This window comes from Gordonia sp. IITR100, from assembly GCF_002009645.1.
Classification (GTDB): domain Bacteria; phylum Actinomycetota; class Actinomycetes; order Mycobacteriales; family Mycobacteriaceae; genus Gordonia; species Gordonia hongkongensis.
Genome location: NZ_MVKV01000014.1, coordinates 1 through 115,343, shown reverse-complemented (window position 1 = coordinate 115,343; position 115,343 = coordinate 1). Strand labels below are relative to the sequence as shown.

Sequence of the window (115,343 nt, the reverse complement as noted above, 5' to 3'; positions counted from 1 at the left end):
GACGGCACCCTGACCGACCGGCCGGCGCCCACCCGGGTGAACGGATTGTCCGATGTCGGCGCGGTGTCCACCGGCGAACGAACCACGTGCGCGCTCGCGTCGTCATACCTGTGGTGCTGGGGTTTCAACGCCACCGGACAGCTCGGCGTCGGGGGCACCGACGACCGTCTGACCCCCACTCAGGTCACGTTCTAGCGTCGGCTCCGTCATCCGGTTGAAGGGTGCCCCGGACCTTTCCCGGTTCGGTATCGTCCCTGCATACGTCTGCGAGAGCAGCCATTTGGCAGCCGCTCTCCCGCCAAGCCAGAAAGAGGTGACGCCGTGCCGTTGAGTCCCGGCACCCACATCGCCGGTTATCGCGTGGTCTCCCAGCTCGGCGCGGGCGGTATGGGCGAGGTGTACCTCGTCGAGAACCTGCAACTCGAGCGGCGAGAGGCCCTGAAGGTCATCTCCACGGCGGTCAGTGCCCAGCCCGGGTTCAACCAGCGCTTCACCAACGAGGCCCGCACCACCGCGAAGCTCGACCATCGCAGCATCATCACCATCCACCAGTACGGCATCGAGGACGGTTCGCCCTGGTTCTCGATGAGTTACGTCGAGGGCAAGGATCTCACCGAGGAACGTCTGACGCCGGCGGAGGTGTCGACGGTCGTCGGACAGGTGGCCGACGCCCTCGACTACGCGCACCGCCACCACGTGGTGCACCGGGACATCAAGCCCGCCAACATCCTCGTCACGCGCGACCCGGCGACGAACGCCGTCGAACGCGCCCTCGTGCTCGACTTCGGCATCGCCAAGCTCGCCGGTTCGGCCAACCTGACCGGCACCCATTCGTTCATCGGGACGGTCGCCTTCTCGGCCCCGGAGACACTCGAGGGCGCCGACGCCACGGCCCGGTCGGACCAGTACTCGCTGGCCTGCACGGCCTACGCGATGCTCGCGGGGCAGCCGCCCTTCGTCGGACAGTCCGAACCGTCGGTGATGCTGGGCCACATCCAGCGCCCGGTCCCCCACATCGGCCAGCTGCGCGGCGACCTCGCGCACCTCGACCCGGTGTTCCAGCGCGCCCTGTCGAAGAATCCCGCATCCCGCTATCCCGACTGCCGCAGTTTCGCGGCCGCCTTGAAGTCGGCGCTCGAATCCCCTGCCGCACAGGGAAACACGATGATCGCGGGTTCGGTTCCGCCGCCCACCCTCGTCGGCGGTGGCACCGGCGGCCCGTCCACGGGTCACCCCTCGGGACCCCAGCAGCAGTTCGGCCCACCCCATGGCCAGTACACCCCGCCGCCGCAGCCGACCATGACCGGGCCGTCGGGCCCGCAGCCGCTGATGAACAAGCCGTCGGGTCCCCAGCCGATGCACTCCTCGGCCCCTCACCTCTCGGGCCCGCACGCGCAGCCCGGGCATCCCCAGGTCGGCTACCCGGGTCTGCCGCCGGTCCCGCCGAAAAAGAAGAAGCGGACCGGCCTCATCGTCGCCGGCGTCCTCGGCGCCGTGCTGCTGCTGGTGGTCGCCGCCGTCGTGGGACTCGCCGTCCTGGGCAGCACCGTCGCCGACCCGGAGAAGGCGACCGTCGCGCAGCCGGTGGTGAGCACGAACTTCGGCAGCAGCTGCGCCGTGGTCAACGGCAGCGTGCACTGCTGGGGCGACAACGACTCCGGTCAGCTCGGCGACGGTTCCACGACGCCGCACACCCGACCGGTGGCGGTGACCGGGGTCGCCAACGCGACCGCGGTCACCACCGGCGGCTACCTCACCGGCGAGAACGCCTACGTCTCGACGGCCTGCGCCATCGCCGCCGGCGACGCATTCTGTTGGGGCAACAACCATTACGGCGAAGTCGGCAACGGTTCCAGCGGTTCGACGGTGGACTCCGCGACCAAGGTCGGCGCCATCTCCGACGTCAAGGCGATCTCCACCGGCTGGGGCACCACCTGCGCGGTCGCCGGCACCGACGCCTACTGCTGGGGCAACAACGAATACGGCCAGCTCGGCACCGGCGGTGGCACCGACCCGGTCTCGGCACCGACGAAGATCCCCGGGCTCGGCGTGGTCACCGACATCACCACCGCCTACGGCACCACCTGCGCGGTGTCGGACGGCTCGGCGTTCTGCTGGGGCGCCAATGACAACGGGCAGATCGGCGACGGCAGCACGACGGCGCGCTCGGCACCGGTGAAGGTCGGCTCGCTGACCGATGTCACCGACATCACCGTCGGCGGCTATCACGAGGCATCCGACGACGACGATCCGAACACGAACACCAGCACGTACTTCCAGACGACCTGTGCGGTCGCCGGTGGCGACGCGTGGTGCTGGGGTTCGAACGCCTACGGCCAGATCGGCGACGGCACCACCGAGACCCGCCAGGCCCCCGTTCAGGTCGGCAATCTGAGCGGCGTCTCCGCCATCTCCACCGACTGGGGCACCACCTGCGCGGTCTCCGACGACCGGGCCTTCTGCTGGGGAGACGACGACCGCAGCCAGCTCGGCTCGTCCGGCGGGTCGGTGAAGATCCCCCGCGAGGTCTCGACGCTGACCGACGTCACCTCGATCTCGACCGGCAACGGGACGTCGTGCGCGATGGCGGCCGCGTCGGTGTACTGCTGGGGATTCAACAACGACGGTCAGGTCGGCGATGGTTCCAGCGGCGACGGCGCCAACCGCACGACGCCCACGAAACTGACCATCTAGCCGCCTCGCCCCTAGGACTCGCGCGATCCGATCAGCGCCTCGGACACGGTCTCCGCGGCCGTGCGGAGCGCCCCGACCGCGCGGGCCCGGAGCCCGTCGTCGAATCGGGCGACCGGCCCGGAGATCCCGACCGCCATGGGCGTGGGCGCACCGGGGACGGCGACCGCCATCCCGCAGACGCCGACCTCGTGTTCCTGTTCGTCGGTGGCGACCCCGCTCGCCCGTACCTGCTCGACGGCCGCGAACACACCCGACAGCGACGTGACGCTCCACTGGGTGGCGGGGGTGAGCCCGGCCTGCGTGACGTGTTTGAGGATGCGTGCATCGTCGAGTTCGGCGAGCACGGCCTTGCCGACCGCGGTGTTGTGCATCGTGACCCGACGGCCGACCTCGTTGTTGGTGCGCATGCTGTGCGGGGACGGAACCTGGGCCACGTAGATGACCATGTCGCCGTCGAGGACGGCGAGACTGGCGGTCTCGCTGAGTTCGCCGACCAGGGAGGCGAGGACGGGTGCGGCGACCGCGCCGAGCTGCCGGTTGGCCACCTCGCCGAGTCGGATGAGCCGGGGCCCCAGGGCGTACGACCGGTTCGGGAGCTGCCGGACATAGCCGATTCCCACGAGTGTCCGCAGCAGCCGGTGGATGGTCGGGGGCGGCAGCGGGGACTCCGCCGACAGATGGCTCAGTGAGCACTCGCCGCCGGCGCGGCCGATGAGCTCGAGCAGTTCGAATGCGCGCTCGACGGATTGCACACCGCCGGAGTTCCCCGCCATCACCACCTCCACAGTCCGACATCACGCTACGTTCCATGATGTGAAACCACAATCCGGTCCGTCAGCTCACATGGGTGGCCGCATCCGGCAGTTCTGGAGTAAACTCCGCTCTGCGGAATTTGATTTCCATTGATTCGACATGAAGGGGCGCCCGTGAGCGTGCAACCCGGTCGCCTCGGCGCGGCCTTCCTCGCCGAGATCGAGGCCGCCCTCGCAACGTCGGACGCGGTCCTGTCCGATCGGTATCCGGGTGACGACGGGAGCCGGCAGCCGGTCCACACGGTCTATGTCCCCGCCGACCGGTACTCCGCGGATCTCCCCCAGGCGTGGGGACGCGCGGCTCTCGAGGCGGCTGCCGACCACGGCGGTCTCGCCGCGATCGCCCGCTCGACCGTCGCCCGGACCGACTCGGCGGCCACCGCCCTCGCAGATCTCGTCGAGAACAAGCTACGCACCGAGCCCATCGAGGATCTGCGCATCGACTTCGAGGACGGTTACGGTGTCCGCGCCGATGACGAGGAGGACGCGCACGTCAGCGCCGCCGTCGCCGCGATCCGGGCGGCCGGCGACGCCTCACCGCCGTTCCTCGGCATCCGCTTCAAGTGTTTCGAGACCGACGTGCGCGCCCGCGGCCTGCGCACCCTCGACCTGTTCGTCTCCGGTCTCGCGGACACCGGCGAACTCCCGGCGGGGTTGACCCTCACCCTGCCCAAGGTCACCTCGACCGATCAGGTGCTCGCGATGGTCACGGTCGCCCGGGAACTCGAGCGGGTCCACGGATTCGCCGACGGCCGTATCGGTTTCGAGATCCAGGTGGAGACGCCGCAGTCGGTGATGGGTGCCGACGGCACCGCGGCCGTGGCGGCGATGATCCAGGCCGGCGAGGGCCGGGTGACCGCACTGCACTACGGAACCTACGACTATTCGGCGTCCCTCGGCATCGCCGCGGCGTATCAGTCGATGGAACATCCCGTCGCCGACCACGCGAAGGCCGTGATGCAACTCGCCGCGGCCGGCACCGGTGTGCGGTTGTCGGACGGGTCGACGAACATTCTCCCCGTCGGAGACGCCGAGGCCGTCGAAGCCGGCTGGGCGTTGCACGCGCGACTGGTCCGGCGCCACCTCGAACGCGGCTTCTATCAGGGGTGGGACCTCCACCCCGCGCAGCTCGTCACCCGCTTCCTGGCCACATACGCCTTCTATCGCGACGGATTCGATTCCGCCGCAGTGCGTCTGCGCAACTACGCGCACAAGCTCGAGTCGTCGGTGCTCGACGAACCGGCGACGGCCCGCGCACTCGCCGGCTTCATCCGACGCGGCGAGGTGTGCGGCGCTCTGACCGTCGACGAGGTCGAGACCGCGACCGATCTGCCCATCGAGAAGGTGCGCGACTTCGCACTCCCCCACTCACAGAGGACAACCCGATGAACGCGACGCCGTACTACACCCCCGCCGGTGGACTCCCGCCGCAGACCGACCTGCTGAGCGACCGCGCGGTCGTCACCGAGGCGTACACGGTGATCCCGCGCGGCGTGCTCCGCGACATCGTCACCTCGGTCTTCCCGGAGTGGACCGACACCCGCGCCTGGGTACTCAACCGCCCGGTACCCGGCGGCGCGCAGACCTTCGCCCAGACCATCGTCGAGGTCGCCCCGGGCGGCGGATCGGCTGCGCCCGAACCCCAGTCAGAAGTCGAGGGTTTCGTCTTCGTCACCGCCGGATCGCTGACCGTGACCATCGCGGGCCAGGAGCACGTCCTGTCCGACGGTGGCTTCGGCTACCTGCCCGCGGGCACACCGTGGTCGGCACACAACCGCGGCGACGTCCCCGTCTCCTTCCACTGGATTCGTAAGCGTTACGAGCCCATCGCGGGTCACGAGCCGGCCCCGAAGTTCGGCAACGAGCGCGACATCGAGCCCTCCCCGATGCCCGACACCGACGGCGCCTGGCGCACAACGCGAATGCTCGACCCCCAGGACCTCGCCTACGACATGCACGTCAACATCGTGACCTTCGAGCCCGGCGCGTCTATCCCCTTCGCCGAGACCCACGTGATGGAACACGGCCTGTACGTCCTGGAGGGCAAGGCCGTCTATCGGCTCAACGAGGACTGGGTGGAGGTCCAGGAGGGCGACTACATGTCCCTGCGCGCCTTCTGCCCGCAGGCCTGCTACGCCGGCGGACCGTCGAACTTCCGGTACCTCCTCTACAAGGACGTCAACCGGCAGATCGTGCTCTGAGAGGCCGCCTCCGGTTCCTGTCGTACCGTGAGACACGATGCGTATCGCGGTAGTGGAAGACGACGACGGGGTCGGCGACGCGCTCGTGGACGCCCTGAACGAGGTCGGCCACGAGCCCGGTCGCATGCGTCGCGGCGCCGATCTCCTCCTCGGTCACCGGGAATTCGACCTCGCACTGCTGGACCTGGGATTGCCTGACGAGGACGGGCTGACCGTGCTGCGCCGGTTGCGGGCGGTGAGTGAGATGCCGGTCGTGGTGCTCACCGCGCGGCAGGACGAGCGGTCGGTGGTGCGGGCACTCCGCGGGGGTGCCGACGACTATGTGGTGAAACCTGCGCGCCTCGGCGAGTTGATGGCGCGCCTGGAAGTGGCCGCCCGTCGGCGCACCGCCGACGCACCGGCACCCGCGGCGCGACAGATCGCCACCGGCGACATCGTCGTCGATCTCGACGCGCGACTGGTGACCGTGGCCGGCACCGACGTCGCCCTCACTCCCAAGGAGTTCGAACTCCTCGCGCACCTCGTCACCCGCCGGGGTGAGGCCGTGAGCCGCGAACAGTTGATGGATGCGATCTGGGGCGACGCCTACGTCGCCATCTCGCGCAGCCTCGACGTCCACATGACCGCGCTCCGGGCGAAGCTCGGCAGGCCCGGCGTGATCGAGACGATCCGCGGGTACGGCTACCGCTGGGGTTCCTGAACGATGTGGCGGCGCGTGCTGCTCGTGCTCGTCGTCTATTCGGCGATCGTGGTCCTGGGTCTGGCGGTCCCCCTCGCGACGACGGCGAGTCGTGAACGGCTGCAACGGTTCACCGAGAGCCGGACCGCGTCCGCGGTCTACTTCGCCGACCTCGCCGATCGGGACCCGGAGATGCGGGGTACGGAACTCCAGCGGGCCGCCGAGCGCTACCGCGACCTCTACGACGAAGGCGTGGTGGTGGTCGATCGAGCCGGCACGACGCGCGCCTCGGCCGGCCTCGCAGCCCGGTCACCCGCGGTCGCCGAGGCCGTCTCCGAGGCATTGCGCAATCAACGCACGCGGATCGCGTCGGGGCTGACGCCCTGGTCGCCCGACTCGGTACTCGTGGCCATGCCGATCGGCACGGGCACCCAGGTCGACGGCGCGGTCGTCATCGAGGCGTCGACGACGGCGGCGAAACGCGATGTCGTCAGAACGTGGGCCGTGATCGCCGCCGGGGCCCTCGCGATGCTCGTGATCGGGTCGATGATCGCGGTTGCGTTGTCGCGGTGGACGGTTCGCCCACTCACGGCGTTGTCGGCACGGGTGCGCTCGCTGCGCGCCTCGATCATCGACAGCGGCCCGTCGGCGAACGACACGACCCCGGACGGATCGCCCGGTCAACGCCACACCGGCCCACCGGAGGTCCGCGAGCTGGCCCGGATCTTCGACGCGATGGCGGACGACGTCGAGAACGCCACCGCCGCCCAGCGCCGCCTGGTCGCCGACACCGCGCACGCACTTCGTAATCCGTTGGCGGCGGTCCGCTTTCGCCTCGACACCCTCGGCCTCGGATTGACCGGCCGCTCGCTGGAATCGCATCGGAAGACCGTCGTGGAGATCGACCGGCTCGACCGCATCGTCGACGACCTACTCGTCCTCGCCACCGCCGAGTCGCGGCCCGCCGGTTCCACCACAGGGGTCTGCGACGTCGCCGCCGTGCTGGTCGAGCGCCACGATTTCTGGGCGGACGCGCTCGCCGACGCGGGGATGTCGGCGTCGATCGCTTCGCCGCCCCGGCCGATGATCGCCGCACTCGACGAGGACGACCTCATCCGGGCGACGGACGTCCTGATGAGCAACGCGGTCAACCACGCCGGGGAAGGTGCCCACGTAGAGCTGGGCTGTCGATCCGAGGGAGCGCGTATCCGGGTCTGGGTCGCCGACACCGGCCGTGGCGTGACGGCCGACGACTTGCCACGCATCACGGAGCGGTTCTTCCGCGCGTCGGCCGACAGCGGGCCCGGCTCCGGACTCGGATTGGCCATCGCGGCGGCCCTTGTCGAAGGAGTCGGAGGCGAACTGAGGGTGACCGCCGGACGCCCCGCGGGACTGCGGGTGGACCTCTGGATCCCGGCCTCCGACGTCCCGTTCCACTAGGCCGAGGACGACCTGTCCTAAGGGACTGTTAGGAAACGGCGATCGGCTTCCGTTCCGCCTGTGACTGCGTTCACAGTGTTAGGGGCACCGACGCCGGACCGGGTCGGGTGCACGTTCGACGACCTGGAGGACCCTGATGACCGACTCGCCCACCCGGCAGCCCGCGAACGCCCGGAGCGCACCGCCGACGTCGTCGGCCGCGGCGACGCGTCGTGCCGTGCTCAACACCCTGCGCGGGTCCTCCGGCAACCTCGTCGAGTGGTACGACGTCTACGTCTACACCGTCTTCGCGACGTACTTCGAGAGCCAGTTCTTCGACTCGGCCGACAAGAACTCGACCGTCTACGTGTACGCCATCTTCGCCGTCACCTTCCTGATGCGGCCGGTCGGCTCCTGGTTCTTCGGCCGGTACGCGGACCGCCGGGGCCGCCGGGCGGCGCTGACGTTCAGCGTGTCGTTGATGGCGGCGTGCTCATTGGTCATCGCGCTGACACCGGGTCGCGAGTCGATCGGCGTGTGGGCGGCGGTCGTCCTGGTGCTCTGTCGACTGGTACAGGGATTCGCGACCGGTGGCGAGTACGGCGCGTCGGCCACCTACATGTCCGAGGCGGCCACCCGGGAGCGTCGCGGCTTCTTCTCGTCGTTCCAGTACGTCACGCTCATCGGCGGACATGTGCTGGCGCAGCTCACCCTGCTGGTGATGCAGGGCTTCCTCGACTCCGACCAGATCTCCGACTTCGGTTGGCGTATAGCGTTTCTCATCGGCGGCGTGGCCGCGGTGGTCGTCTTCTGGCTGCGCCGCAGCATGGACGAGTCGCTCACCCCGGAGCAGTTGGAGGCCGTCCGCAGCGGGGCCGACTCCGAGTCCGGCTCGATTCGCGAACTCGTCCTGAACTACTGGCGCCCTCTGCTGGTCTGCTTCCTGGTCACCATCGGCGGCACCATCGCCTTCTACACCTACAGCGTCAACGCACCGGCCATCGTCAAGACCGCCTACGAGGACCACGGTCGCACCGGGACCTGGATCAACCTCATCGGTTTGATCTTCCTGATGGTGTTGCAGCCGATCGGCGGAATGATCAGCGACAAGGTCGGACGCAAACCGGTCCTCATCTTCTTCGGCGTCGGCGGTGTCCTGTACACCTACGTCCTGATCACCTACCTGCCCCAAACCACCTCGGTGGCAACGTCGTTGACCCTGCTCGCCATCGGCTACATCATCCTCACCGGCTACACCTCCATCAACGCGATCGTGAAGGCGGAGCTCTTCCCCTCTCACGTCCGCGCGCTGGGAGTGGGTCTGGGCTACGCGCTAGCGAACTCGGCGTTCGGCGGCACCGCGCCGCTGATCTATCAGGCCGCGAAGAACGGCGGTCATGTCCCGTGGTTCATCGCCTACGTCACCGTCGTGATCGCGGTGTCGCTGATGGTCTACATCTTCGTGCTGCGCAACAAGGCGGAGACCCCCCTCGATCGCGAGCAGGGGCGGGCCTTCCTCGACGCAGAGGCCGTTGCCCGGCGGGCCTAAGGTGTCATCATGTCGTTCGCGCGCGGGCCGGTGGACCGCCGGACTCTGCTCCGCGGGGCCACCGGCCTGGGCGCGCTGCTTCTCCTGACCGCGTGCGGAACCGAACGCGGCGCACCGGTCCGCCTCGCGGCGGGCGAGCCCGGTGGCTTCTTCTGGGAATTCGCCGGTCTTCTCGCCGCGGCGGCGGCCCGGTCCGGCGCGCCGGAGATCCGCCCGCGGCAATCCGGCGGCTCGGCCGAGAACCTCGACGCCCTGGCGGACGGTTCCGCCGAACTCGCGATCAGCCTCAGCGACACGGCCATCGAGCGAACGGGGACGCAGCTGACCGCTCTCGGCTGCGTGTACGAGAACTACTTCCAGGTGGCGGTCCGCACCGGGTCCGGGATCGCGACGGTCGCCGACCTGCGCGGGCGGTCGGTGAGTGTCGGAGCACCGGGGTCCGGCGCCGCCGGGCTCTCCGAGCGGGTACTCGCCGCAGCCGGCCTCGACGCCGGCCGCGACATCCGCCCGGTCCGGCAAACGATGGCCGACGCCGGCGCCGCCCTCGCCGCCGGAGAGGTCGACGCCGTCATGTGGGCGGGCGGTCTGCCGACCCCGGCGTTCACCGACCCGCGCGTGCCGATCGTCCTGCTCGACCTCGGTGACGTGGTCGCGGGCTTACGACAGCGGTTCGGACCCGCGTACGAGCCCGTACGCATCCCCGCCGACATCTACGGCCGGCACCCAGCAGTCACCACCGTCGGGATCGCGAATCTCCTGCTCGCCCGACGGGATGTACCGGACGTCACCGCCGCGGCCATCGTCGACGTGCTGCTCGACCAGGCCGCACACCTCGTGCCCGCCCAGGCGATCGGCAGCCAGTTCCTCGACGCGCAGTCATTGATCCTCACCGGACCCATCCCCCTGCATCCGGGTGCCGCGGGTGAGTACAGGCGCCGACATGGGTGAACCTGCGGGCACGTAGCGACTGGACGTGGTCCGTGATACACCTAGGCCGACGAGTCGAGGGTCGAGAGGATCACATGAAACTGGTGGCTTCCCGCCGCGCCCAGTTCGTTGCCGGATTGTTCGTGACCACGCTGATCGCCGCCGGTTGCGGCACGTCAGACGCGGACGAGTCACCCTCCGGAGCCGCAACGACCGGGGTGTCGACGACGACCGCAGCCGCCGGCGACACGACGGGCCCCGTTCCTGTCGTGGAGAATGCGAAGCCCACCGAGACCACGGTCATGGGCGAGGACGATGTCGAGGTGACTCTCACCGGCCCGATCGCAACGAAGTACGCGTCGGCGACCGAGGCACAGCGGGCCGCCCTGGGCAAGCCGTTGACCGGCGATCACAACGCGGGGACACGAGAGAGTGGCGTTGTCTACCAACAGTTCCGCGGTGGCGTGATCATCGCGAGGAACAGCGACCCCGCAACGCCTGGGTACATCGTCACCTCCGGCAAGATCCGGGACGCCTGGAACACCGAGCGCGCTCCGGACGGCACCCCGTTGCTCCTCGGCACCAACGGCTCGGCCGGGCCGCTCGGTGTGCCCACGAGCGACGTGACGGTCGACGGTGACCTCGAGGTGGTCACCTTCGAGCACGGCGAGATCTCCGAGAACACCGAGACCGGCGAGGTGACCGTGACGGTCAACGGCAAGATCGTGCCCTCCGGTCTGCGATAACCGATGAGACGTCGGATCGTCACGGTGGCCGTGGGCGTGATCGCGCTCGTGGCCGGTGGTTGCTCGACGCCGCCGGACCAGCAGTCGTCAACGCCGTCACCGTCTTCCGGTACGCCATCGGATGCGCACGGACCCGCGACGGCTCCCCCGGTCCCCGCGGGGACCGAATCCTTCGACGTCGTCCGCGTCGAGTATCTCGATTCCGACGATGCCGACCCCGCCGAGAACTGGGCCGACCTGTACCTGCCCGCGGGCGCCCGCGACGACGACTCGCTGCCGCTGGTGACGATCATCCACGGTGGCGGTTGGGAAAGCCAGGCCGGTGCAGAGCAATTCGACGAGATGGCCAGGGATCTCGCCGACCGCGGGTTGGCCGTCTACAACGTGGAGTACCGACGTCTGGGCACCGGCGGAGGGTGGCCCACGACCTTCCACGACGTGGCCCGAGCACTCGACCATGTGCCCGCGATGGCCGAGACCTACCCGCAGTTGCGAATCGACGACGAGCCGGTGGTCGGTCACAGCGCCGGTGCGCAATTGGCCGTGTGGGGCGGCACGCGCCATCGCCTCACCGATGACGAAGTGGGTTCGCGTCCGGCCTTCGTTCCATCCCGGGCGGTGTCCATCTCCGGCCCGCTCGACATGCACTACGCCGTCGGCCACGGCAACAACCGGGTGATCACCCTTGTCCTGGGTGGCACACCACGACAGGTCCCCGCGCGCTATGACTCGGTCGACCCCATCCGCAATCTCGATCCGGCGCTACCGGTCACCTTGTTCCACGGACTGGCCGACGACGATGTCGACCCGACCAACTCCCGCCGCTACGCGACCGCCCTCGACGCCGCCGGCGGCTCGGCCGAGCTGCACCTGTTCGACGGCGAGACCCACACCTCCCTCGTCCACCGCCAGTCCCCGTCCTACACCCGAATCCTCGACCGGCTCACCGAGATCACGCGGACCGACATCGATGAGCTGCGCGACGAATAGCTACGCCGCCTCTCGGACGACTGGTGCTGAGCGAGTCTCGTTGCGCTGCTTCCATTCCCACACCGCATAGAGCACCTCGGTGGTGTAACCCAAATCCATCCGACCCCCACCGATCGGCACCGTCGCATCTACCCCGATCCGTTGATCGGGTCGCCACACGCCCGGCCTCGAAGTCGGTGGCGCCACCTCGATCTCAGTGCCGTCCGGGCGATGAAACGTGAACCGCTGCTTCCCGCGTGCTGTAATCGCAAACTCGCCCCGATGCAACGCCCCATTACACGACCCACACAACAAGATCAGGTTGTCCGGATCCGTCCGCCCACCCGCCGACCACAACTGCACATGATGGGCATGCAGATGACGCGTCCGACCACACCCCGGCACCTGACAACACCGATCCCGCACGAACAACGCCCTGATCAGGGCTTTGTTCGGCACCCGCTTCCGACGCCCCACCCCCAACAACGCCAGCTTGCCGGGCTGCCCGGGAACCCGGCGACTCACCACATCCCGAGTCGACGCCCCGCACCGAGCTTCGGCCACCTCGACCTCCGACAACGCCGGACCGTCATCCAGATGAGCATGCTCCACCCCGTCACCGGCATGGATCAGGATCTCCGCACCCGGTGCGAGATCAGGCATCGCGACCCCGTCATGCACCATGCCGGCCATCGCCACCACCGCCGGCGCCACATTCGACGGCACCTGCCGCCACAGATCCCGACGCCGCGACGGCACCACCTCCGACCCCTGCCCCGAATCGCCGTCACCCGACTCCGGTTCAGTGTTCCGCGGAACACTCCCCGCGGTTGGTAGATCCGGATCGTCGGCGGTCCGGGTGCGTTCATACTCTGCGCGCACCGCCCCAGCGAGAAATCGCGCACCATCCAACGGACTCAGCGTCAACGACACCGACAGCGACCCATCGGTGTTCCATTTCCACCGGCCCGTCGACTCCACCGGCGGCCGTCCATCCTCCTCGACACCCCGGTCACGATCGATCTGGACCATCGCCCGCACCGCCCGATCCAACTGAGACGCCGTCGACGACAATGCGAGGTTCACCAACTCCGCCTCACGCTCCGGCGTAGCGACCCGTGTCAACGCGCGGACCTTCGAATACGACAACCGACCCTCGCGAAACGCCGTGCGGATCACCGGCAATTCCCGTATCGCCTTGGCGACCCTCAACTGCTCATGCGCCGTTCGCGGTGCGATGCCGGCCTTCCACGACAACCAGTGCGCCAGCGAATGAATCCCCGGCCCCCGCCACGACTCCCGCCCATCCAATTCCGCCACCAGTACAAGGAAGTTCGCTGTCAGCGCCGTGATCTGCGCGGCGTAACCCAGCACCCGCGCCTCGAGCACCTCATCAGACAACGACGCCGGATCCGCATCGTCGAACATCGACGACACATCCCCACCGCAACGAAAAGCACTGACCCCCACCGCAACCCCCAGACCCGAACGAGATGTACAGCAACAAGATATCGCCCGGCACCGACAAACTTTCGGAGCTCAACCCGAGGTCGAGAGTGTTCCGCGGAACACTGCGCCGGCTGCGGCGACCTCGACTCAGCTCGCCGCACTCTCCCGCTGCGCGACCTTGGGTTCGATCACCTCGGTCGCGTAGGTCTTCCCCCACTCGTTGAGGGCGGTGACGAAGGGGCGCAACGCCCGTCCCTGTTCGGTGAGCGAATACTCAACTCTCGGAGGGACTTCGGGATAGGCCGTACGCTGCACGATGCCGTCGCATTCGAGTTCACGTAGCTGGCGGGTGAGCACTCGTGGCGTGACCGGACCGACTGCCCGCCCGAGGGCGCCGTATCGCATCGGCCCCTCGAGAAGGTTCTTGACGATGGTCATCTTCCAGGAACCGCCGAGCACGGCGACGCTCACCTCGACCGGACACACCTCGTAGGCACGTCGAACCGGGTCCCGTAGAACGGACTCGTCCTGGTTCTCCATCGTCAGACCCTGCCGTCGGCGTGGACATTCTCGTCCATATGGACAATATTGTGCATACTACCGCCGAGGTGCATCAGGCGTTAGACAGAAGTCATGTGCCTTTCCGTCGACAACTCCGAGAACTCTGTAGACCAGGACTTCGCGCGCTTCACCTCGCCGACAGTCGGCGCGGGCCTGGGCTCGGTCGCGATTCTCGCGACCGTCGCGACTGCGGCCCTCTCCGACACCGGAACACTGTCGGGGTTGCTCGGGATGGCCGGCGCCGGGGCGCTCCTGGCCCTGATGCAGATCGCCGTGCAGTGTCAGGCGGCGATACTCGTCCTGCGAGACAGACGATGGCTTCCGGCACTGCCGGCCGCGGCGATCTGCGCCGCGACACTGACCGCGCTCTACCTGCTGGCCTTCGATCACGCTGCTGGCTGGTATCTGCTCCTCATCAGCGCAGTAGCTGTCGCCGGGTATGTCGCGGCGCTCGGGGAGGGGCACGCAGCCATCCGCGTCTTCGACGGCGCCGAACGTCATATCGAGGACACACCAAGGCACCGGTGAAGCCAACTGCCGACGCCACCAGGCGGACCTCGAGGCGCTGCCATCTCACGGACGGGTGACTTCGAGCGAACAGGGAGGCAGGGCTACATGAGGGCAGACAGCTTCGGACCGGTGGTCGTCGACGATGACCAGGACGCGTCCCGGGCAGGTCGCGCGCTGGCAGTGATCTCGACGCAGCGCGATCAACTCATCGTCCTGACCGTGCACGGCAGCATCGACCTGCTCACCGTCCCGCAGTTGGGTGCGGCCGTTCTTGAAGCAGTGAGCGAGCGACCCCGGGGGCTGATCGTCGATCTCACCGCCACCGACTTCCTCGCGTCGTCCGGCATCGCCGCGCTCCTCGCCGCACACGCGGCCGTCACCCCGGCCGGCGGCCGGTTCGGCGTCGTCGGCGGGCATCCCGCCATCACTCGGCCCCTGCGGCTGACGGGCCTGGATGACACTCTCGACCTCTACGCCACCCTGGCCGACGCGTTCTCGGCGATGGTCCCGGACTGAGGGCGCCGGCTCACTCCGCGCCGAGAAACTGGACGAGAACCGCGTTCACCGCCTGCGGCGCCTCGATCGGGATGAGGTGCGTCCCGGGGATCACGGCCAGCCGGGCACCCGGAATGGCGGCGACGACGTCGCCGCTGTGCTCGAGGGTCACCTCGTCGCGGTCACCCTGCATGACCAGCGTCGGTGCGGCGATCGCGGCCAGATCACCGAGATCGATCTCGGGTTCGGAGTTGATCATCGCCATCGTCTTGTCGAAGACGACCTGGAAATGCTCTGCCCCGTCCGGGGATTCCGACGCGTAGTCGGCAGCGAAGAACTCCATCAGCTCGTCGTCGGCGGAATCGAGCGCGTCGAGGATGCCGCCGACCGCCCGGCCCGAACTGTTGTAGTACTGGCCGATCAGGACCAGATGCCGGACCAGGTCGGGCCGCCGCAACGCGACCAGCACGCCCACCACCGCGCCATCGCTCCACCCGACGATCTCGGCGGGACCACCGACCACCTCGTCGAGGTACGCGATCGTCTCCTCGGCCATGTCCGCGTAGTGGAACTCGTCGGTCACGTCCGGGCTGTGTCCGTGACCGTGACGTTCCGGACAGAACACCTTCCACCCCGCGTCCACAAGGGCCGGCACCTGCCCGCCCCACGACGACGCACCCGAGAAGGCGCCGTGGAGCAGCACGAGCGGTTGCCCGTCGCCCTGGATCTCATGCCAGACACGGGTATTCGGCGTCGGATGACTGATGGTCGTGTACTCGCGGATCGGAGAGGTCACGTGACCACCGTACGGGGGCATCGGTGCGGCCGATGAGAAACCGGCGTCGAGCGGGTCAGCCCTGTCGAGTGCACACGACGAGAGGGAGTCCCATGCCCACCGACACCACCCGAGCACCATCGATATCGGCGGCCGCCGATCACATGCTCGCTCTGACCGCCACAGTCGCCGACGCCGACCTGGACCGTCCGACCCCCTGCGGCGACATGGATCTCGCCGCGCTGGTCGCCCACGTCGACGGCCTGTCCCAGGCCTTCGCGGCCGCGGCGCGGAAGGACTTCGGACCGCTGACCTCGACGCCGCCGGACCCGGCGCAGAGTCAGCTCTCGAAGCAGTGGCGTGACGACCTGCGTCGCCACGTCCACGACCTCGCCGACTCCTGGGATGACCCCGCCGCCTGGGACGGCATGACCCGGGCGGGCGGTGTCGAACTGCCGGCCGAGATCATGGGACTCGTGGCGCTGTCGGAACTCGTGCTGCACGGATGGGACATCGCACGTGCCATGGGCATCCCGTTCGACATCTCCGACGACATCCTCCAGGTCGTCTTCGACCTCCACTACCCACCCCAACCGCAGGAAGAGCGCGACGGCATGTTCGGGCCGGTGGTCGAGGTACCCGACGACGCACCCCTCGTCGACCGCCTCGCCGCCTTGACCGGACGGGATCCCCGGTGGCCGCAGGCGGCGAAGGCGGACTAGCGGTTGAACGGCCAGCCGGTGATCTTCTTCTCCCGCGGCGGGGCGTAGGTCCGTATCTTCGACGTCGAGAGCCCCATTCGGACAAGACCTTCGGCGATCGTGACCGCCGCCCGCACACCGTCGACGATCGGCACTCCGGTCGCCTCACGAACCTGCTCCTCGAGTTCGGCCATCCCGCCGCACCCGAGGCAGATCACCTCGGCGTGGTCGTCGCTGACCGCACGCGTGGACTGTTCCACGATCGCCTTCACGGCCCGCTCCGGGTCCGACTCGAGTTCCAGCACACCGAGTCCCGACGCCCGCACCGACGCGCACCGCTGGTCGAGGCCGGCGAGCTTGAGCCGGTCCTCGATGAGCGGGACCGTCCGGTCCAGGGTCGTCACCACCGAGAAGCGGTGTCCCAGATACATCGCCGTCGACGCCGCGGCCTCGGTGATGTCGACGACCGGCACCTCGAGGAGCTCCTGGAGTCCCTCTCGGCCGTGTTCGCCGTAACCGGCCTGGATGACCGCGTCATACGGTTCGGGGTAGGCGAGGATCGCGTCCATCACGGCGATCGCGGCGAGGTAGGACTCGAAGTTCCCCTCGCACGAGTCGGCGCCGAAACGCGGTGTGATCCCCACGATCTCGGTCCCCGGGGAGGCGACCGAGCGGGCCGAGTCGGCGATGGCCTCGGTCATCGACACGGTGGTGTTGACGTTGGCGACCAGGATGCGCACGGTGATGTCCTTTGTGGGTCAGTGAGTGCTGGCGACGGAGATCGACTCGCCCGACACCTCGGCGAACGGACCGCGACGGTCGGCGACCGCCAGGTACACGATCGCACCGAGACCGGCGCCGATGAACCAGGAGAACTCCGAGATCACCTCGAAGGCCGGGACGAAGGCCATCACCAGGGCGATGGCCGCAGTCGGGACGAGCGCGAGGATCGCCCGCATGTTGACCCCGTTCCGGTAGTGGTAGGCGGCGCCCGGTGCCTCGGTGAACAACGCGGGCACGTCGATTCGCGAACGGCGGACGAGCCAGTAATCGGCCATGACGATACCGAACAGCGGGCCGAGAAGGGCACCGAGTCCGCCGAGGAAGTAGTTGATCACCGCCGGCGAGTTGTAGAGGTTCCACGGCAGGATGACCAAGCCGATGATCGCGGCGACGAGCGCCGCGCGCCGGAAGTCGAGGTGGCGCGGGAACAGGTTGGACAGCGCGTAGATCGGCGCGACGAAGTTGGCCATGAGGTTCACGGCGACAGTGAGGATCAGCAGCGCGAGGCAGGCCAGCACCAGCAGGAACGTGTTGGGAACGGTCTGGACGATGTCCGACGGCGACTCGATGACGGTGCCGTTGATGCGGAACTGCGCTCCGGCGAGGGTGATCACGATGGCGCCGAAGAGCAGCATGTTCAGCGGGATGCCCCAGAAGTTCCCGCGCACGATCGCTTTTCGCGATTCCGCGTTGCGGGTGAAGTCGCAGAAGTTGAGGACGAAGGTCCCGTAGATCGCCACCCACAGGCTCGCGCCGCCGATGATCTGGAGCCACATGTCCACGCCGGTCAGCGAATCGGGCGTCGACCACGCGATGGTCCAGTCGGCGTTGCTCAGCATCCAGACGGCCAGGGCGACCATGGTGACCAGGATGACCGGACCGGCGAAGGCCTCGTAGCGACGGATCATCTCCATGCCGTAACTGACGATGATCACCTGGATCACCCACAGCGAGACGAACGAGATCCAGCCGAGGGTGGAGAGCCCGAGGAAACGGTTGGTGTCCAGGTCGGCGGCGCCGGGGAACAGCGCCACCAGCATGATTCGCAGGACGACCGACGCGAGGTAGGTCTGGATGCCGAACCACGCGATCGCCACCCCACCGCGGATGAGGGCGGGGATCTGCGCGCCGCGGAACCCGAACGAGATGCGGCTCATGACCGGGAACGGCACGCCCGTCTTCTCCCCCATGAAGCCGGAGAGATTCAGCAGCAGGAAGAGGAACACCCCACCCAGCACCAGGGCGGTCAGGATCTGCCACCCGCCGAGCCCGAGCGCGAACAGACCGATGGCGAAGGCGTAGTTGCCGAGACTGTGTACGTCGTTGGCCCACAACGTGAAGATGTTGTAGGTGTTCCAGCGTCGTCCGACGCGGCTGGTCGGTGCCAGGTCGTCGTTGTACAGCTTCGGACTCAGCCCGGCCGGGACGGTGCCGGTGACCTCCGAAACCGGTCCGTCGACGGGGGCTGTGTGCTGCTCAGTGCTCATGTCTGCACTTTCGGTCGGACGGTCATCGATGACCGCGCTCCTACACTCGCGGAGTTCCGTGATGTGGAATGAAGTTTCCGCGTTCGTGACAGTTAGCCTGACGATCGAGGCCGTTGTCAATAGCACGACACCGGCCTACTCGCGAGTTGAGTTCCGAAATGACACAGCTTCATTCCATGATGAGGAATAACCTGGGTTAGTCTCTGGAACGACACCGGACACGGCACCAGCAAGGAGTCCCGCCCCATGACCGCAGCACCCGATGCCCCGGCCGCTACTTCCGACGCACCGTTCGACCTGGTCGTGCGGGGTGAACAGACTCTCACCACGGCCGGCATCGTGGCCCGCGAGATCGGTATCCGCGACGGTCGGATCGTCGCGATCGAGCCCCTCGGCAGCGGACTGACCGGGGCCGAGGTCATCGAGCTCGCCGACGATCAGGTCATGCTCCCCGGACTCGTGGACACCCACGTACACGTCAACGAGCCCGGGCGCACCGAGTGGGAGGGTTTCGACTCGGCCACCCGGGCGGCGGCCGCGGGTGGTGTCACCACGCTCATCGACATGCCGCTCAACTCGATCCCACCGACCGTGAACGTCGACGCGTTGGCCGAGAAACGTGCTGCGGCACAAGGTAAGACGCACATCGACGTCGGATTCTGGGGCGGCGCCATCCCGGGCAACGAGGACGATCTGCGCGGCCTGCACGACGCGGGTGTGTTCGGCTTCAAGTGCTTCCTGCTGCATTCGGGAGTGGACGAGTTCCCGCACCTGACGGCCGACGAGATGGAAGCCGACATGGCCAAACTCGCCGAGTTCGACTCGCTGATGATCGTCCACGCCGAGGACTCCCGCGCCATCGACAAGGCCCCCTCCCCCGAGGGCGATGAGTACACCCGCTTCCTCGCGTCCCGTCCGCGCGGCGCCGAGAACCTGGCGATCGCGGAGGTCATCGAGCGGGCGCGCTGGACCGGCGTCCGCGCCCACGTCCTCCACCTGTCATCGTCGGACGCGCTGCCGATGCTGGCCAGCGCGAAGCGCGACGGTGTGAAGATCACTGTCGAGACCTGCCCGCATTACCTCACCCTGCTGGCCGAAGAGGTACCCAACGGCGCGACGGCCTTCAAATGCTGCCCGCCCATCCGCGAGGCCGGCAACCGTGAACTGCTGTGGGAGGGATTGCTGGCCGGCACCATCGACTGCATCGTCTCCGACCACTCCCCGTCGACCGTCGACCTGAAGGATCCCGAGAACGGCGACTTCGGGGTCGCCTGGGGTGGCGTGGCGTCGTTGCAGCTGGGATTGTCGCTCATCTGGTCGGAGGCCAAGAAGCGCGGCATCGATCTGCCGCAGGTCATCGAGTGGATGGCGTCGAAGCCCGCCGACCTCGCCGGTCTGCCGACGAAGGGCCGCATCGCCCTCGGTTGCGACGCCGACTTCGCGATCTTCGAGCCGGACTCCGCGCAGATCGTCGACGTCAACCGCCTCCACCACAAGAATCCGGTGAGCCCGTACGACGGCCGTGCGCTCGCCGGCGTGGTCAGGGGCACCTGGGTTCGCGGGCAGAAGGTGGACTTCGAGACCGCCCGGGGCCGGATGCTCCGGCGCGGCGACGTCTGACTGCCCCGGTAAGCTGGGCCGAATGAGTTCGGATGACCAGCACACCGGCCTGGCCGATGAGTTGGCGGCGCGTTCCGACGACGCGCTGACCGAGCTCCTCCTCGAGCGCCCCGACCTCGCCTCACCGACGCCGTCGGGGACGCGGGTACTGGCGCAACGGGCCTTGTCGGCGGCGTCGCTGTCCCTGGCGGGCGAGGATCTCGACGTCCTCGCCGTCGCGGTGCTCGAGGAGGTCACCGCGCGCCACAGCCGCAGTCCGGTCAAGAAGAGGCGCCCGTCGGTCGCGACGGTGGTCAAAGCACTGTCCGGACGCGCCGACTCCGACGAGATCCATGCCCGGATCGATCTGCTCCGGCACCGCGCGATCCTCTGGGGCGACGACTCGTCGCTGTGCGCCGGTGAGCACGTCGAATCCGCGATGCCGTGGAAGGCCAGGCACCTCACCGGGCCTCTCGTCGGCCGGTCCGGCGAGGAGATCGCCGCGCTGATCGCCGGTCTCGACGAGCGGCCCCTCGAACTGCTGCAGACCCTCGCCCGCGGACCGGCGCTGGGCCGCAGCCGCGATGCGGCACCCGACGCCGACCCGGATTCCCCGGTCGCGCGCCTCATCTCGTCGGGCCTGCTGGCCCGCGTCGACACTCACACCGTGGAGCTCCCGCCGATGGTCGGTGCCATACTCCGCGACGAACCACCCTGGCACACAGACGTTCTCACACCACCGCCGTTACACGAACCCGGCGCCAAGCCCCGTTTCGGGGCCAAGGCGGTCGACGCGGCCGCCGGCGGCGAGGCACTCGAACTCATCCGTCACCTCACCCAGCTGATCGCGGTCCTCGGCGCGACGCCGGCGGCGGTGCTCCGCTCCGGCGCGCTCGGCGTCCGCGAGCTCCGTCGTCTGGCGAAGCTGACCGGTCTCGAGACACAGCGGGTGGCGTTCCTCGTCGAACTCGCCGCCTATCTCCGCCTCATCGACGCGGGCTTCCCGGATCCCCCGCCGCCCAACGATTCCGGCGAACAGTCCTTCGCGCCCACCTCCACCGCCGACACCTGGCTGCACCAGCCGCGCGAACGCCAGTGGCTCGCGCTGGCCGACGCCTGGATGCACATGCCGCGCCGCGCCTGGCAGGTCGGCGAACCCGATCGCGACGGCAACGCGCTGCCGACGCTGGGCTCCGACCTCCACGACGCGTACGCCCCGGTGCAGCGTCAGCTCATCCTGTCCACCCTCGCCCACGCCGACCCCGCGGTGGGCGTCCCCGCCGACACTCTCCTCGCGAACCTGCACTGGCACCGCCCCCGTCAGATCCGGCGCTTCAGCGGCCGCGTCGTCGCCGAGACCCTGCGTGAGGCACGGGAATTGGGACTGGTCGCGCACGACGCCCTGACCACCGTCGGTCGTGCGTACACCATCGAGGAGTCACCGGACTCCGACCCCGCCGACGTCGACGCCGCGGTGCTCGCCGCGATGCGCAAGGCCCTGCCCGAACCGGTGGACCACTTCCTGACCCAGGCCGACCTGACGCTGACCGTACCCGGCCCGATGACGCCCGAACTCGCCGAACAGGTGGAGCTCGTCGCCGATCTGGAATCGGGCGGTGCGGCGTCGGTCTATCGGGTCTCACCCGAGAGCGTGCGCCGAGCGCTCGACGCGGGCCGCAGCAGCAACGAACTGCTCTCGATGTTCACGAAACACTCGAGAACCCCGGTGCCACAGTCACTCACGTATCTCATCGACGACGTCGCACGACGCCACGGCCAGTTGCGCGTGGGCGTCGCGTCGGCGTTCATCCGCTGCGAGGACCCGACGGTGCTCGCCGCCGTGCTGCGCAGTGCGGCCGCCGAACCGCTTGCGCTTCGCGCGCTGGCACCCACGGTCGCGGTGTCGCCGTCGGAGGTCCGCGACGTCATCGATCAGCTGCGGGCGGCGGGATTCGCACCGGCAGGCGAAGATTCGTCGGGGGCCCTGGTCGACCTCCGCGAACGCGGCAGCCGGGTCACGGTGTCGCGGGCACGGCGGCAGGCCCAGCCCCGCCGGAACGCGCCGTCGGAGGCGCAGCTGCGGTCGGTGGTGACACGAATCCGCTCGACCGACCGGGCGGCGGCGGCGACCCCGGTGCGCGGCGCCGTCACGACGACCCCGGTGCGAGCGAGCGGCGGAGGCGAATCCGCCACCGCGCTCATCCAGCTCGCACTCCGCGCCAACCGCAGGCTGCGCGTCGGATACGTCGACGCACAGGGATCGGCGAGCCGGCATGTGGTGACCCCGAAGATCCTCGGCGCCGGCCAACTCGTCGCCGTCGAGGAGGGCAGCGATGACGAGCAGCGGTTCTCGCTGCACCGCCTCACCAGCGTCGAGCTGCTCGACGCCTGAGTCCAGCGGGTAGAGACATCCTGTGAAAGACGTCTCATCCTTGGTAGCCTCGGGTATGACCGCGGCATCGAAACTCCCCGCTCGCGAACATCTCGGCCTCGTCGCCGACACCTACCAGCACGACCTCGTCGCGCGGATGAAACCCGCGCCGAAGCGTCGCCGGGTGAAGCGGCCGGTCGATCTGGTCACCGCCATCGGGCCTTCTCTCGCCGGCACCAACGTGATCATGCAGCTCGCCAATCCGAAGGTCGGGTACGGCGTCCACGAGAGCCGCGTGCCGTCGGGCAATGCGATCAAGCGGCCCATCAAACGGGGGCGCACCACCGGCACGTTCCTCGCCGTCGCACTGATGGGCTCCGACGACGACAAGGCCTACGTCCACGAGGCCGTCGGCCGCATCCACGACGAGGTGTACTCCACCCAGTCGAGTCCCGTTCGCTACAGCGGGAACGACTCGCGTCTGCAGCTGTGGGTCGCGGTGTGTCTGCTCAAGTACTTCATCGACCAGTACGAACTGCTCTATGGTCCGCTGAGCGCCGAGGAGAAGCAGATGGTGCTCGACGAGGCGCACCCGCTGGGCACCGCACTCAACGTTCCCCGGGACAAGTGGCCGGCGACCTACGACGAACTGCTCGTCTACTGGAACGCCGAATTGTCCTCACTGCGCATCGACGACCCGGTGCGCGACGAGCTCCGCAGCCTCGCCGACCTGTCTTTCCTGGAGTACCGGGTCGGAAAGCTCGGCACGCTGCTCCACGCCACGATCGGGCCGTCGCTCGCCTACGCGATCAAGGCCGGGTTGCCGCCGGAGTTCCGCACGATGATGCGGTGGCGGTGGACCGAACGCGACGAACGCCGCTATCAGCGGGCGCTTGCCGGCTTCCGCCGCGTCGACCCACTGGTGGCACCCGTTCTGCGCGGGATCTTCCGGCTCAACATCATCGACCTGCGGGTCCGTCGCAAGCTCGGCATCCCCGTCTTCTGACTTCGCCGGGGTCTCTCGCGTCACAGCGCAGGCCCGACGCTGACAATCGTCGGTGCGATCTGGACAATGGAGCGGGTGACCGATGGACCCCTGATCGTGCAATCCGACAAGACGCTGCTGCTCGAGGTGGATCACCCCGACGCCGCGGCGGCGCGCGCGGCGATCGCACCCTTCGCCGAACTCGAGCGCGCCCCCGAGCACGTCCACACCTACCGGGTCACCCCGCTCGCGCTGTGGAACGCCCGCGCCGCAGGTCACGACGCCGAACAGGTCGTCGATGCACTCGTGACGTACTCGCGGTACGCGGTGCCCCAGCCGCTGCTGATGGACGTCGTCGACACGATGGGCCGGTTCGGTCGCCTGCAACTGGTCAAGCATCCGGCGCACGGGCTGACCCTCGTCAGCCTCGACCAGGCGGTCCTCATCGAGGTGATGCGCAACAAGAAGGTCGCCCCGATGCTGGGTGCGCGCATCGACGACGACACGGTGATCGTGCACCCGTCCGAGCGCGGTCGCCTCAAGCAGGTGCTGCTGAAGGTCGGCTGGCCGGCCGAGGACCTCGCCGGATACGTCGACGGCGAGGCACACGCCATCGACCTCGCCCAGGACGACTGGCAGCTGCGTGACTACCAGGAGATGGCAGCCGACTCGTTCTGGGCCGGCGGCTCGGGTGTGGTGGTGCTCCCCTGTGGTGCCGGCAAGACGATGGTCGGCGCGGCGGCGATGGCCAAGGCCGGCGCGACGACGCTGATCCTGGTGACCAACACGGTCGCCGGTCGCCAGTGGAAACGTGAACTCATCGCGCGCACGACGCTCACCGAGGAGGAGATCGGCGAGTACTCCGGCGAGCGCAAGGAGATCCGTCCCGTCACCATCGCGACCTATCAGGTGATGACGCGGAAATCGAAGGGCGAGTACAAGAATCTCGACCTGTTCGACTCCCGCGACTGGGGCCTGATCATCTACGACGAGGTCCACCTCCTCCCCGCACCCGTCTTCCGGATGACCGCCGACCTGCAATCACGTCGTCGACTCGGCCTCACCGCAACCCTGGTCCGCGAGGACGGCCGCGAGGGCGACGTCTTCAGCCTCATTGGACCCAAGCGCTACGACGCCCCGTGGAAGGACATCGAGGCACAGGGCTGGATCGCGCCGGCCGACTGCGTCGAGGTCAGGGTGACCCTCACCGACGAGGAACGCCTGCAGTATGCGGTGGCCGAGCCCGAGGAGAAGTACAAGCTCTGCTCGACGGCCCACACCAAGGTCAACGTGGTCAAGGCCATCCTCGACAAGCACCGGGGTCAGCAGACCCTGATCATCGGCGCGTACATCGATCAGCTAGAGGAACTGGGCCGCGAACTCGACGCCCCGGTGATCCAGGGATCGACGAAGAACAAGGAACGCGAGGTCCTGTTCGACCGGTTCCGCTCCGGCGAGTTGCAGACCCTCGTCGTGTCCAAGGTGGCGAACTTCTCCATCGACCTGCCTGAGGCGTCGGTCGCGGTGCAGGTGTCGGGGACGTTCGGGTCACGCCAGGAGGAGGCCCAGCGGCTCGGCCGGCTGTTGCGCCCGAAACGTGATGGCGGACAGGCGCACTTCTACTCCGTGGTGTCGCGCGACACCCTCGACGCCGACTACGCCGCGCACCGCCAACGGTTCCTCGCCGAGCAGGGATACGCCTACCGCATCACCGACGCCGACGACCTCCTCGGCCCGACGATCGGTGAGGGTTCAGCCGGGTGATTCACGATACGGCGCCGGGAGCAACGGTCGGGTAGCCAAGCGTCGATGCGCCCGCGAGAAGTCGGTGATCATAAGCGACGAAGGCACTCATCTCGGCGCGTATGACGCTCGCGGAGGCGAGATGCAGGGCGTCGAGCGAACGCAGCGACGAGGGCCCGATCGACTCGGCGACGTCGATGACAGCGTCACCGAGTGGGATCAGATCGAGGGCGTCGAGAAGATCGCGCGCCCGCTCCGCCACGCCCGGGCTGCCATCACGCAACGCGGTGCGCATCAATTCGACTCGTCCCAGCGCGCTCGTCACGGTCGGGACCCCTGGATGCATCGCGAGCCACTCGATCAGCGGTGCGGTCTCGGCCTCGCGCACCACGAGTTTCACCATCGCTGAGGTGTCGAGATAGATCAACGATCCTCGCGAACCTGGTCGAGGACTTCGGTGAGCGCGCGCGTCGGCAACGTCTCGGGGTGCAGCCCGGTTATGCCGCCCGCACTGCGGGCCGGCACGAGTATCCCGGCCTCGATGAGCGCGTCTCTACTTCTTTCCCCCGCAGACACCGGGACCAACCGCGCAACCGTGCGGCCGCGGTTGGTGATGGCCAACTCTTCCCCGGCCTCGACTTGCGCCAGATACTGCGAGGCGTGCTGCCTGAGCTCGCGGATACCGATCGTCCTCATTCCTGCAGGGTAGCACCTGAAGTGCTACTTGACCCCGTGCTCCCTGAGGAGCGCCCGGAGCTTGCGGAGGGCGCGTCACGAAGGGCCGGCTCAGATCTCTACGAGGCAGTACCCGATCGACTCCGGCTCGTAGAAGACCCACTTCGTCTCCTCGCCCGAGCAAGTCACCGACGCATCCGACCGCGTCGTGACACGGGCGAGGACGGTCTGCGCCGTTGCGGCGCTCGTACAGGGGGCTTCCCGGTAGTCGGCGAGGGAGCCGCCCGACAGCGGCACCAGGTAACACAGGTCCTCGTAGAAATTCGGTGTGAGACAGACCTTGTCGGAGCTGCCCGGGAAGGTGAGCGTCGAGTTCTGCGGGCTTGCACACGACGACGACGCGGCGATCTTCGACGCGGTGTAGAAGTTGAGACCGGCCGAGTCGCAATCGACTTTCGACGCGTTCACGCTCGTTGACGACGCGGCGTCGGTCGCGATGCCGATGCACTCGCCGACCTGCACGTCCCCCGGTCCGTTGACCGCCGACGTCGAGGAGTCGGTGGTGCGGGGAGCAGACGTGCCGGCGCCGGAGGTCGGGGTCTGCGGCCCAGCGGCTGTGGTGGACCGCGACGTCGAGGTGTCGCTCGCGGTGGGGGCGCTCGACACCTGCGTCAGGACGTAGACGACCCCGGCCGCGATCGCGAGAACGAGGACGGCCGCGAGTGACCCCAGTGCGATCAGCAGCCCGGACCGCTTCTTCGGTGGTGGTGGCGCGTAGCCACCCTGCGAGGGGAACCCGCCGAGGTAGGTCCCCGGTTGCGACTGGTAAGGCGAATACTGCTGCGGCCCTTGCGGATAGGACACGGGGTTCACCGGAACGGGCGGGGCCACCGGAACCGGCGGCACGGGCGACGGTGCGCGCACCGTCGGCTCCTTGGACAGCTGAGGAACGGTGAGCGCGCGTTCGAGGTCGACGGCGAAGTCGCGGCACGACCCGTACCGGCGGTCCGGCTCTTTCGCGAGGGCGCGACCGAACACCGCGTCGACGTCGCCCGAGATACCCGGGCGCAGGGTCGACGGTCGCGGCGGCATCGCCTGCAGGTGGCCGGCGATGATCGACGCGGTGCCGGCACCTTGGAACGGCGGCCGCCCGGTGAGCAGTTCGAAGACGGTGGCCGCGAGCGCGTACTGGTCGGCGCGGCCGTCGACCGGATCGCCGAGCAACTGTTCGGGTGAGGCGTACGCGACGGTGCCGAGGAAGACGTTGGTCGAGGTGAGGTGGCTGACGTCCTGTTCCGACTTGGCGATCCCGAAGTCCGCGAGCAACACTCGCGGCTCGGGTCCACCCGCGCCCTGCAGCAGGATGTTGGCCGGCTTGACGTCGCGATGGAGCAGCCCCGTCGCGTGGGCCCGGTCGAGCGCGGCGCCCACCGCGCGCACGATCGCGATCACCGTCGCGGTGTCGAGTCCCCGCGGATTCTGCCGAAGCAGCTTCAGCGCATCGATGCCGTCGATGTACTCCATCGCGATCCACAGGTGGCCGTCGTACTCACCGGAATTGAAGATCGTCACGATCGACGGGTGGACGACGCTCGAGGCGTGCTCGGCCTCTTTGACGAACCGCTGCCGGTACATCGGGTCGCGACTGAGATCGGCGGGCAGTACCTTCAGCGCCTCGTTCCGTGGCAAGTGCGGGTGCCTCGCAAGGTAGATCTCGCCCATGCCACCCCGGCCGACGAGTCGGATGATGGTGTAGCCGGCGAAGTGCTCGCCGGGATTGCGCGGCATCGCTCCTCCTCATCCGTGTCGGCGACTGGGGTCAGTCTGTCACCCCCGCAGCGCCCACCGCGACCGTTGAAGAGAGGACCTGTGCCACTGTTGGAACATGTCATCCGCGAACCGGACAGTCGACCGCCTGCGTCCGTTCACCACGACGATCTTCGCCGAGATGTCGGCGCTGGCCGTCGAGCACGACGCCGTGAACCTCGGACAGGGCTTTCCCGACACCGACGGGCCGGCATCGATGCTCGATGCCGCGCGCGAGGCCATCAGCGACGGTCGCAATCAGTACCCGCCGGGTATCGGTGTGCCGGAGTTGCGGCACGCGGTCGCGCGGCAGCAGCGTGACCGGTATGGCCTGGACTATGACCCCGACCGCGAGGTGTTGATCACGGTCGGCGCGACCGAGGCGATCGCCGGTGCCGTCGTCGGTCTGGTGGAGCCGGGTGACGAGGTCATCATGATCGAGCCCTACTACGACGCCTACGCCGCCGCTGTCGCGATGGCCGGGGGTGTGCGGCGCGTCGTGCCGCTGGTCCCCGACGGCGACGGCTTCCGCTTGGATCGCGACCGTCTCGCCACGGCCTTCGGACCGAAGACGTCGATGGTGCTGGTGAACAGCCCACACAATCCGACGGGGACCGTGCTGTCGACCGACGACCTCGCCGAGATCGCACGGCTGTGCGTCGCGCACGACGTCATCGCCGTCACCGACGAGGTCTACGAATACCTCGTCTTCGACGGACGGACGCACACCCCGCTCGCGGCGCTGCCGGGTATGCGGGCACGCACCCTGCGGATCTCCAGCTCCGGCAAGACCTTCAACTGCACCGGCTGGAAGGTCGGCTGGGTGAGCGGTCCGCCCGAACTCGTCGCCGCGGCGCGGACGGCGAAGCAGTACATGTCCTATGTCGGCTCCGGGCCGTTCCAACCCGCGGTGGCGCACGCGCTGGAGCACGAGTTGGAGTGGGTCCGCGAGTCGGCGCGGGGGCTGCAGGCCAAACGCGACCTGATCTCGACCGCGCTGTCCGACGCCGGTTTCGCCGTACATCGCAGCGAGGCAACCTATTTCGTCTGCGCCGACCCTCGTCCCCTCGGCGTCGACGACGGCATCGAGTTCTGCCGATCGCTGCCCGAACGCATCGGCGTGGCCGCGGTACCGGTCAGTGTGTTCACCGACGACCGCGAACCCTGGCACCACATGCTCCGGTTCGCCTTCGCCAAACGCGACGAGGTGATCGCCGAGGCCGCCGAGCGGTTGCGCCGGTTGTGACTCCCCCTCCGCTGGTCGAGCGGGCACCCCCCCGCTGGTTCAACCGGCCCCGCCCCCGCTGGTTGAGCCGGCCCCGAGCGCAGCCGCCGGGCCGAGCAAGCGACGAAGGAGCGCGTCGAGGTCGAGGCGCCGAGTCGAAACCACCTGGCGACCACCCCCGCTGGTTGAGCCGGCCCCGAGCGCAGCGAGGCGCCGAGTCGAAGCCACCTGGCGACCACCCCCGCTGGTTGAGCCGGCACCGAGCGCAGCGAGGCGCCGAGTCGAAGCCACTTGGTGACCCGACAGCCTGAAGCTCAGCGCAACGCCGGGATCACCCGCTGCTCGAACATCTCGAGGTCCTCGCGGTCGACGGCGATGTTCGGGAAGTAGCAGATCCCATATGCGAGGCCGGCATCGGCGAGGCCCCGTAGGTTTTCCGCGACCTGCTCCGGGGTGCCAACGCCAGGCATCCCCCGGAACGCGCCCATGCTGCCGGACGCCGCGTCGGGCCCGACGATCTTGCTCAACCGCGCCTCGAGGTCGGTGAGCTTGCGCTCCACGTCGGCCTCGGTCTCGCCGAGCAGCACGTTGTAATTGGCCGAGCGGGTGATCGACGCGAAGTCGCGTCCGAGATCGGCGCAATGTTGTTGCAGGACGGACGATTTGTGCGCGAACCCGTCCGGCGTGCCGTCGAAGTTGGTGTAGTCGGCGTACTTGGCCGCGATACGCAGCGTCTTCTTCTCCCCGCCGCCGGCGATCCATAGTGGCAGCCGTCCGGCCGTGGGCTGCGGGGCGCAGATGGCGTTGTCGACGGTGTAGTGCTTGCCGTCGAGCGTCGCCCGTCCGGTCTCCCAGGCCTGCTTCATGATCTGCACGCCCTCGTCGAGCCGCGCCAGCCGCTCACCCGCCGACGGGAATCCGTAACCGTATGCACGCCATTCGTGTTCGTACCAGCCGCCACCGATGCCCATCTGCACGCGACCGCCGGAGATCAGGTCCGCGGTGGCGGCGACCTTCGCGAGGTACATCGGGTTGCGATAACCCATCGCGGTGCACATCTGGCCGATCTCGACCCGACTCGTGGTGGCGGCCAGGGCGGCCACGAGAGTCCACGCCTCATGCGTGGCCTCGTCGGTGGGCAGCGGGACGGTGTGGAAGTGGTCGTACACCCAGATCGAGTCCCAGCCGCCCGACTCGGCGCGGTCGGCGACCGACGACATCACCCCCCACTGGTCCGCGGGTTCCACACCCACGAGATCGAGACGCCAGCCCTGGGGAACGAAGAGTCCGAATCGCATGCGGTCCAACTTACGCGCCGCGATCTCTTGGAAACTTACAAGCAGTCCGGACTGTTTGTGCTATCGTCGTGGATGTGACCGAGCCCACCCACGCCCCGCGTCGTCGTACGCAGGCCGAACGCACCGCGACCACCCGTGCGCTCATCCTCGACGCGACCGTCGACGCCCTCGTCGACGTCGGCTACGCAGCCACCACCACGCAAGAGGTGAACCGCCGCGCCGGCATCTCCCGCGGGGCGCTCCTGCATCACTTCCCCACCCGGGAATCACTGGTGGTCGCCGCGGTCGGGCACCTCGTCGAACGGCGACTGGCAGAGATCCTGTCGCGGCCCCGCACGGGCGACGAGGGACTCGAGATCCTCGTCGAGGCGTTCAGCGGCCCGCTGTTCGACGCCGCTCTCGAGTTGTGGGTCGCCGCCCGCTGCGACGTCGGGCTACGAACCGCGATCATCCCGCTCGAACAACAGGTCTCCGACGCCCTCGCCGTCGGTTGTGCCGAGTTGTTCGGCGACCGATACACCGCCGCGGAACTCGAACTCTCCATCGAACTCGCACGCGGACTCGCGGTGTCGCGCATCCTGCGCTCGCCCGACGCCGACCGCGCGCTGCTCGACCGACTCCTGCCCGTATGGAAGGAACTCCTGTCTCATGACTGAACCCAGTCCGACCCTCGCGCAGCAGAACACGCTGCCCCGGCGCGTCGACGTCCTCGTCGTCGGTGTCGGATTCGGCGGCCTCGCCGCCCTGCATCGTCTGCGAAAGGACCATCCGCAGCTGCAGACCCTGGCGATCGAGCGCGGCGACGGCGCGGGTGGTGTCTGGCGCGAGAACGACTACCCGGGCGCGGCCTGCGACGTCCCGACGTCCTTGTACTCGTTGTCGTTCGCGCCGAACCCGGAGTGGTCGCACACCTACGGGCGTCGCGACGAGATCCATCGGTATCTACGCTCGGTCGCAGTCGATTTCGCCGATCAGATCCGATACAACTGCGCGCTGACGTCGGCGCGCTGGGACGGTGGCATGCAGGAGTGGGTCGTCGACACGACCGACGGTGAGATCCGGTGCCGCTACCTGGTCGCCGCGCCCGGCGCCCTGTCCGAACCCGGCCTGCCGACCGTCCCCGGCGCCGACGAGTTCACCGGCACGATGTTCCACTCCGCCGACTGGGACCATTCCCACGACCTGCGCGGTCGACGCGTCGCGATCGTCGGCACCGGCGCGTCGGCGATCCAGATCGTGCCCGAGATCGTGGACGAGGTCGGGCATCTCACGGTCTTCCAGCGCACCCCCGCCTGGGTCGTCCCGCGTCTGGACCGCAACATCGGCACCCTCGAACGCGCGCTCTATCGTCGGGTTCCCGGTATCCACCGACTGGTCCGGCGGATGGTGTGGACCTATCGCGAGGCCTACGTCCTCATGATGGCCCGCAATCCCAAGCTGCTGCCGATCGCGAAGACCATCGCGCTGGCCCAGCTGCGTGTCCAGGTCCGCGACCGTGCGCTACGCCGTCGGCTCACCCCCGACTACACCATCGGCTGCAAGCGGATGTTGTTGACCAACAAGTGGTTCCCCGCCCTCCAGCGTGACAACGCGACCGTCACTGGAGCGATCACCCGCCTCACCGCACGCGGTGCCGTCGACGACCAGGGTCGCGAGCACGAGGTCGACACGGTCGTCTTCGCGACCGGGTTCACCCCCACCGAGCCGCCCATCGCGTCGGCGATCACCGGGCGCGACGGCCGCACGCTGGCCCACGCGTGGAAGGGTTCACCGCGCGCCTACCGCGGGGTCGAGGTCCACGGCTTCCCCAATCTGTTCTTCCTGTACGGCCCCAACACCAATCTCGGTCACAGCTCGATCGTGCTGATGCTGGAGCCGCAGGCGTACTACATGAGCAAGGCACTCGCCGAACTCTCGCGTAGCGGCCGGTCGACCTTCGAGGTCACCGAGGATGCACAGGACCGCTACAACTCCGAACTCGATCCCGAACTCGAACGCACCGTCTGGAATTCGGGTGGCTGCTCGAGCTGGTACCTCGACTCCACCGGTCGCAACTCGGTGATGTGGCCGAAGTTCACGAGCGACTTCCGCCGGATGATGTCGTCCTTCGAACCCACCGACCACCGCTTCGACGCCGCGATCCCCGCCGCACCCGTCGACCAGGCAGTCACCACCGGATCAGACGCCGCATCCGACGCCACCGAATCCGACACCGAGAGGACCGTCGCACCGTGAGTTCCACCCCTGACCATTACGACGCCATCGTCATCGGCTCCGGTTTCGGCGGATCGGTTGCGGCCCTGCGACTCACCGAGAAGTGCTACCGCGTCGCGGTCATCGAGTCCGGTCGGCGTTTCTCCGACGGCGAGCTGCCCAAGACGAGCTGGCGCCTCAAGGACTACGTCTGGGCACCCGCGCTCGGACTGTTCGGGGTGCAGCGCATGCACCTGCTGCGCGACGTGCTCGTGATGGCCGGTGCGGGCGTCGGCGGTGGATCGCTGAACTACGCGAACACCCTGTACCGTCCGCTGCCGGCGTTCTTCGACGACCCGCATTGGGGATCGATCACCGACTGGGCATCCGAGCTCGACCCGTACTACGACCAGGCCTCACGCGTGCTCGGCGTGACCACGTATCCGAAGGTGACGCCCGCCGACCGCGTGATCCGCAAGGTCGCCGAGGAGATGGGAGTCGGCGACACCTTCGTCCACACCCCGGTCGGCGTGTTCTTCGGCGAGGCGGGCAAGACGGTCGACGACCCGTTCTTCGGCGGCGCCGGCCCGGCACGCACCGGGTGCACCGACTGCGGCGCCTGCATGACGGGATGTCCGGTGGGAGCGAAGAACACGCTCGTCAAGAACTACCTCTACCTGGCCGAACAGGCCGGTGCCGAGATCATTCCGATGACGACCGTGGACACCGTCCGGCCGCGTTCGGGCGGCGGGTACGTCGTGGAGTCGCACCGGTCGGGCCGACGCTGGTCGCGCCGCGGGCGCCGCACCTTCACCGCCGATCACGTGGTGTTCGCCGCCGGGACGTACGGCACCAACAAGCTGCTGCTGGACATGCAGCAGGGCGGCCACCTGCCCGGGCTGTCGTCGCGCCTGGGCAAGGTGGTCCGCACCAACTCCGAGGCGGTCCTGGCCGCCACCGCACGCGACCTCGACATCGACTACACCGAGGGTGTCGCGATCACGTCGTCGTTCCACCCCAACGACCACACGCACATCGAACCCGTGCGATATGGCAAGGGCAGCAACCTCATCGGCATGTTGCAGGCCATTCTCGTCGACGGTGGCGGTCCGCTGCCGCGACTGCTGCAGGCGCTGATCGAGATGGTCCGTCACCCGGTGATCACGCTGCGCGGACTCTCGGTACGACGCTGGTCGGAGCGCACCATCATCGCACTCGTCATGCAGACCGCCGACAACTCGCTCGAGTTGTTCTCGCGCCGAGGTCGTTTCGGCCCGATGCTGCGCAGCCGGCAGGGCGAGGGCGATCCCCCGCCGACGTGGATCCCGGAGGGACACGAGGCGGTGCGCGCCGTCGCACGCGAGATCGACGGCGACGCCGGCGGTTCCATCGTCGACCTGCTGAACATCCCGATGACGGCCCACTTCCTGGGCGGCTGCTCGATCGGACGCTCGGCGGCCGACGGCGTGGTGGACCCGTACCACCGGGTGTTCAACCACCCGGGGCTGCACATTGTCGACGGCGCGACCGTCTCGGCCAACCTCGGCGTCAACCCGTCGCTGACCATCACCGCGCAGGCCGAACGCGCCCTGGCGATGTGGCCCAATGCCGGCGAGGCCGACCCGCGTCCCGAGCTCGGTGCGTCGTACCGGCCGGTCGAGCCGGTGGAGCCCCACCTCCCGACGGTCCCCGCCCACGCGCCCGGCGCGCTGCGCCTCCCGATCACGCCGGTCTCCGACGCCACACGCGCCGGCTGACCCGACCCCCGCGGGTTGAGCCGGCACCGAGCGAAGCGAGGAGCCGAGTCGAAGCCACCTGGCGACCGATCATGCGAAGTGACCTCAACGCACGCGACCTCCCCGCGACGCTCGGCCAACCCCCGCTGGTTGAGCCGGCACCGAGCGAAGCGAGGAGCCGAGTCGAAGCCACTTGGCGACCGATCATGCGAAGTGACCTCAACGCACGCGGCGTCCGCGCCGCGCCCGGTCGGCGTTGATCGGCCAGATCACCACACTCCGGGCGGCCTCAGTTGAATGCTGATACGGGCACCGACGCCGCGCACCTTGGGCACGGCGTGCTCCCAGGTGCGCTGACAACTGCCACCCATGACGAGCAGGTCGCCCGACGACAGGGTGAACTTCAGAGACCGACCGCCACCGCGGGGTCTGAGCATGAGTGGCCGAGGTGAACCGAGCGAGATGATGGCGACCATGGTGTCGTGTGTGGACGCCCGACCGATGCGGTCGCCGTGCCACGCAACCGAGTCGTTGCCGTCGCGGTACAGGCTGATCCCGGCGGTCGCGAAACCCTCGGGTAGTTCGTCGCGGTAGTGCTCGGTCAGTGCGGCGCGTGCGCCGGTGATGATCGGGTCGGGGAATCGGTCATCGGCCTGGTAGATCGAGACGAGCCGCGGAACCTCGACCACCCGCTCGTACATTCGACGACGCTCGGCCCGCCAGGGGACGCATTCGCGGAGGCGGTCGAAGAGCTCGTCGGCACCACTGATCCAACCGGGACACAGGTCGACCCACGCACCCTCGGCCAGCGGACGGCGCGAGATCGATGTCGACAGGTCGCCGAGCGTCGGCTCTGCAGCCTGCTCGGAGAACAAAGAGCCCTGGGTGCCGAGAGACATGACTTCAGGCTACACCCAGGTCGCACGTGCGTTCGAGTGCTTTACCCAGGATTCGTGCGCGACAGTTCCGGAAGCAGGTCGAACCGTCCTGCGACGAGGGCGGACCGTTTCGCGCGAGACCAGCCGTGGACACGGCGCTCGGCCGCGTAAGCCTCGCCTATGTTGGGAAACTCCTGCTGGAATACGAGCCGGACGGGACGACGAGGACGCGTGTAGCGCGAGCCGTTTCCGGTCTGGTGCTGGTCGACTCGATGCTCGACGTTCCGAGTACTCCCGACGTACAGCGTGCCGTCGGAGCATTCGAGGATGTAGAGAAAGCCACTCATGGTGTGACTGTCGAGGATTGCTGCGACAAATCGGTCGATGCCTCCACAGCCAGCGGATCGTGGCGAGTCTGTCCACAGGGTCGTTGGCAGGTTTCGCGGATCGGTCACCAAGTGGCTTCGACACGGCGCCTCGCTCCGCTCGGGGCCGGCTCAACCAGCAGGGGCGGTCACCAAGTGGCTTCGACACGGCGCCTCGCTCCGCTCGGGGCCGGCTCAACCAGCGGGGGTGGCTTCGACACGGCGCCTCGACCTCGACGCGCTCCTTCGTCGCTTGCTCTGTCCAGCAGATCCGCTCGCGGCCGGCTCAACCAGCGGGGGCAGTTGTCTACGCACACGCCGATCCTCGTGCTTTAATCATTTCGTTATAAACGTGAGGACCGAGAGAAGTCGATGAAGCGCACCCGTATCGCCGCCGCCCTGCTCGCCACCGCCGCACTGGCACTGCCCGTCGCACCGGCGACCGCCAACCCGCTCGACACACTCTTCGGAAGCGCGAGCGGCAGCCTCGACTCCGGCAGCGCCGCGCTCGGCTCGTCCGGCGGCGACAAGGTCACGCACTACGGCAAGCTCGGCCGCCCCGGCGCACCGAACGGCATCAAGTCGATCAACGTCTGGGTGTACACACCGAACAACACCGCGGCCGTCGTGCCCAACACCTATCCGAAGAACTCGCGTCTGGGCGTGCGCTGGAACTCGATCATCGACGCCGGGCCGATCGTCGACGGCAACGAGTGCCGCATGGAGGTCCGCCTGTCCGGACCGAAGGTCCCCAAGCAGGCCTCGCTGTTCAAGACCCAGGACTGCACCGCGGTGAAGTCCTACTTCTTCAAGGGCGCAGGCGATTTCACGATCCGCGTCACCGACACCATCTCGGGCGCGTCGAACAGCATCGCGTTCAGCGTCCAGTAGTCGGGCCTTTTTCAACCGGTTCAGCGCACCCCGACGAAGACCTGGATGGGGAGAATGCACTCCCCCGCTCTCGTCGGCGCTCCGGTGGTCACGACCGACAGTTGCCCCGGGCTTCTCCAGGGCCCATACGCTTCGAAGGTCGTGGCGTAGAGCGCCGGAACGATGCAGCCCGCCTCCACCCGGTGCTCACCGGTGCCACCACTGCAGTACGACGCCGAGACGACGATCGCCGACCCCGCCACGCAACCGGTGGGTTCGGCCGATGCCGAGGACGCGGACACCGCCGACAGCGCAGCACTGCCGACGCACAGGGCGCCGACAACCAGGGTGCGCGCCAGGATCACCGCACGCCGGTGATCGCGATGACCGGGAGTATGCACTTCCCGACGTTCGTCTGAGCGCCGATGGTCACGACCGACAGCTGCCCCGGTGCGCGCCAGGGGCCGTTTGCGTTGGTGAGTGTCGCGACCATGGTCGAGTCCAGACATGCAGCCTGCACCCGATGCTCCCCCGTACCACCACTGCAGTAGGACGCGGCGACGACGACGGCCGCCCCGGCGACGCAACCGGTGGGTTCGGCCGAGGCCGACGGGGCCGCGACGGTGGAGAAGGTCGCGCCGGCAACGCATGCCGCTCCGGCCAGGACGATGCGCAAGGAACGTTTCGAGAGAGTCATGCCGAGAAATCTAAGGCACGCAAGCGTCCGAAGTTCTCTATCTCGAACATCATTCGTCCGATCATGGGAACGGACGAGGCGGTGCCTCCGATCGTCAGCCGACGGCCCCGACGTCGAACTTCTCCCCCGTGAGCCGCTCCGATTCCTCCCAGAGCGCGGTCCGGAACTCGACGTCGTCGGCAGCTTTCTTGTAATCGCTGCGTCCGGGGGCGCCGCGCATCCCGAAGAACTGCGTCGGCCCGTAGAACGTCCCGGATCTCGCATCCGGCAGGGTCGCCGCGTACAGCTGGGGCAGCGCCCCGTCGGCCGCCGGCTGGGCGATCGGCAGCTTGTTGCCCAGCTTCGCGAAGAAGTCGGAGAAGTTCTCGCTTCTGCCCTGCAATTCCGTTGAGGCGTAACCCGGATGGGCGATCAACGACTTCTTCGACGACCCAGCCGCCGCCAGCCGTGCGGCGAGCTCCTTGCCGAACATCAGGTTGGCCATCTTGGAGTCGCCGTAGGCCCGCCAGCGCCGGTAGCGGCGTTGTTCCCAGTTCAGGTCGTCGAGTTGGATGTCGCCGATCTGGTGCATCGTCGACGACACGGTGACCACCCGTTCGGTGATCTTCGGCAGCAGCAGCGCCGTGAGGGCGAAATGGCCGAGATGATTGGTGCCGATCTGCATCTCGAAACCGTCGGTGGTGCGTCGGAACGGGACCGCCATCAGTCCCGCGTTGTTGATCAGCACGTCGGCGCCGGTCACCCCGGCGGCGAAGGCTCGCACGGATTCGAGGTCGGCGAGGTCCAGTTTGGCGACGGTCGCCTTCGGCCCCAGCTCCGACGCCACGGCATCGGCCTTGGCAGTGTTGCGGCACGCCAGCACCACCTCGGCACCGGCGCGGACGAGCACCTTCGCGGTCTGATACCCGAGTCCGCTGTTGGCACCGGTCACCACGAACGTCCGGCCCGTCTGGTCCGTCACGTCCGCTGTCGTCCAACCACTCATCGCGACCCCCTGGGATGCGTCGTCATGCCCGGCAACCTAACCGGGACCGTGCGGCCCACGCTATTGACGCATAGGGACGGCGTCAACGATTCATCTCTTCCGCCGAGCGCAGCGAAGGCTTCACCCGCCGAAGAATGTGGTCAGCCGCAACGGGTTGGCGCCGACGATGCGACGTGCGGGCCGTAGCAATTCCGCGATGAGGTTGGTCGACGTCCCCAAGCGCTCTACGAGTTCGATCGGCGCATGGAAGGCGGTGGGCTCGGAACGGCCGCGCATGATCCGTGTGCCGAGCAGCTTCCACTCCTGCGCTTCCTCGCCGGCGGCCTCGACGGCAGCGCCGCTGGCCAGAGCCGGGATGCGTCCGGTCTTGGCCATGTCGGACAGCCGCGCGCACTCGTTGACCGGGTCGCCGATGACGGTGTACTCATAGCGTCGCTCGGCGCCGATGTTGCCGGCGAACGCCTCGCCGTAGGAAACCCCGATCCCCCAACGGATGTCGAGGCTGCTGGCGAGACGGTCGGCGAGATCCCGAGCGGCTCCGAGTGCGGCGCCGGCCGGGTCGTCGATCTCGACGGGCGCACCGAAGACGGCGAGCGCGGCGTCGCCCTCGAATTTGTTGACGAACCCGGAATGTTGATCGACGACGTCGGCGACGATGCTGAAGAAGGCATTGAGCAGGGCTGCGGTGTCGTCGGGACTACGCTGCTGCGCCAGCCCGGTCGAGCCGACGATGTCGACGAACAGGACACCGACGCGAGTGTTGGTGCCGTGCATGCCGACACCGTCGGAGATCGCGAGCTCGGCCACGGTGTCGCCGACGTGTCGCGCGAATATCTCACGCATGCGGTCCCGTTCGGCGAGACCCTCGACCATCCTGTTGAAACCGTGTTGCAGCACACCGAGTTCCGAGGAGTCGTACACGGGCACGCGAGCCTTGTAGTCACCGTGGTCCACGCGGTGCACCGCCCGGCGCATCTCCGTCAGCGGATCGGTGATCGCCTGCCCCACAAGCGCGATGACACGGGCTCCGGATGCGAGGCCCACCAGGCAGAGGATCACGGTCGTCCAGTCGACCGCGCCGTAGACATCGGGCAGCAGACCGGTCCAGCGCCCCGCGTTGACCGTCAACAAACCGACCATCGGCACCGCCGAGCTCACCGCCCACACGGCCAGCATCCGCACGCGCACACCGTTCATGACGTGGTTCGTGGGGAAGTCCTCGAGGACGACGACGGCCAGGGGGCGGGCGGCGCGTTCGGCGAACAGATAGGTGAGACAGGCACTCGACATACCGGCCAGCGCGAATGCGACCGCGACGCCGGCGACGGTCGCGGTCGTGAGCTCTTCGGCGATGAACACGTAGAACAGCGCCGCCGCGCTCCACGAGACGACCGTGACTCCGAGCTGCACGATCGGTATCCGCTGTACGGCGCGTCGACGGGCATGGTCGGCGGGTTGGCAGCTGATGAACCAGCGCAGCTGGGGCCGGACGGCCAGCATCCCCAGCAGCAGATTCGTCAGGATGCCGACGATGATCGCACCCACGACCACGGGAAAATTCGGCGCGCCCAGCGTCTCGTCGAAGGTGAGTTGGCCGCCGTTGAAGGCGAGTTGGACGAGCAAGAAGGTCTCGACGCCGATCACCGTATTGCTGGCGATCACGGCGGTCATCGCGGTGACGGTGGCGTGCAGGGCGATCTTGCTGCGCATGGGCGGGCCGATCCGGGCCCATCCCCGGGGGCTCGGAACCGTCGAGGTGCCCCACAAGAAACCCGCGGTGCGTCGGCGCAGACGTGTCCACGGCACACCACGACGGGTCCGGCGTGGTCGTCCCATCGGCTTCTCCTGCCTGACGGCGTTCCCCGAAGCCTACCGAAGGGAGAGCCGACCATCCCGCTGGTTGAGCCGCCACGCGGACGCGAAGCGGCCACACGACCATCCCCCGCTGGTTGAGCCGCCACGCGGACGCGAAGCGGCCACGCAGCCATCCCCGCTGGTTGAGCCGCCACGCGGACGCGAAGCGGCCACGCGGCGTGTCGAAACCACAAATGGACCGGCACCTCACGGTGCCGGTCCATCGGGGATCGTGCGGATCAGGCCTGCAGGGCCTCAATCTCGAGCGTGATGGTGATCTTGTCGCCGACGACGACGCCACCGCCCTCGAGCGGCATCTCGATGTCGATGCCGAAGTCCTTGCGGTTGATGACGACCTTCGCCTCGAAGCCGGCGACGGCGCCCTGGCCCATGCCGGGGTTGGTGCCCTCGAACTCGAGCTCGAGCGTGACGGGCTTGGTGACGCCCTTGAGGGTGAAGTCGCCGTCGAGGAGGTAGTCGTCGCCGTTCTGGCGGACGCCGGTGGAGACGAAGGTGGCCTTCGGGTACTTCTCGGCGTCGAAGAAGTCAGCGGACTTGATGTGGCCGTCGCGCTGCTCGTTGCGGGTGTTGATCGAGGTGACGTCGATCTCGGCCTGGACGGCGGGGGTGCCGTTCTCGTCGACGGTGATGGTGCCGGAGAAGGTGTCGAAGCTGCCGCGGACCTTGCTGACCATGAGGTGCTTCACGGAGAAGTTCACCGCGGAGTGCACGGTGTCGATGGTCCAGGTGCCGGCGGGGATGGGTGCCTTGACGGTGGTGGCGGAGGTCATGTCGTGGTCCTTCCAGGAATTTTCGGTTCGGGTCTCGATCGATGGCTGGTGGGCCTTCGCGACCCATCACCAGACACTAACCGGACCGCGGTCCGATTTCATCCCCGGCGGCCCTGTGATCTACATCACCGTCGAACCATCAGTGCTCCGATCGCGGCGATGGCGATTCCACGCGGCGCCTCGTAGATGAATCCCGAGATCCCGGCGACCGCGGGAATCGGCAGCATGAAACCGACCATGCCGACGACGGTGAGGATGCCGATCCAGAGCGGGACCGCCCGGTTGCGGATGAGGCTGGCGCCGAACATCCCCATACCGACCAGCATCACGAGCCCGCCGACCGTGTTGAGCAGCTCGAAAGCGGTGGTGCCCAGCATCGAGTCGTCGGCGGCGATGAGCGCGGCCTTGTCCGGGTCATTCGCGAACGGGTACGCGACGAACAGCTCGACGATGAGGTGCCCGGTCGCGGTGACGAGATTGCCGACCGCGTAGGCGACGAGCCCGATCAGCCCGGCGATCCCGATCCGGGGTGCCAGCCACGCGTACATCCCGGGCAGGCCGAGCAGTAGCAGCGTCGTGCCGACGGCGAGCAGGATCTGCGCCCACGGTGAGCCCACCGCTTGCAGCGCCTCCACGGAGTGGGCCTCGCCGTCGACGATGGGATGCAACGTCCCGCCGGCGATGCAGGAGACTCCGCCGAGGGTCAGGGCCCCGCCGCTGAGACGGCGTAGGACCGGCCAGCTCGGGCTGCGAAACGGGCCGGGCGTGTCGCCATCCGACGCGTCGTGGTTCTGGTTCTGGGTGTGTGCAGTGGTTGTCATGACGGCAACGCTGACAACCCGCGCTGGTGTTAGCCTTGTGCGCGACTGGTGCGGCCCGACGAACGGCGCGTGAGTTGGCTTCTGAACCACATCTGGCGATCCGGGTCCTGGGTCCACTGTCGGTCACGGCTGCCGACGGGTCGCCGATCCCGATGACAGCCCGCAAGCACGCCGAGCTGCTTGCCATCCTCGCCGCGGAACGGACCGCGTGCTCGCCTGAGCGGGTGACCGAGCTCCTGTGGCGTGGTCGTCCACCGGCGTCGGCGGCGAGCACGCTGCACGGGTATGTGTCCCGGCTTCGACGCTCGCTCGCCCCTACCGGCGTCGTCCGCATCGACACCGTCCCCGCGGGATACCTACTGCACTGCGACGGCGCAGTCACCGACCTCGATCTGCTGGACCAGTTCGGCCAGGAGGGATTGCAGCTCGTCCGGTCCGACCCCCGGGCCGGCGCAGAGGTGTTGTGCCGAGCGCTCGAACTATGGCGGGGCGAACCGCTTCCGGAAATCGCCGACATCGCCGACATCGCACCCGAACTCGTCCGGCTCGCGGAGATACGTGCCGAGTTCACCGAGACCGCAGCCGACGCGCTGCGCACGGTCGGCGAGTACCGTCGCTCGGTCGCGTTGCTGACGCCGCTGTGTCAACGGCACCCCTACCGCGAGGGCGCCGCGCGGACCCTCGCTCATGCGCTGCACGACGACGGACGCACGGTCGACGCCCTCGGCGTACTGCGCCGACTCCGGCAGGCGCTCCGTGACGACCTGGGTCTCGATCCGCATCCCGACACGGTCGCGCTGGAAGACGACCTGCTCGACCCGTCTCCCGCGGTCTCGCCGCTCTCCGCCGCCTCCGCCACGCCGCAGCCGGTACGCGAACTCATCGGCCGAGTGACCGAACACGCAGTGCTCGAACAGGTCTGGCGAACCGGCGCGGACCGTCCCGCGGGCGTGGTCCTCATCGGCCCGTCGGGCATCGGGAAGACCGCGCTGGTCGAGCACCTCATCGCACGGCACGGTGCCGCGGCCCGCCGCTTCATCGGCCGACCCGGCCCGCCCGGACCGACGTTCGGCGGCCTCGACGAACTCTTCGGCGAGTCCCCGGTCTCCGTACCGACGACGCGAATCGTCGCTGACCTCACCGCCCGCATCTGGTCCGACGTCGCCGAGCACGGGCGATCGGTGTTACTGGTCGACGACGCCCAGTGGCTCGACGCCGACTCGGCTCTTGTGCTGGGACGCGTGCTTGCAGGTATCGGACAGGCACCGATGACGGTCCTGGTCACCTGCCGCGACCCCGACGCCGAGCCCGTCGAGATCCTCCGGTCGACACTGAACCGGCACGGGCCGGTCGCCGAGGTGCGTCTGACCGAACTCGGCTCCGACGACATGCGCGCGTTGATCGTTCGGCGTCTCGAGCAGCTCGGTGACACGGGCCGGGTCGACGCTGACGCGCTGGTCGCGCAGTCATTCGGCAATCCTGCTGTGGCGCAACAACTGTGCGCCATCGCCTGGACCGGGGCGCCGCCGGACCGGGACCATCCCGCCCGATCGATGTACTCGACGCGGTTCGACGATCTCTCCCCGGCCGCTCGTGCGCTGGTCACGGCCGTGGCGATCGCAGGCGGCGATCTCCCCGACGATGTGTTCACCGAGGTGGCCCGCACCCTCGGTCAGGGCGTGGCCGGCGAGGCAGTCCGCAGCGGGCTCATCAGCCCCCTGAGGAGCGAGCTTGCGAGCGTCACCACCAGCCCCCTGAGGAGCGAGCTTGCGAGCGTCACGAAGGGTCTCGCCGACCACCTCTCGCGCGAGCAACGGATCGAGGCGCACGCGCGGCTCGCCGCTGCGTTCGAAGCGGTGCGTCCCGACGATCTCGAGTCACTGGCCGTGCACCGCGTCGAGTGCGCCGTCGACGAGGACTCGACCGCCGTCGCCGCTCGCACATGCATCGGGGCGGCTCACCGCGCACTCTCGGCAACGGCCGATCATCGTGCGCTCGACCTGGCACGACGTGGGCTCGGTCTGCCCGGACTCGACCCCGACTCGACCGTCGAATTGCGCCGGATCGCCGGCACCGCCGCGCTGCGCATCGGGGAGTTCGATTCGGCTGCGGACTCTTTCGAATCGGCGGCGACGGTGAGTCGGCTGACGCGGGATTGGCCCGCGCTCGCCGAGACCGCACTGCTGTCGGCACCGAACGGGGTCGCCGGCTACTGGTCCGGTTACGGCGTCGTCCAGACCGACCATGCCGCTCTCGCCCGCGAGGCACTGACGCACGGCGAGGCCCTGGACCCCGAAGTGGTTGCGCGCCTTCACGCATCGGAGGCAGCCCGGTTGACCGTCCTCGGCTTGCCGGGCGCCGACGACCATCTCGGTGCCGCACGTGTCGTCCACGACAGCGGTGCCGTGGATTTCGAGATCGACCTCGCCGAGTTCCTCGTCCGGTGGGTTCCCGACCGTCTGGCGGATCGACGCAAGATCGCCCGGGAGCTCTACGAACTGTCGGCCGGCGACCTCCACAAACGCGCCACCGCGCTGCATCTGCAACGTGTCTGCGCGTTGGAGGCGGCTGATCTGCGTCTGGCGCGACGCCTGTCCACCGAGTTCACCCGGCTCGCCGAACGTATCGGCGGTACCGATGTGGAGACGATGCAGTTGTGGTGGCAGGTGATGATCGCGCTGTTACGTGGCGACTACGACACCAGCACGGCACTGACCGAGACGTTCGCTGCGACGGTCGGCGGGCTGTCCGACCGTGCACGACTTCTCGCCGAGTCGTCGATGGCGACCAGCGCGTCGATCGCCGCGTGGCACCGCGGCGAGCTCGCCTCCGCGTTGCCGCCGTTCGACGCCCTCGCGGAAGAGGTGGACGAGGATTTCACCCTGGTGATCGCACTGGGCGCCGCCGAGAGCGGCGACCTCGACCGTGCCCTCGAACTCGCGACGGAGCTGACCGCGGACGTCGACCAGTGGGCCGGTTCGCGCGTGGTGGCGCGCGTTCCACTGCTCGTCGAGACGCTCTACGCGGTGTCTCGCGATTCCCGTCACCGCGACGCCGCTGGTGAGATCTGCCGCCGCATCGAGCCGTTCGCCGCCGACTGGTCGTCGGGCCTGGTGGTGCAATGGCCCGGACTCGTGTGTCTGGGACCCGCGACGCTGTACCGCGGAACCGCACGCGAGGTCGTCGGGCTGGATGGAACCGCCGACCTGCAGGATGCCGTCCGGGTGGCCCGCGACACGGGAGCCCGGCCCTACGTGCGTCGGGCCGAGCAGCGACTCGTCGCCGGCTGAGCGGCTATTTCCAGGCAAAGACCGGCTGCTCGAAGCCGTCGACCCGTGTCTGCCGGTTCCGCAGGACCACCTCGGCGAACTGGTAGATCACCGCGGCTGTCGGGGCGTGGACGAGGGAGCCGACGATGGGCAACTGGATGACCGGGAGATCGGACTGCGGGATCGTGAGGAACCGCGGTTCGACGAGCAGTTCGGAGAAGGTGACGAAGAACAGCAGCGCCACCTCGTCGGGGTTGGGCGTCGGCTCCTGGTATTCCTCGGCCCAGCAGACGATCGGGGTGATCACGAAACCCGAGCGCGTCGGATAGTCGTCGAGCGCCCCGAGCACCGAGCTCGGCGGCAGCTGGATGCCGAGTTCCTCGTCGAGTTCGCGCAGGCCCGCCGTGATGTGGTCCTCGCCGGGGTCGAGCCGGCCACCGGGGAGTGCGAATTGGGCGGCGTGGCGTCGCATCGTCGTGGGACGCTTGCACAGCCAGATCCCCTGACGGCCGTCCTTCTCCGCTACCGCGAGGACGACCGAGGCGGCCCGTGCGCCCGGGACGTCCGCGGTCCGCCGGTCGAAGCCCTCGACACGCGCGGCAGCCACAGTCCGATCGAGATGAGTCACACCCTCAGTTGATCACGACTGCCGTCCGACGCGACGGACGCCTGCGCGAGATGGTAACTCACGATGCTGAGGGCGAACAAGCCCAGGGCGAGGTTGAACAGGGCACCGAAGCCCTCGAGCGCGAAGTCGACGAGAGCGTTCGACAACATGAACACCAGGGCGGCGATACGCAGCCCTCGTAGCGGCCCGGCCGGCTCCACACCGCGCCGGCGCGCGACCATCGCCGGAAGCGCCAGGGCGAGTGTCGCGATCCCGCTGATCAACAGAATCCAGGTGGCGGGCGTGCTGCCGGTGAGTTCGATGTAGATGTCGAGTTCTTCGCTGCGGTCTCCGGAGAAGTAGAAGCTCAGCACGCCGACGATGACGGTGAGTGCGGACGCGATGACCAACCCCCACCCGACGACCGGAATCCATCGGGGACTGCGGAAGAAGTCCGGGATCAGGGCAACCGCCCGGTCCCGGAGTCGCATCAACCGGTCCGGCGTACCCTCGCTGGATTCGAGGAGCGCTCGGATGTGACCGATCGTCTCGACGTCGAGCCCCTTGCCCTCGGCCACCACGAGAAACTCTTCGGCCTGGCGTCGACGACGTTCCGGAAGCCCGTGCGCGACACCGTCGGCCGCGATGACCGCCGCATTGGCGAGCGCCTCGGCGCCGGTGGGCCGCTTGACATCCCGAACGACGCGGCTGATCAACAGGATCATCACGACGAGCACGTACATGATCTCCGCCGACGGCCCGTAGAAGTAGTCGTTGGAGCGGGTGACGAACTTGCCGACCTCGTCGAGAAACAACCCGAAACCTATACCGCCCAGCACGATCGCGATGATCCGCGCCGTCGCCCCGAGGAACAGCCATCCGGTGATGAGCGCCAGCATCATCAGCGCGCCACCCCACAGCGCGTGCGCGATGTGCAGTGTTCCGCTTCCGACCTGCGGATACCCGGTGAGATGCAGATACAGGCGCGTGACGATGATCGTCGCGATCGCGAGGATCAAGAACCACTCGACGGCGGCGGTACCGTACACGCTGCGGACGACCACCCTGGTCGTGCGAGTTCTCATCGAATGAGTATGGCCGGTCCGACGAACGGAAGCGGCACGATTGCGCCGTTGCCGCTGGTCGCGCCGGCACCCTCCGCTGGTTGAGCCGGGGCGCCCCCTCCGCCGGTCGAGCCGGCGCCCCCTCCGCTGGTTGAGCCGGCGCCGTCCCCCGCCGGTTGAGCCGGCGCCCCTCCGCTGGTTGAGCCGGCAACGAGCCGCTAGGCGAATCGCCGTGTCGAAGCCACCTGGCGACCACCCCTTCCCTCCGCTCGTTGAGCCGGAACCCCCCGCTGGTTGAGCCGGCAACGAGCCGCTAGGCGAGTCGCCCACCCCCGCTAATTGAGCCGGCGCCCCCTCCGCTGGTTGAGCCGGCAACGAGCCGCTAGGCGAGTCGCCGTGTCGAAACCACTCGGCGACCCGACGATCTCAGCCATCGACAACCCGGACGGCACCATACCGCAACGCCCAGAATTTATTTCGTCGACAACGATGTCACTCCTGTGGAGACTCAACCGGACTTGTCGGTGGCCGGGTTTACATTGTTTTTCAACGGATCACCTGGTCGCAGCGGGTGACAGAAGAGGCGTCGAGGGGCGTGGTGAAGGCGTGGACCGATCTACCGGGCGAGTACATCGCCGGAGTCGACCCTGCCCACGCCGCAGAGACCGACATGGTGTCGTTGATGGCCGGCCTCGACGCCACCCGGCGCGGCGAGTCCTACCTCGCCTGGCACCAGTATCAGACGATCGCGGCGATGACCGACCGCCTGATCACCACCAGCGCGTCCGGGTTCGTCATGGACGGCCACGCCGATTGCGCGGCCCGCATCGCCCGCCAGGCCGGGGTGTCCCGCCGCCACGCCGAAACCCTGATCGATGAGGCGATCGCGCTGCGCGACCGGCTCCCCGAGGTAGCTGACACCCTGCGTGACGGGGTCCTGTCGCAGTGGCAGATCCGGCTGATCATCTCCCGCACCGAACTGATCCCCACCGACGACCCCATCACCCCCGCGTTGGATGCCGAGATCGCCGACACTGTGCGTCGCCGCACAGGTGTGTGGGATCGGGCGCGGCTGCGGGACATGGTCGACCGCCTCGTCTTTCGCCACGACCCCGACGCGGTACGCCAACGCCGCCAAGACGCGATGGATCAACGTGGGGTGTGGACCCACGAACTGCCCGACGGCACCGCCGAACTCACCGCCGTGATGTCGGCGGAAAACGTGCGGATCTCGGCCAAAGCCGTCGCCATCCTCGCCGACACGGTCTGCAAGCGGGATGCCCGCACCCAGGGGATACGACGATCCGATGCGATGTTCGCGCTGCTGACCCGCACCAGCTTCGACTGCCAGTGCGACGATGAACAGCCGTGCACTGCCGACATCCCAGACCCACAGAGCGTCCTCGACGCGGTCCGCGCCGAGATCGTGATCCATGTGGTGACCGATGCCGCGACCCTGGCCGGGGCACCCGGGGTCGGGTTCCTCGACGAACACGGCATCATCAGCGACGAACACGTCCGTGACCTCGCCGCCCGCCCCGACGCCACGCTGTCCCCGGTCACCCCCGCCCGCACCCAACCCACCTACGTCGCCCCCAGCACCAACGACGCCGACCAGCGGCGGACCGCCCAGCGCCCGGCACCAGCCGAGGACACCCGAGCCGACGCCGCCACGACCGGCGCACACGGCGAAAACGACACCGACGCAGACGAACCCGATCGACCCGTCGAGACCACCGCGAGTGTCGCAGTGGTCTACCCGGCCACCCACCCCGGCAACGGATACCGGCCCACCACGTCGTGCGCCGACTTCGTGCGAGTGCGGGACGGATACTGCACCGAACCCGGCTGCACCCGTTCGGCATTCGCGTGCGATCTCGACCACGTCACCGAATACGACCACACCGACCCTTCCCGCGGTGGGGCGACGTCGAGTGAGAACCTCAACACCAAATGCCGCCCCGGTCACCTGTTCAAAACCCACGGGGACTGGGTCGATGTGCAATACCGCGACGACGACGGACGCCTGGTCACCGAATACGAAACCCCCGAAGGGGTCACCCTGCCCGGCGACGCCGAAACCCTCGAAGACACCTTCCCGAACCTTCGGCGGATCCGGTTCGAACAAGCCGCCCAAGCCCCACCCACCCCACGCGTCATCGCCTCCGACAATCCGGAGCGCACACACAGCCGACTGGACGCCAAACTGGCCCGCCGGCGACAAGAACGCGCCCGAAACAAACGAGCCCGCGAAGAACTCGACCGCATCGACCCACCCCCGTTCTGACAAACACGAGCGTTCCCCTGATCGGGTGAAAACTCGCCGGTAACTTGTCCTTTTTCCTTGCGGCTGCGAACAATTGACCTGGTTTCACGATCGTAGAGATCGAATCAAACATGCCAATGGCCGGTGATCAGGTCGGCGGCGGGGGCAAGGGCGGGAAGACATGAACGGATTTCGACGGACGCTGCGCGCGTCCACGGTGGGTTGCGCGCTGTGCCTCGGCATGGTCGTACCGACTGCACTGCCCACAACCGCGTCGGCCGCGCCGGTGATTTCGGCCGAGACCCTGGCCACCATCGAGGAACTGAACGACGACGGCGTGTTCCGCCCCGCGGAACCCGACGACGGGCTCGGTCCGGACTGGCTGTCGACGACGTTCCCGCATGTCGACGGGAACACGATCGTGGTGGTGACGCCGGGAACCGACGACGGAACCTTGTTCCCACGTATCAAGGGTCTGCGTGCCGGCCGTCAGGTCTTGGTGATCGAGTATCCCGAAGCGCTCGGCCCGATTGTCTCGGGCCGGTCCGGTGCGATCCTGCCGATCTTCGCCCCGAGTTACGACGCTTCTCGGGATGTCGCCGTCGAAAACAACCTCACAGTCATGCGGGCGTTCGCGGAGCAGACCGAGGGGCAGCCGTACATCGTCTACACCGGTTACTCGCAAGGCGCCGAAGCCCTGGGCAATGCTGCGGAGATCGCGGTCGGTCAGCCCAACGGGATCGACGTCGACAACTCGACGATCCTGCTCATCTCCGACCCGCGGAGCCCGTGGGGCCTGAAGGCGTGGGCCGACAACAACGTCGTCGGTTCAGTGTTCGAACTATTCGGCGCCGAGAGCAACGGAGCGCGCGATCCCGGCGACACCGGCGACGATCTCCCCGTGGTTTCCGTCATCGTGGTCGGCGATCCGGTTGCCAACTTCCAGTGGCGAACGCTCCGGCCGGTGAGTTCGCTGCTCGTCAACGCGGCCGGCTTCATCGCGATCCATTCGGGCCTGGGCGAAGAGAACTACGGCAACCTCATCGACTACACCACAGCGCCGACGACGATGAAAAGCCGCGACGGCAATACGACGTACGTCGTCTATCAGCCGAAACACCACCCGCTCACGCTGGTCGCGATGATCCTCAACGACGCGGTGGGTATCGAGCCGAGTGAGGACGATCTCGAGCGGTGGGACGCGGTCAACAACGCCTTCTATCCTCTGGTCACGCCGACCGCCTCGAACGCCGCGGTGCCGGTGGAATCCTCGCCCTCAGACGACGTCCCGGTCACCGCCCGCCTCGGGGATCCAGCCGATGATCTCGTCGAGCCGCTATCAGTTCCGAGTGTGGACGCGTTCGAGCCCGACGGCGAGGTGCCATCGGGAGGACGCCATCGCGCCCCCGAGGTCGTCGACTCGGAAGCAACGACTGAATCGACCCCGACCGAGGGCGGACGACACCGGCTCACCGGCAGCGGACGGCATTCGGCCGACCCCGACCCCACCAGCGTTGAACCTGCCGAATCCGAGCCCGCCTACTCGAGCGTTGACGCCGACGCGTCGACGACCGACGCGGATTCATCGGACGGGCCTGAAGCGGACACTGCCGACGACACGAGCACCTCGTCCGACTCAAGTGACGGGGAGTCCGGTGCGGCAGCCTGACAGCTGAAAATTGCTCTACAACAGCAGTATTCAGATACCCAGCCGAGCCACTCCGCGGTCGCGTCGACTCCCCCGCCCCTCGGTGGAGCCGCCGACAAGTCCGGCGCTGGGCCGAGCATCACCCCCTCGGCTCAGCGCCGCCCTCCGTTGGCCGAGCCTGCACACCACGCTGGCTGAGCCTACGCCCGCCCATCGCTGGTTAGACCCCACTGCTGGTTGAGCCGACACCGACACCACTGCTGGTTGAGCCGACACCGACACCACTGCTGGTTGAGCCGGCACCGAGCCGCCCCTCACGCTGCTGGTTGAGCCGACACCGACCCCACTGCTGGTTGAGCCGACACCGACCCCACTGCTGGTTGAGCCGGCACCGAGCCGCCCCTCACACTGCTGGTTGAGCCGGCACCGAGCCGCTAGGCGAGGAGCCGAGTCGAAGCCACTTGGCGACCTACATCGAAACCCTCACCCCTGCCCGATGAGAAACGCTGCGACCGCAAAGGCGATGAGCACCAGGGAGATCGCGCATCCCAGCGCCACCTGTTTGGCGGCGGACATGGGCGCGTACGGGTCCTTGTACTCGTACCGGTATGTCGGTGGGATGGAATCGGCAGCATGCCGTGCCGACCCGTTGTCGGGCTGTTCCGGGAATCTGTTTTGTGAGGGTAGACGCGGCGTACCCCCCGGTATCGCGTTCACCGGACCCATCATGCCAATGTCAGCGGCATCGTGCATCAAGCCACGCGTCGTCCGTTCGGCGGAATCGGTTGTCGTCGTTGCGATCTAGACCACAACGAACGATTCCTCCAGACGAGGCCCACATGCGGGTCTCCACCAAACAAAGAATCCCCAGCAGTCTCAGACTGCTGGGGATCGTTGTGGTGGCCAGAGTCGGGATCGAACCGACGACCTTCCGCTTTTCAGGCGGACGCTCGTACCAACTGAGCTACCTGGCCGGAAGGTACCGGTTGACGATGAACCGAAACCTTTGGCGACCCTGACGGGACTCGAACCCGCGACCTCCGCCGTGACAGGGCGGCGCGCTAACCAACTGCGCCACAGGGCCTTGTTAAATTATCTGCGCGGTCCTCGTTACCGAGTGCCGCGCAGGCGTACCCCCTACGGGATTCGAACCCGCGCTACCGCCTTGAAAGGGCGGCGTCCTAGGCCGCTAGACGAAGGGGGCCGGTCGTGTTCTCCGTTGGGAGCTCGCATAGCTTATGACAGGTCTCGCGCAAACCACAAATCGACTGGTCAGACCCATAAACGAAGCATCGCGACCAGTTCGACGACACGCACACCGAGGGTCACGTTCGCACCGTCTGCACACGTTGTAAACTCATCGACGCCCCGGCTCGCCGGGGCCCTGCCCCTATAGCTCAGTTGGTAGAGCTACGGACTTTTAATCCGCAGGTCCCAGGTTCGAGCCCTGGTGGGGGCACCAGCACCGACGTCTCGCGCGAAGCGCGCTGCGGCACAGGAGAACCGAGTGTCACCCGATCGGGTGAACTCGGCCGGTGAAGGTTCCGGCGAGGCCGTCGACTACCTACTATCCGCTGGTGACGCTATCCGCCCGGCTGGGCTCGCTGGCCATCCTCTGTCTCCTTGTGGCCGCATGTAGCACGTCGGGCGAAGGCAGCCCGAGCTCCCCGTCGGAGAGCACGACCGCGTCTGCCGATTCTTCCCCGGTGGTCGTCGTGCTCGACGGATCAGAGTCGATGCTGACTGCCGACGCTCCCGGCCCCCGCATCGACGCTGCACGCGCCGCCGTGACGGATTTTGCGACGGGCCTCCCCGACGGCACACCGTTCGGACTCGTCGCCTACGGGAACACACTCAACGCGAAGACGACGCGCCAGGCGGCCGGCTGCCAGGACGTCACGACGATCATGGATCTGGCACCCGTAGACAAGGGGGCGGCAGCCGAAGCCATCGCCGGTGTCGAGGCCCAGGGATGGACCCCGTTGTCGAAGGCTCTCACCCAAGGTGTCGAGCTGCTGGCGGGCAGCGGAGGGTCCGTCGTTCTGGTCTCCGATGGAGAGGCAAACTGTCCGCCCGATCCCTGCGACACGGCCCGGCAGCTGCGCGCTCGCCACCCCGACGTCACGATCAGCACCATCGGCTTTCGTGCGACGAACACCCAGCTGGAGTGCATCGCCCGCGAGGGCGGCGGTGTGTACATCACGGCAGACAACTCGCAACAGCTCGCCGCACGGATCGCCGCCGCTCGTGACGCCGACTCGGCGTCGACGAAGCTGACCAACACCGGACTGGCCGGGGTGAACCTGGGGTCTCGGGCCGATGAGATCAGAGCCACGACGCCAGGCTTCCCGGAACTGTCCACGGGAACGGTGGACGGCGACCGCGTGGTCGTGCGCTGGCGCGACTGCGAATGGGTATTCGCCGAGGGCGTACTGGTCGAGATCCGCCCGCTCGGATCGGCAGTCACGACAGTCGACGGGGTGACGGTCGGCACTCCGATGAGTCGCGTCGTCGAACTGTTCGGCAAGCCGGTTCGTGACGACAAGGCCACGTCCACAGCATATTTCGCAGCTGATGAGCCCCGCGGTATCGCACTCAAGGTTTCCTACGACGGCGATGTCGCCAGCGGTACCGTCAAGACTCTCACCCTGTGCATGTGTCTGCCGAAACCGGCTTCCCAGGACGAGGCCGACAACTGCGGGCCCACAGCCGATTTCCCGAAGCTTCGCGTCGTCGCCAGAGGTGTTGATTGCCAGAGCGCCCTCCGTCTCGTCGAACGCTACGTCGACGATTCCCGCACCCAACGCGGTGATCGTGGCGCGCAACTCGACTCGTGGGGATGCAACATCCTCGGTGCGGCCGAGACCGAGGCGGGTGAACCTGTCATCCGCTGCAAGCGGCCCGACGGCGCGCAGGTCACGGTCGAGGAACCCAGAAGCGCGTCGGATGAGAACACGGCTCCGACGAAGCAGGACGTCTGCGACGCATGGCTAAAAGTCTCGGACCTGTACCGAACCAGGACTCTGATCAACTCCCGCGGTCCTGCAGGTGGCCTCGAAGCCGTTGCGAGACTTGGTGAACTCGCCCAGCAGTTTCCCGCCGAGGCGCTTCGATGGGAAGGAGCTCAACTATCCGAGGCTGCCGACAGCGGTTCGGTCACCTTGACGGACTTCAACTCGAAACAGAACCTCAAGGCCTTCTGCTGAAGAAGGCAACGCGCCCCCTCGTCCCGCAAGAGAAACCGGAATACCATCATGCTCGACGGCCTCCGCTCCCTGATGACCCGCGTCCGCATCACGACTGTCGCAGCCCTCCTCTGCATCCTCGGCACCGTCCTGGCGGTGCCCGCGACGGCGACCCCGGGTGGTCCCGAATACGTCGCGTTGGGCGACTCGCGCGCTGCCGCGCCAACGAACGGTTCCACCCTGCGCCCAGACGGTTGCGGGCGCACACCCGACGGCTACCCGGTACACGTGGCCGCGCGCCTCGGACTGAGCCTGCGGTCCGTCGCCTGTGTCAATGCCACCACCGCCAATGTCACGACGACACCACAGCTGACGCTGTACGGTCCGCGCCTCGTTCAAACACACGCGCTGTCGCGGTCGACGCGGCTGGTCACTCTGTCGATCGGCGGTATCGATCTGCAGTGGTGGTCGCTGGTGTCGTCCTGTTTCACCAAGACGTTTGGCCCCGACGCACGTTGCCGCGCCAACGCCTCGGTGACAAGACGAATTAACTCCGGTCTGGCCTCACTCGCACCCAAGATCGACGCCACGCTGACCCGGATCAGACAACGCGCTCCCAACGCACGCGTCGTTCTCGTCGGCCACGGCGGCTACTACGGTCAAACCGGCTGCCCAGGTCAGGCGAATATCAGCACCGCAGACGCTGCATTCGTCCTACGGTTCTTCGAGCGCTTCAACGCAGTGCTCCGAGACTCCGCTCGGGCACACTCGGTTGTTTTCGTCGACGTAGCCGGACCTGCCGCCGGACATGACGCATGCGCAGGTTCAGCTCGATGGTTCGAGGGAAACATCTCACGGTCGGCAATCCAGGTCCGCCACCCCACCCCGCTCGGCAGCAAGGCCATCGCGGACCTGGTCGTCGCGGCGCTCTGACCCGACCCGTGGTTGCGCCGGCCCCAGCGGAGCGAGGCGCCGAGTCGAAGCCACCCCAGGTCGTCCTGTCAGCGGCACTCACTCCGCGCGGGTTTCCCGCGCAGACGGTCGTCGAGCCACGTCAACGTGTCGGGCAGGCCGGCGAAGATCCCGGTCATGTGTTCGGCCGGGTACTCGCGGTACGACGCTGACGCCCTGAGCGCGCACTGCTCGGCGAACAGGGCGCGAGCCTGGCTCGCCGGTATCCACCACTCGTAGGTCCCGTGGTAGATCCGCAGCGGCATCGTCGCCCGGTGATCCTTCATCGAAGTGATCGCGAAAAGACGCTCGGCGACGGGTGAATGGTAAGGATCGGGGTCGGCCGACAGAACCTGGGTGGGTATGTGCGACACACCCAGGACACCCATCCCACTGGTACACAGGTCCCGCATCGGAGACGTGGCCAACCAGCGTGCCGCGTTGTTCGCCATCGCGAGGACTTCGGGACGTTCCCGTGCGACACCGAGCATGGCGGCGTGGAACACCCCGGAACCGAGGTTGGCGTTCATGGCCCCGGCCAGCGAACGGTAGTCGGCCGGCACACCCCCGTATGCCGCGCCGACGATCCGCCCGGCCTGCTCCGGAGCGTAGGAATCGGCAAGCTTCGCCGCGGCATTCGTGGCAATCGCGCCACCGGAGTATCCGTGCATGGCGATCGGTCCGGTGGCGAAGTTGTCGGAGTCGAGCCGGCCTGCCGCCCGCAGCGAGTCCATGATCACGTGCGCTGCGACGTACGGTTCGGCGTACGCCATCCGGGGTCCGGTGTGGTCGGACATAATCACCGCGTAGCCGCGGTCCAAGGCCAACTGCGCGAACGGCGGGATGAGGTCGGTGGTGTTGGTGTCGGCGTGGTAGCCGTGAGCAAGCGTGTAACCGGGCGTGCACTTCGTCCCGAGCGCGACGATCGGCGAATTGTGAACCAGCACCGGACGCGACCGCGGTCCCTTCCACGCCTTGGCGGGGACGAGGAGGGTCGCGGTACCGAAGATCGGCTGATCGCCGGCGTCGACGCTCCGGAACTTGATCTGCCGAGCCGATTGCAGCGGAACCGTCATCAGCAACTGCGCCGTGCGCATGACATCGCGAGTGGCGATCACATCTCCGGCAGCACGGCGTGCGAGGTCGGCCGGCCATTGATCGAAGAACCGGTCGCCGCTCGGCGAGGGCATGACCGCCTCGCGAAGTTCCTGCAGCTCGTGGGAGGCGCCGGGGGTCACCGAGCGCGCAGGTATCCGGTGCAACCTCTTCACCGGCGGTGCCGGCACAGCGGCGTCGATGGCCTCGGGAACCGCGGCAGGCGCCGGACCGAGATTCGGCGGCTCGGCCGACACCTCCGCAGTTCCTCCGATCGCACCGATCGTCATCCCCGTCGCAATCACTGCAGAAATCGCTGCGCGCAGCGCCCAGCCCCGCAGGTTACACCATGCCGGCATCGCCGATACTCCTCGTCACACAAGCGATTCCGGGCCGGAACACCCCGCTGGTCAGCCACTTCTCGCATCGAAATCGAACCCCCGTCATGGTAAAGGGTTGGCGCTAACGGTCGGCGACGGCCCTGTTGACTGTCCGACGCCGGATCAACCGTTCGGACTGTTCGACGCGATCCTCCGATCGGCCGCCGTCACCCGATCGATGACCTTCGTCGACGTGGCCTCCGCCACCGTCGGGCACGACGCCTGTCCCGGAGCGGGTCGATGGTTCGAAGGCAATTCGTCGCGGTCACAGACTCAACCCCGCCATCCGACGCCACTCGGAAGTAGAGCAATCGCAAATTTGATCCTGAACACGCTCAGAGGACCTTCAGATCATCGCGGAGTCTCTTCAGGCGAGGTTCCGACCGTTACTCGGATGTTGTTGCCCGCGTTGCACTTCAGTTGCCTTGTCAAACAACGCAGTAAGGCTGGCTATCTGTTCGAGGGTGCATATTCCGTCTTCGATGGCCCTGATGAGCAGGGCGATCTTTGACGGCGCGGGTCGGCCGACGACTCGGTACTTGTCGCGGATCCGAGTGAGGTGAGTATGCACCGTGGATTCACCGACGAAGAGTCGTCGGGCGGCCTGCTGCTTGGAATCACACGCGAGCCACACGGTCAGCACCTCGATCTCGCGCTTGCTGAGGGCAGGCCGCCCTACCGAATCAAGAGCCTGAATCGTCATCGTTGCACTCCTGCTGGTCTGCTGTGGCTGATGGGAGTGACGTTAAGACGGTCGCGGTGTCGGCGACAGACCGATCTTGCGGGGGCACCCGCGATGGTGCCACCGCCCCGGGGGGCATAGATAGTCAAGCGAACGGTCTGCCCGTACGGGGGACGACCTGGGTTCCGAGACGAGGACGTTCCTCGACCTGACCGGCACTGATCTCGGTGCGTCGTGTGCCGGCGGCATCGGTCACGAGTACGGAGGCCACGGTTTCCCGTCCGGGTGGCCACATGCGTACGCACACGCGCCCGCCCGCCGCTTCTTGCAAGGCGTGTGCGGCTGCCTCACGCACTGAGGCAATGACAGCGGGGTCCTGTTCTGGCGTACCGGAATCGTCGAGAAAGATGACCTCCACGCCCCGCTGTCGCGCGCTGTACGCGGCTTCGTCGAGCTCGAGCGTGGACAGAATCGGCGCTCTCAGCCGGTCGCGCAGGTGGGCCTCGAGTAGTGCGCACTCTCCTCGCTCAGCTGCGGTGAGGGGTTCGCCTGACGCGATCTTCTCGATCATCGGGCGGGCGAGGCGATCGAGGTGGCGTGCTTGCTTCTCGCGCTCATCGGCGCCGGCGGTTTGCGCAGCCAGTTCGGCGACGCGTTCGGTTGTCTGCGCCCGGAGCGAGAACACCGCCTTCGCCGTGGGCCGAAGAGTGAACGACAGGAGAGTCGCCATCGCCAGAGGGGCTGCGTCGATGGCAACAAAACTGATGCCGTACGCAGCGCCCCGACCGACAGCGACGGCCCACACTGCGAACACAAGCACCATTCCGAGCAAGCCGATCCACGGCGCGATCCGCCGGCCGCGGACATTCATGAAGCAGTAGATCGACGTCCCGCCGCCGTGTATCCAGGTCTGCAGAGGCGAACTCAGAACCGCGGGCGTTGCTGACAACACAAGCGCACACGCCACCGGCCCCGAGGCGGTCAGCATCAGAGTTGTCCCGAACGGGAGAGGGTCGCCGGGAACGAGGACGAGGACGAGCGTCGCGGCAATCAATATGATCGATCCCAGTGCCGCCACCCAGGGAGTGATGTAACTGCTGACCGTGGCCACGGTCACGATGACCATGGCGACGAGGTAGCTACCGATGATGAGCCATGCACCGCGCGTTCGCATTCCGAGCAGGTCGCGAATATCCTCGCGCCCACCGGTCGGGCTCACCATCACTGCACCCACTCCAAGCACACACGAGTGCCGCGCATCGGCGCCGACTCGATGGTGGCGGAGCCACCGATGTGCGCCATCCGTTCACGGATGCTGATGGCGATTCCGAGCCGGTCGGCCGGCACCGTCGACGGTTCGAAACCATGCCCGTTGTCGGCTACTTCTATGTGCAGCCGGTCATCCGTGATCTCCACCGAGACAATCGTCTTCGACGCCCGAGCATGACGGCCGCTGTTGCGGACCGCCTCCGCAGCCGCTGCCGCGACTGTACGAACCACCGTGGCGGGATAGCCGGCGTCCGGGCTGTCGATTGCGCGGCGAACCTCGAAACGTCGGGTCGGGTCCACCGTGGCCGTCACCTCACTGAGATGCGTCAGAACAGCATCGGGGGTCATCGTGCCGTCGGTGTCGGCGTCGCCGCGGATCCTATCGAGTGCGTGCAAGGTGGCCTGGGCTTGAGCGGCCAACTGCGTGGAGTTCCCTCGGCGAGCGGCGACCAGCAAGGTCGCCATGACGCCGTCGTGGGTGAGTTGATTGAACCGTTGCCGCTCGTTGGCGCGGGCCTGCGACGCGGCGGCGGCCGCCGCCGTTCGGTAGGCCTGCGCCCGCGTGTCATCGAGAACCGTTGCGGTACGCATCCCCATGACCGCTGCGGCGAAGTACACGAGCGAGAAGGCGAATGCCCACGCCATATCCGGAACGAACAGCCCGCTGCGTGCGACGTCGCGGGCCACGTAGTTGATCGTGACGGTCGAGATCACCACCACCACAAGCACGACAAAGGCGTAGGTCGGACGCATGGCCAGTGCGGCGGCGATCGCAGCCAATCCACAGAAAGAGAAGAACCATATGCCGGTGGTTTCGGAAAGGTGCGCGCCGTTCCAGCCGAAACCCCACGTGAACACCGCCGCCAAATAGCCGCCGGTAGCAAACCCTGCACACACTCGTAGGGCTCGAGGCGACCCTCGCCACGCGAGCGGCCCCAGCGCGAGCCCTGGACCGAACACGACAACCAGTGCGGGCACCGTCCACCACATGTGCATCACTGCCAGTGACGCCGCGATAGCCGGGGAGGTGAGCACCAGGTACACCAGGTAGCCACAGGCGATGAAGACAGCGAACTGCCGCAGAATCCGCTGACCTGCGGACTCGTCGAGTGCGACATCCTGATCAGACGCTATCTCCGCCGTCGTAGCCGCCGCGGTATCGGGTGCCATCCGTCCTCTATCGCTCGAAACATCAAATGCTGCCGAGTCGGCGCGGGTCGCCCGACGGCGGCGTACTTCGTTCTGATCCGACCGACGTAGTCACTGACCGTGTCTGGGGACAGGTTCATGGATTTGGCAACTCCGGCAGTGGATTCGCCTGCGGCATACAGCTCGAGGACACGTCGCAGCTGTGGTGGTAGGTCGACGAAGTCGTCGTCGGCATCGATCGCAGCCGCCCAATCCACCGTCGGAGTCTCCTCGCCCGAGAGCACCGCTCGGATGGCAGCCAGAAGTACGTCGTCGTCAACGTTCTTGCGCAACACCGCTTTCACCCCCGCACTGGCTGCCAACCGGACCAGATAGGGTTCGTCTCCGGAGGTGTAGGCGACAGCCGGGATGTCGAGTTCAGCGAGACAGTCGACGTTGATCTGCGGTGAACTCCCGTCCTCCAACCGCAGATCGAGGACGACCAAGTCGAGATCTCGGGTCTCTGTCAGCAACTTCGACACTGTCGCTGCCCCGGCGGTGAACTCCAGGTCCGGCTGGTCCCCGAGAATCGCCCGCAGCCCGGCGACGATCGACGGGTGATCATCGACGACTCCGATCCGCGCGCGCTCGCCCCGTCGCACCACCATTGCGCAATCATGACCGACGCCCCTCGACAACGGTGGCAAAGTTGCACGGATCACATCCGCTCGCGCTTCGGGGACCGCGTGTTGACATCACTGACGCTAGCGCGTCGACTCGAAGCTCTGTATCGACTGAACGGGCTGTTCTCAGTCGGCCACAGGGTGCCATCGGACCGGCCTGTCAGACGGTGCCCAGACCCCTCGTAACGTTCACCGACACGGCTGGGATACTCCTGCCGTGACCCGATTCCGCCTCGCACTCGTCGCCGTTCTCGCCATCGCGATCAGCTGTGTGTCGGTACCGTCGGTTCTCGCCGCGCCGGCGGCACCCGCATATGTCGCCTTGGGCGACTCACGCGCCGCAGCGCCGACGCTGACCTCGGCACAAAATCCGGACGGGTGCGGCCGTACCCGCGACGCCTACCCGACGCACCTCGCCGCCCAGCTCCGGATGAGCTACACCTCCGTTGCCTGCGTGAACGCCACCACGGCAGACGTCACGACCCGCCGACAGACGACATCATTCGGCGCCCGGCCCGTCCAGATCAACGCACTGTCGTGGTCCACGCGACTGGTGACTCTCTCGATCGGCGGCAACGACCTCCGCTGGTGGTCGATCGTCTCCTCCTGCTTCACGCCCAGGTTCGGCCAAGATGCCCGGTGTCGACAGGATCGAGTCATGGCCGACCGGATGACCTCGGCCCTCACCGCAGTCGCACCGAAGATCGGCGCAACTCTGAGCACCATCGCCGCCCGCGCACCCCTCGCTCGCGTGGTCCTCGTCGGACACGCCGGCTACTACGGCCGAACCGGCTGCCCCGGCCAGGCGAACATCAGCAACGCCGACGCCGCGTACCTACAGTCCTTCTTCAAGAGATTCGACGCCATCCTCCGAACCGCCGCCGTCACCCGATCGATGACGTTCGTCGACGTCGCCTCCGCTGCCGTCGGACACGACGCATGCGCCGGCGCAGCCCGCTGGTTCGAGGGGAACGCCTCGCAGTCCCAGACCCAACCCCGCCACCCGACGCCTCTCGGCAGCCGTGCGATCGCGAATCTGATCGCGCGATCACTCTAGGTCGAGCGCTCCACAACCGAAGAGCTACGAGCCGGCCCTCTCGTCGGGACAGCGCGAAGCGGACAACAGACACGCCGCGTCGGTACAAATCTGTGCCAACTCATCGGCGCGTTACGGCGCTTCAACGAACCCCCACGCGGCAGCATTCTTCACTCCCGACGCCCTATCGGCGCCCCCTTTCCGGCGTGATTCGCGAGCGTTCGGATTGCATCCCCGACGCCTCGAGAAAACGATTCACAAACAGTGGCGGTCAATAGTCAACCGCGGTTCATCAACCTGGGATTGTCAACTAGAAAATCGCGGGTGATTGTCATCACAGGCCATCCAGCCCTTTGCCGTACTCGCCAGTAGGCATCGGACAAGCTGTACATGCAGGTCAGACCACCGACAGATGGTGCCGAGGTGGCCCATCGATGTCGTGTCAACACGCTGATCGCGTTTCGAGACAGTCGACAAGAATCACGTGACAAACGTCTCCGGGCCGATTTGACCAAGACAGATGAATCGACCCGACGTCGGGCATTGAGTCATTCGTCCCACTTACCGGACTTTCTCGACAATGCGGTGCCATAGACCGGAACAACGTCGAAAAGAAACCATGTGAATGGCGCGGAATGCGTTGTAGTGTTCCGATCTGCCAAGGCAGTGGGCCGCTCGAATACACCGGCCGTTCGCCTTTTGTTTCACTCAGGGGGAGTACATGAGCGTTCCCATCGACCGGGTCACGCGTGCCTTAATCGGCACGGAGCGTGCTCCTGACGCGACGCCGACGACGCGGCACCGATGGCTGGTCGCGTACGCGCGCCACGTCGCCTGGACCGACCTGGCGCTCATCTCGATCGCCGTCCTGGCAGGGCAATTCCTGCGGTTCGGCGCCGACCCGTTCCGGCCGATCGGACGCGACGGTATCCCCGCACTCCTGGTCACCGTCACCCTCATCGTGGGGTGGCAGACAGCGCTGCGCGTCACCCAGTCCGGTGACCCGCGCATTCTCGGCGCCGGGCCGGTCGAGTATCACCGTGTCCTGAGCGCGTGCTTCGCATGCTTCGGCGTCTGGGCGATCGCCGACGTGGCCTTCGCACTGGGTATTGCCCGCGGTTTCATCGCCATCGCGCTGCCGGCCGGCACCCTGATGCTCGTCGCCGGACGATGGGGCTGGCGACGACATCTCTTGCTGGGCCGCGAAACCGGACGATACCTCCGATCGGTCCTGGTCGTCGGCTCGCGAGCGTCCGCGCGGGCACTCATCGATCGGTTGGACGAGAATCCCGCTCTGGGTTACCGGGTCGTCGGGGTCTGCCTCACCGATGTGCCCGGCGCCGCTGCCACACCGCGGTTCTCCGGACTCGCGACCCACCTCGGGGGCGCCGACGTCCCGGTCTTCGCCGGCCACGACCGCGCTCCCGAACTGGTCCGCACCTGCGGCGCCAACACCGTCGCGGTCACGTCTGCCGACGCTCTCGGACACCGGGCGATGCGCGAACTGTCGTGGGAACTCGAGAACTGCGACGTCGAGATGCTCGTGGCCCCGGGACTGATCGACGTCGCCGGTCCGCGGATCACCGTGCGGCCCGAGGCGGGACTCCCGCTGCTCCACATCGATCGTCCGCGGTACAAGGGCGCCAACCGTTTCCTGAAGCAGACCTTCGACAAGGTCCTGACAGTGGTTGCGCTGGTAGTCCTTTCGCCGCTGCTCGTACTGTGCGCACTGGCCGTCAAGCTCGACAGCAGAGGTCCGGTGTTCTACCGCGCCGAACGCATCGGCACCGACAACACCCCGTTCGTCATGTGGAAGTTCCGGTCGATGGTCGTCGACGCCGACACCATGCGTGCCGGTCTCGCCGTCCGCGACGACGGGAACGGGGTCCTGTTCAAGCTCCACACCGATCCGCGGGTCACCCGCGTCGGCCGGATCATTCGGCGCTACAGCCTCGACGAGCTGCCGCAGTTGTTCAACGTGCTGGGCGGGACCATGAGCCTCGTCGGTCCGCGCCCGCCGTTGCGCGAGGAAGTCGAATCCTACGACCTGGTCGTCCGGCGGCGCATGCTCGTCCGGCCGGGCATGACCGGCCTGTGGCAGATCTCCGGACGCAGCGACCTGTCGTGGGAGGACTCGGTGCGTCTCGATCTCTCCTACGTCGAAAACTGGTCGCTGACTTCGGATCTCGCCATTCTCTGGCGCACCGCGAGTGCGGTCCTGTCCCGCCGGGGCGCCTATTGACCGCCGCGTCCGATCACCCTCCGCACCACCACCACGGATCGACACCATTCGAAGGAAGCATCATGAAAAAGGCCCTGATCACCGGGATCACCGGTCAGGACGGCTCCTACCTCGCCGAGCTGCTCCTGTCCAAAGGCTATGAGGTACACGGATTGATCCGACGCTCGTCGTCGTTCAACACCGCCCGGATCGACCACCTCTATCAGGACCCGCACGACCCGTTCGCCCGTCTTTTCCTGCACTACGGCGATCTCAGTGACGGAGCGCGACTGGTGACCCTGTTGGCGTCGATCGACCCGGACGAGGTCTACAACCTGGCCGCGCAGTCACACGTCCGCGTCAGCTTCGACGAGCCCGAGCACACCGGTGACACCACCGGCATCGGCTCGGTCCGACTGCTGGAGGCGGTGCGCCAGGCCGGGATCCGCTGCCGGTTCTACCAGGCGTCCAGCTCGGAGATGTTCGGCGCGTCTCCCCCGCCGCAGAACGAGGACACCCTGTTCTACCCGCGCTCGCCGTACGGCGCGGCGAAGGTCTACTCGTACTGGGTCACCCGCAACTACCGCGAGGCCTACGGTCTGTTCGCGGTCAACGGCATCTTGTTCAACCACGAATCTCCCCGTCGTGGCGAGACATTCGTGACCCGCAAGATCACCCGTGCCGTCGCCCGGATCAAGGCCGGTGTGCAGAAGGACCTCTACATGGGCAACCTCGACGCGGTGCGCGACTGGGGCTACGCACCGGAGTACGTCGAAGGCATGTGGCGGATGCTGCAGGCCGACGAACCCTCCGACTACGTACTCGCGACCGGCGTCCCCTTCACCGTCCGCGACTTCCTCCAGCACGCCTTCGACCACGCCGGCCTCGACTGGCGCGACCATGTCGTCTTCGACGAACGCTACCTACGTCCCACTGAGGTGGACTCGCTGATCGGCGACGCGTCGAAGGCAGAACTGGACCTCGGGTGGCGAGCTGCGGTCCGCGCCCCTGAGCTCGCCCGCATCATGGTCGATGCCGACATCGCGGCCCTGAAATGCGAAGGCACGGAATGGATCGACACTCCCCATCTCCTCGCCTGGAGTCGCGCGTCATGACTCGATCTGTTCGACGACGTGGCTGGGAGCCCGGCCCACTCGACCCGCTGACCTCGGTGTACGTCGCGGGCCACCGCGGCCTCGCCGGTTCGGCTCTCGTGCGTGCGCTGCGCCGCCGCGGTATCTCCGACATCATCGGGCGGACCAGCCGTCAGCTCGACCTCCGTGACCGGCACAGCGTCTTCGAGTTCTTCGCGCACAACACACCTGACGTCGTGATCCTGGCCGCTGCCCGCGTCGGCGGGATCGCCGCCAACAACACCTGGCCCGTCGATTTCCTCTCCGAGAATCTGCGCATTCAGGTGAATGTTCTCGATGCGGCGGCCGCGTACGGCGTGGAACGCCTGCTCTTCCTGGGGTCGTCGTGCATCTACCCCAAGTTCGCCCCGCAGCCGATCCGGGAGGACGCGCTGCTCACCGGCGCCCTGGAACCGACCAATGATGCATACGCGGTCGCCAAGATCGCCGGGATCATGCAGGTGCAGGCCACGCGACGTCAGTACGGACTGCCCTGGATCTCCGCGATGCCCACCAACCTGTACGGACCGAACGACAACTTCTCCGGCGACACGAGTCACCTGCTGCCGGCGATGATCCGACGCTACGAGTCGGCGCGCCGGGGGGCCGCGCCGAGCGTGACCAACTGGGGAAGCGGGACGCCGCGTCGCGAACTCCTCCACGCCGACGACATGGCCGAGGCCTGCCTGCACCTGCTCGAGCATCACGACCACCCGCGACAGGTGAACATCGGTACCGGGGTAGACCATTCGATTGCCGAGATCGCCGAGATCGTCGCCGACGCCGTGGGTTATGACGGCGCAGTCGAGTGGGATGTCAGCAAGCCCGACGGGACACCGCGAAAGCTGCTCGACGTCAGCACGATCTACGAACTGGGTTGGCGGCCGACGATCGGTCTCGAACGGGGTGTCGCCGACGTGGTCGAGTGGTACCGGGCGGCGCACCACCCGGAGCCGGGCCGGTACTCAGAGGTCGGGGCCGGCGATGTCCGGATCTGAGTCATCGGTGATCGCCGACGACACCACCACCGTCCCGGGCGCGACGTCCCGGGAGACCACCGCAGCGGCGCCCACGACGGCGCGTCGGCCGATCGTCACCGGGCCGGTCACCCGCGCACGCAACGCAATCCACGCACCGTCCTCGACGACGAGCTCCCCGTGCGCATCGGCCGGACACCGCAACACCGCGGCCTGGGACAGCACGACGTTCGCGCCGATCCGGATCGAACCGGCGCCGTCCAGCGTCACGCCCTCGCCGATCCACGAGTCCTCGCCGATCGCGAGACGTGCCGGACTGGTCACCCGTACGCGTGGCCGCATCAACACACCGCGACCGATCTGCGCACCGAACACCCGAAGCACCGCCAGGCGAAGCGAATTGGGTACGAACACCCACCCGATCGCACGCATCACGAAAGGCCAAGCCAGCGATGACAACTGAGCTAACACGATCCCCATCGTATCGAATCGGACGCCTTTCGGGCCCGGTGAGCGGAGACGTCGAGCCCCCGGTTCGGTCCGGGGGCCGCAAGTGTGTCGACTTCATCGCGATCAACTACGCCCCCGAGGTCACCGGTATCGCGCCCTACGTCACCGACATCACCCGGCGCCTCGCCGCCCGCGGATGGAGCGTGCGCGTCATCACCGGCTATCCGCACTATCCGCAGTGGCGGCTCGACGGTGACATGTCGGACTACACGTCCACCGTCGTCGATCACGGGGTCATCGTGGTGCGAGTACCGCACAGCATCCCGGAAGGCACTGCGCTGGTGCCCCGCTCGCGGATGGAACTCGAGTTCGGGCTGCGCGCCATCGTCGCACATCTGCGCCCCGAAGCGGTCACCGTCATGGCCAGTCCGCCGCTCATCGCGTCGGCGTTGGTGATGATGCGCCGCAAGGTCGGACGCCGCACGCTGTCGCCGATGGGGGTCTGGGTTCACGACCTGTACAGCCAGGCGGTCAGCGAAGCGGCCGCGGGCGGCAACCTCAGTCGCAGCCTCGTCAGCAGACTCGAGCGGTTCGCCCTCTGTTCCGCCGACGAGGTGGCGGTGGTGCACCCGCGCTTCGGCGAGATCATCGTCGACCGTCTCGGCGTCGACCCGGCGGTGGTGACCCATGTCCGCAACTGGACGCAGGTGCGTCACGAGCCACGCGCGCCCCGCGACACCGCGCGGGCCCAGCTCGGCATTCCCGACGATGCGATCGTCGCGGTCCACGCCGGCAACATGGGTCAGAAGCAGGGCTTGGAGAATCTCGTCGAGACCGCCCGCCTCGTGTCCGAATCACCTGATGCGGCAGCGCGGAAGGTCCACCTGTATCTGGTCGGGGACGGCAACCAGCGTCGACACCTCGAAGACCGTGCACGCGGTTGCGCGGACGTCACGTTCGTCGACTCGCTGCCCGACGACCGGTTCCACCTCATGCTGTCCGCCGCCGACGTCCTGGTGGTCAACGAGAAACCCGGCGTGGTCGAGATGTCCCTGCCGAGCAAGCTCACCACCTACTTCAGCTACGGAATCCCGGTGGTGGCAGCCGTTTCCGAGGAGGGGATCACGGCTGCCGAGGTCCGACGCTCGCGCGCCGGAGTCGTCGTCCCGGCCGGCGACCCCGCCGCGCTGCTGTCGACGATCACACGGGTCGCCACGGACACCACCGCGGCCCAGACGATGGGCGAGGCCGGCGAGCGGTATTCGCACGAAGTCCTCGGCGCCGACGCCGCCGTCGAGAGGTTCGAGATGTGGCTGCACAAGCTGTCCCACCATGCCTCGGTGCGGGTATGACCGTGACGACGCCGACCACGACAACCGCACGCTCGGAGATCCTGGCCGAACTGGAACCCCGCCGCCTGCGCGACTACATCGTCGACAAGTCCGATCGCGGCCGCAATCGCGTGTGGATGGTCACATGGCTGGGTGTCGGTGCCGTGCTCCGGAGCGGGGTGGGCGGCACGCTGATGCGCTCCTCCGTGTTACGCGCCTTCGGCGCGCGGGTGGGCACCAGGTGCGACATCCACCGGAGCTTCCGGGTCCACTTTCCCTGGAAGCTGGACCTCGACGACGGGGTCCGCATCGACCGCGATGTGTGGATCATCAATCCCGAACCGGTGTCGGTCGGCGCCGACTGCTCACTCGGTCCACGCACAATCATCTGCTCGGGCGGGCACGATCACCGCTCGCCCACCTTCACCCGCACGAGCGAGTCGGTGGTCCTCAGCGAGCGATGCCACCTCGGCAACGGGGTCACGGTGCTGAAGGGTGTTGTGCTGCAACCCGGTACGCGGGTTCCGGCCGGCGCCGTGGTGATCCCGTCCATCTCGGCGAAGTCGCGTCGAACGACGTCAGGCGGCCGGCCATGAAGATCCTGCAGGTACTCACACTCCTGTCACCGACCGGCGAATTCGGCGGGCCCGCAACCGTCGCGGTCAACCAGAGCCGCGCGCTGGCCGCACGGGGACACGACGTCACGCTGATCGCCGGCTCACGCGGCGGGCCGGCGTCGATCCCCGACGTGCCGGGTGTTCGTGTCCACACGTTCCCGACGCGAACCGTCGGCCGCGGGCACAGCTGCTCACGCATCGTCGCGCCGTCGATGCTGCGCTGGATACGGGCGCACGCAGACACTTTCGACGTCGCCCACGTCCACCTCGGACGTGACTTCGTGACCCTTCCCGCCGCACGCCTCCTGTCGAGGAGCAACGTCCCGACTCATGTGCAGACACACGGGATGATCAATCCGCGGCCGTCGCTGCCCTATCAGGTGATCGACCGGACCCTCACGATCCCGGCCGTGCGCGACGCTCGAACGGCGTTCTATCTCAACGACGTCGAGCTGCGGAAGCTGCGAACGGCGGTCGGCGATGCACCCCGCTACTCCTACCTCGGCAACGGCGTGCCGCTGCCCGACGCGGTCTCGACAGCCCCGCGAGACGGACTACCCGAGGTCCTCTTCCTCGCCCGGCTGCATCCCCGGAAGCGAGCGGTCGCCTTCGCCCGCGTCGCCACCGACCTCGCGCCGCGATTCGCGGCCCGCTTCACGATCATCGGACCCGACGAGGGCGATGGGCCGGCCGTCGACGCGGTGCTGCGCACCTTCCGCGCGACGCACGATGCCAGGGTCGCCGACCGCGTCCGGCGCGAGCCGCCGATCGCCACCGACCGGGTGGCCGGTCGACTCGCACAGGCCACGATCTACGTTCTCCCGTCGATCCACGAACCGCTGCCGATGTCGGTCCTCGAGGCGATGGCCGCCGGGCTGCCGGTGGTGGTCACCGACACCTGCGGATTCGCCGGTCTGGTTGCCGATGCCGACGCCGGTCTCGTCGTCGACGACTCGATGGACGCGTTGTCCGCGGCCCTGACCGGCCTCCTCGCCGACCCCGACCGGGCGCGCGCGCAGGGACTGCGGGGGCGGCGCGCCGTCGAACAGCACTGGGGCATCACGTCGATCGCACAACAACTGGAGGAGCACTACGATGCGGTCAGCTGAGCTCACCGACACGGCGGACAGAGTGGAGACAGTCAGCATCTCCGTCCTCGTTCCGTCCTTCGATCCGGGTGCTCACTTCGAGCCGGCGATCCGGTCGGCGCTGCGCCAGTTGGGTCCACACGACGAGATCGTCATCCAGGACGCCGGTTCCACGGATGGAACCCAGGACCTCATCGCCGCTCTCGCCGAGACGGACCCGCGGGTGAAAGCCGTGATCGAGGCGGACGAGGGTCAATCGGACGCCCTCAACCGAGCGCTGGCGCGTGCCACCGGACAGTGGGTGCTCTGGCTCAACGCCGACGACGTGCTCGTCGAGGGAGCGCTTGTCGCCATCCGTGCCGCGATTCGTGAGTCACCCGGCGCGACGGTGCTCACCGGAGATCATCAACTACTCCGGGCGGCCGGTGATGTGGTCGGGACGTACCGCGGCAAACCCATCGAGACGCGAACCCTGTTGCGACGGTCCACGTGCGCGTCGTTCTCCGGGTCGGTGATCATCCGCCGCGACTATCTGGAGTCGCTCGGCGGGTTCGACAAGCATCTGCACTGCACGATGGACTACTCGTTGCAGTTCCGTATCGCCGAAGCCGCGCCACAACAGCAGTCGATGCCGGTTCCGATTGGCGCGCTGCGTTTTCACGACGCCTCGAAATCGGCCAACCTGTGGCGGACCTTCCTCGCCGAGTCGTTCCGACTGCGGTTGCGATATGCGACGTCACCGACGGAACGCCTGCTGGGCCTCCTGGGCACCGCCGAGCAACTCGTCTCGTTCCTCGTGTTCCGCATCCGGTTGACGCCGGGCTATCGAAGGTTGCGCGGTGTCCTCCGCCGTTGAGCGAGGTCACGCCGGCAAACGGCTGCGCACCGACGCCACCGTACGGATTCTGGCCCGGGTGGCGAGTTCCGCGATGCTCGGTGTCTTTCTGCTGCTCCTGGCCAGAGCACTGCCCGTGGACACTTTCGGGCAGTACATCCTCGCGTACACGCTCGGCGTGGTGGTCGGCCTCGCCGCGGGTTTCGGTGCACCGATCCGGGTGATGCGTGTCAGCGCATCCGACGACACCCCCACCGCCGCAGCTCTGTACGTCGCGCACACCGTCGCGGTGTCCAGCGTCTTCCTCGTCGCCGTGGCGGGTCTGCTCCTCGTCGGGTTGCCCGTGATCGTCGTTGCGGGCGTGCTGTTCGCCTACTCCGACACCGTCCAGAACTTCGCACAGAGCTTCCTGGCCGGCACCCATGCGCACACCGCCGCCAGTTGTCTCGTCGTCGTCCAGCGTGCCGTACCCCTCGTGGTGTGGGGCGGGTTGGCGCTGTCCGGTGCCGGCCTCGATCCCGCCGCACTAGCCGTGATCTTCTCGTGCACGGCGGTGACCGCACTGGTGGTGCCCGCGGTTCCCATCGGAGTCCGGGGACTGCGGCGCGCCATCCGTGAACTCCGCCGGCCCGGTGCGGAGACCGTCCGCTACTGGGCGCTCGCGATGTCGGGAACACTGGCACAGCTACAGGTCTCGGCACTCGCCGTCTTCGCCACCCCGCTGACCGTCGGCTATTTCGCGATGGCCACACGCGTCACCGGGCCGCTCACCCTGCTGTCCGCCGCGCTGTCGACAGTTGCGGTCCCCGAACTCGCCCGCACCGTCGACGACGCGTCGACGTTCGACCGGATCTACCGCCGCTACCGGAACCTCGTCATCGTCTACTGCGTCGTCGTCATCCTCGCGGCATGGCCGGCCGCCTGGGCCGTCGTGCACGTCGTCGGCACCAAATACGAACCCGCTCAACTGCTGTTGACCGGCGTGATCATCGCGGCCGGGATCTCGTCGCTCTCGCAGGCGATCAGCGCCAAGCACATCGCCGCGGGACGCCCCGACTCGGTGACCGCGGCGATCGTCCTGGGTGGTGGGGCCACCCTGGCCCTCCTGCTCCTCGCCGGCGCTCTCGACCACGTCGGCGCGATCTGGCTCGCACCCATCGCCGGTCAACTCCTCGTACTCGCTGCCCTGCTCTCCGACGTCCACGAAGGTGGGAGAATGACCCGACTCGTCCGAACTCATTGGGAAAAAGCACTTCTGGCGGTCACCGCCGTGATTCTCACCGCCACCGCCGGAGTGGCCTTCGCAGTCGCCCGCGAACCCGCAACCAACACCGCGGCGCACAGCGCCGGGGTCGAGGTCACCTCCGTCGCATCGGCGTCGCGGTCGGCGAACGGCGCTGGGGTCGCGGGTGCAGCGGCTGCCGGCACAGCGGTGAAGATCCTCGTCGTCGGCGACAGCTTCACCGAGGGAACAACATACGGCGGTAAGGGCAGTTCGAACTGGACCCGCATCGCCCAGGGCCGATTGTCCGACGCCCGACCGGGCACATGCCCCGTGCTGTTGCGGGTGTCCGGCCGGGGCGGCGCCGGGTACCTGACCACCGGTATCCGGCACACCACGTTCGCCTCCGAGGCGCAACGACTGCTCACGCCCGACGTGTCGGCGATCGTGCTCGTCGGCAGCGGCAACGACCTCTCGCATCCGTCGAAGGAGTACCGCGACGCGGTCGACGACACCATCCGGGCCGTGCGCAAAGCTCGACCGGACCTGCGCGTGATGATCGTCGGACTCTCCTGGATCCACGACGGCCCGATCGGCCCGGACTATCTGCGCGCCAACAGGTTGCTCGCGGACGCGGCGAAGCGGCACGGCGTCTCCTTCATCGATCCGAACAGATCCGGGTGGTACTCCGCCCCCCGCGACCATTCGATCGTGGGTGCCGATCACCGTCATCCGACCGACGAGGGGCATGCCCTCATCGCGGAGCACATGACGCCCGTACTCGAAGGTCTCGCGCGGAAAGGCAAGTGCGCATGAGCCCGCTGCGAGCCACTCATGATCGCGGGCGGGTCAGCCGCGTGGTGACCGCTCTGGGAGTCATTTTCTGCCTCGTACTGATCCTCACGATGGGGATGCTCACGTACTCGTCTCAACACGACACGGTGCAGGCGACGTCGCGCGTCGTACTCACCTATGAACGCGACGCACTGCAACTGCCGGAGGATTTCGATCCCGCACCCACGATGCTCCTGACGCGGAGTATCGAGTCGTACTCGTCCTTGGTCACGAGCGAGAACTTCCTCCGTCGGGTGATCGACACCCACCACATCGCGATGAGTCCCGCCGACCTCCGCCGCGCGGTGTCGATCACGGCCCCACCCGAGACGACGATCATGGATTTCACCGTCCGCGGCGACGACGCGCGCACCGTCGAAGCTGCCGCCATGGGCGTCGGACGTGAATTCACGGCCGCCCTGGCTGAACTCGAGTCACCCGCGCCGATTGCATCGCTCGTGCTCGGGCCGGCCGATGCCGGCCAGACATTCCCGGATGCGCTGCTGCGCAACGCTCTGCTCGCGACCCTGGCAGGTCTGACCGTACTGGCGCTGGCCGTGATGTTCACCCGACGCCGCGCCGACCGACCACTCCCCCACCCCACACCGCCCACTGATGTCTGGAGGACACCATGAAGCGACCCAACAAGTGGCTCAGCCTGATCGTCTGGCTGCTCCCCGCGTCGAAGGCGAAGAACGCAGCGCTGCGTGCCCTCGGCAACACCATCGGACACGACGTCAGCCTGGCACCGAACCTCGTGCTCGGCTGCGGACCGTTCCGTATCGGAGACCGCGGAGTGATCGCCCCGTTCAACATGTTTCGGCAGATGGCACGAGTCGAACTCGAGAAGGACAACTTCATCGGGCGGCTGAACCAGTTCACGTCCGCGCCGTCGTATCAGAAGTTCAGCGACCGCGCCGGGGTGTTGTCGATGGCTGAACAGGCCGCAGTCACGAACCGTCACTATTTCGACTGCTCGGGCCGGATCGAGATGGGGCCCTACAGCGCGGTGGGCGGCACCCGGAGTCTCCTGCAGTCCCACGAGATCGACATCGTCGAGGACCGGACCACGATCGGCACGATCACGATCGGCGAGCGGAGCCTCACGGCGACCGCCTGCCTCATCCTCAAGAACGCTGCCATTCCGCCCTATTCGCTCGTCGCCGCCGGCTCGGTGGTGACCGCGTCGACCGATTCCGCCACTGGCGATGCCGGGCTGTATGCCGGCGCTCCGGCGCGATGGCGACGCGACCTCCCCGAATGCAAGTGGTGGTACCGGTCGTCGTACATGACGCCGGTGCGGGAGGTCGAGGGATTCTGATGGTTCCGACCTCCAAGTCCCGGCTGTCGACGACGACGGCACTGGCGCTCCTGGCCGCCGCTGTCGTCGCCCTGGTTTCGGCGTGCGATACCGCGGCTCAGGCCGAACGATCCGACGATCGTGTCGCGTCGGCGCAGGGCGCCGCCGTACACGTCGACTATGCCACCGCGGCCGCCGTGCCTCCCGGATTCGTCGCCGTCGAACGTGGCCGCAACAGCCATCCGCTCCGGGTCTCGGACGGTCGTCTGCTGCACGGCACGTCGTCGGCATCCGGTGCGGCGTCGTACATCTCGACCGACCTCTCGCCCGTCCGGGTCACCCGGATCGGCGCTACGGTGAGTTTCACCGGAGACGATGCCGGGGCGATCGCCCTACTCGTCAGCGCGAAGCCGGTCCCGCAGAACGAGTCCGACGCAGCACCGGACGCCGCGGTGCACTTCGTCGCGACCCGGACGCGATGGTCGTATGCGATCTGGCAGGCGGGTGACGCCGGACAGACGATCCTGGGCCAGGGCACCTACCGGACCGCGTTCGATCGTGACGCGGCCCGGTTCGAGATCGAACTGGACGGGGATCGGGCGAAGGTCTATCTGCCCGACGCCACGTCGATCGTGTTCACCGACAACCGCATCGCCGAGTTCGGCGGCAGCTGGGCGACCTGGGAACTGTACGAGGATGCCCCGGGCACGAGTCCGGCGTCGTTCCGCGAGTTGTGGGCGTCATGACCATGATCTTCGCGACGCTGCTGGTGGCACTGGGACTCTTCGTCGCAGTTGCCTACGACAGGCAGTGGGCTCAGCATGTCGATCGGTTCCTGTGCAGCTGGCTGTTCGCCTTGACGGCGTGGCCGGTCATCGTCATCTACGCCGTGGCCCCGGCGTTGTGGTCGTCGGCCGACGCCGCCGGCGCGATCTTCGCGGTCCTGCTGTACGGCCCCGCAGCAGCGATCAGCGTGGCGGCCGCACTGCATGCGGTGGCCAACCACGGCTTCCGCATCGACGGTTCGGCGGCGATTCTCGCGCTACTGATGGTGTACGCGTGCGCGGCCATGATCGTCGACGGGTCGGGTCGGATCGTCAATCTCCTGATGTCGATGGCGCTGCTGGTGGGATTCGTGTTCCGCTACCGATCCTTCGAACTCGACGACGTGGCCAGGTCCGCCCGCATCGCCCTCGTCGCGACGACGGCGATCCTGCTGGTCTCGGTGCTGTTCAACTCGTCTCGAGTCGTCGGCGCATGTCGGATCGACAAGTGCACCGATCTCGGCGCGGTGCTCACCTCACCGTTCGCCGGCAACGGCAACCTCGCGGGGATCACCATCACGGCACTGCTGCCGTTCGCCGTGTATCGCGTGGCCATGTGGCGTGTGCTCGCCGCGGTCGCCGGGGTCATGTTGATCGGCCTGCTGGCCGGCAGCCGAACGGCATTCGGCGGAATCGCGGTGGCCGGTGTGCTCGGGGTGCTGCTGGCCGTCCCGTCGATCACCTCTCGCGTGCGCAACCTGCTGTTGGGTCTCGCACTCGTGGCGAGCGCGGTCTACTCGCTGTTCCCGCTCTACATCGGTTACACCAACGCCGATTACAGCTTGCGGGGTTATCTGTGGAACCAGGCGCTGCGGGAGATCCCCGACCAGTGGTTCTTCGGCCACAACCCGGCGTTCTGGGTGGAGTCCGGCGCGTCGCTGTTGTTCAAGGCCAACTACTCCCCGCACAACGGCTGGCTGGAGATTCTCCTCTCGGTCGGGGTCTGGGGCGTCGTACTGATCGTCCTGGCCGCCGTCGTCAAGGTGGTCCAGACAACCGACGGGACCACACGGGCGTATCTGCTCGCCTACTTCAGCACCATCCTCGCCCTCAGTTCGCTGGAGGCGGTGTACGTCCCGTACTTCCTCGGCATCGCGCCGTTCGCGGCACTCCTCCCGTACTTCCTGTACCACCACCGTTCGCCCCGATCCCTTCCACCCGTGCGCAGTCACGAGGTGCCCTCCGAGTCACAGATGGAGCTCCGATGAAAGTCCTCAATGTCATTGCCGCGAAATGGATGCTCGTCGTGGCATTCACCCTGATCGGTCTCATCGCGGCCATCGGGTACTCGCTGCTACAACCCCAGACCTACGTGGCGACCGTCCGAACATACATCGCCACCGGCACCTCCGACATGTTGGAGGCCTACCAGGGCAATCAGGCGGCCCGCGCGAGTATCCAGACATTCGCGGTGCTGGCCACCGATCCCACCGTCGCGCAGCGGGCGATCGACAGGTCGGGAGTCGACATCTCGCTGCCACAGTTCCTCTCCGAGATCTCGGTCAGCGTCCCGCCGCAGACCGTCATCCTCGATGTCTCGGTCCAGAACTCGACGTCGGCCGACGCGGAGCGGTTGTCCACGGCCCTCGCACAGGAACTCGTCGGTACGGTCACCGCGCTGCAGGAGCCGACCAGCGGCGGTCCGGGTGCGCTGCGCCTGGTGGTCGTCGACCCGAATACCCAAGGCGCCGTGCGTGAGCAGCTCATCGACCCGATACTCCTCGGCATCGGCGCGGTGGGCGGCGCACTCGCGGGCTCACTGATCGCGCTGATACTCCACAGGCGACGCGGTGGCATGTCTGATGTGGAGGGATTCGACACTGTCCCCGACGGCCCGACCACCGGTGACATCGAAGTCACCATCAATCGCCCGTCGAGCGCGATGCGAAGCCAGCACCAACCGCTGGTTGAGCCGGCACCGACCCAGCCCCCGCTGGTTGAGCAGGTGACGACCCACCAACCGCTGGTTGAGCCGGCACCGAGCGAAGCGAGGAGCCGTGTCGAAGCCACCCGCCCCCCGCTGGTTGAGCCGGCACCGAGCGAAACAGACAGCCGCCCCCCGCTGGTTGAGCCGGCACCGAGCGGAGCGAGGAGCCGTGTCGAAACCACCCCCCGCCACGCCAGTTACACGGCTCGCCACACCCTGAGCCGGCACTCGGCTACTGGACGCCGTAACGGATTTGCGGGGCCGGGACGGGAGATGTGACGCGAACGCCGACCGAACACGCCTAGAGCGAATTATCCGCCACTGCAGACGTTCCAAGCGAGTTCACCGTTGACGAGGACCCGGCGATACGCCCGTTCACCGAAGCAATCACCGATGTCCGTTGCGGTGATGGTGGACGGGCCGCCGGTGTCAGGTGACCCGGCGGGCGCACACACCAGTCCTCGACCAACGGCACTCGGGCCACCCCAGGACTCCCAGGTGATGTCAGAGATGGTGTTGGCGCACATCGAGTTCAGCGACAACGTCTTGGGGCGCGCAGTTCCATAACCGACGGAGTACTCGTTGTCGGCGCGACCGAGCACAACGTCGGCGCTGCGTTCAGGGTTCGACGTGCGCACGCTGCGGGAGCTCACCGTCCACGCTCCGGTCGTGGCGGTGCCGGGCCCGACTTTGTCGGCTAGCTGTGACACGAAAGCGACCGCCGTTCGACCGAACAGCATCCGTACGCCCGCTGCGGCAAAGCTCTGTGAACAATCGAGGATGTCGGCGGCGATTCGTCCGAACTCTTGAAACCCTCGCGAGCAGTCGATCAGCGCGTCCGCGAAGTTGAAGAACTTGGCCGGACCCGGAAAGGCGCTCGACAGGGCCTCCTCGTAGGCCCAAGCGCTGAGAGCGGTGGTGTCCCAAGACGGGTCTCTTGTCAAAGTTCCCGTCCGCGGCGACTTTTCGTATTGCCCGAAGTCGAGTCGAACGACGTCGCCGGGTCCGGCGATGACCGCGTTGCCCGCGACACGTCGGTAGAGGCTCCGAAGGTACTCGTTGGCTCCGTCGGTACTGACGGACACGACTCTCAGCGCCGGCGGATCCGCGGCGAGTCGCCAAGCGAACGGCGAATTGATTGCCAACTGAATACTGACGCTGGGTTCCATTGCGTTCGAGCCGGGCGTCGTCATGATGCACGACCACGCAATGCCGTTAGATACGGGCGAGACCGTCTCGACGAGAGCGGAGAACACCAGCGGTTTGCCTTCGCAGTCGGGCCTGCGCGATCCGATGCCGAGAATGGGATTGACGTACTCGATCAGCTTCTTGGTGAGCTCCTCTGGTTTGAACCAAGCGAAGACCTCCCAACTCAGATGAGGTAAGTCCGCAACAACTGACTCGCCCTCCATCCGAGCCTCGATCAGATCAACCGTGCCGTCGGCGCTACGGGTTACCGCGACGGGCACAGCACTCGCGGGAGGTGTGAAGCCTTCCGGCAAGCGGTATGACAACCGCACCGGAGCGTTCGGCTGGCGATCGCCGTCGAGAGTGACACGTACAGCGGGCGACATCGGCGCCAGCCAAGACGACGCGGCCTCTGCGACGACGGGCGCCACGCCCGCTCCGTCAGCGATGGCGAGTGTAGCGCCGGCCCCCACCGCAGATGAGGCCGAGACTTCGTACCCCGCGAGACCCACTCGGACCCCGTCGGGCGAAATCTGTGCCGAAGTAGGTAGTGGCGGGGCTTCCGCAGCCTCGTCACCGGAGCACGCGGTGACCAGACAGATCGCTGCCGTCAACACAGCAATCCAGGTAGTACTTCGCTGCGATTTGGCTACTCTCGAACAACGGTTCATGCTGCTCATCCAGACTCCTGACCACCGCGTTGCTTCGCAGGCCGAGTCTTCCAAAGCTGCGCCTCCGCGCGCACATATCGCCCGGATTTCAATGCTTCGGACGACAAGTCTGGCGAGGAAGGGCGGAACCGTTGCTCTAGTTGAGGATTTCCTGCAGCGCACCCACAACTAGCTTCGGCGAACCGTCGAAGCGGTACAGCCCGAAGTTCGAGTTGTCTTCCGCCTTGTTGGCGGACAGGTCGCGAGTGGTGAAGAGGAAGATCGCTGCTATCCACGGCAGGCCGTTCGCCCGGTTGACAGCGTCGACGATGATGTTGGACTGGACAGCTTCGGTGGTCGACGCCGGGGTGTTTCCGGTCGGCTGCCCGAACTCGGTCACCCACATCGACTTCGTCGAGTCACCATTCGCCACCATGATCGCCCGCCCCTCGGGCAGAACGGCTGCTCCCCCGCCGTCGCCTGCCCGGGGGTCTGCGGTGATCGGATACGGCAACGTATACGGGTGTACGCCAACGCCATTGAAGTACGGCTTCGCGCCGAGGGCGTACATGTCCGAGATGAAGGTGACATCCCGCGTTTCGGTGCGGAGACTCGACAGTCCGCCGGTGATCACCGGCTGGTTGGCGCCAGCCGTTCGGATGCCGCCGAACGCGGCTTTGAGCAGTGGAACGTACTCTCCAGCGGTGGGCGGGATCAGATAGTGGGCGAGGTTCGGCTCGTTCCACACCTCCCACGCCGCCACGCGTGACGAGTACCGAAGTGCGACCTGCCGCGCGAACTCACCGAAAGTCGCCGGGTCGGCGGGAGAATTTCCGTTGAGGAGCGGGTTCGCACCTGGCTTCTGCGCCCAGACCGGCGCCGGGCCCTCGAGATTCATCAGGATGGACAGCCCTTTGGAACGCGCGGCGCTCACCGCGGAATCCAGGCGTGTCCAGGTGAAGGAGGCTGAGCCCGACGGTTGCAGCAAGTTCCACTTCGCAGGAATTCGAATAGCCGTCGCGCCGGTCGCCTTGATCTGCTCGGCCTCGCCCGCGAAGTCGGCGCCGGCGTACTGGGTGGAGATGGAAGCCACCCCAACTCGGACGCGGGGAGCTGAGTTCGCAGACTGCGGCACGGTTGCCAAAAGCAGGGCCAATACGGCGCCGACACAAATCGCAACTGAGAGTCGCCGCATGTGTGCCTCCCGATCCCGTTGGATGAAATTAATCGAACCACATCGCCGCCAATTCGTTGCCGGATCTTGGTTCTCTTGATGGTCGAATTACCGGGTCTCACCGCTCCGGCGGCACCCGCTTACGTCGCCTTGGGAGACTCACGCGCCGCAGCGCCGACGCCAACTTCAGCACAGCACCCGGACGGCTGCGGACGTACTCGAGACGCCTACCCGACGCATCTCGCCTCCCGGCTCCGGATGAGCTACACCTCCGTTGCCTGCGTGAACGCCACCACCGCAGACGTCACGACCCGCCGACAGGCGACACCGTTCGGCGCCCGGCCCGTCCAGATCAACGCACTGTCGTGGTCCACACGCCTCGTGACTCTCTCGATCGGCGGCAACGACCTCCGCTGGTGGTGCTCGTCGGACGCGGCGGCTACTTACAACCCAGCAGGTTGCCCGGCCAGGCCAACATCAGCAACGCCGACGCCGCATACCTACAGACCGTCGTCCGCGGGGGTTATGTATTCCATCACTATTTTGCAACGTGGCCCGAGCGTCATCATCCCAATCGGTGCCGGATCTCGTTCGTGAGTTCCCACATGTCGCGTCCCTCGCGCATATGAGCGCAGTCGGGGTACAGCTCGGCGTGGCGTGTCTGCCGGGACGGGTAGGTATGCCTGGTCCTCTTACCTAAGCCAGCATCTGCGACCAACCCTCATCGGCCCAGCGGTACGGCGAATCGGTCACGAATCTGCCGGTAGCCTAGGTCTCGACGTCGGGCGCTTTTTCTTTGACACGGCGACGCTTGGGGTGGTCGGCGTCCGCTGGGCGAAGGGCGAACCAGCCGGGCTGCTCGTACAGAAACCGGCCCAGCGGGACACGGGCCGCCGCCCGATGAAGGGCGATCGCACCCAGAACTGCCCAGGCAAACACCACAGGGATGACGAGTCCCGCCCATCCGCTGAGCTCGATACCGGTTGCGTTGATGGTAAGCGCCGCGATCACGACGAACACCATGTGACCGACGTACACCTGCAGGGTGTTAGCGCCGAGCCAAGCCAGTGGTCGGCTCCACATCACCATCGTGGCGAGAGCGAAACCCGCCGCGACCGCGAGCACACGGACGAGCAGGCTCAGCCCGGGGACCGTGAAATCGGTAAACTGCAGAGCGATTTCGACGACTACCCAGAGAGCAACGATCCCCGTCGCGGCCGGCCACCGCACGGTGGAGAAGAAGTCTTTGATCTTATCTGCGTACAGGACGGCAGAGATGAAGAAGAAGTAATAGGCGCACAAGCCGTTCAACCCGTCACCGCCGGCACGGAGAACGCTCTCCGGTATGAGGTCGTCAGAATAGGCGAGCCACACCGCAGAGACGACGGCGGGGACGCCGACCTTCAACCATGTGGGCAAGCGCCAGGTGAGCTTCGTCAGAACGAAGAAGACGGCGAGCGCCCACAGGAACCACAGTTCCCCGTTCGGCCGAAGTGGAGATACCACGAATTTCGCGACCTGCCCGACAACCGTATTGTCGGGCTGGTTCGGAAGCCACCGCATCTCTGCGAGCTTGTATGCGAGAACTACGGGCTGCCAGATGAGGAACACCCACACCAGCAATGCGATCTTCTTATCAATTAGCGTCCGCCACGGCTTGCGCGACACCCAGCCCGCCGCGAACAGGCCGGATGCGGCGAAGAATAGTGGCATCCGCATTGTTCCCAGAATGGGCATTGCGTCATCAACCACTGGATTCGAGATGTCTAAGTAATTTAGCTCGACAACGGTGTGTACGAGAACGACGAGCAGGATTGAGAACGCCTTCGCCACGTCGACCCACGCGATTCGCGGGGTCTGAGTAATGACAGCCACCGATTCATCATTGCCTACCTGATCATTTCCGGCACGTCGGGCCCGTGACTTAGTCTCGATTTGCTTCAGAGGGACCAACCGGCGGTCCCGGGGGAAGGGAGCCAGTCAGCAGCAGAGCCAACACCAGAGTGACCGTGGCAGCGGAGATTTAGTGTCGTCTACAGGCCGATTCTAATCGGCTACCCAGAGCATGATGTAGCCGCCGAGGACGTGAGGCGTACGAGGATTCTCACAATGGACGGGTGGACCGCACCTTCCAACGTCGACGATCGGCAAGGTTCAATTCCGTGACATGTCTGTCGGACTGACGTACTTGTGTCTCTCGGCAATCCTGGGAGCGGCCGCCTTGTTGATTGTGTCGATCGAAGACGACGCTTCGCCTCGATGCAAGGATTCAGGCTGGCTCGCGACAGGATATGCGACAGCGAAGAACATACAGATCCACACAATGTAAGCACTGATTGTGCCGCCCGTGCTGATCGACGAGAACAGCTGGATCGAGACGAGAGCGATCAAGACCGAGGCCATCCCCGGGTTAACAGACCGATCCGCCCTGAGTCGATCGACGACGGTCCAACACACTGCAGCAAAGAAGCACAGTGCCAAGACCAACCCGAATCCGACCAGGTATCCAAGAAACGCGGACTCAGGGCTGGTCTCGAGGCCGTATTCAGAAGCGACATAGGGCTTCACCCCCTGAATTCCCTCGCCGAACGGGAAGAAACTCGCGGCGTCCGGCAGCAGCACCCCCCAGGCATTTCGTCGTGCTTCGGCGGAACCCGAGTCATCGGCAATCCGGCCGGACACTGCATCGAATGCGCCGACCGCGCTGAGCGCGAAGTAGGCGCCCACAACTCCCGCTCCAAGGATGACCCGACGGCTGGGGGTGGCCGAACTCTTGACGATCAAGAAGATGATCCCGAAGGCTGTCCCGAGGAGACCGATACGGGACTGCGTCAGCGTCACCCCGATCACCAGAACCACGAGTGCCAGATACGTGAGCCAAGTGCGCCGCATCAACGCGAGAAGGGGTATAGCGGTCGCAATGAAGAGGCCGAGGTCCAGCGGGTGATCGATCGTACCCATCTGCCGGTTAGCCTCGTCTACGATGCGCCACCAGAATCGCCGAGTGAATTGATCGTGAAATGGCTGCGTCACCAGATCGCGAGACACCAGGAAGGCAAGTACGCTCTGCGCGCACGCCACAACTACGTATCCGAGCGCCAAGATCCGGTAGAAGCCCCCGTACCTTTCGGAGAGATCGCAACACATCACGAAAACCAGCACCGGCGCCGCGATGAAGTTGAGCCAAAAGGACATCGCTGCACCTGGACTGGTCCCGATCATCAGTTCAGAGCAGAGTGATCCGACAACAAATAGGATTGCCAGTACGACAGCACCCCGAGGAATGGCGCCCAAGATCTGCCGGGACTTCGGCGGCAGGTGCCGAACCGGGATCAGCAGACGTGTGCATGCCACCGCGATCGTCAGCACCGTACAGACATGCACACCAAGGAGCGATACGCGCGCAGCGAAAGGCAATGCGGCGTAACCGATCAGCACCGCCGCCAGACCGAACCGCGGGTCGAGATACGTCACCGCGCACACGAGACCGACCATCACGAGGGTGAGAATCACTGTCATGAAGCCCTACTATCTCTAACGCTGCACGATCGACCGGTATCCCCACCACTCGCCGTCAAATCCCTGATCGACTCACCGGTAGACCGAACGACCGTCAGTCGGGCTGTCGGGCAAGGCATCACGAGACGCGCGGGCTTCAACGGTGGCTGGATTCACGTGTCGGGCATCCACATCCGATGCGTTTCCGTAGTAGCCGTACCGGTAGGTCCGCTCGCGGTCGCTGACACCGTTCACCACTACACCCAGGATGTTCGCCTGTGCCCGTTCAAGTTCCGTAAAGGTCGACAGGAGCTCTGTTCGCTTCGTACTGCCGGCGCGCACAACTACCACCACACCGTGTACCCACTTGGTCAGCTCGACCGCGTCGGTGACGGGCATGACCGGCCCCGAGTCAACGATCACCAAGTCGTACTGAGCTTCGAGTTCCGCGAAGCAGCGGCCGGTTCGCTGCGATGCGAGCAATTCCGCGGGATTCGGCGGCACCGGACCCGAGGCGAGCACGTCGACGCCCGGGGTGTTCGACCGTTGGATGACATCCGAGACGTTCTCGACGCTGCCACGCAGGTAGTCGGTGAGTCCGATGCTGTTGGTCAGGCGCATCCGCTGAGATGCGGACGGCTTGCGCAGATCGGCCTCGACCAGCACAACCCGGTTTCCCGACTCGGCGAAGGCGGCCGCGAGGTTCACTGCGGTCGTGGTCTTGCCTTCGCCGGGATTCGCGCTCGTGACCAGGATCCGGCGAGCAGGAGTGTCCACGCTCATGAAACCGAGATTGACGCGCAGGCGTCGGTATGCCTCGCCTGTCGGACTCGCTCCGGCCGGCGCGAAGTCCAAGAGGACCTTGTCCTGAAGTGCCGGATCATCCGGCACAGTGCACAGGGACGAGACGTTGGGCAGCAACTCTGAGACGTCGGCCTCGCTCCGCAGGCGCGTATCGAGCCGATGACGCGCCAGTACGATGAGAAGGCCCAGCAACAGCCCCACGCACAGCCCGACTGCCAGATTTCGTTTGGTGCGGGGCGAGATCGGAGCATCGCTGGTCGTCGCCGGGCTCACCACCGTCACTTTGGCGAGCGGGTCGCCCCCCGAACTAGGGGTCTCGAGAACGGAAACGTACCCGACGAGGGACTCTGCGACTCGGTTCGCGAGACCACTGGCTACGACCGGGTCGGCATTCGTGGCACTCACGGTCAGAATGACCGTCTCGACGGAGGTGTAGGCGGAGACAGCGTCCCGCGCATCTTCGACACTCATCTGGAGACCGGAGTCCGTCAGCGCGCTACTCAGGACAGCTTCGGAGTCGACGAGACGCACGTAGGAAGCAACGCGCTGTTGCGAGGCCAGCGAGCCCTGGTAGGCGTTTTGCACCGTCGCCTCGGTACCCGACGTCACGTACAGAACAGCTGACGAACGGTACATCGGGGTCTGGGTGAGACTCAGACCGACCGCTGACGCGCCCCCGATCAACACGCACAGCCCGATGATCCACCAACCGTCGCGGATCACGCGGAGCAGCACCCGCAGACGGTCGCCCGTCGACGCGGTGCCTACAGCTTCAGTTTGGTTCACAATGCCTGCCTCGGTTGGGGGCTCGGACTGTCGAGCCGATCGACCTGACTTGATTCGAGTGAGGTCCCTCTTATCGAAACCTCCCCGATGGTTTCGCGCCTAGCTCAACGCGGACGTTCGGGGGGAATCGATACTCGCGAGGAGTTCGTTTTCGTAGGCTTCGCACACACCGGTCCAGGTGAAATGTTCCTGTTGCCGAATTTTGGCGGCGCGGCCCAGCCTAATGCGGGTGTCCTCACTGCCCATGACGTCAATCAGTGCCTCCGCAATCATTTCGGGATCCGGCGGGGTGAATATTCCTGCGTCACCGAGAACCTCACGGTTGAACTTGGTGTCACGGGCCACCGTCGGAGCTCCACACGCCATCGCCTGGACCAACGCCGGATTAGTACCTCCGACACTGTGCCCATGGAAATATGCACCGCAGTTCTGCCACAAAGCGAGGAGTTCATCGTCATTCGAAATGTGACCCAACCAGGTCACACTTTCGCACGCATCTGCCAGCGCTGCAACTCGCGCCTCGATTTCGCCGCCATAACCCGAGGAACCCACTATGACGACCTGTAGATCGTCGGGAAGACGTTCGACCGCGGCGATGAACTCCGTCACCGAGTTCTCCGGGACAAAGCGTGCGACATACAGAACATACTGTCCCGAACGGAAACCTCGCACCGGGGCAAGAGCGCCGTCCTCGGTTCCGCCATAAGGAATGTACGAGCCGACACGTGCGAATTCCGCCACCCACCGGTCACGGATGGCGAGAGAGTCACACACGATCCGGTCAGCGAAATGAGCAGTCAAGACCGCACCCGTGCGGAACACTCGCTTTGCGAGGCCACCCCACTTCTGTCGCTCCCACTCGATGCCATCGACGTTGAGCACGACCGGGATACCACGCGCCCGCAGGATGGGGAGCCAATATCCATTTGCGACATTCATGACCAGCGCCACGTCGACGTTACGGAGTGCCGCGTCAACCGAGCTCGTCAGTCCGTACGAAAGCGTACTGAGCGATTTCTTCTCGACGCCGACCGAGAAGACCTGGACAACCGCAGCGTCATCCGGATCATCGTCTAAACGATCGACTCCCGGTCGACAGTAAACTATCACCTTCCATCCGCGTTCGGCCAGGAAGGGGGCTAGTTTCCTCACCAGGGTTTCAAATCCCCCGTAATAGCTCGGGTAGCCGCGAGTACCCACAATTGCCACAGTCGGTTTGGTTGATTTTGCCATTGTCAATCCTTCGAATTGTGTGCGCTGAGAGTTGAGCGCCGGCCGGCCATATCGTGCAAACCTGTCAGCCGCAGAGCAATATCCGAGACCGAGCTGTCGATCGTCAGCTTCTGAGCATTGCGGTGAGTGTGTTCGGCGACCCGCGCCATCAGGGCGGGGTCGTCGAGCAGCTGGCGAATCACCCGCGCCCACTCAGACGGGTCGTCCGACTCGACAACGCAGAACGCCGCGATGTCCGGATCGGTGATCAGCATGCGGGCGGCGCCGTACTTATGTCCGACCACGATCGGAACCCCCGCAAGGCTCGCTTCGACCGCACTCCGGCCAAATGCCTCGCGATACGACGTGCCCACGTAAATCGATGCCGCCGGCCACATCTGCTCGGGCGTTGCCCAACCCACCGCCTTACAGAAGCCCCACTTCGCCGTGTTCAGTTCGTCCCGCAGCGGACCGTCCCCGAAAATTCGTCCGTCGTGTTGGACCTGCTCGCAGACTTCTGCGAACAGCTCAGGTCGTTTGTCGACGTCTAGGCGACCGGCCCACACCAGGTGACCAGAAGCATTCTGTCCGCTGTTGAACGTGGGCAGCGACTTGATTCCCGGACGGACGACGAGTGGTGCGACCCACGGGCGAACGTCCTCGGCGAGCGTCTCGGTGGTGACCCAGACGTCTCGGGCACGACGCAACGACGCCGTCTCGAGGAGACGCAGCAACTGTCGGCGCGGCTCGCTCTGCTCCCCCTTCGCGGGCCAGGGGAGCCCCCGGATGTACGACACCCAGGACGCCCTGCTTCGACGTCCCATGAGCGTGTCGAGGAACACGGCGATGTCGGACTGCGTGATGAGTGTGATGACCCAGTCGGCGCGCGAGTAGTTGTCATCCGCGGCGAGTATCTGGCGAATCTCAGCGACCACGGCCAAGCCGTGCCGATCGACCTCGGCCGAAGTGACCGCGTCATGGCTGCGGACCGTCCCGGGCGCCCCGGGTCGCATCCCGACCGTCCCAGTCCACGGCATCCCCTGGTTCCGCGCCTCTTCGATCAGATCGAAGAGCGAGTTGTAGACCCCACTCCGGGCCATCAGCGGAGCCGCGACGAGATGCACTCTGAGGTCATTCGCTACCACCTGGTCACCGTCCCAGGAGATCGAGCATGAACCGGGCCTTGTGGCGCCAGGTCACCGAATCGGGAATGGCGGCCGCAATCCGTTCCGGCCGGCCGTCTTTCACGTGCTCGGCCAACCACGCCTGGTGTCCGTCCGCGTCGACGACGAAGACTCCGTCGTCGAGTTTGCGACTCCCTGTTCCCAGAACCGGCGTCGTCAGTACCGGAAGCCCGGCAGCCCGGTACTCGTAGGTCTTGATCACATCACCGCCGACCTCGCCGCGACCCACCCGGTGCGGAACCCAGCCGATGTCGAAGGTGGTCAACAGATCTGGCACGCGTTCGTAGTGGACGTCACCGAGCAATCGGATGTTCTCCGCCGCGGCGAGGGGTGCCCGGTACTCGCGGTCCAGGATGGGGCCGGCGAACACGAACTCGAGATCGGGAAACCGTTCCGCGGTCTGACAGATCAGGTCGAGGTCGAGGCGACGACCAATCTTTCCGACATACCCGACGGTGATCGCTCCCTCGGCTCCGGACTGCTGCACGAACCGCTCGGGATCGCATCCGTTCAGCACGAGGTGCACGTCGGAGCGACCGAAGCGCTGCGCCAGTTCGGCGGTCGCTTCCGAGTTCGCCGTCACGTGGTCCGCCCTAGCGAACATCGTCTCGTAGGCCCGATGGACCTGGGAACTGATCCCTTCGAAGGCGAAATGCACTGTCCAGTCGTCCAGCAGATCGAAAACCAGTTTGCGGTCGCCCGCGCCCAGATCGGGCCAGGACGCGCTCAGCGACACGAAGGGATTCCAGACCACCGCATCGGCAAGAGCCATGTCCGTGTCGAGACGTGGATACTTCGGAAGCGAGTCCACCCACCACGCCTGGCGGTCGGAAAGTCGAGGCAACATCCAGGTGAAGGTGCTGAGTGCCGTGGTGTTCTCGGCCAGTCTCAAGTTCCTCGATTTCGCGGATGCACCGGTCAGGTGAGGCTCTGGACGTGAGATGACCGCGGTGCTGCCGGAGCCGTCGAGCAATCGGCCGAACCACTCGATCAAGTGCCCGTCGCGAGTTCGATAGCCTTCCCTGCTCAGCTTGTGCTGGCCGTGCATGGGGAACGCCATGAGCGCTACCTTCGTGTCCTCGGACGTTGATCTACGCAACGGATGCTCCATTGTTGGTTCGGCGGTACTCGTATGTGCGGTATCCCATCAGGCCGAGCGCCTTTCCGATCTCGAAACTCACCACGGTGAACGGCTTTGCGGCTATCTTGCGGTCGAGGACCAGCCCGCGGACGAACAAGAGCCCGTAGTAGCCGGCCCGTGGCACACCTTTCAGGAGGGCGCGACGCGGATTGTCGCGGTACTTCAGTCGAACTCGCGAATGAACTATGCCGCTCCGCACGCTCCGCCGTATCAACCACTTGGCACTCAGCCTCGACGTCGGCACATCTTCGGACACAACAGCTTCGTTGCAGTACACGATTCGAGCGCCGTTTCTTCGCAAGCCCCAGAAGAAATCCCAGTCACTGCCACCTGTCTCGCTGAACGACGGGTCGAACCGCGGCTCACCGGCACGCACCCAGGCCTCGCGCCCGAGCACCGTGTTGTTGGTGGCCGCGGACAGCAACGTGGTCCCGCTCGGCACCCGCTCCCGCTGAAAGAAGCCACCGCGCCGAATCCACTCGGGGCAACTCTCAGGCAGACAGGTGATCACGGGACCCTGAACGACGTCTGCACCGCTGGACTCGCGGAAAGCGATCAGGGAGTCGAACCAGTCCGCCTCCACCCACTCGTCGTCGTCGACGAAGATGATCCCGCTGTAATCGGCGGTGAAGTACTCCAATCCCGCGTTGCGGGCCTGGGCGATTCCGGCGTCGGATTGGATCGCATAGAAGGTGACAGCTGGGTGGGCTTCGGCAATCGTGCGTGCTGATCCATCGGGGTCGTTGTCGACGACCACGACATCAGAACCGTCGCTGCTCGCGATCAGGCTGTCCAGCAAACGCTTCAACCCCTCGGGCCGTCTGTACGTGGCGACCGAGACCAGATACCGTCCGCGGACCAGTTCTGCCGAGCTGTCGTGCATTACGATCACCCTCCTGACTTCCCGGCATCATGCCGCTTTCTCACGACGACGATCATCCGCCGGGCGAAACCCCGACCCTTCTCGCCGAGGAGTACGAAGTCATCTCGCCGAAAACGCAGGAACAGAGCAGGTTTCATACCGAACACGCGGTTGGCGAGCACCAGGACTAACAAGCCACAGATGCCATTGGCCACCATCGACGCGATGGCGGCGCCCATGGCACCGAGACCCGGAAGGAGCAGCACCAGGAGCACTATGTTCAGCACGACGGATGACAGGATCGCGATGCTTCGCAGAATCGGCCGCCCACGGGCAGTCATTCCCGCGGCGGCAACAGATCCTGGGTTCCCGACAACGGTACCGACCAAAATCACCGCGAGAACCGCGGTGACGGACGTGAACTCGGGTCCGAACGCAAGCGGCACGAGCCACCATCCCGTCACTATCGCGGTCACACCGACTGCCGCCGTGATGATGGTTGACAATCGTGCGGCGCGGCCGAGGCTCTCGTCGTCGTTCTTGGCCGACTGAACCGAGAACACGACATCCCGGACTGCTGTGTTGAAGGTTCGAACCATGTCTGCCAGCGACACCGCGACGATGTAGATACCGAGTTGTTCCGCTGATGACAACGGCAGGAACAGGACTTGGTCCAGCCTCGCGAGGACGACGCCGGCCGCCGACCCGATCCATGCACCGAGGCCGAAACGCGTCAGCTGTGCGGCATGCTTTCCCAGCGGCAGATCCGAGTCCGGGTTCGAAGCCCGCGTCCCGCGCCTCCCCAGCAGACCGAGGTAGGCAAGGACGCCCGCACAGTTGCCAATCGCGAGCACCCAGGCAGCCGAGGTGATCGTCAGTCCATCGGTTGCGAGGAGAAACCCGAGCGCGCCGACACGGAACACGCTTGCCAGACACTGATCGAACGCCACGAGGAACCATGCCTGCACAGCTCTCGCGTAGCCACGCACGACGAGTGCGACGAGGGCGGGAGTGAGCATCAGGCCGATCATCGACATCAGACCTTCGATGTCGGGATGGTCCCCGGCCAGAATTTCGGATATCGACGCGATCGCAGTACTACCGAGCGGGCCGACGACACACACGACCAGGAGCCCGAGGCCGAGCGAACGCAGCGTCCGCACACGACGTGCCACGAAATATGTCACCGCGTCGGGCATTCCCACTGTCAGCGCGGCGGATGCCACCAGCAGTGGCGCCGTTGCCGCGGCGACCAGACCGCGCCCCTCCGCACCTAGCGCACGCGCCAGCAGCGGTGCCGTTATGAGCGAGGCCAGCAGAGGCGTCAGATTTCCGAGCGTGACGATCGCGATACTCCGACCGAGATCTCGTGTGGAGTCGCGATCGGTAGCGACGTCGATGTCTTCATCAGTCGCCGCCGCGATCCTCGGCGCAGTCATGACGAGCCGGCCAACTGCTTCCGGTCCAGTTCGGAGTACGTCGCGTCGATTTGCACGTCGTTTCCGCCCTGCGCCACGTTGGCGTGCTTCAAGCCGACCGCCTGAGCGGGGTCGACGGAAATGAAGTCGCGACTTCGACCGTCGACCACGCGAATCGGTATCTGCGCCTGCAGCGCGGTGTGGTTGATCCACACGTCGTCTGCCCGAGGGCACGCCTGCTCGAACCGGGTGCCACGGGCAAGCAGGGCCCGCATCAGTTCGACGGGGTACAGCGCACCAGACACCCCGGTCACGAAGTTCCGGTTGCTCTCGACCGAGTCCTGAACCAGCGGCCACTCCGAATAGGAGGCCAGGCGCGGCCCACGGTCGTCGTCGGAGGTGTCGACGACCACGCGGCGAGCCCGATAGCAGGTCAGTGCATCGGGGTGACCGAGATGCTGCTCGAACAGTTTGTGTAGCCAGTCGACCGGATAGATCGTGTCGTCATCGGCTGTCACGAGAGGGACGTCGTCCTCGAGGGCAAGCGCGAGAGCGTCGAAATATTTGGTGTGCGGTCCGGTGCCCCCGTCAGCGACGCGGACTTCGAGGCCCACCCGCTGCAGGCGCCTGATCTGCGCGGGCAGGCGGTCGAACGTCTGCCGATCGTCGACCCAGAGGATCACCCGGGACGGCCTCAGCCGTCCTCGTAGGATCGACTCGATCGCGAGATGGGCCAGCGCGATTCGATCCCCATAGCTAGTAAGGCTCACGACAGGAGCGCCGGCGTCGCCCAGCGCGGATCGCCTCAGTGGCAACGCGTTAATTGTCCTCATCCGGATCAACAACATTCGCTTCTGAACTCGGAATTTCGCGTCTCCGACCGCACGTCGTAGTCGCGACCGCCCGTCGCCAAGACCGTTGGACTGCATCAAGCCTCGATTCCCGCTTCCGTACATTGCTTCCCGAGTCGCGGTCAGCGGAGGAACGACCAACCGGCCGCCTCCCACACGGACTGCTCGAGGCACAACCGGCCGTCGATGATGGTGCGGCCACGAACGATCGAGTTCAGATCTGTGGGCCTCAAGGACCGGAACTCCTTCCACTCCGTCAGCACCGCCACCACATCAGCATCCGTGCAGGCATCACGCGCGCTCGCCGCGTAGTCCAGAGTCGGAAAAAGCCGCTTCGAATTCTGGTTTGCCTTCGGGTCGTAGACCACGACCGAGGCGCCTTGGAGTTGCAGCTGACCGGCAACGTTCAGCGCAGGCGAATCCCGGACATCGTCGGATTCGGGCTTGAAGGCCGCGCCGAGAACGGCCACCCGTTTCCCGAGAAGAGATCCACCGCATGAGCGCTTCGTCAGATTCACCATGCGGTTGCGACGACGCATGTTCACGTTGTCGACTTCCCTCAGGAACGACAGTGCCTCGGAAGCACCGAGTTCGCCTGCTCGAGCCATGAACGCTCTGATGTCTTTCGGTAGGCATCCGCCGCCGAAACCGAGTCCCGCGTTGAGGAACTTGCGTCCGATTCGGTCATCGTGTCCGATGGCGTCTGCCACCGCTGTGACATCTGCACCGGCGGCCTCGCAGACCTCGGCGATCGCGTTGATGAACGAGATCTTCGTCGCGAGGAACGAGTTCGCGGCGACCTTGACCATCTCGGCACTCTGCCGGTCCATGACGATATAGGGAGTGCCCGCCTCGATCATCCGGGCGTACACCTCACGCGCCGCGGTTTCGAGTTCACCGCCGCTCTCAGCACCCACGACGATACGGTCCGGCCGCAGCGTGTCGTCGATCGCGTGACCCTCTCTGAGGAATTCAGGGTTCCAACCGAGGTGCACGGTGACATCGTCCTTGGCGAGATCCTGCGCGCGGTTCGCGAGCCGTTCGCACGTGCCGACCGGAACCGTCGACTTTCCGAGAATGAGTGCATCGCTTGTCAACAACGGCACGAGGCTCTCGACCACGCTCTCCACGTAGCGGAGATCCGCGGCGTACTCACCCTTTCGCTGCGGAGTACCGACCGCGATGAAGTACACGCCGCCCCACTCGGCGGCTTCCTCGTAACTCGCCGACACGCGCAGCAGTCCTGACTCCAGATGCTTCCGGACCAGGTCTGGCAGACCGGGCTCGTAGAACGGGACCTCACCTCGCGCGAGTTCTTCTCGCCGGTAATCATCGAGTTCGATACCCAGGACCTCATGACCGAGCTCCGCCATGCAGGCGGCATGCGTCGCGCCGAGGTAACCGAGTCCGAAGACAACAATCCTCATCCGAATTTCCCTTCTCAATGCTTTGTTCGGGACCAGTAATTGGCGCTGATCGCCTAGTCGTTGCGCTCGCAGAAAAAGATGACCTTCGCCGAAGCCGGGCGACTCGCGACATGAGCTGTACCCACCGGCTCGCTGTCGCTCGGGCCGAGGGAACATTCTTCGTCGAGATCCGGCGGCATCCCGTCCATCGAAGTCTTTCGAGCGAGTCTCGTTCCGTCGGTATCGGTCTCGTCCTTGGTGAGTAATTCGACGGAACTCAGCTCAGCGAAGTTCGACCCGGGCAGATCGACGTCGACGTCGACCCAGTCGTTATCGCCTTCCGCAGTGTTGATCGCGACTAGCGCCAGCGAGTTCCGGCCCCTCAGTCCGTAGAGCCGGATCGACGAGTCCGACTCGTACGGAGCAACCGACAGCATCGCCATGCCGTCTGCCATGCGATTCAGCGTCAGCAGTGCCTTGAAAGAATCTGCCGTGTTGATCTCCCGGTCTCCGGACACGCAAACCGGCGAGTAGGCAATGCAATCGGTGAGCGTGCCATGAAAGTAGACCCCGTTGAATCCTTGTGTCGTCGCATCGAAGGCGAAGTCGAGCATCCAGAGCGCGCCCGCGAGCCGGTTGCTTATCCCGGCCATCCCACCACAGTTGATCGAGTTCACCTCAGAAAGAACAACTTTCGGCGAGTTCGCCAACGAGGCAGCTCGTGCGATGTCCGAGAGCGATGACTGTCTACTCTCATCGGCGAACTCCGTGAACAATGCACTCGGACGCATCGTGTCGGTGTCGCACCCTCGCGATCCGTAGAAGTGTGCGGCGTAGGCATCGGGCACGGTCGAAGGCGATCGCGAGTACTGCGATGCGCTACTCCAGATGAAGTCGTATCTGTTCCCACTCGCATCCGGCGCCTGGATGTCGACGTCGGGTACCGCCCTGCGAATCTCACTTCTATACGCACGGTAGTCACTCGCATACGTTCCGAACGGAGGGTTCGACGGGTAGTAGACGTTGGGCTCGTTACCGATGGCGATCGCTGTGAGCCAGTCCCCGAAGATGGATCGCGCATGCTCCGCCATATCGGCAGCCCGCCGAGCGTCTCGAGCCCGGAGGTTGACCCCCATGACCACGCGCCAGCCGAGTTCTTTGGTCAGCTCCGCCAACCTGTTCAGCCCTTCCGGCGTGACGGTGAACCGGTAGCCCGAAGGTCTGGGCTCGTCCGAGGACGTCCAGAACATCTGGTCCGAAGTGTTGCCACCGACGCGCAAGACCATTCCTGGACGGAAGTCCTGGAACAGGCTTACGAGCTCCTGCCTCTGGAGCGCCCTGCCCTCGCCGGCGAGCGTCGCGGATTCGATTGACAATCCGACACTGTCCGAGACGAAGCCATATCCCGACTCCCCCAACATCTGTGCCTGTATCGACTGTCTGGGGTCATGCGTCGCGCACGAGGCGAGCAGGAGCACGACCGGGAGCATCACGCTGAGGACACGAACGTCCATCGCTTCTGAGCCACTACACCTTTCGTTGACGTTGTTCGCGATCTCGGGCGTGCGGATCCTCGCTACTGGAACGCCCATTGCTCAGTACGCTCCGTCTTTGTGCAACACCGCGCGGAGGGTCCGCCACAGGATCAGTGCGTCCTGCATGATCGACCAGTTCTCGACGTAGGACAGATCCAGCCGTACGGATTCTTCCCACGACAGGTCAGAACGCCCCGAGACCTGCCAGAGCCCGGTCATTCCGGGCTTGACGAGCATCCTCCGCGCCACCCGGCCGTCGTACTGTTCGACCTCCTCGGGCAACGGCGGCCGCGGGCCGACGAGGCTCATCGTGCCGCCCAGCACATTCAGCAACTGCGGGATCTCGTCGATGCTGTAACGCCTGATGAAGGCACCCACCCTCGTGACGCGTGGGTCGTCACGCATCTTGAACAGCACCCCTGCGCCCTCATCGAGAGCTCTGAGATCTGATTTGTTTTTGTCCGCGTCCTGAACCATCGAACGGAACTTCCACATGAGGAAAGGCCGATTGTTGATGCCGACCCGGGTCGCGCGGTAGAAGACCGGTCCGGGCGAATCCATCTTGACGGCCACCGCCACTGCGAGGAACACCGGAGCGATGACAGTCAGAATGGCCGCCGAGCCAACCCGGTCGACAAAGGCCTTGCGAAACCGGTTTGCACCTTCGTATCGAGGCTTGTCGATGTGAAGGAGCGGCAGTCCGGCGACCGGACGCACCATGACGCGGGGCCCGGCGACGTCGGTGACGCCCGGAGACACGATCATGTCGACATCGAGTCCTTCGAGATCCCATGACAGCGCCTGCATCGCGTCGTGACCCAGCGCTTCCGCAGACGTCACGGCAACAGTGGTGGCCTCTGAGTCCGCAACCGAGTCACAGACTTCGTCGAAGGTCCCGAGAACGGGCACCTGCACGTCCCCCACCGCCATCTGGCGCGGTCGCCCACTTCGTTCGGGTAGGCAGATACCGACAACGCGGTAGCCAAGTTCTGGGTGCTTGACCAGTCGCTCCATCAACGGCACCGCCGAACTGCGGGTGCCGACCACCAACACACGCTCCAGATTCTCCGATCGACGCCTCTGGATCAGAAGGACACGTCGCCACAACCACCGGGACAGCAACAGCCCGAACGTTCCGATCGGGAGCGCGAGCGCCAGGAATCCCCGGGCGATGTTCAGTTTGAAGAGCAGATCGAGCATTGCGAGCACACCGAAGACCGATAAACAGGCAGTGACGACTCGGCTGTATTCCTGCGAACCGGAGGCAATGATGCGGCGGTCGAGGCTCTGAAATGCCCGGAGGGCCAGGAGCCACGAGATCGCCAGTGCAACAGAGACGTAGATCGCGGGTGCGCCGACCGCACCATTCGGTGTCATCGCGCCATCGGCACCGAAGCGGACCCGCTGAGCCACCCAGACCGCAAGCCCGACGATCGCCGCATCTGAAATCGAAACCCGCAGGAGATATGCACTCATCCACGAGCGCGAACGTTCGTGTGCACGATCGACAAACCGGAGCCGCTGGTTGCGGCGGCCAGCGCTACGCACCGGCCGTTCGTAGGCTTGACGATCGGCCACTGCCCACCTCCATACAACCCCGAAAATACTGAAGGAAAAGGCGAACTCCCCAACGCCGCACAAGAACGACTTTCAACTTCGAAACACGTCCTGTGCGGCGAGCTTATTTCACTTCGATCACACTGACAACTCGACCGAGCAACGCGGATTTCCCAGTTCAAGGTGCAGGCCGAGTACGTTTACGTACTGGCAACAGTAGCGCTCAATGGGCCTCCATGGGCCTTCGGCGAGGAGCATGAGCTGCACCTTTCCGTCAGCGAAGGATCTTCGCTACCGTCGCGCGACACCCGGACGGCTGCCACCCACACCTTCAATTGTCGACGCCTGCAAAATAGGGACATATGCGAACGCGGAATCAACATGCATGTGTCCGGGGTCACTCCACAAGCGATCAACACATAGTAACTATTATTCGAGGACCGTAAAGCAGATGCTTTCTTCGAGGTCACACCCCTGCTTGACAACGGGGTATTAACAAGGCGTGACGAAATGCGAACCGCTCGGCAGGTTCAGCCGGTGACGCGTTCGGTGGTGGCGTACTTCTGTTCGACGGCTTCTTTGGCGGGTTGCCACCAGCCGGGGTGGTCGCGGTACCAGTCGATGGTGGCGGCGAGGCCGGCGCGGAAGTCGAGGTAGGCGGGGGTCCAGCCGAGTTCGGTGCGCAGGCGGGTGGAGTCGATGGCGTAGCGGCGGTCGTGGCCGGGGCGGTCGGTGACGAAGTCGAAGGCGTCGGCGGGCTGGTCGAGGAGTTCGAGGATGGTCTCCACGACGGTGCGGTTGTCGACCTCGCCGTCGGCGCCGATGAGGTAGGTCTCGCCGATCTGGCCGCGGTCGATGATTGTCCACACGGCGTCGTTGTGGTCGTCGACGTGGATCCAGTCCCGGACGTTGCGGCCGTCGCCGTAGAGCTTGGGGCGCACCCCGGAGAGCACGTTGGTGATCTGGCGGGGGATGAACTTCTCGATGTGCTGGTACGGGCCGTAGTTGTTGGAGCAGTTGGAGATGGTCGTCTTCGGTGAAGCGGGCGGGGTCGTCGAGATCGAGATCGCCGTAGACCTCGTCGGCGCTGGACCGTGTTTGGTCTGGTCCGCATTGTTAACTGACATTGATTACCGCGAATAGTCGCAAATAGACCCATACGAGAATCAATTCTGCGAAATGTGCACAATCGGCTTAACCTAGCCGCATGAAGGGCATCATTCTGGCCGGCGGTACGGGCACGCGGCTGCACCCCATCACGCAGGGGGTGAGCAAGCAACTCGTCCCGGTCTACGACAAGCCGATGATCTATTACCCGCTCTCGACGCTCATGCTGGCCGGGATCCGCGACATCCTGATCATCACCACCCCGCACGACGCCCCGGCCTTCGAGAACCTGCTCGGCAACGGCGACCAGTTCGGCATCGACCTCACCTACAAGACCCAGCCCTCCCCGGACGGACTCGCGCAGGCCTTTGTCCTCGGCGCCGACCACATCGGTACAGACTCGGTGGCTCTCGTCCTCGGCGACAACATCTTCTACGGCCCCGGCGTGGGAAGCCAGCTACAGGGGTTCGACGAGATCGACGGGGGTGCGATCTTCGCGTACTGGGTGGCCAACCCGGAGGCCTACGGCGTGGTCGACTTCGACGCCGACGGGAACGCTCTGTCGCTCGAGGAGAAGCCCGCGAGACCGAAGTCGAACTTCGCGGTGCCCGGCCTGTACTTCTACGACAACGACGTGGTCGACATCGCCCGCAACCTGCGGCCCAGCTCCCGCGGCGAATACGAGATCACCGACGTCAACGCCCACTACCTCGACCGCGGCAAACTGTCGGTACGGGTGCTGCCTCGCGGGACCGCCTGGCTCGACACCGGCACCTTCGACAGCCTCCTCGACGCCGGCAACTTCGTACGCACCGTCGAACAACGCCAGGGACTCAAAATTGCTGCGCCGGAGGAGATCGCGTGGCGACAGGGATTCATCAGCGATGAAGAACTACTTGCAAGTGCACAGAAGCTTATGAAGTCCGGCTACGGACATTACCTCTCATCGCTCCTGGCGCGCGGCAGACAAGCCCACTGAGCGCGCGGATTGTGGCCCCCACAAGTCGGTCGGTGTCCATCGACCTGCTCCGCGTTCTCGGAATCGCTGCGATTGTCGCGGGGCATGTCTGGGACAATCTGTTCACGCGCGAGGCGATCTACACGTGGCATGTGCCACTGTTCTTCTTCCTGACCGGCTATCTGTGGACGACAACGCGGCCGTTGCGAACTGAGGTGCGGAAACGCGCGCGCACCCTTCTTGTCCCCTACATCTGCTGGCTCGCACTGATATCAGTCCCATACGTCGGTTTGTCGGTGTTACGCGACTCAAAAGAACCAGCCCCGTTGATCCGCGACATCCTCTGGGGTGGAGCGGAGCTTGGTCGGCCGTACTCGGCCTTCTGGTTCGTCACCGCCCTCTTTTTCGCTGCAATGCTGCTTCGATCGATGCAGCGTCTGCCAGCTTGGACACCGTGGGTTCTTGCGGCCGCCGGGATCGTCGTCTGTTACACCAACAGCTCGGCAGTAGCGGCACTCCCCCTCTCTCTGGGCGTCGCAGTTCCGGCGATGATCTTCATCCTTGTGGGAGTTGCGTTTCGGTCGGTGAGGGAACGCATCCGACGTCCGGCCTCATGGGGTGCTGCCGGGTTGGTGCTCTCGTCGATTCTCGTCTTCTGCGGCCTGAGCGACCCAATGGACATGAAACAGGCAGACTTCGGCACGCCTGTTCTGAGCGTGATCGTCGCGGCGGTGATCGCAGCCGGCCTCGTACTCGTCCTCGAGCCTGCGATCCGCTGGACGGGACGCGCCGCCGAGTGGACAACGAGACTCGCCGCCGCCGGTTTCATGGTGGTGCTTACGCACGCGGTCGTCCTCTGGCTTCTGCGGACGCCGCCTTCCGGTAGTTGGGTCGACTTCGGCGCAGCTCTTCTCGTTCCGTGGGCCGCCGCCCTCCTACTCGCTGGCACGTCGTTGTCGCGATACCTACTGGGCGTGGAACGTCACAGGAAGCAGGGCGCGTCCTTGGGTGGCGTCTGACCTGTCGATAGAGTTGCAGCGGCCCAACGGTCCCAGGAACGTCAGGAGATCTCTGCACATGTGGAATGCGGTCAAGGTTTTCGCCAAATCGGCCCCAGTGTGGGCATGGATTCTGATGGGGATCTGCCTGGTTGCCATTGTCGTCGGCCTCATCGTCGCGGGTAACCGAACAACGCACGCCGCCGCCCTGGAATCCGGTGTCACAACGTGGACCGTCGTCGTCTCGTCAGGCGTCGCGCACTTCTAACCCCCCCCACTTCACAGGTAACGATCCGCAGAACGAGCACGGTCAAGTCCGATTACCCATAATGTCCTGATGCCCGACCCGTTCCACGCCCTGGTCCTGATGAACCTTCTCTTCGTCGTGGGTGCGTGGTGCCTCGCCAGGCCGAGTTACGGCGCCGCCGCGGTTCTCGTGGTCACCGGTGTCGCATGGGCACTGTGGAATCAGCCGATCGAGGGCCGCGTACTGATGTCCTTCAACATCGAGCACGGGATAACAGAGTCCGACATGTTGTCGGTGCTGGCTGTCGTGATCGCGACCATCACGGTCTACCGGGCTCGACTCAGGAGCCGGCGGCCGGGTGACGAGGTGGTTTCGTCCGCAAGAGATGGGCCGCTCAACCGGCGGTAGGACTCACCAGAAGGCCGCCGAACAGCGAGCGCGACTCAACGTGCAGGCGTCGAACCCTTGATCCGATAGATCCGGAACTGCGGTTTGCCAGTCGGCGTCGTCACCGTCATGGCGACCGTCGCGATGCCGGCGCCGTCGTCCCAAAGTGTTGGATAGCGAACGTTGATGGCGTCGAGCGAGCCGAGGCCGGTCGGCCGCTGCGTGAGGATGTACTGCACGCCCTGCTCGGCGGGTGCGTTCAGCTTCGCGAAGAAGTCGAAGTCGCTGCGCACGACGAACTGTTCGGGGCGCTCGGACTCCAGCCAGACGCGCGAGACCCCGAAGGTGTCGACGAGAACGGAGCCCTCCGGCAGATTCTGACTGTCCAGCCAGTCGGCGACGTTGCCCGACATCTCGCCGAACCAGTAGAACCAGAATTCCGACGGCGGGTGACGGTCAGGCCAGAACGCCGAGCGCAGTCCGTACTCCTCCTTGCCCAGCGCCGGGTTGAGCATCGACGACGCCGTCACCGGTAACGAGGTCGCCAGGACCAGCGCCATGAGTGTGGTGAGGGTGGTCCTTTCGACACACGACCTCCGCAAGCTCCGGTCGCTGCTCAAGGAGCGGCGGGTGGGCGACCTCCGCAAGCTCCGGTCGCTGCTCAAGGAGCGGCGGGTGGGCGCAGCGTGTAGGTCAGCGGACCCTTCGTGGCTCGTCGCTAACGCTCCTCGCACCTCAGGGAGCAGAGGTTGCCTGGCGTCGGGGAGCAGACGGTGGGCGGGGCCACACGCGACGAGGACCGCGACGACGATCAGCGGCGTCGACGCCAGGTAGAAGCGGAACCAGCCGAAGGTCGAGCCGAGGATCACCGCGGACATCTGAAACAGCAGAACCGAACCGAACACCACTGCCGGCACCGCGGCATCGACCCTGCGCAGCCGCACCGCGATCCAGGCCACGACCGGCAGCACCGCGAACAGCAGCGGTTGCATGCCGAGCAGGTTCGCGACGATCACCTCCGCCAGCGGCCCTGCTCCGACGTCCTCGGCCGAGACGATCCCCGCCGCCGCCACCTGCGCCGAGTTGCCGTACTGCGAGGAGAACTGGGAGAACGCATTCCCGTCGAGGAGCCAGCCGAGGCCCGCCCACACCACGAACGCGAACGCCGTGGGCATGGCCACGATGGTCGCGTCGTGCACACCGAAGGGGGCTCCGGCCCGCCACCCCACCCGTCCGGAGACTCCTTCGGGACGGTGCCGTCGGGTCGACACCACGAACACCCCGACCGCCACACCCGCGGCCGCGGGTAGCGCCTCGTAGCGTGTCAGATACGCCAAACCCAGGGCGACGCCGGCGATGACCAGGTCGAACACACGTGATCGATTCACCCACAGCAGGATTCGACGGCATGTCCACAGCAGGAAGAACAGGAACGGCGCCTCGCTCATCCCCATCCCCGCGTACAGGATGATCATCGGGTTCAGCGCGAACGCCGCGACCGCGATCCAACGCAGCAGACGGCCGGCACCGTAGTCGAGGGCGATGCGCCGAACCTGCCACCCGGCACCGGCCATGAACACGGCGCTCATGACCGCACCGGCGAATCCGACGCGACGCAGCTCCGGCCACTGGTTCAGGGGCCAGTGCGACGACAGTTCGACGAGCGGGATCTCGATCAGACTCGGCAACGGATTCCACACGAAGCCGATCGCGCCCAGATGCGGGTCCCGGCTCCAGATGGTGAACCCGGCGTTGCCCACGCGACTGCTCGCGTCGGGATTGATGTATCCGACAGCGAAATACAGGTACGCACCGACCGCCAGATACCCGGCGACCAGACCGGTGAACAGCGACATACCCCACCACTGCGTCGCGGTGAGCCGTCGACGGCCCTCACTCACCGGCGGCTGCACACCGGCCGCCGGTGCCGAGGCGTCGTCGTGAAGCTCGACGGTCATGTAGTCGAGCCGTCAGCGGGATCGCCCGAGCCGCCGAAGCGTCTGCGATACAACATGATCGCCACCGAAACGAGGACTGCGATTGCGACGACGGCGGCGCTGACACCCAGCCACACCACCCAACTGGTGCCGACCTGATCGACCTCGGCCTGCGGACCGTCGGCCCGCACGGTCATCAGCTCGGGCTGACCCGCGCGGCCGGCCACCAGGACGTCACCGCGGAGGTTCGCCAGATCTCCCTGCTGATCATCGAGATACGCGAACAGCGGGTCGACCAGATCCCACGACCCCGAGGTGCTCACCAACACCACCGTGCGCGAGTTCTGCGAGAACGCCTGGATGGTGCCCAGCCCGTCCGGGATCGCCAGCCTGATCTGCGCGGCCAGGTCGACGAGCGTGGACGAATCCTCGGTGTTGATCGGCGGATTCAGCGGGCGGGCGTTCGCCGCATCGGCCACCACGAGTGCGCCGGTATTGCTGGCGATCGCCTGATCCAGCGGCACCAGCACCGGCGACAGTGCGGTGGCCGAACTGCGCTGCACCGACGCGAGCAGTGCGGCGGCGGCGTCGAGTTGCGCCGGGTTGGTGTTGTCGAGCGCGACCTGGACGGTCGGCTGCCACCCGAGTGGCACCGACGAGAAACCGCCCATCCGAACGGGAGTCGTGCTCGACGACGCGGTCGACGACGGGTCGATCTGGAACGTCAGCGGCACGCTGCGAGGCGAACAGGCACCCGGGGCCGGCTCGTAGGAGACCCGGAACTCGAGCGGTTCGTTCGCCGCCACCTGCGCGGCGGGAATGGTGAACTTCGTGTCCAGGGCGCCAGATGCGTTCAGCGCACTCGTGTGCAGGATCTCGCCGCCGGTGACGGCCATGACGTTCGCGCGTTCGTTGTCGCGGACCGGGGTGTAGCGCGCCTTCAGCGCGACGTCGACCGCGCCGGGCCGGCCGAGCGCGAGAATGGTGGGGTCGAAACCCGGTATCAGTGACGCGGTCCCGAGAGCCTCCACCGACAACCGATCGGAGAACTCCCCGAAGGTCACCGAGTCCGAACCCTGCACATCCCGGTCGCCCACCGATTCAACTGCGGCGGAGGGCGTCTGCGCCAGATCGGTCAGCCCGTCGCGGAACAGGGCCACCTGATCGGGCAGGGAGTCCTGGTCGCCGCTGATCACCAATGCGGCCCCGGGAAGTCCCGCACGTTCCAGCCGGACACTCCCCGCCCCACCCTCCTCGCGGATGACGACCACCCGGTCCAGCGGACTGGCTGCACGCGGCAACCGGGCATCGGCCGACTCCACCACGTCGATCGCAACACGTTGCGGACGATAGTGATTCGCGATGGCGGCGACGACGCCGAGCGTGGTCTGCGCGGCCGCGGCACTCGGGTCCACCGGGGTGTACACGGTTACCCGGTTGACCACGGTCCCGAACACATCCTGAATGGTGGAAGGCACCGTCGCGGCGCCCCGGAAGGCGACGTTCAGGCTGGTCAGCGCGACCTCCGGCACCGGTCCGCACACCGAATCGTCGGTCCCGTTGCGCAGCGTCAGTCGCAGATCCGCACGGCCGTTGTCGCCCACGGGCACTGCGGTCAGCGGAACGGAAAACGCGGTGCTGAGCTGCCGCGGACCGAACCCCGGTACGACGACGGTACCGATGATCGTGCCGTCGGTGCGGGCGACCTGGATGAAGGCGTCGGTCACGTTCGTCGCCGACGCCACCACACCGGTCACCGTGGTCGGTGACATCCCCTGCGGCACCGGGATGCTCACGCCGACCGGGACGTCGGCGCCGTCGATGGTCACCGAAGTGCCCATGCCCAGTTGTCGCCAATTGAGCGTCGTCGTTCCATCGCCCGGGGCTGCAGCGGCCGGCGCCACGGCTCCCATGCCGACGATCAGCGCCACCAGGACCGCTCCCAGGAGGCGTCGCAGGCGGACAAAACTGTTGCTAGACATTCTCAGGACCTTTCGGCGGTCGGGACGCACCGGGCATGGCCGAGAGTCCGTGCACGGTCTTCTCCCAGTAGGAGGGCTTGTAGATGAGCTGCGCCATGCTCTTGATCGCAGCCATGGACTGAAGGAACCAGTAACCGGGCACAAGGAGCGCGGCACCGAGTAGATGGGGTTTGCCGAGCGTCCGCGTCGACACGACGCCCAGCATGATGGTGGCCAGGTTCCCGACGGTGAACATCAGGACGCACAGGTAGTAGATGGGCCCGGGGAACAGGGAGTGCATGAAGCCGGGCTTCCCGGCGAACCACACCAGCAGCAGCGCCCAGAACAGCAGGTTGAGGGTGTTGGCGATCGGCATTCCTGCGGTCAGGTTCGAGATACGAAGTGCCGGAACGAGTCCGAGTTCGCGGACCATGTCGACCGGGTGGCGGGTGTGCACCAGAAAGGTCTGGAGATAGCCCTTGTACCAACGAGAGCGCTGCCGCACCCAGTTCACGACGTCGGCGTTCGCCTCTTCGCCGGTGAGCGAGTCCAGGACGACCGTGCGATACCCGTAGCGCGCCAGCCGGATTCCGAGGTCGGCGTCCTCGGTGACGTTGTAAGCATCCCATCCGCCGACCTCTCGCAGTACGTCGGTGCGGATGTGGTTCGACGTCCCGCCGAGCGGGATCACACACTTCGACGCACTCAGTGCGGGGAGCATGTAGGAGAACCACTGGTCGTACTCGATGGCGAACCACCGGGTCAGGAGATTCTCGCGCTCGTTGTAGTAACCGAGCCGCGCCTGCACCGAACCGACCTCGGGCGGACTTGCGGCGAAGACTGCTGCCGCCCTGCGCAATTGCAGCGGATCCGGGATGTCTTCAGCGTCGTAGATGGTGACGATGTCGCTGCGTTCCGACGGCAGGCTCATGGCGACGTTGCACGCTTTGGGTTTGGTCCGCGGCTCGCTCGGCGGGACCAGCACCGGGGTGATCCCGTCCAGTTCGGCATGCTCGACAGCCGCCCGGGTCTCGTTGTCGTCTTCTTCCAGGACCAGCAAGATGTCGAGTTTGTCTGCGGGATAGTCGATCTTGCCGACACCGGCGACGAGGTTGGCGACGATCTCGGGTTCTCCGTAGACCGGCAACAGCACGGTGTAGACCGGCAGGTCGGCGTCGGGAATCGCGCGTGCGTCGTCGTCGGACACCCTCAGCACTCCCCTGCCGGACATGCCGCGGGTGACGAGCACGAACTTGTCGACGCTCGAGACCAGGAAGTACAGAGCGCAGATGCTCAGGATGACCGCGAGTGAGACCCGCCAGGTCAGGAGGAACGCTGCCGCGGTCACGATCGCGAGCACGACGAGGCCGAGACGCTGCCTGCGGCTCAAAGGATGTCGTGCCGACAGGGTGGAGACATGCCGCGCGTCGGTGACCGGTCCCGCGTCGGGGATGGTCACCGAGCTGGTCGTTCGACGGCGTCGATCATCGACCACGCGAGATCGGTCAGCGCGACATCGAGGTCGGAGTCGTCGACGGGGTCCGGGGTGTCGTCGCCACCGCGGATGAGCCAACTGATGGGTTCGGCGACGGTGGTGGCATAGCTGGGCGGCTTCGGCTCCGCGACGTTCGACGATCCCGGCTGATCACGCGCGGCCATCAGGTAGACGGCGATAAAGCGCTCACCGGCTGGCGTGGGGACTCGCCAACCCCAGAATCGACCGGTCCACAGTGTTTGATCCGAGGTGCGGACCGACTCCAGGGTGTTGGCGATGCTGCCGAGCCGGGTGTGTCGGCCGTCCGAAGAGGCGGGAGTCGAGTGGATCGTCGCCGGCGGCACCGTCTCGTACCAGAGACCACGGCGGTAACTGGAGAATCGGCCCAGATCCGCGGTGGAGAACACGTCGAGATAGGCGGTGGACAGCGGCCTGTCCTCCGGACCGGTCTGGCCCGTCGTGACCCGGTACCGGCGCACGTCACCGTCGGACCCCATGACCCGCGGACCCCAGTCGAACACCTCGGGCTCGGTGATCCCGATACCCAGCGTCCGCAACTGTTCGAGCCACTCCTCGCCGATGGGCGGTGACACAACGGGTTTCGGCGATTCCGGCGCAAACGGGGTGACCGCCAGGATCACCAGTGCCACCAACCAGGCCGACGCCAGGGTGGCGATGGACTGCTTGGGCAGGCCGGCGCGTGCCGAGCCCGTTCTCCCGAACCGGAGTCGTACGACGATCGCGATCGCGGTCACCGCACCGGCGGGAATCGTGTAGGCCAGGACCGGGATGTCGTGGAGTACCGCGACCAGCACCGCGCCGCCGACGCCGGACAGCGCCGCGGTGGCGAGGGCGACCCGCGGGTGCCGACGCAGCGACATGTACGTCACGACGAGGGCAATCGCCACGGACAACGCGCCGAAGGCGACGGTCGTGCCGCCGAGCACCTGCCCCATGAGCAGGTAGTTCGGCGGGAAGCAGGTCAGCAGGAACAGCCAGATGAGGTAGTCGCGGACGACGCGTCGGATCCCGAAGACCACGATCGACGCCGCGAACACCCAGATGAGGAGCGGGATCAGATCGGCGTGCCAGAACGCCGCGACGGCCGGAATCCGCGGGATGACCAGGGCCGCGGTCAGTCCGAGCGCGCCGCCCACGACGACGACCAGGATGCGGTCGAACTCGCCGTCACCGATCTCACGGCCCCGCGACGAGACGTCGAGCCCGAAGGCGATCATCAGACACCACAGGGGCACGAACAGCAGGTATGCCGTCGGCGACCCCTGGCGGAGCGCGTCGAACTCGGCGGCGATGGCCGGCGCGAACGCGAGCATGCCCGCGCCGATCGTCGACGCGTACCGGGCGCCCATCGACATCTCGCGCGGCGCGGTCAGCGTCGCTCGCCATGTGCGACGAGCCGCGCCTTGTGCCGGCGCCGAAGCCGCGTCGGCGTCGACGTCCGCAGATGGCGGCGACGCGGGCACGACTGAATCGAGAACAGTCATCGAGATCCTCCCCAGGACGGCGCCTGAGCAGTGGGCTCCAACGCCAGACGCGGCTCCGGTGCCAACCCTGCGGGCCTCCCCTGGCGACCGAATCGCGAACTGGAATGAGAGTAACGCTAAAAAGAAAGTTGATGGAGCGCATCGACTACACGAATTTTGCGAGCCGCGGCCGTGGCGGTGCTGGCTTCGGGCTCGACGCGGGGTTGAGCTGTGTTCCGTATTATGTTGCAGCAGAGATAGTTTGGCAGACAGACAGCGTCGCCCTGGGCCGCCGGCTTAGCCGCGATGTGGGCGGAAGTCACGCGACTTACGGCACGAATTTGTAGTTGATGTCACACCTGAGAAAGTGGGTCACCTGACCATGTCGCAACGCTAAAGACGCTGTGCTGCAGCTATTCACAAACGTTCCATGTGGTTCGGCAACAATGTCGAGACGTTTGGGCGGTAGGGCCACCGCGAAACGTCATCGACAAGTATTCCTTGTCAGTCAGCAGTCGCGGCGGGATCGTCGTGAGTCCATTCGCGAGACCACGTCGACGTCACGTGGTGCTACTGCGTCGACTTCTGGTCTTTTGACAACGGCGGTGTTGGCGCTCTGCGTCCTCGCGACCGGACCAGCAGACCTCGGCCATCCACGTCGGTGACAGTGATCGGTCGGCGCATCCACCGTCATCGGCTGCGCCCTCCGCTATTGGGCCCACCGATTTGGCACGGGTGCGTCAGCCGACTCGTCGGACCGCTCGTCAACCTCGCGAGGGACGACCCTCGGGCGGCGGCCTGGCCGTTGCACCCGTCGAACCTGAGGACCCGTCGGCGCGGTCGGCGTGGCAGGCGGCATCGCCGACAACGAGGACAACTGGCGGGGCCCGGCACGGCACGGCGCCGCCTACACCACCGACCGCAGGCCGATCGGCGTGGCGGGCTACGGCGGACCCGCTGAGCGCAAGGAGGTCTACGCGCCACTCGCGCAGGTGTCGCCGAACTTCGACCTGCCGGCCACCGCCGATCCCTGTGGGGATGACGAGCACCGAGTGGGCGTTCGTCTGCATCACGAAGGCCGCTACCTGACCGCCCGTGGGGCTCGTGGTCATGGCGCGAATCACCAATTCTGGGCGCGAACTCGAAACGGGTGTGACTGGAGTCAATTACTGACAACAGTTACCACGTTGTCGACGAAAAACGCTGCACAGTCGATGAATTCGCGGTTCCCGGCTTGTGGAAACTCCTCGAAATCGAACGAATGTTCCTGTACCTTGGAGTCATGCCAGAGCTCGCCACTCTTCTCGATCAGCTCATCGAGACCACCCCACCCGCCGACGACCCCACGGGCCGATCAACATTCGACGCGCTCGAGACGCTGCGCTTGATCCGCAACACCGTCGACCACCAGATCGTCACCCACGCAGCACAACTCGACGAACTCGGCGTCGCTCAGAAAGCCGGCAGCACCACCAAGAAGTTGCTGATCGAGTCAGGACATGCACCGGCCGCTGCTCTTCGCACCATGCGCAGCGTCGACGCCCTGCCCGCGCTTCCAGCCCTGACCCGTCACGCCGCCGACGGGCGGCTGACCGGCGAGGTCGTCGACGCCGTCGTCCGCGGGATGAACGAGATCGACAAGCGTTGTGGTGAGCCGCTTTCCGACGGTGACCGCCCCCAATACGAAAGCGAACTCATCGCACAAGCGTTGTCCGGCGCGACCCCGACACAGGTCCTCAAACACGCCCGCGCGATCGCCAACGCTCTCGCCGACGCCTCCGACACCGGTGTTCCCGCAGCCGACGACCCATCTCTGAACTCGGTGAACGCCCACACCACCGACGACGGCCGCGTCGAAATCCGCGCCGACCTCACCCAGATCGTCGGCGAGAAGTTCCTGGCGATGATCGACGAACGGTCCTGCCCACGACCCGAACCCGACGGCGCCGAGGACCGGCGCAACGCCGAGCAACGCCGCGCCGACGCCTTCGAACTGATCCTCGACCAAGCCGCGATCGGCGCCACCCTCGACACCGTCGGTTCCCCACGCACTCAGCTGATGCTGACCATCCCCGCTACCGGCGTCGATCCGGCGTCGCTGCCGTGGACCGGATCGGTCAGCCAAGCGACCGCGAAACAGGTGTCGTGCGACGCCTCGCTGACCGAGATCGTTCTCAACGGTGAGGGCGTACCGCTGCAGATGGGTCACACCCACCGGTTGTATCCGGCACACCTACGCAAAGCGATCATCGTCCGCGACGCCTGCTGCATCAAATGCGGTGCACCGCCGTCCCATACACAGGTGCATCACATCAAGTCGTGGGCCGACGGTGGACCCACCGACCTCGACAACGGCTGCCTACTGTGCCAGCGCTGCCACACCCAAGTCCACCACCACGGCTGGGACATCGTCATGGGCTTCGACCGACACCCCTGGCTCGTGCCGCCCACCTCGATAGATCCACACCGTCGACCCCGACCCGCCCACAACCGACGCACCATGCGACTCGACGACGCCGCCTGACCGGCCGTCCGACACACACTTTCGCGTACACCTTCCGCACCCGGCCATCGCCCGGGACCGCATCCGTCCCTTGACAACTCCACAGTGTGAACGGCGGCTCTGTCAGTGCGCCGCGACTGACGACCGATCCCGAGGCACCACGGCGTCGAGTGCCTCGGCAAACGGTGGGATGAAGTAGCGCGCGCCGAGGACGCAGCAGGCGTGCCCGCCGTCGACCTCGAAACGCTGTGCGCCGGGAATGCCGTCGATCAGCAGCTGCTGCCGTTCGGGCTCGACGACCCGGTCGCGGATGGAGACGACGACGGCGGTCGGGACGTCGACCTCGTGGAGCCAGTCGCGAGAGTCGAACTCCCCCAGCCCGTTTCCGAAGTCACCGAGGTGCGACAGCGGCGTCGAGAAGAACTGTCGAAGGGCCCAGATCGAGGTGTGTGAGGTCGTCTTGTTCAGACTCTTCTCGGACACCCGCGGCAGGATGCGGTAGACGGGGCGGAGGATGCGTCCCATGCGTTCCGACGACGCGCGGTGCCGGGGATCGTGGGTGCTGAAGTACGGGCCGGTCGAACAGAGCACCAGACCGGCGACGCGTCCCGGATGGCGTCGCCACACCAGCTGGGCGATGCCACCGCCCATCGAGAACCCGGCGACCGTGAACCGGTCGATACCCAGGACGTCGGCGAGGGCGACGACGTCGTCGGCGCAGTCACGGAGGTCGAAGGTGTCGGACTCGATGCCGCGGCCGTGCCAGCGCGCGTCCAAAGTGATGACGCGATAGCGGTCGTTGATCGCCGGGATCGTCGGGTACCAGCAGAGCAACCCGGTGGTGAGCACCGAATGCAGGAGGAAGACGGCGGGCGCATCGCGCGGCCCCGAGTCGGTGACGAATGCCCGCCCGCGCCCCGGGAGGTCGACCATCCGGCCCTCCGGGATGTCCCGAGCCGGGTACGGGGTGAACACGTGGCGGATGGCGCGCGCGGTGCCGTGAACGAACTCGGGGATCACGCCACCAACGGTACGTGAGATGCTGATCACATGATCGACATCGCCCGTCCGAAAATCGAGGGGTCGATCGCCGTCGCCGACGGTGATCGTCGGATCGGATTCGCCGAGTACGGATCGGCCACCGGACGGGCCATCGTCTGGTTACACGGCACCCCCGGCGCGCGGCGCCAGATCCCCGTCGAAGCTCGTGCGTACGCGCTCGAACGCGGAATCCGCCTCATCGGACTCGATCGGCCGGGCGTGGGGTCGTCGAGCCCGCATCGGTACGACAACGTCGCGGCCTTCGCACCGGACCTCGCCGAGGTCCTCGAAGCCCTGGGCATCGACGACTTCGCGATCATCGGGCTGTCGGGCGGCGGGCCGTACGCACTCGGGGTCGCCCACGCCATGCCCGACCGGGTGACGGCGGCGGGCATCCTCGGCGGTGTCGCGCCGACGGTCGGACCCGACCGCATCGAGGGCGGGGCCATGCGACTCGGCACGCTGCTCGCACCGCTCGTCAGCGTGGCCGGCGCGCCGATCGGCCAGGTGCTGAGCGTCGCCCTCGGCTTCGCCCGGCCGATCGCCGAACCAGCGATCTCCATCTACGGTCGACTGTCCCCGCAGGCGGACCGAGAACTGTTGGCACGCCCCGAGTTCCGGGCCATGTTCCTCGACGACCTGCTCCACGGCGGAAGCCGACGCATGAACGCGCCATTCGCCGACGTCGTCGTCTTCGCGCGGGACTGGGGCTTCCGTGTCGGAGACGTCACGGTGCCCGTGCGCTGGTGGCACGGCGACGCCGACCACATCATCCCGTACGCCCACGGCGAGCACATGGTGTCGCTACTCCCCGACGCGAAGCTGTTCGAGATGCCCGGCGAGAGTCACCTCAGCACCCTGCACATGGCGACCGACATCATCGACGAACTCCTCGCGCTGTGGGACCAATCGCGGCCGCCGATGGGCGAGTGAGGTCGAGCAGCGACGGCCGCCCGCCCCCCGCTCCCCGCTGGTCGAGCAGCGTCGAACGAGCGAAGCGAGGCCGCCGCGCCCGTCGAGGCCACCCCGGCGACCGACGTCGTGAACCGGACAAGTGGCTTCGACACGGCGCCTCGCTACGCTCGGAGCCGGCTCAACCAGCGGGAAAGGTCACCTTCTCGACCAGCGGGAAAGGTCGCCCTCTCGACCAGCGGAAAGGGAGCCGAGGGAGACGCTCCAGCTCAGAGCGGCGCGGTCGCCGACAGCCCGGCCGCGAGGCCCAGCGCCACGGCCATGATCGCCAGTTCGACGACAGCCGCGCGCACGGAGGCGGGCTCGCTGCTGCGATGCCGCTTCACGGCCGGTAGCCACCGCCGGCGGTGCCAGACGGCGAGACCCACGAGGATCGCGAGGACTGCGGCCTTGGCGAGCAGGATTCGGCCGTAACCGCTGCTCACCAGGTTCGCCGGACCGTCGACCTCGATCAGGCCGGAGATCAGGCCGGTCACCGTGAGGACCCCGACGGCCCAGGGCGCGCGACCGGAGAAGACCGGCAGACTGCGCGCCCACCCCGACCGGCCGCGCACCGAGAGCAGCATCGCCGCGAGCAGTCCACACCACCAGGCCGCGGCCAGCGCGTGGGCACCGATGAGGAACGGCCCCCACGAGTCGTTGCCGGCGTGCCCGGCGATCGAGGTGGCCAGCACCCCGATCGCCGCGAGCGCTCCGACCACGAGCACGGGGATCTCGATCCCCGTCAGCAGGTCCAGCACCACCCACGCGAGGATCAGGACCCCGGCCACCAGCGCCACCATCTCGGGCGCACCCGAGAACAGCACGTCGCCGAAGTCGCCGGCCTTGACGTCGAGCACCTCGACACCCGCCCGATCGGCCGTCCGCACCCAGGCGCTGACCAGCACGGCCAACACCCACACCCCGGCCAGCAGGCCGATCACCCGGGTCGAGGGCTCGGCGTCGACCGTCGGGAGCGCCCCCAGACCGAGCAGCGTCACGGAGACACCGAGCGCGAGGGTCGTGGGCACGGCGACCAGATCCGGACCGTCGGGACGGGCGAGCAACCAGCTCACCACGAGACCGCCGGCCAGGGTCATCGCGAGGATCAACCCGTTGCGGACGGTCATCAGGTGTCAGCGCCGCGTCGAGGGTCGCCGGCTGAGCCAGAACACCACGCCGAGTCCGGCGATCAGGACGACCGCGGCGCCGGCGATGAACCACCACACCGGGATTCCCTCGTCGGATGACGCATCGACCGCTTCGATCGCCGGACCGGGTTCACCGTTGCCGGCGACCGCGAGCTCGAACGTGCGCTGTCCGCTGATGACGTGCCCATCGGCCGAGGTCACCCGGTAGTTGACGACGTACTCACCGGCCGGGCCGAGTTCGCGCACCCCGACACGCAGGTTGGGGCCATCGACCGTCGGGTCGCCGTTCTGCCAGTAGTGGTCGTCGGGCCCGACGACGTTGAGCACCGCATAGGACGACTGGATCGGCTCGTTGAAGGTCAGCGTCACCGTCTGCGGACCGGACTGCAGCGTCGCCCCCTCGGCGGGGTCGGAGGACACCAGCCGCGAGTGCGCCGACGCCGGGGCCGCCGCCCACGTTCCGACGAGCCCGAGACACAGCAGAGTCGCGAAGACCAGGACGACGCGTCGAACCGGCGCGCGACGGTCAGGCATCGCCGCCGCCACGACCATTGCGACGCAGGGCTGTCAGCGCCGCGACGCCGATGACCGCGCCGAGAGTGCCGACCACCAGGCCGATCCCGCCGAGCCAGCGCGCGGCGGAGTCCTCAGACGATGCCGACGACTCGGAGGTGTCCGATGCGTCGGCGGTGCCAGTCGTCGAGGCGGCGTGCGAGCCGCCGTGATGTCCGTCGCCCGTGGCCGGCGGCAGGGTCAGCGTCGGTGCGGGCAGCTCCGGCTCGGTGCCGTCGTCGGGGGTCGGCTGACTCCAGTCGGCGGTCTCACCGTCGGCGTAGGTCTGCAGCGCGGGGAGTTCGACGGTCTCCTGCTCGGGGAACGGTCCGCCGGAGAACCGGAACTGGCCGAACTGTCCGACCGGCACCCCCGGCGATCCCGGATCGGCGGTCCAGGTGATCTCGGTGACCTTGTCGTCCTTCTTGGTGACGACGGACTTCCAGCCGGGCATCACCTCGGGACGGGCCGAGGTCAGGCCGGGGAGCGTCACCCGCAGCGCGGTCGTGGCGGCGGCGTCGGACTCGTTGGGGACGACGAAGGTGACGACGCCGTACCCGCCCTGGGTGACCGTCGGGGCGTTGGCGGTGACGTGGGCCGACGCGGCACCCGCACCCGCGAAGGAGGCGAGGCCGACGAGGGCGACGGCGGCGGCGGGCGCGGTGATGCGGCGGGCGATCGTGGCCCGCGGGGAATTGAGCTTCATGGATTGTGTCTTTCGATGGTGTCGGGACCGGTCCTCGTGGACGCGTGCATCAACCCCACACCGTTCTGGTCTGGGGCCCGGGCGGCGTCAGGAGGCGTCGGGCGGTCCGCGAACGCCGGTGCCGCACAACGCGGGTGCGGCCGGAACACAAGGCGGCGTCCAGAACACCGGAGCGGCCGGATGTGCCGCGAGGGCGACCGGCGGCACCAGCGATCGGATCACCGAGCCGATCGACGCCAGGAGGTGGGCACCGGCGACGATTCCGACCGCGCTGAGCGGGATCGCCACCAGGTGGGTGAGGAGCATCGGCAGCGTCGAGGTGTTGTGGGCGGCGTGCCCGGCGTCGAGCGCGAGAGCCCAGTGACTCGCCGCCTGGGCAGCGGACAGGACCAGCGTGGTCGACGCCGTCGCCGTCGTGAGCCGTCCCCGGCGCGGCGCGAGCAGCATCGCTGCGACCACGCCGATCGCGGCGCTCAGCAGCATGCCCGACGAACTCGGCATCGCCCCACTCGCCGCACCGTGCGCGGCGACCGCGACCGCGGGAACCACACCGGCCGCAGCGACGCGCGCGAACGCGTCGGACGGTCGGGCGGTGCGGGACATGGGGCTCATCTTAGATCGGGCTGGTCGAACCCCGACCACGGTGTCGCCGGGCGATGACAGAATCGACCCCATGTCGGATACAACCCTCGGTGTGGAGGTTCGTGAACTGTCGTCGCCCGACGAGCTCGAGGACCTCCTGCGGATCTTCGACGACGTGTGGCGGCCCGATCCGACGAACCGGCCCGTGGGGACCGACATGCTGCGGGCGCTCAGTCACGCCGGCAATTATGTGGCCGGCGCCTTCATCGGCGACCACCTCGCGGGCGGGAGCGTGGCGTTCTTCGGCGCACCGGTCGGCGAGACCCTACACAGCCACATCACCGGGGTCACCCGCCGCGGCCGCGGCCATCAGGTGGGTTATGCGCTGAAGATGCACCAGCGTCGCTGGGCGTTGGAGCGCGGACTGTCGACGATCACCTGGACCTTCGATCCCCTGGTCGCCCGGAACGCCTACTTCAACCTCACCAAGCTGGGCGCGACGCCCGTGCACTACTACGAGGATTTCTACGGCGAACTCGGTGACGAGCTGGGCGGCGATGCCGACTCCGACCGGGTGCTGGTGGCGTGGGACCTCAAGTCCGCCGCGCCGTCGGTGCCGGACGGGTCGCCGAGGTCGGAGGGAGCGGTCCAGTCGGTGGACGAGGCGCTCGCCGGTGGCGCCGTGTCGGTCATCGACGTCGAACAACCATCCCATCCCGTCGCGCACCACGAGCGCATCACACCGGATGCCGGCGCCGTTGTCGAGGTTCCGCGTGACGTCGAGTCGATGCGGGTCAGCGCGCCGCTCGACGCCGCCCGGTGGCGGATCGCGCTGCGAGATGCGTTGTCGCCGTTGCTCGTCGAGGGAGAAGCGCGTCGGTCGGTCCGGTTCCTGCGGTCGGGACACTATGTGTTCGGACCGGCCGGTTCGGGGGCGCGGTGACGGAAATGGCGGGTCCGCTGGAGCTGGCCCCGGCAGACTGGCACGGCTATCCGCACACGCTCGCCGACGTGTTGCCGGCGGTGGCGGGTGCACTCGGGATCGCGTCCGATGGTGCGGGACCCGTTGTCCCGCCGAGCGACTCGGTGGTTCTGCTGCTCATCGACGGCCTGGGCGCGACCCTGCTGGACGACTACGCCGAACATGCCCCGACGCTCAAGGAACTGACCTCGACCACGCTGCGGGCCGGGTTTCCGGCGACCACCGCGACCAGCATCCTGAGCCTGACGGGCGGCACGTCGTGCGGAGTGCACGGGATCATCGGGTACAGCTTCCGCCCGGGTGACGAATGCCGGACCCGCGGGTCACGACGAGTGCTCAACTCGCTGCGCTGGACGCTCGACGACGCCTCCGGACCGTCGGCGTTGATGACCTATCCCCCGGCACTCGTCCGCACCGAGCGTGGGAGTCTCGAAGAGCTTGCCGCAGAGGGTGTCCGGGTGACCTACGTGATGCCCGGCGAGTTCCGCGGAACCGGCCTGACGATGGCTGCCTTCCGCGCGTCGGGGCAGTTCGTGCCCGCCGTGACGCCCGACGGCATCCGCGACGCCGTGCTGACCACCCTGCGGCGTCGGAGTCGGCATCGACGTTTCGTGTACGCCTACTACAGCGAGCTCGACATGGCGGGCCACATCCACGGCCCGGGGTCGGCGGAGTGGCTGGAGAAGCTGCGCATCGTCGAGCGGCTGGTCGCTGGCCTCGCCTCCGAACTGGGCGATGACACAACACTTCTCGTCACCGGTGACCACGGGATGATCACCGCCGACCGGGCGATCGACATCGACACCGCCCCCGCCCTGCTCGACGGCGTCGACGCGGTGGCCGGCGAGGCGCGGGTCCGGCACGTCTATGCCACACCGGGATCGGCCGACGACGTGCTGAGCGGTTGGGCGTCGTATCTCGGCGCCGCCGCGCACGTGGTCTCGCGCGAGCAGACCATCGACGAAGAGTGGTTCGGACCGATCGTCAGTGACGCTGTGGCACAACGCATCGGCGACGTCGTCGCGGTGGCCCGCGGCGCCACCACCCTCACCCGAAGCAAGCGCGAGACGATGGAGTCGATGATGCTCGGCCACCACGGCGCCTGGACCACCGCCGAGCAACTCGTGCCGCTCATCGTGGCCCGGGCTGCGTCCTGATCCGGAAGAACGACCTGCCCCCCGCTCCTCAGCTCAGGGAGCGCCCGGAGCTTGCGGACGGCGCGGCCAACCACCGCTCCCTGAGGAGCGCCCGGAGCTTGCGGAGGGCGCGGCCAACCACCGCTCCCTGAGCCTGAATCTTTCACGGGTGGGTAGGGTTTCGCCGATCGGTTGTCGGTGTCGCCTTTTGATGGTTGGTGCTGGTGT

At 66.8% G+C, this 115,343-nt stretch carries 98 protein-coding genes, 4 tRNA genes and 1 pseudogene (1 of these 103 running past the window's edge); 50 read left to right on the top strand and 53 right to left on the bottom strand.

The window, feature by feature from the left end; genetic code table 11:
• Both B1818_RS17945 and B1818_RS17940 read left to right on the top strand, forming a co-directional pair.
• Window positions 1-195, top strand: the end of a protein-coding gene (locus tag B1818_RS17945; protein ID WP_058251634.1) for a protein kinase. The gene continues 1,920 nt to the left of window position 1, outside the view; 195 of the gene's 2,115 nt are visible here — the last part of the coding sequence; its start codon lies beyond the left edge, outside the window; the stop codon is at window positions 193-195.
• A 126-nt stretch (window positions 196-321) separates the two neighbouring features.
• Window positions 322-2,694, top strand: a complete 2,373-nt coding sequence (locus B1818_RS17940) for a protein kinase (protein ID WP_078113539.1) — start codon at window positions 322-324, stop codon at window positions 2,692-2,694.
• A gap of 11 nt (window positions 2,695-2,705) precedes the next feature.
• On the opposite strand, the gene B1818_RS17935 is transcribed toward B1818_RS17940, so the two are convergent.
• On the bottom strand, window positions 2,706-3,467 hold the full coding sequence (locus tag B1818_RS17935; RefSeq protein ID WP_058251688.1) for an IclR family transcriptional regulator: 762 nt from the start codon (window positions 3,465-3,467) through the stop codon (window positions 2,706-2,708).
• A gap of 153 nt (window positions 3,468-3,620) precedes the next feature.
• Between B1818_RS17935 and B1818_RS17930 the strand changes: the two genes are divergently transcribed.
• The 8 genes from B1818_RS17930 (at window position 3,621) to B1818_RS17895 (ending at window position 12,017) form a co-directional block, all read left to right on the top strand.
• Window positions 3,621-4,895 (top strand): aldolase/citrate lyase family protein, encoded by a 1,275-nt coding sequence (locus tag B1818_RS17930; protein WP_058251636.1) that lies wholly within the window; start codon window positions 3,621-3,623, stop codon window positions 4,893-4,895.
• Complete coding sequence (locus B1818_RS17925) at window positions 4,892-5,707, top strand: bifunctional allantoicase/(S)-ureidoglycine aminohydrolase (RefSeq protein ID WP_058251637.1); 816 nt, start codon at window positions 4,892-4,894, stop codon at window positions 5,705-5,707. The genes B1818_RS17930 and B1818_RS17925 overlap by 4 nt, the downstream gene beginning before the upstream one ends.
• Window positions 5,708-5,744: 37 nt before the next feature.
• Window positions 5,745-6,407, top strand: a complete 663-nt coding sequence (locus B1818_RS17920) for a response regulator transcription factor (RefSeq protein ID WP_078113538.1) — start codon at window positions 5,745-5,747, stop codon at window positions 6,405-6,407.
• A 3-nt stretch (window positions 6,408-6,410) separates the two neighbouring features.
• Window positions 6,411-7,826, top strand: coding sequence for a HAMP domain-containing sensor histidine kinase (locus B1818_RS17915; protein ID WP_078113537.1), 1,416 nt, complete (start codon window positions 6,411-6,413; stop codon window positions 7,824-7,826).
• A 136-nt stretch (window positions 7,827-7,962) separates the two neighbouring features.
• Window positions 7,963-9,354: an MFS transporter gene (locus B1818_RS17910; RefSeq protein WP_058251640.1), complete on the top strand. Its 1,392-nt coding sequence runs from the start codon at window positions 7,963-7,965 to the stop codon at window positions 9,352-9,354.
• 9 nt (window positions 9,355-9,363) lie between these two features.
• Window positions 9,364-10,302, top strand: coding sequence for a TAXI family TRAP transporter solute-binding subunit (locus B1818_RS17905; RefSeq protein WP_078113536.1), 939 nt, complete (start codon window positions 9,364-9,366; stop codon window positions 10,300-10,302).
• A 74-nt stretch (window positions 10,303-10,376) separates the two neighbouring features.
• Complete coding sequence (locus tag B1818_RS17900; protein WP_078113535.1) at window positions 10,377-11,027, top strand: LGFP repeat-containing protein; 651 nt, start codon at window positions 10,377-10,379, stop codon at window positions 11,025-11,027.
• Between the two features lie 3 nt (window positions 11,028-11,030).
• Entirely contained in the window at window positions 11,031-12,017 is a 987-nt protein-coding gene (locus tag B1818_RS17895; protein ID WP_139363049.1) for an alpha/beta hydrolase, read from the top strand.
• On the opposite strand, the gene B1818_RS17890 is transcribed toward B1818_RS17895, so the two are convergent.
• A complete protein-coding gene (locus tag B1818_RS17890) occupies window positions 12,018-13,424 on the bottom strand; it encodes an HNH endonuclease signature motif containing protein (protein WP_078113556.1) in 1,407 nt (468 codons plus the stop codon).
• 168 nt (window positions 13,425-13,592) lie between these two features.
• Window positions 13,593-13,985: a helix-turn-helix domain-containing protein gene (locus B1818_RS17885; protein ID WP_078113534.1), complete on the bottom strand. Its 393-nt coding sequence runs from the start codon at window positions 13,983-13,985 to the stop codon at window positions 13,593-13,595.
• 93 nt (window positions 13,986-14,078) lie between these two features.
• On the opposite strand from B1818_RS17885, the gene B1818_RS17880 reads away from it, so the two are divergent.
• Both B1818_RS17880 and B1818_RS17875 read left to right on the top strand, forming a co-directional pair.
• Window positions 14,079-14,534 carry a hypothetical protein gene (locus B1818_RS17880; protein WP_249145112.1) on the top strand — a complete coding sequence of 152 codons (456 nt, stop codon included), beginning with the start codon at window positions 14,079-14,081 and terminating at the stop codon, window positions 14,532-14,534.
• An 87-nt stretch (window positions 14,535-14,621) separates the two neighbouring features.
• A complete protein-coding gene (locus tag B1818_RS17875) occupies window positions 14,622-15,032 on the top strand; it encodes an STAS domain-containing protein (protein WP_078113533.1) in 411 nt (136 codons plus the stop codon).
• Window positions 15,033-15,042: 10 nt separating this feature from the next.
• Here B1818_RS17875 and B1818_RS17870 read toward each other — a convergent pair whose 3' ends face one another.
• Window positions 15,043-15,807, bottom strand: coding sequence for an alpha/beta fold hydrolase (locus tag B1818_RS17870; protein WP_078113555.1), 765 nt, complete (start codon window positions 15,805-15,807; stop codon window positions 15,043-15,045).
• A gap of 92 nt (window positions 15,808-15,899) precedes the next feature.
• On the opposite strand from B1818_RS17870, the gene B1818_RS17865 reads away from it, so the two are divergent.
• The gene (locus B1818_RS17865; RefSeq protein WP_078113532.1) at window positions 15,900-16,508 is read left to right on the top strand and encodes a TIGR03086 family metal-binding protein; all 609 of its coding nucleotides are present in this window, start codon (window positions 15,900-15,902) and stop codon (window positions 16,506-16,508) included.
• Here B1818_RS17865 and B1818_RS17860 read toward each other — a convergent pair.
• Together B1818_RS17860 and B1818_RS17855 are read right to left on the bottom strand one after the other, a co-directional pair.
• Entirely contained in the window at window positions 16,505-17,227 is a 723-nt protein-coding gene (locus tag B1818_RS17860) for an aspartate/glutamate racemase family protein (protein ID WP_068970589.1), read from the bottom strand. The two genes, B1818_RS17865 and B1818_RS17860, sit on opposite strands and share 4 nt — an antisense overlap.
• Window positions 17,228-17,245: 18 nt before the next feature.
• Window positions 17,246-18,757: an NCS1 family nucleobase:cation symporter-1 gene (locus B1818_RS17855; protein ID WP_068970590.1), complete on the bottom strand. Its 1,512-nt coding sequence runs from the start codon at window positions 18,755-18,757 to the stop codon at window positions 17,246-17,248.
• 246 nt (window positions 18,758-19,003) lie between these two features.
• Here B1818_RS17855 and allB point away from each other — a divergent pair, with 246 nt between their 5' ends.
• The 4 genes from allB to B1818_RS17835 all read left to right on the top strand — a co-directional run bounded on the left by allB (window position 19,004) and on the right by B1818_RS17835 (window position 25,476).
• Complete coding sequence (gene allB / locus B1818_RS17850) at window positions 19,004-20,377, top strand: allantoinase AllB (protein ID WP_078113531.1); 1,374 nt, start codon at window positions 19,004-19,006, stop codon at window positions 20,375-20,377.
• Window positions 20,378-20,399: 22 nt separating this feature from the next.
• A complete protein-coding gene (locus tag B1818_RS17845; protein WP_078113530.1) occupies window positions 20,400-22,748 on the top strand; it encodes a helicase-associated domain-containing protein in 2,349 nt (782 codons plus the stop codon).
• Between the two features lie 55 nt (window positions 22,749-22,803).
• Window positions 22,804-23,733, top strand: coding sequence for an oxygenase MpaB family protein (locus B1818_RS17840; protein WP_078113529.1), 930 nt, complete (start codon window positions 22,804-22,806; stop codon window positions 23,731-23,733).
• 75 nt (window positions 23,734-23,808) lie between these two features.
• Window positions 23,809-25,476, top strand: a complete 1,668-nt coding sequence (locus B1818_RS17835; RefSeq protein ID WP_321179980.1) for a DNA repair helicase XPB — start codon at window positions 23,809-23,811, stop codon at window positions 25,474-25,476.
• Between the two features lies 1 nt (window position 25,477).
• On the opposite strand, the gene B1818_RS17830 is transcribed toward B1818_RS17835, so the two are convergent.
• From B1818_RS17830 to B1818_RS17820, 3 genes are all read right to left on the bottom strand, one after another.
• Window positions 25,478-25,882 carry a type II toxin-antitoxin system VapC family toxin gene (locus B1818_RS17830; protein WP_078113528.1) on the bottom strand — a complete coding sequence of 135 codons (405 nt, stop codon included), beginning with the start codon at window positions 25,880-25,882 and terminating at the stop codon, window positions 25,478-25,480.
• Window positions 25,879-26,151 (bottom strand): type II toxin-antitoxin system Phd/YefM family antitoxin, encoded by a 273-nt coding sequence (locus B1818_RS17825; protein ID WP_065631750.1) that lies wholly within the window; start codon window positions 26,149-26,151, stop codon window positions 25,879-25,881. The genes B1818_RS17830 and B1818_RS17825 overlap by 4 nt, the downstream gene beginning before the upstream one ends.
• Window positions 26,152-26,241: 90 nt before the next feature.
• The gene (locus tag B1818_RS17820; RefSeq protein WP_078113527.1) at window positions 26,242-27,918 is read right to left on the bottom strand and encodes a serine/threonine-protein kinase; all 1,677 of its coding nucleotides are present in this window, start codon (window positions 27,916-27,918) and stop codon (window positions 26,242-26,244) included.
• 97 nt (window positions 27,919-28,015) lie between these two features.
• Between B1818_RS17820 and B1818_RS17815 the strand changes: the two genes are divergently transcribed.
• Window positions 28,016-29,182, top strand: a complete 1,167-nt coding sequence (locus tag B1818_RS17815) for a pyridoxal phosphate-dependent aminotransferase (protein WP_078113526.1) — start codon at window positions 28,016-28,018, stop codon at window positions 29,180-29,182.
• Between the two features lie 293 nt (window positions 29,183-29,475).
• Here B1818_RS17815 and B1818_RS17810 read toward each other — a convergent pair whose 3' ends face one another.
• A complete protein-coding gene (locus B1818_RS17810) occupies window positions 29,476-30,459 on the bottom strand; it encodes an LLM class F420-dependent oxidoreductase (protein WP_078113525.1) in 984 nt (327 codons plus the stop codon).
• A gap of 74 nt (window positions 30,460-30,533) precedes the next feature.
• Between B1818_RS17810 and B1818_RS17805 the strand changes: the two genes are divergently transcribed.
• From B1818_RS17805 to B1818_RS17795, 3 genes are read left to right on the top strand one after another with little or no spacing between them, the layout of a single operon-like run.
• Window positions 30,534-31,115 (top strand): TetR/AcrR family transcriptional regulator, encoded by a 582-nt coding sequence (locus B1818_RS17805; RefSeq protein WP_078113554.1) that lies wholly within the window; start codon window positions 30,534-30,536, stop codon window positions 31,113-31,115.
• A complete protein-coding gene (locus B1818_RS17800; protein WP_078113524.1) occupies window positions 31,108-32,694 on the top strand; it encodes an NAD(P)/FAD-dependent oxidoreductase in 1,587 nt (528 codons plus the stop codon). Before B1818_RS17805 ends, B1818_RS17800 begins: the two co-directional genes overlap by 8 nt.
• The gene (locus B1818_RS17795; RefSeq protein ID WP_078113523.1) at window positions 32,691-34,409 is read left to right on the top strand and encodes a GMC oxidoreductase; all 1,719 of its coding nucleotides are present in this window, start codon (window positions 32,691-32,693) and stop codon (window positions 34,407-34,409) included. The genes B1818_RS17800 and B1818_RS17795 overlap by 4 nt, the downstream gene beginning before the upstream one ends.
• A gap of 248 nt (window positions 34,410-34,657) precedes the next feature.
• Here B1818_RS17795 and B1818_RS17790 read toward each other — a convergent pair whose 3' ends face one another.
• Window positions 34,658-35,287, bottom strand: coding sequence for an alpha-ketoglutarate-dependent dioxygenase AlkB (locus B1818_RS17790; RefSeq protein WP_078113522.1), 630 nt, complete (start codon window positions 35,285-35,287; stop codon window positions 34,658-34,660).
• Between the two features lie 41 nt (window positions 35,288-35,328).
• Window positions 35,329-35,613 (bottom strand): GIY-YIG nuclease family protein, encoded by a 285-nt coding sequence (locus B1818_RS17785; RefSeq protein ID WP_065631742.1) that lies wholly within the window; start codon window positions 35,611-35,613, stop codon window positions 35,329-35,331.
• Window positions 35,614-36,003: 390 nt separating this feature from the next.
• On the opposite strand from B1818_RS17785, the gene B1818_RS17780 reads away from it, so the two are divergent.
• Window positions 36,004-36,522, top strand: coding sequence for a hypothetical protein (locus tag B1818_RS17780; protein WP_058253916.1), 519 nt, complete (start codon window positions 36,004-36,006; stop codon window positions 36,520-36,522).
• Between the two features lie 20 nt (window positions 36,523-36,542).
• Here B1818_RS17780 and B1818_RS17775 read toward each other — a convergent pair whose 3' ends face one another.
• The 6 genes from B1818_RS17775 to B1818_RS17750 form a co-directional block, all read right to left on the bottom strand.
• On the bottom strand, window positions 36,543-36,902 hold the full coding sequence (locus B1818_RS17775; protein WP_238995029.1) for a hypothetical protein: 360 nt from the start codon (window positions 36,900-36,902) through the stop codon (window positions 36,543-36,545).
• Window positions 36,863-37,198: a hypothetical protein gene (locus B1818_RS17770; protein WP_078113520.1), complete on the bottom strand. Its 336-nt coding sequence runs from the start codon at window positions 37,196-37,198 to the stop codon at window positions 36,863-36,865. The genes B1818_RS17775 and B1818_RS17770 overlap by 40 nt, the downstream gene beginning before the upstream one ends.
• Window positions 37,199-37,292: 94 nt before the next feature.
• Window positions 37,293-38,183: an oxidoreductase gene (locus B1818_RS17765; RefSeq protein ID WP_078113519.1), complete on the bottom strand. Its 891-nt coding sequence runs from the start codon at window positions 38,181-38,183 to the stop codon at window positions 37,293-37,295.
• Between the two features lie 120 nt (window positions 38,184-38,303).
• Complete coding sequence (locus B1818_RS17760; protein ID WP_078113518.1) at window positions 38,304-40,019, bottom strand: adenylate/guanylate cyclase domain-containing protein; 1,716 nt, start codon at window positions 40,017-40,019, stop codon at window positions 38,304-38,306.
• Between the two features lie 257 nt (window positions 40,020-40,276).
• Window positions 40,277-40,828, bottom strand: coding sequence for a YceI family protein (locus B1818_RS17755; RefSeq protein WP_065631738.1), 552 nt, complete (start codon window positions 40,826-40,828; stop codon window positions 40,277-40,279).
• A 125-nt stretch (window positions 40,829-40,953) separates the two neighbouring features.
• Window positions 40,954-41,649 (bottom strand): hypothetical protein, encoded by a 696-nt coding sequence (locus tag B1818_RS17750; protein WP_078113517.1) that lies wholly within the window; start codon window positions 41,647-41,649, stop codon window positions 40,954-40,956.
• Window positions 41,650-41,723: 74 nt separating this feature from the next.
• Between B1818_RS17750 and B1818_RS17745 the strand changes: the two genes are divergently transcribed.
• Window positions 41,724-44,939 (top strand): BTAD domain-containing putative transcriptional regulator, encoded by a 3,216-nt coding sequence (locus B1818_RS17745; protein ID WP_078113516.1) that lies wholly within the window; start codon window positions 41,724-41,726, stop codon window positions 44,937-44,939.
• Window positions 44,940-44,943: 4 nt separating this feature from the next.
• On the opposite strand, the gene B1818_RS17740 is transcribed toward B1818_RS17745, so the two are convergent.
• Both B1818_RS17740 and B1818_RS17735 read right to left on the bottom strand, forming a co-directional pair.
• Window positions 44,944-45,546, bottom strand: coding sequence for a CoA pyrophosphatase (locus B1818_RS17740; RefSeq protein ID WP_078113515.1), 603 nt, complete (start codon window positions 45,544-45,546; stop codon window positions 44,944-44,946).
• A complete protein-coding gene (locus tag B1818_RS17735; protein ID WP_078113514.1) occupies window positions 45,543-46,589 on the bottom strand; it encodes a hypothetical protein in 1,047 nt (348 codons plus the stop codon). The genes B1818_RS17740 and B1818_RS17735 overlap by 4 nt, the downstream gene beginning before the upstream one ends.
• 571 nt (window positions 46,590-47,160) lie before the next feature.
• Between B1818_RS17735 and B1818_RS17730 the strand changes: the two genes are divergently transcribed.
• Window positions 47,161-48,876 carry an HNH endonuclease signature motif containing protein gene (locus tag B1818_RS17730; RefSeq protein ID WP_254859749.1) on the top strand — a complete coding sequence of 572 codons (1,716 nt, stop codon included), beginning with the start codon at window positions 47,161-47,163 and terminating at the stop codon, window positions 48,874-48,876.
• A 160-nt stretch (window positions 48,877-49,036) separates the two neighbouring features.
• Window positions 49,037-50,524 carry a PE-PPE domain-containing protein gene (locus B1818_RS17725; protein WP_078113512.1) on the top strand — a complete coding sequence of 496 codons (1,488 nt, stop codon included), beginning with the start codon at window positions 49,037-49,039 and terminating at the stop codon, window positions 50,522-50,524.
• A gap of 876 nt (window positions 50,525-51,400) precedes the next feature.
• Here the strand turns inward: B1818_RS17725 and B1818_RS17715 are convergent.
• The 3 genes from B1818_RS17715 to B1818_RS17705 form a co-directional block, all read right to left on the bottom strand.
• Window positions 51,401-51,477: transfer RNA gene (locus tag B1818_RS17715), tRNA-Phe, on the bottom strand.
• A gap of 33 nt (window positions 51,478-51,510) precedes the next feature.
• Window positions 51,511-51,587, bottom strand: a tRNA-Asp gene (locus tag B1818_RS17710).
• Between the two features lie 47 nt (window positions 51,588-51,634).
• Window positions 51,635-51,707, bottom strand: a tRNA-Glu gene (locus tag B1818_RS17705).
• A gap of 182 nt (window positions 51,708-51,889) precedes the next feature.
• Here B1818_RS17705 and B1818_RS17700 point away from each other — a divergent pair.
• The 3 genes from B1818_RS17700 to B1818_RS17690 all read left to right on the top strand — a co-directional run bounded on the left by B1818_RS17700 (window position 51,890) and on the right by B1818_RS17690 (window position 54,621).
• Window positions 51,890-51,965 (top strand) — tRNA-Lys (locus B1818_RS17700).
• Window positions 51,966-52,080: 115 nt separating this feature from the next.
• Window positions 52,081-53,709, top strand: coding sequence for a VWA domain-containing protein (locus B1818_RS17695; RefSeq protein ID WP_139363047.1), 1,629 nt, complete (start codon window positions 52,081-52,083; stop codon window positions 53,707-53,709).
• Window positions 53,710-53,757: 48 nt separating this feature from the next.
• Window positions 53,758-54,621 (top strand): SGNH/GDSL hydrolase family protein, encoded by an 864-nt coding sequence (locus B1818_RS17690; RefSeq protein ID WP_254859747.1) that lies wholly within the window; start codon window positions 53,758-53,760, stop codon window positions 54,619-54,621.
• 68 nt (window positions 54,622-54,689) lie between these two features.
• Here B1818_RS17690 and B1818_RS17685 read toward each other — a convergent pair whose 3' ends face one another.
• The 5 genes from B1818_RS17685 to B1818_RS17665 all read right to left on the bottom strand — a co-directional run bounded on the left by B1818_RS17685 (window position 54,690) and on the right by B1818_RS17665 (window position 59,861).
• Complete coding sequence (locus B1818_RS17685; RefSeq protein ID WP_078113509.1) at window positions 54,690-56,093, bottom strand: lipase family protein; 1,404 nt, start codon at window positions 56,091-56,093, stop codon at window positions 54,690-54,692.
• A 388-nt stretch (window positions 56,094-56,481) separates the two neighbouring features.
• Window positions 56,482-56,817 (bottom strand): LuxR C-terminal-related transcriptional regulator, encoded by a 336-nt coding sequence (locus B1818_RS17680; RefSeq protein ID WP_078113508.1) that lies wholly within the window; start codon window positions 56,815-56,817, stop codon window positions 56,482-56,484.
• A 124-nt stretch (window positions 56,818-56,941) separates the two neighbouring features.
• Window positions 56,942-58,018, bottom strand: coding sequence for a hypothetical protein (locus B1818_RS17675; protein ID WP_078113552.1), 1,077 nt, complete (start codon window positions 58,016-58,018; stop codon window positions 56,942-56,944).
• Window positions 58,018-59,100 (bottom strand): sensor histidine kinase, encoded by a 1,083-nt coding sequence (locus tag B1818_RS17670; protein ID WP_176455953.1) that lies wholly within the window; start codon window positions 59,098-59,100, stop codon window positions 58,018-58,020. Before B1818_RS17670 ends, B1818_RS17675 begins: the two co-directional genes overlap by 1 nt.
• Before the next feature lie 95 nt (window positions 59,101-59,195).
• On the bottom strand, window positions 59,196-59,861 hold the full coding sequence (locus tag B1818_RS17665; RefSeq protein WP_078113506.1) for a response regulator transcription factor: 666 nt from the start codon (window positions 59,859-59,861) through the stop codon (window positions 59,196-59,198).
• Window positions 59,862-60,093: 232 nt separating this feature from the next.
• Between B1818_RS17665 and B1818_RS17660 the strand changes: the two genes are divergently transcribed.
• The 4 genes from B1818_RS17660 (at window position 60,094) to B1818_RS17645 (ending at window position 65,264) form a co-directional block, all read left to right on the top strand.
• Window positions 60,094-60,933, top strand: coding sequence for an SGNH/GDSL hydrolase family protein (locus B1818_RS17660; RefSeq protein ID WP_078113505.1), 840 nt, complete (start codon window positions 60,094-60,096; stop codon window positions 60,931-60,933).
• A 700-nt stretch (window positions 60,934-61,633) separates the two neighbouring features.
• Window positions 61,634-63,154 (top strand): sugar transferase, encoded by a 1,521-nt coding sequence (locus B1818_RS17655; protein ID WP_078113504.1) that lies wholly within the window; start codon window positions 61,634-61,636, stop codon window positions 63,152-63,154.
• Window positions 63,155-63,216: 62 nt separating this feature from the next.
• Window positions 63,217-64,248: a GDP-mannose 4,6-dehydratase gene (gmd, locus tag B1818_RS17650; protein WP_078113503.1), complete on the top strand. Its 1,032-nt coding sequence runs from the start codon at window positions 63,217-63,219 to the stop codon at window positions 64,246-64,248.
• Entirely contained in the window at window positions 64,245-65,264 is a 1,020-nt protein-coding gene (locus B1818_RS17645) for a GDP-L-fucose synthase (protein ID WP_078113502.1), read from the top strand. Before gmd ends, B1818_RS17645 begins: the two co-directional genes overlap by 4 nt.
• Here the strand turns inward: B1818_RS17645 and B1818_RS17640 are convergent.
• Window positions 65,232-65,675 (bottom strand): acetyltransferase, encoded by a 444-nt coding sequence (locus tag B1818_RS17640; protein ID WP_254859745.1) that lies wholly within the window; start codon window positions 65,673-65,675, stop codon window positions 65,232-65,234. The genes B1818_RS17645 and B1818_RS17640 overlap by 33 nt on opposite strands.
• A gap of 77 nt (window positions 65,676-65,752) precedes the next feature.
• Between B1818_RS17640 and B1818_RS17635 the strand changes: the two genes are divergently transcribed.
• The 10 genes from B1818_RS17635 to B1818_RS17590 are packed head-to-tail and all read left to right on the top strand — an operon-like array spanning window position 65,753 to window position 75,950.
• The gene (locus B1818_RS17635) at window positions 65,753-67,045 is read left to right on the top strand and encodes a glycosyltransferase family 4 protein (RefSeq protein WP_254859743.1); all 1,293 of its coding nucleotides are present in this window, start codon (window positions 65,753-65,755) and stop codon (window positions 67,043-67,045) included.
• The gene (locus B1818_RS17630) at window positions 67,042-67,620 is read left to right on the top strand and encodes an acetyltransferase (RefSeq protein ID WP_078113500.1); all 579 of its coding nucleotides are present in this window, start codon (window positions 67,042-67,044) and stop codon (window positions 67,618-67,620) included. The genes B1818_RS17635 and B1818_RS17630 overlap by 4 nt, the downstream gene beginning before the upstream one ends.
• Window positions 67,617-68,750, top strand: coding sequence for a glycosyltransferase (locus B1818_RS17625; protein WP_078113499.1), 1,134 nt, complete (start codon window positions 67,617-67,619; stop codon window positions 68,748-68,750). The genes B1818_RS17630 and B1818_RS17625 overlap by 4 nt, the downstream gene beginning before the upstream one ends.
• A complete protein-coding gene (locus tag B1818_RS17620) occupies window positions 68,737-69,585 on the top strand; it encodes a glycosyltransferase (RefSeq protein ID WP_078113498.1) in 849 nt (282 codons plus the stop codon). Before B1818_RS17625 ends, B1818_RS17620 begins: the two co-directional genes overlap by 14 nt.
• On the top strand, window positions 69,569-71,602 hold the full coding sequence (locus B1818_RS17615; RefSeq protein ID WP_078113497.1) for a GDSL-type esterase/lipase family protein: 2,034 nt from the start codon (window positions 69,569-69,571) through the stop codon (window positions 71,600-71,602). Before B1818_RS17620 ends, B1818_RS17615 begins: the two co-directional genes overlap by 17 nt.
• Window positions 71,599-72,255, top strand: coding sequence for a hypothetical protein (locus tag B1818_RS17610; RefSeq protein WP_078113550.1), 657 nt, complete (start codon window positions 71,599-71,601; stop codon window positions 72,253-72,255). Before B1818_RS17615 ends, B1818_RS17610 begins: the two co-directional genes overlap by 4 nt.
• Window positions 72,252-72,941, top strand: a complete 690-nt coding sequence (locus tag B1818_RS17605; RefSeq protein ID WP_078113496.1) for a hypothetical protein — start codon at window positions 72,252-72,254, stop codon at window positions 72,939-72,941. The genes B1818_RS17610 and B1818_RS17605 overlap by 4 nt, the downstream gene beginning before the upstream one ends.
• Window positions 72,941-73,666: a hypothetical protein gene (locus B1818_RS17600; RefSeq protein ID WP_078113495.1), complete on the top strand. Its 726-nt coding sequence runs from the start codon at window positions 72,941-72,943 to the stop codon at window positions 73,664-73,666. The genes B1818_RS17605 and B1818_RS17600 overlap by 1 nt, the downstream gene beginning before the upstream one ends.
• Entirely contained in the window at window positions 73,663-74,952 is a 1,290-nt protein-coding gene (locus tag B1818_RS17595) for an O-antigen ligase family protein (RefSeq protein WP_078113549.1), read from the top strand. The genes B1818_RS17600 and B1818_RS17595 overlap by 4 nt, the downstream gene beginning before the upstream one ends.
• Window positions 74,949-75,950, top strand: coding sequence for a YveK family protein (locus B1818_RS17590; RefSeq protein WP_078113494.1), 1,002 nt, complete (start codon window positions 74,949-74,951; stop codon window positions 75,948-75,950). The genes B1818_RS17595 and B1818_RS17590 overlap by 4 nt, the downstream gene beginning before the upstream one ends.
• Window positions 75,951-75,982: 32 nt before the next feature.
• On the opposite strand, the gene B1818_RS17585 is transcribed toward B1818_RS17590, so the two are convergent.
• Together B1818_RS17585 and B1818_RS17580 are read right to left on the bottom strand one after the other, a co-directional pair.
• Window positions 75,983-77,290 carry a hypothetical protein gene (locus tag B1818_RS17585; protein WP_139363045.1) on the bottom strand — a complete coding sequence of 436 codons (1,308 nt, stop codon included), beginning with the start codon at window positions 77,288-77,290 and terminating at the stop codon, window positions 75,983-75,985.
• Between the two features lie 376 nt (window positions 77,291-77,666).
• Window positions 77,667-78,704: a cellulase family glycosylhydrolase gene (locus B1818_RS17580; protein WP_078113492.1), complete on the bottom strand. Its 1,038-nt coding sequence runs from the start codon at window positions 78,702-78,704 to the stop codon at window positions 77,667-77,669.
• A 78-nt stretch (window positions 78,705-78,782) separates the two neighbouring features.
• On the opposite strand from B1818_RS17580, the gene B1818_RS17575 reads away from it, so the two are divergent.
• Window positions 78,783-79,280, top strand: a complete 498-nt coding sequence (locus B1818_RS17575; RefSeq protein WP_254859741.1) for a GDSL-type esterase/lipase family protein — start codon at window positions 78,783-78,785, stop codon at window positions 79,278-79,280.
• Between the two features lie 171 nt (window positions 79,281-79,451).
• On the opposite strand, the gene B1818_RS17570 is transcribed toward B1818_RS17575, so the two are convergent.
• The 13 genes and pseudogenes from B1818_RS17570 to B1818_RS17510 all read right to left on the bottom strand — a co-directional run.
• The gene (locus B1818_RS17570) at window positions 79,452-80,558 is read right to left on the bottom strand and encodes an acyltransferase (RefSeq protein WP_176455952.1); all 1,107 of its coding nucleotides are present in this window, start codon (window positions 80,556-80,558) and stop codon (window positions 79,452-79,454) included.
• 279 nt (window positions 80,559-80,837) lie between these two features.
• Window positions 80,838-82,202, bottom strand: coding sequence for an O-antigen ligase family protein (locus B1818_RS17565; protein WP_078113490.1), 1,365 nt, complete (start codon window positions 82,200-82,202; stop codon window positions 80,838-80,840).
• A gap of 72 nt (window positions 82,203-82,274) precedes the next feature.
• The gene (locus tag B1818_RS17560; protein WP_078113489.1) at window positions 82,275-83,771 is read right to left on the bottom strand and encodes a polysaccharide biosynthesis tyrosine autokinase; all 1,497 of its coding nucleotides are present in this window, start codon (window positions 83,769-83,771) and stop codon (window positions 82,275-82,277) included.
• Between the two features lie 99 nt (window positions 83,772-83,870).
• A complete protein-coding gene (locus B1818_RS17555) occupies window positions 83,871-85,004 on the bottom strand; it encodes a glycosyltransferase (protein ID WP_078113488.1) in 1,134 nt (377 codons plus the stop codon).
• Window positions 85,005-85,006: 2 nt separating this feature from the next.
• Window positions 85,007-86,107, bottom strand: coding sequence for a glycosyltransferase family 4 protein (locus tag B1818_RS17550; RefSeq protein WP_254859739.1), 1,101 nt, complete (start codon window positions 86,105-86,107; stop codon window positions 85,007-85,009).
• Between the two features lie 25 nt (window positions 86,108-86,132).
• Window positions 86,133-87,227 (bottom strand): glycosyltransferase, encoded by a 1,095-nt coding sequence (locus B1818_RS17545; RefSeq protein WP_078113487.1) that lies wholly within the window; start codon window positions 87,225-87,227, stop codon window positions 86,133-86,135.
• A 31-nt stretch (window positions 87,228-87,258) separates the two neighbouring features.
• A complete protein-coding gene (locus tag B1818_RS17540) occupies window positions 87,259-88,191 on the bottom strand; it encodes a glycosyltransferase (protein WP_078113486.1) in 933 nt (310 codons plus the stop codon).
• A gap of 5 nt (window positions 88,192-88,196) precedes the next feature.
• Window positions 88,197-89,609 carry a lipopolysaccharide biosynthesis protein gene (locus B1818_RS17535; protein ID WP_078113485.1) on the bottom strand — a complete coding sequence of 471 codons (1,413 nt, stop codon included), beginning with the start codon at window positions 89,607-89,609 and terminating at the stop codon, window positions 88,197-88,199.
• Window positions 89,606-90,271 (bottom strand): glycosyltransferase family 2 protein, encoded by a 666-nt coding sequence (locus B1818_RS17530; protein WP_254859737.1) that lies wholly within the window; start codon window positions 90,269-90,271, stop codon window positions 89,606-89,608. Before B1818_RS17530 ends, B1818_RS17535 begins: the two co-directional genes overlap by 4 nt.
• A gap of 290 nt (window positions 90,272-90,561) precedes the next feature.
• Entirely contained in the window at window positions 90,562-91,866 is a 1,305-nt protein-coding gene (locus B1818_RS17525; RefSeq protein ID WP_078113483.1) for a UDP-glucose/GDP-mannose dehydrogenase family protein, read from the bottom strand.
• A 53-nt stretch (window positions 91,867-91,919) separates the two neighbouring features.
• Window positions 91,920-93,437: a hypothetical protein gene (locus B1818_RS17520; RefSeq protein ID WP_078113482.1), complete on the bottom strand. Its 1,518-nt coding sequence runs from the start codon at window positions 93,435-93,437 to the stop codon at window positions 91,920-91,922.
• A gap of 3 nt (window positions 93,438-93,440) precedes the next feature.
• Entirely contained in the window at window positions 93,441-94,856 is a 1,416-nt protein-coding gene (locus B1818_RS17515; protein WP_139363051.1) for a sugar transferase, read from the bottom strand.
• 611 nt (window positions 94,857-95,467) lie between these two features.
• A pseudogene (locus B1818_RS17510) lies at window positions 95,468-96,026 on the bottom strand (dTDP-glucose 4,6-dehydratase); the annotation flags it as partial.
• A gap of 118 nt (window positions 96,027-96,144) precedes the next feature.
• Between B1818_RS17510 and rfbA the strand changes: the two are divergent.
• From rfbA to B1818_RS17490, 3 genes are all read left to right on the top strand, one after another.
• The gene (rfbA, locus tag B1818_RS17505; RefSeq protein WP_078113480.1) at window positions 96,145-97,023 is read left to right on the top strand and encodes a glucose-1-phosphate thymidylyltransferase RfbA; all 879 of its coding nucleotides are present in this window, start codon (window positions 96,145-96,147) and stop codon (window positions 97,021-97,023) included.
• Window positions 97,024-97,055: 32 nt separating this feature from the next.
• Entirely contained in the window at window positions 97,056-98,021 is a 966-nt protein-coding gene (locus B1818_RS17500) for an acyltransferase family protein (protein WP_078113479.1), read from the top strand.
• A gap of 316 nt (window positions 98,022-98,337) precedes the next feature.
• On the top strand, window positions 98,338-98,655 hold the full coding sequence (locus B1818_RS17490) for a hypothetical protein (protein ID WP_078113477.1): 318 nt from the start codon (window positions 98,338-98,340) through the stop codon (window positions 98,653-98,655).
• A 35-nt stretch (window positions 98,656-98,690) separates the two neighbouring features.
• On the opposite strand, the gene B1818_RS17485 is transcribed toward B1818_RS17490, so the two are convergent.
• The 4 genes from B1818_RS17485 to B1818_RS17470 are packed head-to-tail and all read right to left on the bottom strand — an operon-like array spanning window position 98,691 to window position 105,532.
• On the bottom strand, window positions 98,691-100,592 hold the full coding sequence (locus B1818_RS17485) for a glycosyltransferase family 39 protein (RefSeq protein ID WP_078113476.1): 1,902 nt from the start codon (window positions 100,590-100,592) through the stop codon (window positions 98,691-98,693).
• Window positions 100,589-102,553 carry a hypothetical protein gene (locus B1818_RS17480; protein WP_078113475.1) on the bottom strand — a complete coding sequence of 655 codons (1,965 nt, stop codon included), beginning with the start codon at window positions 102,551-102,553 and terminating at the stop codon, window positions 100,589-100,591. The genes B1818_RS17485 and B1818_RS17480 overlap by 4 nt, the downstream gene beginning before the upstream one ends.
• A complete protein-coding gene (locus B1818_RS17475; protein ID WP_078113474.1) occupies window positions 102,546-103,991 on the bottom strand; it encodes a glycosyltransferase family 2 protein in 1,446 nt (481 codons plus the stop codon). The genes B1818_RS17480 and B1818_RS17475 overlap by 8 nt, the downstream gene beginning before the upstream one ends.
• On the bottom strand, window positions 103,988-105,532 hold the full coding sequence (locus tag B1818_RS17470; RefSeq protein WP_078113473.1) for a hypothetical protein: 1,545 nt from the start codon (window positions 105,530-105,532) through the stop codon (window positions 103,988-103,990). Before B1818_RS17470 ends, B1818_RS17475 begins: the two co-directional genes overlap by 4 nt.
• Window positions 105,533-106,772: 1,240 nt before the next feature.
• Between B1818_RS17470 and B1818_RS17465 the strand changes: the two genes are divergently transcribed.
• Complete coding sequence (locus B1818_RS17465; protein WP_078113472.1) at window positions 106,773-108,035, top strand: HNH endonuclease signature motif containing protein; 1,263 nt, start codon at window positions 106,773-106,775, stop codon at window positions 108,033-108,035.
• Between the two features lie 102 nt (window positions 108,036-108,137).
• Here B1818_RS17465 and B1818_RS17460 read toward each other — a convergent pair whose 3' ends face one another.
• On the bottom strand, window positions 108,138-109,034 hold the full coding sequence (locus B1818_RS17460) for an alpha/beta fold hydrolase (protein ID WP_176455951.1): 897 nt from the start codon (window positions 109,032-109,034) through the stop codon (window positions 108,138-108,140).
• A 30-nt stretch (window positions 109,035-109,064) separates the two neighbouring features.
• Here B1818_RS17460 and B1818_RS17455 point away from each other — a divergent pair, with 30 nt between their 5' ends.
• Complete coding sequence (locus B1818_RS17455; RefSeq protein ID WP_068971172.1) at window positions 109,065-109,988, top strand: alpha/beta fold hydrolase; 924 nt, start codon at window positions 109,065-109,067, stop codon at window positions 109,986-109,988.
• A 248-nt stretch (window positions 109,989-110,236) separates the two neighbouring features.
• Here B1818_RS17455 and B1818_RS17450 read toward each other — a convergent pair whose 3' ends face one another.
• From B1818_RS17450 to B1818_RS17435, 4 genes are all read right to left on the bottom strand, one after another.
• Window positions 110,237-111,136: a copper resistance D family protein gene (locus B1818_RS17450; RefSeq protein WP_078113470.1), complete on the bottom strand. Its 900-nt coding sequence runs from the start codon at window positions 111,134-111,136 to the stop codon at window positions 110,237-110,239.
• 6 nt (window positions 111,137-111,142) lie between these two features.
• Window positions 111,143-111,691, bottom strand: a complete 549-nt coding sequence (locus tag B1818_RS17445) for a copper resistance CopC family protein (protein ID WP_078113547.1) — start codon at window positions 111,689-111,691, stop codon at window positions 111,143-111,145.
• On the bottom strand, window positions 111,684-112,415 hold the full coding sequence (locus B1818_RS17440; RefSeq protein WP_078113469.1) for a YcnI family protein: 732 nt from the start codon (window positions 112,413-112,415) through the stop codon (window positions 111,684-111,686). The genes B1818_RS17445 and B1818_RS17440 overlap by 8 nt, the downstream gene beginning before the upstream one ends.
• 87 nt (window positions 112,416-112,502) lie before the next feature.
• Window positions 112,503-113,018, bottom strand: a complete 516-nt coding sequence (locus B1818_RS17435; RefSeq protein WP_078113468.1) for a YtxH domain-containing protein — start codon at window positions 113,016-113,018, stop codon at window positions 112,503-112,505.
• Between the two features lie 70 nt (window positions 113,019-113,088).
• On the opposite strand from B1818_RS17435, the gene B1818_RS17430 reads away from it, so the two are divergent.
• Window positions 113,089-113,940, top strand: a complete 852-nt coding sequence (locus B1818_RS17430; RefSeq protein ID WP_078113467.1) for a GNAT family N-acetyltransferase — start codon at window positions 113,089-113,091, stop codon at window positions 113,938-113,940.
• 5 nt (window positions 113,941-113,945) lie between these two features.
• Window positions 113,946-115,136: an alkaline phosphatase family protein gene (locus tag B1818_RS17425; RefSeq protein ID WP_078113466.1), complete on the top strand. Its 1,191-nt coding sequence runs from the start codon at window positions 113,946-113,948 to the stop codon at window positions 115,134-115,136.
• The last annotated feature ends 207 nt before the right edge of the window (window positions 115,137-115,343 follow it).

Bases quoted from the DNA above. Each gene is read 5' to 3' on its own strand.
- B1818_RS17935 (WP_058251688.1), bottom strand. From the start codon at position 3,467: ATGGCGGGGAACTCCGGCGGTGTGCAATCCGTCGAGCGCGCATTCGAA.
- B1818_RS17925 (WP_058251637.1), top strand. From the start codon at position 4,892: ATGAACGCGACGCCGTACTACACCCCCGCCGGTGGACTCCCGCCGCAG.
- B1818_RS17920 (WP_078113538.1), top strand. From the start codon at position 5,745: ATGCGTATCGCGGTAGTGGAAGACGACGACGGGGTCGGCGACGCGCTC.
- B1818_RS17915 (WP_078113537.1), top strand. From the start codon at position 6,411: ATGTGGCGGCGCGTGCTGCTCGTGCTCGTCGTCTATTCGGCGATCGTG.
- B1818_RS17910 (WP_058251640.1), top strand. From the start codon at position 7,963: ATGACCGACTCGCCCACCCGGCAGCCCGCGAACGCCCGGAGCGCACCG.
- B1818_RS17905 (WP_078113536.1), top strand. From the start codon at position 9,364: ATGTCGTTCGCGCGCGGGCCGGTGGACCGCCGGACTCTGCTCCGCGGG.
- B1818_RS17900 (WP_078113535.1), top strand. From the start codon at position 10,377: ATGAAACTGGTGGCTTCCCGCCGCGCCCAGTTCGTTGCCGGATTGTTC.
- B1818_RS17895 (WP_139363049.1), top strand. From the start codon at position 11,031: ATGAGACGTCGGATCGTCACGGTGGCCGTGGGCGTGATCGCGCTCGTG.
- B1818_RS17890 (WP_078113556.1), bottom strand. From the start codon at position 13,424: ATGTTCGACGATGCGGATCCGGCGTCGTTGTCTGATGAGGTGCTCGAG.
- B1818_RS17885 (WP_078113534.1), bottom strand. From the start codon at position 13,985: ATGGAGAACCAGGACGAGTCCGTTCTACGGGACCCGGTTCGACGTGCC.
- B1818_RS17880 (WP_249145112.1), top strand. From the start codon at position 14,079: ATGTGCCTTTCCGTCGACAACTCCGAGAACTCTGTAGACCAGGACTTC.
- B1818_RS17875 (WP_078113533.1), top strand. From the start codon at position 14,622: ATGAGGGCAGACAGCTTCGGACCGGTGGTCGTCGACGATGACCAGGAC.
- B1818_RS17865 (WP_078113532.1), top strand. From the start codon at position 15,900: ATGCCCACCGACACCACCCGAGCACCATCGATATCGGCGGCCGCCGAT.
- B1818_RS17855 (WP_068970590.1), bottom strand. From the start codon at position 18,757: ATGAGCACTGAGCAGCACACAGCCCCCGTCGACGGACCGGTTTCGGAG.
- allB (WP_078113531.1), top strand. From the start codon at position 19,004: ATGACCGCAGCACCCGATGCCCCGGCCGCTACTTCCGACGCACCGTTC.
- B1818_RS17845 (WP_078113530.1), top strand. From the start codon at position 20,400: ATGAGTTCGGATGACCAGCACACCGGCCTGGCCGATGAGTTGGCGGCG.
- B1818_RS17840 (WP_078113529.1), top strand. From the start codon at position 22,804: ATGACCGCGGCATCGAAACTCCCCGCTCGCGAACATCTCGGCCTCGTC.
- B1818_RS17825 (WP_065631750.1), bottom strand. From the start codon at position 26,151: ATGAGGACGATCGGTATCCGCGAGCTCAGGCAGCACGCCTCGCAGTAT.
- B1818_RS17820 (WP_078113527.1), bottom strand. From the start codon at position 27,918: ATGCCGCGCAATCCCGGCGAGCACTTCGCCGGCTACACCATCATCCGA.
- B1818_RS17815 (WP_078113526.1), top strand. From the start codon at position 28,016: ATGTCATCCGCGAACCGGACAGTCGACCGCCTGCGTCCGTTCACCACG.
- B1818_RS17810 (WP_078113525.1), bottom strand. From the start codon at position 30,459: ATGCGATTCGGACTCTTCGTTCCCCAGGGCTGGCGTCTCGATCTCGTG.
- B1818_RS17800 (WP_078113524.1), top strand. From the start codon at position 31,108: ATGACTGAACCCAGTCCGACCCTCGCGCAGCAGAACACGCTGCCCCGG.
- B1818_RS17790 (WP_078113522.1), bottom strand. From the start codon at position 35,287: ATGTCTCTCGGCACCCAGGGCTCTTTGTTCTCCGAGCAGGCTGCAGAG.
- B1818_RS17785 (WP_065631742.1), bottom strand. From the start codon at position 35,613: ATGAGTGGCTTTCTCTACATCCTCGAATGCTCCGACGGCACGCTGTAC.
- B1818_RS17780 (WP_058253916.1), top strand. From the start codon at position 36,004: ATGAAGCGCACCCGTATCGCCGCCGCCCTGCTCGCCACCGCCGCACTG.
- B1818_RS17770 (WP_078113520.1), bottom strand. From the start codon at position 37,198: ATGACTCTCTCGAAACGTTCCTTGCGCATCGTCCTGGCCGGAGCGGCA.
- B1818_RS17765 (WP_078113519.1), bottom strand. From the start codon at position 38,183: ATGAGTGGTTGGACGACAGCGGACGTGACGGACCAGACGGGCCGGACG.
- B1818_RS17760 (WP_078113518.1), bottom strand. From the start codon at position 40,019: ATGGGACGACCACGCCGGACCCGTCGTGGTGTGCCGTGGACACGTCTG.
- B1818_RS17755 (WP_065631738.1), bottom strand. From the start codon at position 40,828: ATGACCTCCGCCACCACCGTCAAGGCACCCATCCCCGCCGGCACCTGG.
- B1818_RS17750 (WP_078113517.1), bottom strand. From the start codon at position 41,649: ATGACAACCACTGCACACACCCAGAACCAGAACCACGACGCGTCGGAT.
- B1818_RS17725 (WP_078113512.1), top strand. From the start codon at position 49,037: ATGAACGGATTTCGACGGACGCTGCGCGCGTCCACGGTGGGTTGCGCG.
- B1818_RS17690 (WP_254859747.1), top strand. From the start codon at position 53,758: ATGCTCGACGGCCTCCGCTCCCTGATGACCCGCGTCCGCATCACGACT.
- B1818_RS17685 (WP_078113509.1), bottom strand. From the start codon at position 56,093: ATGCCGGCATGGTGTAACCTGCGGGGCTGGGCGCTGCGCGCAGCGATT.
- B1818_RS17680 (WP_078113508.1), bottom strand. From the start codon at position 56,817: ATGACGATTCAGGCTCTTGATTCGGTAGGGCGGCCTGCCCTCAGCAAG.
- B1818_RS17675 (WP_078113552.1), bottom strand. From the start codon at position 58,018: ATGGTGAGCCCGACCGGTGGGCGCGAGGATATTCGCGACCTGCTCGGA.
- B1818_RS17665 (WP_078113506.1), bottom strand. From the start codon at position 59,861: ATGGTGGTGCGACGGGGCGAGCGCGCGCGGATCGGAGTCGTCGATGAT.
- B1818_RS17655 (WP_078113504.1), top strand. From the start codon at position 61,634: ATGAGCGTTCCCATCGACCGGGTCACGCGTGCCTTAATCGGCACGGAG.
- gmd (WP_078113503.1), top strand. From the start codon at position 63,217: ATGAAAAAGGCCCTGATCACCGGGATCACCGGTCAGGACGGCTCCTAC.
- B1818_RS17645 (WP_078113502.1), top strand. From the start codon at position 64,245: ATGACTCGATCTGTTCGACGACGTGGCTGGGAGCCCGGCCCACTCGAC.
- B1818_RS17640 (WP_254859745.1), bottom strand. From the start codon at position 65,675: ATGCGTGCGATCGGGTGGGTGTTCGTACCCAATTCGCTTCGCCTGGCG.
- B1818_RS17630 (WP_078113500.1), top strand. From the start codon at position 67,042: ATGACCGTGACGACGCCGACCACGACAACCGCACGCTCGGAGATCCTG.
- B1818_RS17625 (WP_078113499.1), top strand. From the start codon at position 67,617: ATGAAGATCCTGCAGGTACTCACACTCCTGTCACCGACCGGCGAATTC.
- B1818_RS17620 (WP_078113498.1), top strand. From the start codon at position 68,737: ATGCGGTCAGCTGAGCTCACCGACACGGCGGACAGAGTGGAGACAGTC.
- B1818_RS17610 (WP_078113550.1), top strand. From the start codon at position 71,599: ATGAGCCCGCTGCGAGCCACTCATGATCGCGGGCGGGTCAGCCGCGTG.
- B1818_RS17605 (WP_078113496.1), top strand. From the start codon at position 72,252: ATGAAGCGACCCAACAAGTGGCTCAGCCTGATCGTCTGGCTGCTCCCC.
- B1818_RS17600 (WP_078113495.1), top strand. From the start codon at position 72,941: ATGGTTCCGACCTCCAAGTCCCGGCTGTCGACGACGACGGCACTGGCG.
- B1818_RS17595 (WP_078113549.1), top strand. From the start codon at position 73,663: ATGACCATGATCTTCGCGACGCTGCTGGTGGCACTGGGACTCTTCGTC.
- B1818_RS17590 (WP_078113494.1), top strand. From the start codon at position 74,949: ATGAAAGTCCTCAATGTCATTGCCGCGAAATGGATGCTCGTCGTGGCA.
- B1818_RS17580 (WP_078113492.1), bottom strand. From the start codon at position 78,704: ATGCGGCGACTCTCAGTTGCGATTTGTGTCGGCGCCGTATTGGCCCTG.
- B1818_RS17575 (WP_254859741.1), top strand. From the start codon at position 78,783: ATGGTCGAATTACCGGGTCTCACCGCTCCGGCGGCACCCGCTTACGTC.
- B1818_RS17565 (WP_078113490.1), bottom strand. From the start codon at position 82,202: ATGACAGTGATTCTCACCCTCGTGATGGTCGGTCTCGTGTGCGCGGTG.
- B1818_RS17555 (WP_078113488.1), bottom strand. From the start codon at position 85,004: ATGGCAAAATCAACCAAACCGACTGTGGCAATTGTGGGTACTCGCGGC.
- B1818_RS17545 (WP_078113487.1), bottom strand. From the start codon at position 87,227: ATGGCGTTCCCCATGCACGGCCAGCACAAGCTGAGCAGGGAAGGCTAT.
- B1818_RS17540 (WP_078113486.1), bottom strand. From the start codon at position 88,191: ATGCACGACAGCTCGGCAGAACTGGTCCGCGGACGGTATCTGGTCTCG.
- B1818_RS17535 (WP_078113485.1), bottom strand. From the start codon at position 89,609: ATGACTGCGCCGAGGATCGCGGCGGCGACTGATGAAGACATCGACGTC.
- B1818_RS17525 (WP_078113483.1), bottom strand. From the start codon at position 91,866: ATGAGGATTGTTGTCTTCGGACTCGGTTACCTCGGCGCGACGCATGCC.
- B1818_RS17520 (WP_078113482.1), bottom strand. From the start codon at position 93,437: ATGGGCGTTCCAGTAGCGAGGATCCGCACGCCCGAGATCGCGAACAAC.
- B1818_RS17515 (WP_139363051.1), bottom strand. From the start codon at position 94,856: ATGAGTGCATATCTCCTGCGGGTTTCGATTTCAGATGCGGCGATCGTC.
- rfbA (WP_078113480.1), top strand. From the start codon at position 96,145: ATGAAGGGCATCATTCTGGCCGGCGGTACGGGCACGCGGCTGCACCCC.
- B1818_RS17490 (WP_078113477.1), top strand. From the start codon at position 98,338: ATGCCCGACCCGTTCCACGCCCTGGTCCTGATGAACCTTCTCTTCGTC.
- B1818_RS17485 (WP_078113476.1), bottom strand. From the start codon at position 100,592: ATGACCGTCGAGCTTCACGACGACGCCTCGGCACCGGCGGCCGGTGTG.
- B1818_RS17480 (WP_078113475.1), bottom strand. From the start codon at position 102,553: ATGTCTAGCAACAGTTTTGTCCGCCTGCGACGCCTCCTGGGAGCGGTC.
- B1818_RS17470 (WP_078113473.1), bottom strand. From the start codon at position 105,532: ATGACTGTTCTCGATTCAGTCGTGCCCGCGTCGCCGCCATCTGCGGAC.
- B1818_RS17465 (WP_078113472.1), top strand. From the start codon at position 106,773: ATGTTCCTGTACCTTGGAGTCATGCCAGAGCTCGCCACTCTTCTCGAT.
- B1818_RS17455 (WP_068971172.1), top strand. From the start codon at position 109,065: ATGATCGACATCGCCCGTCCGAAAATCGAGGGGTCGATCGCCGTCGCC.
- B1818_RS17450 (WP_078113470.1), bottom strand. From the start codon at position 111,136: ATGACCGTCCGCAACGGGTTGATCCTCGCGATGACCCTGGCCGGCGGT.
- B1818_RS17445 (WP_078113547.1), bottom strand. From the start codon at position 111,691: ATGCCTGACCGTCGCGCGCCGGTTCGACGCGTCGTCCTGGTCTTCGCG.
- B1818_RS17440 (WP_078113469.1), bottom strand. From the start codon at position 112,415: ATGAAGCTCAATTCCCCGCGGGCCACGATCGCCCGCCGCATCACCGCG.
- B1818_RS17435 (WP_078113468.1), bottom strand. From the start codon at position 113,018: ATGTCCCGCACCGCCCGACCGTCCGACGCGTTCGCGCGCGTCGCTGCG.
- B1818_RS17430 (WP_078113467.1), top strand. From the start codon at position 113,089: ATGTCGGATACAACCCTCGGTGTGGAGGTTCGTGAACTGTCGTCGCCC.
- B1818_RS17425 (WP_078113466.1), top strand. From the start codon at position 113,946: ATGGCGGGTCCGCTGGAGCTGGCCCCGGCAGACTGGCACGGCTATCCG.